Source organism: Domibacillus mangrovi (assembly GCF_001906925.1).
Taxonomy (GTDB): Bacteria; Bacillota; Bacilli; order Bacillales; family Domibacillaceae; genus Domibacillus; species Domibacillus mangrovi.
In genome coordinates this window covers 115344-230686 of the sequence record NZ_MRWQ01000004.1, presented here as the reverse complement: position 1 = coordinate 230686, position 115343 = coordinate 115344, and the positions used below count along the sequence as shown (strand labels likewise).

At 42.1% G+C, this 115343-nt stretch carries 122 protein-coding genes (2 of these 122 cut by a window edge); 30 read left to right on the top strand and 92 right to left on the bottom strand.

The features are described 5' to 3' along the window. The 3 genes in view from BLL40_RS04670 to BLL40_RS04660 are tightly spaced (at most 60 nt apart) and all read right to left on the bottom strand, a layout consistent with a single transcriptional unit that may run on beyond the window. A protein-coding gene (locus BLL40_RS04670; protein WP_073710754.1) for a DUF927 domain-containing protein crosses the window boundary here: on the bottom strand, positions 1–2401 show its 5' portion. 8 nt of this gene lie to the left of the window's left edge; the window shows 2401 of its 2409 coding nt (coding positions 1–2401); its start codon is at positions 2399–2401; its stop codon lies off the left edge, out of view. Between the two features lie 47 nt (positions 2402–2448). Further along, the gene (locus BLL40_RS04665) at positions 2449–2778 is read right to left on the bottom strand and encodes a hypothetical protein (protein ID WP_073710753.1); all 330 of its coding nucleotides are present in this window, start codon (positions 2776–2778) and stop codon (positions 2449–2451) included. 60 nt (positions 2779–2838) lie between these two features. Next, a complete protein-coding gene (locus BLL40_RS04660) occupies positions 2839–3087 on the bottom strand; it encodes a helix-turn-helix domain-containing protein (protein WP_073710752.1) in 249 nt (82 codons plus the stop codon). 127 nt (positions 3088–3214) lie between these two features. Between BLL40_RS04660 and BLL40_RS04655 the strand changes: the two genes are divergently transcribed. From BLL40_RS04655 to BLL40_RS04645, 3 genes are all read left to right on the top strand, one after another. Beyond that, complete coding sequence (locus BLL40_RS04655; protein WP_073710751.1) at positions 3215–3640, top strand: helix-turn-helix domain-containing protein; 426 nt, start codon at positions 3215–3217, stop codon at positions 3638–3640. A 35-nt stretch (positions 3641–3675) separates the two neighbouring features. Beyond that, entirely contained in the window at positions 3676–4839 is a 1164-nt protein-coding gene (locus BLL40_RS04650) for a tyrosine-type recombinase/integrase (protein ID WP_073710750.1), read from the top strand. A 390-nt stretch (positions 4840–5229) separates the two neighbouring features. Next, entirely contained in the window at positions 5230–5652 is a 423-nt protein-coding gene (locus BLL40_RS04645) for a YwpF family protein (RefSeq protein ID WP_073710749.1), read from the top strand. 41 nt (positions 5653–5693) lie between these two features. Here the strand turns inward: BLL40_RS04645 and BLL40_RS17320 are convergent, their stop codons facing one another. The 10 genes from BLL40_RS17320 to BLL40_RS04600 form a co-directional block, all read right to left on the bottom strand. Further along, positions 5694–5840, bottom strand: coding sequence for a hypothetical protein (locus BLL40_RS17320; RefSeq protein ID WP_159434191.1), 147 nt, complete (start codon positions 5838–5840; stop codon positions 5694–5696). A gap of 26 nt (positions 5841–5866) precedes the next feature. Beyond that, positions 5867–6271 (bottom strand): hypothetical protein, encoded by a 405-nt coding sequence (locus BLL40_RS04640; protein ID WP_245797894.1) that lies wholly within the window; start codon positions 6269–6271, stop codon positions 5867–5869. A 145-nt stretch (positions 6272–6416) separates the two neighbouring features. Beyond that, on the bottom strand, positions 6417–6773 hold the full coding sequence (locus BLL40_RS04635) for a hypothetical protein (RefSeq protein WP_073710748.1): 357 nt from the start codon (positions 6771–6773) through the stop codon (positions 6417–6419). A 216-nt stretch (positions 6774–6989) separates the two neighbouring features. Continuing rightward, positions 6990–7409, bottom strand: a complete 420-nt coding sequence (gene fabZ / locus BLL40_RS04630) for a 3-hydroxyacyl-ACP dehydratase FabZ (RefSeq protein ID WP_073710747.1) — start codon at positions 7407–7409, stop codon at positions 6990–6992. Between the two features lie 15 nt (positions 7410–7424). Continuing rightward, complete coding sequence (locus BLL40_RS04625; protein ID WP_245797887.1) at positions 7425–7571, bottom strand: DNA-directed RNA polymerase subunit beta; 147 nt, start codon at positions 7569–7571, stop codon at positions 7425–7427. A gap of 74 nt (positions 7572–7645) precedes the next feature. Further along, positions 7646–8434 (bottom strand): flagellar hook-basal body protein, encoded by a 789-nt coding sequence (locus BLL40_RS04620; RefSeq protein WP_073710745.1) that lies wholly within the window; start codon positions 8432–8434, stop codon positions 7646–7648. 13 nt (positions 8435–8447) lie between these two features. After that, positions 8448–9248, bottom strand: coding sequence for a flagellar hook-basal body protein (locus tag BLL40_RS04615; protein ID WP_073710744.1), 801 nt, complete (start codon positions 9246–9248; stop codon positions 8448–8450). Between the two features lie 133 nt (positions 9249–9381). Then, a complete protein-coding gene (gene mreB, locus BLL40_RS04610; RefSeq protein WP_073710743.1) occupies positions 9382–10386 on the bottom strand; it encodes a rod shape-determining protein in 1005 nt (334 codons plus the stop codon). A gap of 538 nt (positions 10387–10924) precedes the next feature. Continuing rightward, positions 10925–11182: a sporulation transcriptional regulator SpoIIID gene (gene spoIIID / locus BLL40_RS04605; RefSeq protein ID WP_073710742.1), complete on the bottom strand. Its 258-nt coding sequence runs from the start codon at positions 11180–11182 to the stop codon at positions 10925–10927. Positions 11183–11344: 162 nt separating this feature from the next. Continuing rightward, the gene (locus tag BLL40_RS04600; RefSeq protein ID WP_073710838.1) at positions 11345–12028 is read right to left on the bottom strand and encodes a M23 family metallopeptidase; all 684 of its coding nucleotides are present in this window, start codon (positions 12026–12028) and stop codon (positions 11345–11347) included. Positions 12029–12189: 161 nt separating this feature from the next. On the opposite strand from BLL40_RS04600, the gene BLL40_RS04595 reads away from it, so the two are divergent. After that, positions 12190–12624, top strand: coding sequence for a VanZ family protein (locus BLL40_RS04595; RefSeq protein ID WP_083566286.1), 435 nt, complete (start codon positions 12190–12192; stop codon positions 12622–12624). Positions 12625–12642: 18 nt separating this feature from the next. Here BLL40_RS04595 and spoIID read toward each other — a convergent pair whose 3' ends face one another. From spoIID to BLL40_RS04435, 32 genes are all read right to left on the bottom strand, one after another. Next, positions 12643–13566 (bottom strand): stage II sporulation protein D, encoded by a 924-nt coding sequence (gene spoIID, locus BLL40_RS04590; protein ID WP_425429394.1) that lies wholly within the window; start codon positions 13564–13566, stop codon positions 12643–12645. A 124-nt stretch (positions 13567–13690) separates the two neighbouring features. Then, a complete protein-coding gene (murA, locus tag BLL40_RS04585) occupies positions 13691–14980 on the bottom strand; it encodes a UDP-N-acetylglucosamine 1-carboxyvinyltransferase (protein ID WP_073710740.1) in 1290 nt (429 codons plus the stop codon). 310 nt (positions 14981–15290) lie between these two features. Beyond that, positions 15291–15527 (bottom strand): DUF1146 family protein, encoded by a 237-nt coding sequence (locus tag BLL40_RS04580; protein ID WP_073710739.1) that lies wholly within the window; start codon positions 15525–15527, stop codon positions 15291–15293. A gap of 202 nt (positions 15528–15729) precedes the next feature. Beyond that, on the bottom strand, positions 15730–16137 hold the full coding sequence (locus BLL40_RS04575; protein WP_073710738.1) for a F0F1 ATP synthase subunit epsilon: 408 nt from the start codon (positions 16135–16137) through the stop codon (positions 15730–15732). Positions 16138–16160: 23 nt separating this feature from the next. Further along, a complete protein-coding gene (atpD, locus tag BLL40_RS04570) occupies positions 16161–17579 on the bottom strand; it encodes a F0F1 ATP synthase subunit beta (RefSeq protein WP_073710737.1) in 1419 nt (472 codons plus the stop codon). Positions 17580–17641: 62 nt separating this feature from the next. Then, complete coding sequence (locus tag BLL40_RS04565; RefSeq protein ID WP_073710736.1) at positions 17642–18502, bottom strand: F0F1 ATP synthase subunit gamma; 861 nt, start codon at positions 18500–18502, stop codon at positions 17642–17644. A gap of 79 nt (positions 18503–18581) precedes the next feature. Then, positions 18582–20090 carry a F0F1 ATP synthase subunit alpha gene (gene atpA / locus BLL40_RS04560; protein WP_073710735.1) on the bottom strand — a complete coding sequence of 503 codons (1509 nt, stop codon included), beginning with the start codon at positions 20088–20090 and terminating at the stop codon, positions 18582–18584. 52 nt (positions 20091–20142) lie between these two features. Then, positions 20143–20682 carry a F0F1 ATP synthase subunit delta gene (locus BLL40_RS04555; RefSeq protein ID WP_073710734.1) on the bottom strand — a complete coding sequence of 180 codons (540 nt, stop codon included), beginning with the start codon at positions 20680–20682 and terminating at the stop codon, positions 20143–20145. Continuing rightward, the gene (gene atpF / locus BLL40_RS04550; RefSeq protein WP_073710836.1) at positions 20679–21197 is read right to left on the bottom strand and encodes a F0F1 ATP synthase subunit B; all 519 of its coding nucleotides are present in this window, start codon (positions 21195–21197) and stop codon (positions 20679–20681) included. The genes BLL40_RS04555 and atpF overlap by 4 nt, the downstream gene beginning before the upstream one ends. A gap of 325 nt (positions 21198–21522) precedes the next feature. Further along, positions 21523–21735, bottom strand: a complete 213-nt coding sequence (gene atpE, locus BLL40_RS04545; protein WP_045852010.1) for a F0F1 ATP synthase subunit C — start codon at positions 21733–21735, stop codon at positions 21523–21525. A gap of 77 nt (positions 21736–21812) precedes the next feature. Beyond that, positions 21813–22535, bottom strand: coding sequence for a F0F1 ATP synthase subunit A (atpB, locus tag BLL40_RS04540; protein WP_073710733.1), 723 nt, complete (start codon positions 22533–22535; stop codon positions 21813–21815). A gap of 6 nt (positions 22536–22541) precedes the next feature. Continuing rightward, positions 22542–22931: an ATP synthase subunit I gene (locus BLL40_RS04535; protein ID WP_073710732.1), complete on the bottom strand. Its 390-nt coding sequence runs from the start codon at positions 22929–22931 to the stop codon at positions 22542–22544. A 6-nt stretch (positions 22932–22937) separates the two neighbouring features. After that, the gene (locus tag BLL40_RS04530) at positions 22938–23162 is read right to left on the bottom strand and encodes an AtpZ/AtpI family protein (protein WP_073710731.1); all 225 of its coding nucleotides are present in this window, start codon (positions 23160–23162) and stop codon (positions 22938–22940) included. 247 nt (positions 23163–23409) lie between these two features. Then, a complete protein-coding gene (wecB, locus tag BLL40_RS04525; protein WP_073710730.1) occupies positions 23410–24558 on the bottom strand; it encodes a non-hydrolyzing UDP-N-acetylglucosamine 2-epimerase in 1149 nt (382 codons plus the stop codon). A gap of 20 nt (positions 24559–24578) precedes the next feature. Next, complete coding sequence (gene upp / locus BLL40_RS04520) at positions 24579–25208, bottom strand: uracil phosphoribosyltransferase (protein WP_073710729.1); 630 nt, start codon at positions 25206–25208, stop codon at positions 24579–24581. Between the two features lie 198 nt (positions 25209–25406). Beyond that, positions 25407–26648, bottom strand: a complete 1242-nt coding sequence (gene glyA / locus BLL40_RS04515; RefSeq protein ID WP_073710728.1) for a serine hydroxymethyltransferase — start codon at positions 26646–26648, stop codon at positions 25407–25409. Positions 26649–26816: 168 nt separating this feature from the next. Beyond that, the gene (locus BLL40_RS04510) at positions 26817–27395 is read right to left on the bottom strand and encodes a TIGR01440 family protein (protein ID WP_073710727.1); all 579 of its coding nucleotides are present in this window, start codon (positions 27393–27395) and stop codon (positions 26817–26819) included. 107 nt (positions 27396–27502) lie between these two features. Beyond that, a complete protein-coding gene (locus tag BLL40_RS04505; RefSeq protein ID WP_073710726.1) occupies positions 27503–28792 on the bottom strand; it encodes a methyl-accepting chemotaxis protein in 1290 nt (429 codons plus the stop codon). After that, the gene (locus BLL40_RS04500) at positions 28789–29211 is read right to left on the bottom strand and encodes a low molecular weight protein arginine phosphatase (protein WP_083566282.1); all 423 of its coding nucleotides are present in this window, start codon (positions 29209–29211) and stop codon (positions 28789–28791) included. The genes BLL40_RS04505 and BLL40_RS04500 overlap by 4 nt, the downstream gene beginning before the upstream one ends. Positions 29212–29298: 87 nt before the next feature. Next, the gene (locus BLL40_RS04495) at positions 29299–29826 is read right to left on the bottom strand and encodes a manganese efflux pump MntP (RefSeq protein ID WP_073710724.1); all 528 of its coding nucleotides are present in this window, start codon (positions 29824–29826) and stop codon (positions 29299–29301) included. A 59-nt stretch (positions 29827–29885) separates the two neighbouring features. Continuing rightward, positions 29886–30938 (bottom strand): L-threonylcarbamoyladenylate synthase, encoded by a 1053-nt coding sequence (locus tag BLL40_RS04490; protein WP_073710723.1) that lies wholly within the window; start codon positions 30936–30938, stop codon positions 29886–29888. Positions 30939–31388: 450 nt separating this feature from the next. Beyond that, positions 31389–31931, bottom strand: a complete 543-nt coding sequence (locus tag BLL40_RS04485; RefSeq protein ID WP_073710722.1) for a stage II sporulation protein R — start codon at positions 31929–31931, stop codon at positions 31389–31391. Positions 31932–31975: 44 nt separating this feature from the next. After that, a complete protein-coding gene (gene prmC, locus BLL40_RS04480; protein ID WP_173799890.1) occupies positions 31976–32821 on the bottom strand; it encodes a peptide chain release factor N(5)-glutamine methyltransferase in 846 nt (281 codons plus the stop codon). Positions 32822–32824: 3 nt separating this feature from the next. Continuing rightward, on the bottom strand, positions 32825–33895 hold the full coding sequence (prfA, locus tag BLL40_RS04475) for a peptide chain release factor 1 (RefSeq protein WP_073710721.1): 1071 nt from the start codon (positions 33893–33895) through the stop codon (positions 32825–32827). A gap of 25 nt (positions 33896–33920) precedes the next feature. Beyond that, the gene (locus BLL40_RS04470; protein ID WP_073710720.1) at positions 33921–34493 is read right to left on the bottom strand and encodes a thymidine kinase; all 573 of its coding nucleotides are present in this window, start codon (positions 34491–34493) and stop codon (positions 33921–33923) included. Positions 34494–34571: 78 nt separating this feature from the next. Continuing rightward, on the bottom strand, positions 34572–34784 hold the full coding sequence (gene rpmE / locus BLL40_RS04465) for a 50S ribosomal protein L31 (RefSeq protein ID WP_073710719.1): 213 nt from the start codon (positions 34782–34784) through the stop codon (positions 34572–34574). A gap of 131 nt (positions 34785–34915) precedes the next feature. After that, positions 34916–36199, bottom strand: coding sequence for a transcription termination factor Rho (rho, locus tag BLL40_RS04460; protein WP_073710718.1), 1284 nt, complete (start codon positions 36197–36199; stop codon positions 34916–34918). A 161-nt stretch (positions 36200–36360) separates the two neighbouring features. Beyond that, positions 36361–37323: a class II fructose-bisphosphatase gene (gene glpX, locus BLL40_RS04455; RefSeq protein WP_073710717.1), complete on the bottom strand. Its 963-nt coding sequence runs from the start codon at positions 37321–37323 to the stop codon at positions 36361–36363. Positions 37324–37417: 94 nt separating this feature from the next. Further along, positions 37418–38704, bottom strand: coding sequence for a UDP-N-acetylglucosamine 1-carboxyvinyltransferase (locus BLL40_RS04450; protein WP_073710716.1), 1287 nt, complete (start codon positions 38702–38704; stop codon positions 37418–37420). 101 nt (positions 38705–38805) lie between these two features. Next, a complete protein-coding gene (gene fsa, locus BLL40_RS04445; protein ID WP_073710715.1) occupies positions 38806–39453 on the bottom strand; it encodes a fructose-6-phosphate aldolase in 648 nt (215 codons plus the stop codon). Between the two features lie 107 nt (positions 39454–39560). Continuing rightward, a complete protein-coding gene (locus tag BLL40_RS04440) occupies positions 39561–40424 on the bottom strand; it encodes a class II fructose-bisphosphate aldolase (RefSeq protein WP_073710714.1) in 864 nt (287 codons plus the stop codon). Between the two features lie 103 nt (positions 40425–40527). Further along, positions 40528–40890: a response regulator gene (locus BLL40_RS04435; RefSeq protein ID WP_073710713.1), complete on the bottom strand. Its 363-nt coding sequence runs from the start codon at positions 40888–40890 to the stop codon at positions 40528–40530. Between the two features lie 154 nt (positions 40891–41044). Here BLL40_RS04435 and BLL40_RS04430 point away from each other — a divergent pair, with 154 nt between their 5' ends. Next, on the top strand, positions 41045–41551 hold the full coding sequence (locus tag BLL40_RS04430; protein WP_173799896.1) for a DUF2529 family protein: 507 nt from the start codon (positions 41045–41047) through the stop codon (positions 41549–41551). A gap of 136 nt (positions 41552–41687) precedes the next feature. Here the strand turns inward: BLL40_RS04430 and BLL40_RS04425 are convergent, their stop codons facing one another. From BLL40_RS04425 to speE, 11 genes are all read right to left on the bottom strand, one after another. Next, on the bottom strand, positions 41688–43286 hold the full coding sequence (locus BLL40_RS04425) for a CTP synthase (RefSeq protein WP_073710711.1): 1599 nt from the start codon (positions 43284–43286) through the stop codon (positions 41688–41690). Positions 43287–43605: 319 nt separating this feature from the next. Further along, a complete protein-coding gene (rpoE, locus tag BLL40_RS04420; RefSeq protein ID WP_083566274.1) occupies positions 43606–44163 on the bottom strand; it encodes a DNA-directed RNA polymerase subunit delta in 558 nt (185 codons plus the stop codon). 94 nt (positions 44164–44257) lie between these two features. Next, positions 44258–44479: a hypothetical protein gene (locus BLL40_RS04415; protein ID WP_073710710.1), complete on the bottom strand. Its 222-nt coding sequence runs from the start codon at positions 44477–44479 to the stop codon at positions 44258–44260. 265 nt (positions 44480–44744) lie between these two features. Beyond that, complete coding sequence (locus BLL40_RS04410; RefSeq protein ID WP_073710709.1) at positions 44745–45383, bottom strand: TetR/AcrR family transcriptional regulator; 639 nt, start codon at positions 45381–45383, stop codon at positions 44745–44747. A gap of 76 nt (positions 45384–45459) precedes the next feature. Next, positions 45460–46581, bottom strand: coding sequence for an acyl-CoA dehydrogenase (locus BLL40_RS04405; protein ID WP_073710708.1), 1122 nt, complete (start codon positions 46579–46581; stop codon positions 45460–45462). 15 nt (positions 46582–46596) lie between these two features. Continuing rightward, the gene (locus BLL40_RS04400) at positions 46597–47448 is read right to left on the bottom strand and encodes a 3-hydroxybutyryl-CoA dehydrogenase (protein WP_073710707.1); all 852 of its coding nucleotides are present in this window, start codon (positions 47446–47448) and stop codon (positions 46597–46599) included. A gap of 39 nt (positions 47449–47487) precedes the next feature. Beyond that, complete coding sequence (locus BLL40_RS04395) at positions 47488–49572, bottom strand: (Fe-S)-binding protein (RefSeq protein WP_073710706.1); 2085 nt, start codon at positions 49570–49572, stop codon at positions 47488–47490. A 225-nt stretch (positions 49573–49797) separates the two neighbouring features. Continuing rightward, the gene (gene argS / locus BLL40_RS04390; protein ID WP_073710705.1) at positions 49798–51468 is read right to left on the bottom strand and encodes an arginine--tRNA ligase; all 1671 of its coding nucleotides are present in this window, start codon (positions 51466–51468) and stop codon (positions 49798–49800) included. Then, positions 51465–51899 carry a YwiB family protein gene (locus BLL40_RS04385; protein ID WP_245797886.1) on the bottom strand — a complete coding sequence of 145 codons (435 nt, stop codon included), beginning with the start codon at positions 51897–51899 and terminating at the stop codon, positions 51465–51467. The genes argS and BLL40_RS04385 overlap by 4 nt, the downstream gene beginning before the upstream one ends. Before the next feature lie 313 nt (positions 51900–52212). Then, positions 52213–53082: an agmatinase gene (speB, locus tag BLL40_RS04380; protein WP_073710704.1), complete on the bottom strand. Its 870-nt coding sequence runs from the start codon at positions 53080–53082 to the stop codon at positions 52213–52215. Positions 53083–53084: 2 nt separating this feature from the next. After that, positions 53085–53912: a polyamine aminopropyltransferase gene (gene speE, locus BLL40_RS04375; RefSeq protein ID WP_073710703.1), complete on the bottom strand. Its 828-nt coding sequence runs from the start codon at positions 53910–53912 to the stop codon at positions 53085–53087. 145 nt (positions 53913–54057) lie between these two features. Between speE and BLL40_RS04370 the strand changes: the two genes are divergently transcribed. After that, entirely contained in the window at positions 54058–56001 is a 1944-nt protein-coding gene (locus tag BLL40_RS04370; protein WP_073710702.1) for a transglycosylase domain-containing protein, read from the top strand. A 155-nt stretch (positions 56002–56156) separates the two neighbouring features. On the opposite strand, the gene BLL40_RS04365 is transcribed toward BLL40_RS04370, so the two are convergent. The 4 genes from BLL40_RS04365 to BLL40_RS04350 form a co-directional block, all read right to left on the bottom strand. Then, positions 56157–56663, bottom strand: a complete 507-nt coding sequence (locus BLL40_RS04365) for a YwhD family protein (protein ID WP_073710701.1) — start codon at positions 56661–56663, stop codon at positions 56157–56159. Between the two features lie 14 nt (positions 56664–56677). Further along, positions 56678–57283 (bottom strand): site-2 protease family protein, encoded by a 606-nt coding sequence (locus BLL40_RS04360; RefSeq protein ID WP_073710832.1) that lies wholly within the window; start codon positions 57281–57283, stop codon positions 56678–56680. Between the two features lie 188 nt (positions 57284–57471). Continuing rightward, positions 57472–58782, bottom strand: a complete 1311-nt coding sequence (locus BLL40_RS04355) for an HD domain-containing protein (protein WP_073710700.1) — start codon at positions 58780–58782, stop codon at positions 57472–57474. A 138-nt stretch (positions 58783–58920) separates the two neighbouring features. Then, a complete protein-coding gene (locus BLL40_RS04350) occupies positions 58921–59145 on the bottom strand; it encodes a YuzB family protein (protein WP_073710699.1) in 225 nt (74 codons plus the stop codon). Positions 59146–59312: 167 nt separating this feature from the next. Between BLL40_RS04350 and BLL40_RS04345 the strand changes: the two genes are divergently transcribed. Further along, positions 59313–59852 (top strand): RsfA family transcriptional regulator, encoded by a 540-nt coding sequence (locus BLL40_RS04345; RefSeq protein ID WP_073710698.1) that lies wholly within the window; start codon positions 59313–59315, stop codon positions 59850–59852. Positions 59853–59860: 8 nt separating this feature from the next. Here the strand turns inward: BLL40_RS04345 and lipL are convergent, their stop codons facing one another. Then, the gene (gene lipL, locus BLL40_RS04340) at positions 59861–60694 is read right to left on the bottom strand and encodes an octanoyl-[GcvH]:protein N-octanoyltransferase (protein ID WP_073710697.1); all 834 of its coding nucleotides are present in this window, start codon (positions 60692–60694) and stop codon (positions 59861–59863) included. A 115-nt stretch (positions 60695–60809) separates the two neighbouring features. Between lipL and hemQ the strand changes: the two genes are divergently transcribed. From hemQ to gerQ, 3 genes are all read left to right on the top strand, one after another. Continuing rightward, positions 60810–61556 (top strand): hydrogen peroxide-dependent heme synthase, encoded by a 747-nt coding sequence (gene hemQ, locus BLL40_RS04335; RefSeq protein WP_073710696.1) that lies wholly within the window; start codon positions 60810–60812, stop codon positions 61554–61556. 151 nt (positions 61557–61707) lie between these two features. Then, a complete protein-coding gene (locus tag BLL40_RS04330; RefSeq protein ID WP_073710695.1) occupies positions 61708–62130 on the top strand; it encodes a cell wall hydrolase in 423 nt (140 codons plus the stop codon). 18 nt (positions 62131–62148) lie between these two features. Beyond that, complete coding sequence (gene gerQ / locus BLL40_RS04325; protein ID WP_073710694.1) at positions 62149–62514, top strand: spore coat protein GerQ; 366 nt, start codon at positions 62149–62151, stop codon at positions 62512–62514. A gap of 57 nt (positions 62515–62571) precedes the next feature. Here gerQ and BLL40_RS04320 read toward each other — a convergent pair whose 3' ends face one another. From BLL40_RS04320 to BLL40_RS04305, 4 genes are read right to left on the bottom strand one after another with little or no spacing between them, the layout of a single operon-like run. Further along, positions 62572–62943: a DUF423 domain-containing protein gene (locus tag BLL40_RS04320; protein WP_073710693.1), complete on the bottom strand. Its 372-nt coding sequence runs from the start codon at positions 62941–62943 to the stop codon at positions 62572–62574. 12 nt (positions 62944–62955) lie between these two features. Continuing rightward, entirely contained in the window at positions 62956–63225 is a 270-nt protein-coding gene (locus BLL40_RS04315; protein ID WP_073710692.1) for a YwdI family protein, read from the bottom strand. Further along, positions 63222–63395 (bottom strand): uracil-DNA glycosylase, encoded by a 174-nt coding sequence (locus BLL40_RS04310; RefSeq protein ID WP_073710691.1) that lies wholly within the window; start codon positions 63393–63395, stop codon positions 63222–63224. Before BLL40_RS04310 ends, BLL40_RS04315 begins: the two co-directional genes overlap by 4 nt. Positions 63396–63452: 57 nt before the next feature. Continuing rightward, the gene (locus BLL40_RS04305; protein WP_073710690.1) at positions 63453–64136 is read right to left on the bottom strand and encodes a uracil-DNA glycosylase; all 684 of its coding nucleotides are present in this window, start codon (positions 64134–64136) and stop codon (positions 63453–63455) included. A 354-nt stretch (positions 64137–64490) separates the two neighbouring features. Here BLL40_RS04305 and pdxK point away from each other — a divergent pair, with 354 nt between their 5' ends. Continuing rightward, complete coding sequence (pdxK, locus tag BLL40_RS04300) at positions 64491–65288, top strand: pyridoxine/pyridoxal/pyridoxamine kinase (protein WP_073710689.1); 798 nt, start codon at positions 64491–64493, stop codon at positions 65286–65288. Positions 65289–65986: 698 nt separating this feature from the next. On the opposite strand, the gene BLL40_RS04290 is transcribed toward pdxK, so the two are convergent. Further along, a complete protein-coding gene (locus BLL40_RS04290) occupies positions 65987–66550 on the bottom strand; it encodes a nitroreductase family protein (protein WP_073710687.1) in 564 nt (187 codons plus the stop codon). Between the two features lie 124 nt (positions 66551–66674). On the opposite strand from BLL40_RS04290, the gene BLL40_RS04285 reads away from it, so the two are divergent. Continuing rightward, positions 66675–67022 (top strand): YojF family protein, encoded by a 348-nt coding sequence (locus tag BLL40_RS04285; protein ID WP_073710686.1) that lies wholly within the window; start codon positions 66675–66677, stop codon positions 67020–67022. Between the two features lie 27 nt (positions 67023–67049). Further along, positions 67050–67751 (top strand): bacillithiol biosynthesis deacetylase BshB2, encoded by a 702-nt coding sequence (gene bshB2, locus BLL40_RS04280; protein WP_073710831.1) that lies wholly within the window; start codon positions 67050–67052, stop codon positions 67749–67751. Positions 67752–67825: 74 nt separating this feature from the next. Here the strand turns inward: bshB2 and ilvA are convergent, their stop codons facing one another. Together ilvA and BLL40_RS04270 are read right to left on the bottom strand one after the other, a co-directional pair. Continuing rightward, complete coding sequence (gene ilvA, locus BLL40_RS04275) at positions 67826–69073, bottom strand: threonine ammonia-lyase IlvA (RefSeq protein ID WP_095532819.1); 1248 nt, start codon at positions 69071–69073, stop codon at positions 67826–67828. A gap of 43 nt (positions 69074–69116) precedes the next feature. Then, positions 69117–69989 (bottom strand): Cof-type HAD-IIB family hydrolase, encoded by an 873-nt coding sequence (locus BLL40_RS04270; RefSeq protein ID WP_073710684.1) that lies wholly within the window; start codon positions 69987–69989, stop codon positions 69117–69119. Positions 69990–70204: 215 nt separating this feature from the next. On the opposite strand from BLL40_RS04270, the gene BLL40_RS04265 reads away from it, so the two are divergent. The 3 genes from BLL40_RS04265 (at position 70205) to BLL40_RS04255 (ending at position 74279) form a co-directional block, all read left to right on the top strand. Next, on the top strand, positions 70205–71542 hold the full coding sequence (locus BLL40_RS04265; protein WP_073710683.1) for a YjiH family protein: 1338 nt from the start codon (positions 70205–70207) through the stop codon (positions 71540–71542). Positions 71543–71620: 78 nt separating this feature from the next. Next, positions 71621–72703, top strand: a complete 1083-nt coding sequence (locus tag BLL40_RS04260; protein WP_073710682.1) for an AI-2E family transporter — start codon at positions 71621–71623, stop codon at positions 72701–72703. A 772-nt stretch (positions 72704–73475) separates the two neighbouring features. Continuing rightward, the gene (locus tag BLL40_RS04255; RefSeq protein WP_083566264.1) at positions 73476–74279 is read left to right on the top strand and encodes an alpha/beta hydrolase; all 804 of its coding nucleotides are present in this window, start codon (positions 73476–73478) and stop codon (positions 74277–74279) included. Here BLL40_RS04255 and BLL40_RS04250 read toward each other — a convergent pair. The 3 genes from BLL40_RS04250 to ybaK all read right to left on the bottom strand — a co-directional run bounded on the left by BLL40_RS04250 (position 74270) and on the right by ybaK (position 76330). Then, a complete protein-coding gene (locus tag BLL40_RS04250; RefSeq protein WP_073710680.1) occupies positions 74270–75265 on the bottom strand; it encodes a hypothetical protein in 996 nt (331 codons plus the stop codon). The genes BLL40_RS04255 and BLL40_RS04250 overlap by 10 nt on opposite strands. A gap of 182 nt (positions 75266–75447) precedes the next feature. Then, on the bottom strand, positions 75448–75738 hold the full coding sequence (locus BLL40_RS04245; RefSeq protein ID WP_073710679.1) for a hypothetical protein: 291 nt from the start codon (positions 75736–75738) through the stop codon (positions 75448–75450). 112 nt (positions 75739–75850) lie between these two features. Continuing rightward, positions 75851–76330 (bottom strand): Cys-tRNA(Pro) deacylase, encoded by a 480-nt coding sequence (gene ybaK, locus BLL40_RS04240; RefSeq protein ID WP_073710678.1) that lies wholly within the window; start codon positions 76328–76330, stop codon positions 75851–75853. A 269-nt stretch (positions 76331–76599) separates the two neighbouring features. Here ybaK and BLL40_RS04235 point away from each other — a divergent pair, with 269 nt between their 5' ends. Then, on the top strand, positions 76600–77250 hold the full coding sequence (locus BLL40_RS04235) for a LytTR family DNA-binding domain-containing protein (protein WP_073710677.1): 651 nt from the start codon (positions 76600–76602) through the stop codon (positions 77248–77250). 274 nt (positions 77251–77524) lie between these two features. Next, the gene (gene scpC, locus BLL40_RS04230) at positions 77525–79045 is read left to right on the top strand and encodes a succinyl-CoA:acetate CoA-transferase ScpC (RefSeq protein ID WP_073710676.1); all 1521 of its coding nucleotides are present in this window, start codon (positions 77525–77527) and stop codon (positions 79043–79045) included. Positions 79046–79378: 333 nt separating this feature from the next. On the opposite strand, the gene BLL40_RS04225 is transcribed toward scpC, so the two are convergent. After that, positions 79379–81223 (bottom strand): cation:proton antiporter, encoded by a 1845-nt coding sequence (locus BLL40_RS04225; RefSeq protein ID WP_073710675.1) that lies wholly within the window; start codon positions 81221–81223, stop codon positions 79379–79381. A 259-nt stretch (positions 81224–81482) separates the two neighbouring features. Between BLL40_RS04225 and BLL40_RS04220 the strand changes: the two genes are divergently transcribed. Further along, on the top strand, positions 81483–83036 hold the full coding sequence (locus BLL40_RS04220; protein WP_073710674.1) for a sensor domain-containing diguanylate cyclase: 1554 nt from the start codon (positions 81483–81485) through the stop codon (positions 83034–83036). A gap of 56 nt (positions 83037–83092) precedes the next feature. Here the strand turns inward: BLL40_RS04220 and purU are convergent, their stop codons facing one another. After that, positions 83093–84001 carry a formyltetrahydrofolate deformylase gene (gene purU, locus BLL40_RS04215; protein ID WP_073710673.1) on the bottom strand — a complete coding sequence of 303 codons (909 nt, stop codon included), beginning with the start codon at positions 83999–84001 and terminating at the stop codon, positions 83093–83095. A 133-nt stretch (positions 84002–84134) separates the two neighbouring features. Between purU and BLL40_RS04210 the strand changes: the two genes are divergently transcribed. Then, on the top strand, positions 84135–85478 hold the full coding sequence (locus BLL40_RS04210) for a sodium-dependent transporter (RefSeq protein WP_073710672.1): 1344 nt from the start codon (positions 84135–84137) through the stop codon (positions 85476–85478). A gap of 268 nt (positions 85479–85746) precedes the next feature. After that, complete coding sequence (gene gdhA / locus BLL40_RS04205) at positions 85747–87132, top strand: NADP-specific glutamate dehydrogenase (RefSeq protein ID WP_073710671.1); 1386 nt, start codon at positions 85747–85749, stop codon at positions 87130–87132. A gap of 335 nt (positions 87133–87467) precedes the next feature. Here gdhA and BLL40_RS04200 read toward each other — a convergent pair whose 3' ends face one another. Then, a complete protein-coding gene (locus BLL40_RS04200; protein WP_159434190.1) occupies positions 87468–88289 on the bottom strand; it encodes an SGNH/GDSL hydrolase family protein in 822 nt (273 codons plus the stop codon). Positions 88290–88577: 288 nt separating this feature from the next. Beyond that, positions 88578–89408 carry a D-amino-acid transaminase gene (dat, locus tag BLL40_RS04190; protein WP_073710669.1) on the bottom strand — a complete coding sequence of 277 codons (831 nt, stop codon included), beginning with the start codon at positions 89406–89408 and terminating at the stop codon, positions 88578–88580. A 149-nt stretch (positions 89409–89557) separates the two neighbouring features. Between dat and BLL40_RS04185 the strand changes: the two genes are divergently transcribed. From BLL40_RS04185 to BLL40_RS04170, 4 genes are all read left to right on the top strand, one after another. Next, positions 89558–90025 (top strand): GyrI-like domain-containing protein, encoded by a 468-nt coding sequence (locus BLL40_RS04185; RefSeq protein WP_073710668.1) that lies wholly within the window; start codon positions 89558–89560, stop codon positions 90023–90025. A 185-nt stretch (positions 90026–90210) separates the two neighbouring features. After that, complete coding sequence (locus tag BLL40_RS04180; RefSeq protein ID WP_073710667.1) at positions 90211–91176, top strand: S-layer homology domain-containing protein; 966 nt, start codon at positions 90211–90213, stop codon at positions 91174–91176. A gap of 192 nt (positions 91177–91368) precedes the next feature. Continuing rightward, positions 91369–92241 (top strand): cation diffusion facilitator family transporter, encoded by an 873-nt coding sequence (locus BLL40_RS04175; RefSeq protein ID WP_073710666.1) that lies wholly within the window; start codon positions 91369–91371, stop codon positions 92239–92241. A gap of 208 nt (positions 92242–92449) precedes the next feature. Continuing rightward, complete coding sequence (locus BLL40_RS04170) at positions 92450–92866, top strand: DoxX family membrane protein (RefSeq protein WP_281247234.1); 417 nt, start codon at positions 92450–92452, stop codon at positions 92864–92866. Between the two features lie 177 nt (positions 92867–93043). Here BLL40_RS04170 and BLL40_RS04165 read toward each other — a convergent pair whose 3' ends face one another. Further along, complete coding sequence (locus BLL40_RS04165; protein WP_073710665.1) at positions 93044–94273, bottom strand: MFS transporter; 1230 nt, start codon at positions 94271–94273, stop codon at positions 93044–93046. Between the two features lie 323 nt (positions 94274–94596). On the opposite strand from BLL40_RS04165, the gene BLL40_RS04160 reads away from it, so the two are divergent. Continuing rightward, entirely contained in the window at positions 94597–95376 is a 780-nt protein-coding gene (locus BLL40_RS04160) for a Cof-type HAD-IIB family hydrolase (protein WP_073710664.1), read from the top strand. Positions 95377–95478: 102 nt separating this feature from the next. On the opposite strand, the gene BLL40_RS04155 is transcribed toward BLL40_RS04160, so the two are convergent. After that, entirely contained in the window at positions 95479–97188 is a 1710-nt protein-coding gene (locus BLL40_RS04155) for a methyl-accepting chemotaxis protein (RefSeq protein ID WP_073710663.1), read from the bottom strand. A gap of 397 nt (positions 97189–97585) precedes the next feature. Between BLL40_RS04155 and BLL40_RS04150 the strand changes: the two genes are divergently transcribed. After that, on the top strand, positions 97586–97819 hold the full coding sequence (locus BLL40_RS04150; protein ID WP_143180082.1) for a hypothetical protein: 234 nt from the start codon (positions 97586–97588) through the stop codon (positions 97817–97819). Between the two features lie 271 nt (positions 97820–98090). On the opposite strand, the gene BLL40_RS04145 is transcribed toward BLL40_RS04150, so the two are convergent. The 6 genes from BLL40_RS04145 to BLL40_RS04120 form a co-directional block, all read right to left on the bottom strand. Beyond that, a complete protein-coding gene (locus BLL40_RS04145; protein WP_173799895.1) occupies positions 98091–99272 on the bottom strand; it encodes a YeeE/YedE thiosulfate transporter family protein in 1182 nt (393 codons plus the stop codon). 349 nt (positions 99273–99621) lie between these two features. Continuing rightward, complete coding sequence (locus tag BLL40_RS04140; protein ID WP_073710660.1) at positions 99622–102525, bottom strand: DEAD/DEAH box helicase; 2904 nt, start codon at positions 102523–102525, stop codon at positions 99622–99624. 50 nt (positions 102526–102575) lie between these two features. Continuing rightward, positions 102576–102980 carry a (deoxy)nucleoside triphosphate pyrophosphohydrolase gene (locus tag BLL40_RS04135; protein WP_073710659.1) on the bottom strand — a complete coding sequence of 135 codons (405 nt, stop codon included), beginning with the start codon at positions 102978–102980 and terminating at the stop codon, positions 102576–102578. Between the two features lie 119 nt (positions 102981–103099). After that, a complete protein-coding gene (locus BLL40_RS04130) occupies positions 103100–103543 on the bottom strand; it encodes a threonine/serine exporter family protein (RefSeq protein ID WP_073710658.1) in 444 nt (147 codons plus the stop codon). 12 nt (positions 103544–103555) lie between these two features. Beyond that, on the bottom strand, positions 103556–104323 hold the full coding sequence (locus BLL40_RS04125) for a threonine/serine exporter family protein (protein WP_073710828.1): 768 nt from the start codon (positions 104321–104323) through the stop codon (positions 103556–103558). 85 nt (positions 104324–104408) lie between these two features. Continuing rightward, complete coding sequence (locus tag BLL40_RS04120; protein ID WP_159434189.1) at positions 104409–105959, bottom strand: sensor domain-containing diguanylate cyclase; 1551 nt, start codon at positions 105957–105959, stop codon at positions 104409–104411. Between the two features lie 196 nt (positions 105960–106155). On the opposite strand from BLL40_RS04120, the gene BLL40_RS04115 reads away from it, so the two are divergent. Further along, a complete protein-coding gene (locus BLL40_RS04115; protein WP_073710656.1) occupies positions 106156–107061 on the top strand; it encodes an AEC family transporter in 906 nt (301 codons plus the stop codon). 13 nt (positions 107062–107074) lie between these two features. Here the strand turns inward: BLL40_RS04115 and BLL40_RS04110 are convergent, their stop codons facing one another. Both BLL40_RS04110 and BLL40_RS17505 read right to left on the bottom strand, forming a co-directional pair. Then, positions 107075–107650: a metallophosphoesterase family protein gene (locus BLL40_RS04110; RefSeq protein WP_073710655.1), complete on the bottom strand. Its 576-nt coding sequence runs from the start codon at positions 107648–107650 to the stop codon at positions 107075–107077. 242 nt (positions 107651–107892) lie between these two features. Next, complete coding sequence (locus BLL40_RS17505) at positions 107893–108045, bottom strand: hypothetical protein (protein WP_173799889.1); 153 nt, start codon at positions 108043–108045, stop codon at positions 107893–107895. A gap of 80 nt (positions 108046–108125) precedes the next feature. Between BLL40_RS17505 and tnpB the strand changes: the two genes are divergently transcribed. After that, positions 108126–109277: an IS200/IS605 family element RNA-guided endonuclease TnpB gene (gene tnpB, locus BLL40_RS04105; RefSeq protein WP_073710654.1), complete on the top strand. Its 1152-nt coding sequence runs from the start codon at positions 108126–108128 to the stop codon at positions 109275–109277. An 89-nt stretch (positions 109278–109366) separates the two neighbouring features. On the opposite strand, the gene BLL40_RS04100 is transcribed toward tnpB, so the two are convergent. After that, positions 109367–110062, bottom strand: a complete 696-nt coding sequence (locus tag BLL40_RS04100; RefSeq protein ID WP_073710653.1) for a DsbA family oxidoreductase — start codon at positions 110060–110062, stop codon at positions 109367–109369. A 144-nt stretch (positions 110063–110206) separates the two neighbouring features. Between BLL40_RS04100 and BLL40_RS04095 the strand changes: the two genes are divergently transcribed. Continuing rightward, positions 110207–110764, top strand: a complete 558-nt coding sequence (locus BLL40_RS04095; protein WP_073710652.1) for an HAD family hydrolase — start codon at positions 110207–110209, stop codon at positions 110762–110764. Here BLL40_RS04095 and BLL40_RS04090 read toward each other — a convergent pair. The 6 genes from BLL40_RS04090 to BLL40_RS04065 all read right to left on the bottom strand — a co-directional run. Further along, a complete protein-coding gene (locus tag BLL40_RS04090; protein ID WP_073710651.1) occupies positions 110761–111561 on the bottom strand; it encodes a YihY/virulence factor BrkB family protein in 801 nt (266 codons plus the stop codon). The two genes, BLL40_RS04095 and BLL40_RS04090, sit on opposite strands and share 4 nt — an antisense overlap. Positions 111562–111776: 215 nt before the next feature. Continuing rightward, positions 111777–112361: a phosphate propanoyltransferase gene (gene pduL / locus BLL40_RS04085; RefSeq protein ID WP_073710650.1), complete on the bottom strand. Its 585-nt coding sequence runs from the start codon at positions 112359–112361 to the stop codon at positions 111777–111779. Positions 112362–112463: 102 nt separating this feature from the next. Next, a complete protein-coding gene (locus BLL40_RS04080) occupies positions 112464–113174 on the bottom strand; it encodes a DNA alkylation repair protein (protein ID WP_073710649.1) in 711 nt (236 codons plus the stop codon). A gap of 99 nt (positions 113175–113273) precedes the next feature. Beyond that, positions 113274–113540, bottom strand: coding sequence for a phosphocarrier protein HPr (locus BLL40_RS04075; RefSeq protein ID WP_073710648.1), 267 nt, complete (start codon positions 113538–113540; stop codon positions 113274–113276). A 157-nt stretch (positions 113541–113697) separates the two neighbouring features. Further along, positions 113698–114729, bottom strand: coding sequence for a zinc-binding dehydrogenase (locus tag BLL40_RS04070; protein ID WP_073710647.1), 1032 nt, complete (start codon positions 114727–114729; stop codon positions 113698–113700). 558 nt (positions 114730–115287) lie between these two features. Next, positions 115288–115343: the final stretch of a DUF3231 family protein gene (locus tag BLL40_RS04065; protein ID WP_073710646.1), read on the bottom strand. It continues 457 nt past the right edge of the window; the window shows 56 of its 513 coding nt (coding positions 458–513); its start codon lies beyond the right edge, outside the window — the gene reads right to left on this strand; its stop codon occupies positions 115288–115290.

The following is a 115343-nucleotide window of genomic DNA, read 5'->3' as shown; positions in this document are numbered from 1 at the left end:
TCTTAACCTCTTTAAAGTCTAATCCGATTTCATCTAAGATTTCTCTGTTGATCTGGACAATCCTAAAGGAGCTTCCTTGATGTTTTACCAATTGATAATCAACTTTCCGATCGTTTCTGAAACTCGTTACCGTAAATCCTCTTTCCATCCATTCTCTTCTAATCATCTTTTCTTCTGGACCAAGAAACTCTTTAAGGAAAGCTGGAGTAAGGCAAAGTGTGTCATTTCTATATAAAGCCTTAATATTGTTAGGCGGATAATCATAATAAATATCTCGACGGGAACTATCCAATTGTATTAGTAGCTCTTCCAACAATTCTTTAGGCTTGTCTATCGCTTTATTATCCTGGGCAATTATGTCAAAAAGAGTATCCAATGCTTTTAAGTCCATCTCAATTCCTAAGAATTCTTTCAATAGTCGGCCAGCAAAATGAACAGTCGCATAGTATAGAGATAACCTTGTTAAGACTTCATTCCCTTGAGATTTGCTTATATAATGATCTTTCGTTCTATAAAATTGAGGTATATATTCATCCTTATGCTTCTGGTATTGTTTCAAAAATTCAAGACCAACTGCTCCATGATTCTGCTCTAATGATTCATAAATTTGGGCAAAAAAAGTATGATCAACATTCTTGAATGGGCTATCTGACAAGCTGATTATCCGGGCGGCAGCTCCCCCAGCTTTCGCAGCATATTCATTCAAAGAGACCTCTCCAGTTGTGAGCATAATATTTCTCCATGTCTGCTCACGTTGCGAACCACTAAGTGTGCCTCTACCTTTTGATTTTCCTCCACTAAATGTATAAACAAAGGACTGAAGCAGTTTTTCATCGGCTTTCCTACTATCATCCATTAGCAAAGGAAAACTATTTAAAAATGCAGATTTCCGTTCAATGCTGACTTTGGTAGCATTAAATTCATTAACTAATTCGCTTGTTCCCCATACGCTAGCTGCAATTTTTAGGGCAGTTGTTTTCCCCTTAGATGTGCTGCTTGTTAGATCCACAATAAATGGATCTATTTTCAAGTCATGAAGCAGAATGCTAGCAAATGAAGCAAGAACAAAGAATAAAGCATTGGGATGGCTTTTGATTCTGTCAAATACATTCTTAACCCATTCCTCAACTGTTCCTGAGATTTGAAATGCTTCGACTAGCTGTTGTTCCCCCTGATCGCCTGGGAGTATGTCATAATTTTTAGCGAGTAGAGGATGAGCTAAATCTTTTTTGATGTGTCCTATCCGATCCACCATATAGCCTCGATCTATTTCATTAAAAGCCAGCATTTTATCAAAATAATCAATTAGCTGTTTGGCATTATTATCGTTACAAGCAAAACCCTTATCAGCCAGCTGTATTAAATCCTTTTTGGTTGCGAGTGTGCCTGCTGGTACTAATTCGTTCACTTGACTACCTCTATCATTCCAAGTCAACTCATAATAGACCTGAGGACGTTCTACGTTGTGTAACTCCCTTTTGATGATGGGTACTTGCCGGGCCACCATAACGTCTCTAGTCTCAACGCCTCCCCCTCTTATTGCCTTTGATTCTGTTTTATATAAGGCATTGTTAATCACCTTATATGGAATAGGGATAACTTGAATGCCTGGCATAGAAGTACTTTTTCTATCACTTTTGCTGACTTCCAGCTTTAGAACAGAATTTAGCAATGGTTTTAAATCACTAACCGGAAAGTCCGTTTTATCGTATATAAAGTGCTCATAAATCAGGTGTACCCCAGCTTCAATAATATCTATAGGTGTATCACACGATCTAAGCCTTCGAGCAAATTCATATAAAGATGTATTGCGGGCTCCCTGATCAGTAAAAGGGATCGGAAAGTCATAATCCTTTGTTTTCTCTCCATTCCAAACTGGATGAAGATAATTTGGCAGCTCGTCCAACCTATCAATACTTTGAGTCAGTATAAACCGACCTTCAGTATTTTTTGTTGGCCAAACGATATAACCAGATTCAGGAGGTTTAGTGTCAACTTTTATTCCGATTGCAGTAAAGTGTTTAGAAACCTGTTTGATTTTAGGCTCAGATGATTTAGCAAAAATAAACTGGTATCCATTAGGTGTTTTTATAGCGTGATGATGGATACCTTCTCCTTCAAGAAGTTCTTTTAGCAATAATCCCTTTTCTTCTTCATCTACATCTATAACAATCCGGCCAGCGGGTATTGTTGCCCCAATCCAATGCTTCTTATTTAGGAAAATTTCTACCTGATCAGAAGTAAGATCATTTGCATCTTTCCACTTACCTATTGGATGCTTTGCTTTGCTGTATTCTGAGTTTCTTGCACTATAACCTTTGAGCTTAATTATTTTTGTTCCAGGTAAAAGCCTTTTGGCTACAGCAATAATTTCTTCAGTTAAATTAGCAGCTTCAATCATCGAATGTCTTCACCTCCTTCTTCATTACTTCGTAGAAGTGCTGAGCATTAGACAATTTCTCTCTGTTGCTTCGCCTTCCTCACTCGATTTAAACTCTTCGCGTCTCCTCCAGCTACTTCTATTTCTCGGACCCATTTCTCAATAAACACATCAACGTCTGGTTTAAAGAAGAGATATTTACTACCCACCTTGATCCGCTTAAAGTCATCCCGCCACAAGAAAAGCTCGCTGATTGTGGGCCACGAAAGGTTTAAATACTTTTTAAGCTCTGCACCTGTCATAAGCAGGCTTTCCGACTCAATTTTGTCTAATCTCCTTTGTACTTCCACTAAATAAATTGAGCGGAGCTCATCTTCATCAATTTTTATTTCGATCATGTTTTGTGCCTCCTTAACTAGGATTCAAACTCTAATGACCAATGACATTGTTGCTAAACTTTATACATTTGTTTCATGAGGGTTATCATTTGCAACATTATTGACAAAAAAAATATCTTCAACTTCAAGCATTAAGCCCTTCGCTATTTTATAAGCTACTGAAGCAGATGGGTTTCTCTTACCGTTTAATACCTGAGATAAATAAGATTGAGAAATTCCAATTTCTTTTGAAAAACCCCTCAAACTTTTACCTTTACGAGCAATTTCAATTCTTGTAGAACCAAAGTCTTTAATGGTAATAACAATCATTTTCTCACCGCCTTTTGTTAACTTAACTTCATTATAAAACAAAGGGTTATCATTTGCAACATAAAATCAAAAAAAGTTTGCATTTGTAAAACACACTACATATAATTAAAACAACAAACAAAACGAGGTGATTAAAATTACTACATTCGGAAAAGAAATAAAAGAAATACGTACAAAGAAAAAACTTTCCTTAAAAGAGGTAGCAGAACGAGGCAATTTATCGCATTCTTACTTATCTCAATTAGAAAATGGAAAACGCAATGCGCCAAAACCCGATATGATAAGAAAATTATCTATAGGTTTAGATGTACCGTTTATCCAACTTATGGACTTAGCTGGTCATACAGATTATAAAGAATATTCTTTAATAGAAACTTTTGGAGGAACAGCAACAGAATCGACAGGAGCTACTACATCTGAAGGAAAGAAAATATTTGATATGTACTCAATATTAACTATGTATGCCGAAGTGTATTATAAAGAAACCCACCTTTCAGAAGCTGATAAGGAGTTCTTAATAAATATTTTAGAAAGAACATTCCCTCAAAAATAAAACTGAAAAAAGAATCTGGAGAGGATTGATCCTTAATGGCCTACATATACCAAACAAAGACTGGTAAGTGGGGTTATAACGTCAGCCTGGGAATAGATCCAGTGACGAAGAAGCAGCGGCAAAAGACAAAATCGACATTTAAAACAGAGAAGGATGCGATCCGCGCAGCTGCTCTCTTAGAAAAACAATTTGAAGACGGTGACTATCAGACAGAAACTAAAATCAAAGTAGCAACATATGTGGAAGACTTTTTAACCTGGTATAGTCAAAATGCAAAAAGCAGCAGCGCCCGTACCCGTAAAGTTAATTTAAAACAGCTAACTGAACCGTGGAGCAAAGTACCCCTAAGAAAGATTACAAAGAAGATGTACCAGGAGCGGCTATATGAATTAAGCAGCGAATATAGCAAAAACTACTTACAGGCGATACATACCAGTGGCAAAATGCTATTTAAACGGGCAATAGATCTTGAACTGATCAAGACGGACCCGACGGAAAACTTTAAGCTACCCAAAAAGAAAGTAAGCGTGGAAGATCTGGAGCAGAATGATGAGGACATTAAGTTTCTGGAGAAAGAAGAACTTGCACATTTTTTGCGTGTAACAAAACAACATGGACTGCCTCAAGATGAACTTATCTTTACCACACTTGCGTATACAGGTATGCGGATTGGAGAAGCATTGGCGCTAAAATGGGCCGATATCGATCTTTTGCAGCTTACCCTTAGAATCTCCAAAACACTGTATACGCCACAGAATAATGCAAAGAAGTTTGAACTGTTGACACCAAAAACGAGCAGCTCCCACCGGACACTGCGTACGGATGAACACTTAATCAGCTTGTTCAAGAAACATAAAGCCGCACAAAACGAGCATATTTTAAAATATGGCCAGTATTATCAAAATCATCAATTCGTTTTCGCCCGGAATGATGGATTACCCATGACAAGAAACTTTGTAGATGGCCGTCTACAACGACTGTTGAAAACGGCTGGTATTGAGAAGTCAATCACGCCACATTCGTTTCGTCATACACATACCTCACTGTTAATTGAAGCAGGTGTAGGTATAAAAGAAATTCAGCAGCGGCTCGGTCATGGAGATATTAAAACCACGATGAATATTTATGCTCATATGACGGCCAACATGGAAGAAAAGGCTGCACAACAATTCAGTGATTTGATGAACGGTTTGCTGTAAAATGAAGCTGTCAGCCTTTGCTTTTCTACTGGTAAATATTTACCTATGATTTTTTTATGAGTTTTTTAATACTATAATGAAGCGTTGAGCAGTAAAACCCTTATACTATAAGGTTTTATCGACATAATCTTTTCTACTTGGTTAATCAGATTAATTCCTCCTTTCTGCTTATTGACTACATCATAAAAATTGAAGGACAAAAGATCAAATCACCATTTATTGATTTTCCCCCGCCTGACAGGATATTTGTTTGTCTAAATAAATATAATTATGTCTATATTTGTCTTAATCTGTCGAATAACCACCTATTATTTGTAAATAAAATGATATTCAACAATTTTATGGTACACTTAATATATAAAACGCTTTCAAGAAGGGAGAACCATTGATATGAAAACATTCAAGGTTGCTGAATTTTTTTTAGACAAAGAAGAAGATTCGCATAAAATTCCGTTAAAAGACGGCTTAATTATTAATCGCGAAGATGAAAAACAATCGTGGCTTATTGAATTATTTCTAGATGAAAACGAAGAATTATCCATTCGCCGTTTTCATCATGTATCAAATTTAACTGCCCGTATCGCAATTACTCATAGAGGAAATGCTCCAGCTATTTTTTCCGTTTCAATGCGCGATATTCAAAAGCTTGATCATGGAATCAGTGTCCTGTTTGATGCACAGCTTCGCCAAAGACGGAATGATTATACTAAACAGGTACTCGATTCACTTTTGAAAGAAGGGCTTGAAGGAGAAGAACTGCTAAATACATTTACGGATACGATCCGGAAGCAGTTAAACATGCCGGGAAAATGAAAAAAAGCGCTTCCCTTTTATAAGGAAGCGTTAGTCTTTAATCAATGAATAATCGCTGATTGCAGACCGTCATGACCGGTTTGAATGGTTTGCTGCAACAATTGAATAATATAGTGAATGTCCTGTTTCGTATAAGATTGCGCCGGCAATTCCGTGTCATATACCTGATAGTACAGAAATGAAGCCAACGCAAGCTCCCGTTCATCGGCAGGACTTAGCTGTTCGACTTTTTTTTTATCGAGTTTTTTAAAAAATCGATATAAAAACGTGCTTCTGCTTTGCAGGAATAATCATAATTAGTGCCGAGTTCTTCTTGAAGAGCATCGACCGTTTGGATCTGATCTATTGTTGGCTCTTCAGCAAAAATTTTCTCAACGACTTCATTAATTTTTTGAGCCAGTTCTTCGTGAAAAGATGGATCTGTTTTCAGCTCTTCATCGATCTGGCTGTACCAGGATGCTTTATGCTGAATATAATGACGCCACTCTTTCATAAAATCTTGTGGGCTATAACTTTCTTCATCCCACATAACTTTCGCCATATATTGTTCAAAAGCAGTGTTAATCGACCGGGTAATACTAATTTTCACACCTTGTGGTAAACTGTTCAACATTGACATTGCCAATAGGTACCTCCTAGAAATGGCCTCATTGACTCCTCGAAAATAATAACTCTTATACCTTATCATACTTTTGAACCGGTGACAAAATTTTTTATCCTTTAAAAAAGCACCGCCCAAATAACCCGGCGCGATGCTTAGTTTGTTAACTGTCTTTATTATTGGCGTCTTTCATGTCTTTTTGATCTTCAATAATATCTTCTTCAGGTGTATTCTCGTCTGTAGCCGGATCTAGATCATCATTGGTATTCGTATCGTTGGTTCCATCGTTTTCTCCCGGCAAGACGTCATTATTGTTATCATCCATCATGTCATTGTCATTGTTATCATCTATCATGTCATTGTCATTGTTATCATCCATAATATCATTATCATCCTGTACATCTTCTTCAACGGCTGGATTTTCTTCCTGATTCTCCTCATCATTTCCCCCTCCACAGCCGACAAGAAGCATCGCTGCGAGTGCAGATCCACTAGCTATTTTCAATATTTTCGCATTCATTCGTAGAATATCCCCTTTCACTAATTGTGCTTTTTTGCACTTACTGATTGTATTGTTTCCTGTTTATCAGAAGATTAATCACAAATTTTATAAACAGTATATTCCATATATATAAATATTTATAATATTTTACGTAATGGATGTATAAAAATCCATTTTAAGTAGTTAATAAAAAAACGGTCTCCACCGGTAATCGATGGAGACCGTTCATTATTTCTACTCTAGAGCAAACATTAATTCCGCTTCGCAGACAAGCTCACCTTCTACAGAAGCCATTGCTTTTGCTTTACCGATTGAGCCACGCAGGCGGGTCATTTCGACTTCAAGGCGTAATTGATCACCAGGGACAACTTGGCGCTTAAAGCGGCAGTTATCAATGCCTGCAAAAAAGGCAAGACGGCCTTTGTTTTCTTCCTTTTTCAACATCGCGACAGCGCCTACCTGTGCAAGCGCTTCGACGATTAAAACGCCCGGCATAACCGGATAGTTTGGAAAATGTCCGTTAAAAAACTCTTCATTTGCTGTTACATTTTTCAAACCTACCGCCCGCTTTCCATCTTCTACTTCGACAATACGATCGACAAGAAGAAACGGGTATCGGTGCGGAATTGTTTCTTTAATTTCACGAATATCCATTTTTACACCCACCTTTTAAAAGAGACTTTTTACGATAACGTCGGATAAATGAATCCACGTGTCAGGCATAAACACCTCGATCGGATCACCAGTGCCGATAATGCTATAGCCGATCAGCGCACCTATGACAGCTGTGATGACCATGGTAAACAATGCTAACATGAATCTCCCGAGGGGGGTGAGGCGGGTTTCTTTTTTCCGCTTCCTTTGTTCAGTCACTAATTTATCCTTCCCCTCTATCTGACCCCATTAATTAAGCCGAGCATTTGATCTGCGATTGAAATCGCCTTTGATTGAAATTGATAGGATCGCTGTGTGACCATAAGATCACTCATTTCTTTTGAAAAATCAACGTTTGACTGCTCAAGCATACCGCTCTGGATACCGGCATCTTCCCGCTCCGCTCCAGTCAGATTACGTAATACTTGTCCTTCTGCCACAACTGGCTCCTCCGGAAGTACAAGCAAGTTGTTAGATGCACGCTCTAAAAATTGCAGTTTATCCACCTGTATGATACCCAATAATCCCCCCGCCTGTGCCATCATTTGTTCAGGCGTCATGATAATCGGATTATTACGTTCATCCAATACGGGATAGCCTTCTGACGTAACGAGCATGACATTTTCGCCGCCTGACGGTGTAAGCGAGAAGGAACCGTCACGTGTATAATGAACACGTCCGGTACCCTCTTCATTTTGAATGAGTACTTTAAAAAATTGATTCGGTTTAGACAGTGCAAAATCAAGTGTTCTTCCGGTTTGTCCGAGAACGCCTTGTGTTCCGACCATCTGCGCCTGCGCCATCATTGCGCCGGCACCAAGACGGATACCATAGGGTGTCTGTCTGCCAATGTCTTCATTTTCACGGTACATGTTAACCGTATGCTGATGAACGAGATCAGCAAATGTTGCATCACTCCGTTTATAGCCGATTGTATTCATATTCGCTACATTATTGCTAGTGACATCCATTTTTTTTTGAAGCTGTGACAGCGTGTTGACAGCATTGATCATCGTTCTGTTCATGTTATTTGTCTCCTTACATCACTCTGCCGATTTCATTGGCTGCTTTTTCCATGCTGCGGTCATACGCCATCAGCACTTTTTGATTTGCTTCAAACGCGCGGTATGCCGTTAACATGTCGGTCATTGTACGAGCCGTATCTGTCGTTGATCCCTCTAGAAAAGATTGCTGAACGAAAAAAACGGCTCCTTCCGCGTCAAACGCTGTTGGAAGCGCTGGCCCATCTATCCGATACAAGCCATCCCCTTCTTTTATGAGCGCATTCGGATCTTCTGCATAGGCAATACCTATCTGGCCGATGTCTGCACCATTTTCTGTGACGCGGCCTTCGCCATCTACTTTAAATTGATCTGTAGTCAGCTGAATACGTTCGCCTTCTATGTCTTGAACATAAAGACCGGAAGCCGTTGTTAAATAGCCTTCCGGATCAAGTGTAAAGTTCCCATTGCGTGTGTATCGCGTTTCATTTACTGTATTTTGGACGGTAAAAAAAACCGATTCCCCCTGCAAAGCAAGGTCTGTAGAAAGTCCTGTTTCACGTATGTCACCTTGGCGAAAGTTTGGAATCGCTTCTTGCAAGTAAATGCCTGTGTTTAATGTACCCACAACGGGTTCAAACGGAAGGGTAAATTTATTTTTAACCGGAATGGACGTTTCATCAATACGCTTTAAGAGCATCTCTGGAAAAGCACGCATGCTTGTCTGATCTGCTTTGTAGCCTGGTGTATTCACATTCGACATGTTATTTGTTAATATTTCTGTGCGCCGTTGCTGCGCGATCATGCCCGAAGCCGCTGTGTAAAAACCTTTAAACAAACGATTCACCTCATTTTCAAGCTGTAGACACTGACTACATTATACAATACATAAAGCTGTAATTAACAGAAATTAATGCAAAATGAGGAAATTTAAACAGGGCCATCTTTATATCTTAAATGGCCCTATTTCACTATTTATTCTTTTTTTTGGAAGTAAGACGTTCCATATTGTCGAGCATGATACCAGTGCCGACTGCAACACAGTCCATCGGGTTTTCAGCGACAAATACAGGTACTTTCAGTTCATTCATTAAAAGTTGGTCCATGCCATGCAATAAAGCTCCTCCACCCGTCAGCATAGCACCCCGATCGATAATGTCAGCCGACAGCTCAGGCGGTGTTTTTTCGAGGACATTTTTTGACGCTTGGACAATTTGCATAACCGACTCGCGAAGTGCCTCTTCAATTTCAGCAGAACTTACCGTTAAAACACGTGGAAGTCCCGTCATAATGTCACGTCCTCGGATTTCCATTTCTTCATTGCGCGTTTCTGGAAAGACTGTCCCGATATTTACTTTGATCGCTTCTGCTGTACGCTCACCAATCAACAGTTTATATTGTTTTTTCACATAGCTCATAATATCAGCATCAAATGTGTTACCAGCTACTTTAATAGATTCTGCTGTCACAATCGCACCAAGTGATAAAACAGCTACATCCGTTGTACCGCCACCGATGTCAATGACCATATTACCGCTCGGCTCAAAAATTTCCATGCCGGCGCCAACCGCAGCAACTTTCGGTTCTTCTTCAAGATAAATCGTTTTCCCGCCACTTTTTTCTGCTGCTTCACGAATGGCTTTTTGTTCGACTGCTGTAATTTGCGTGGGACAGCAAATTAAAATACGCGGCTTAGACAACAAGCTTTTTACATTCAATTTGTTAATAAAGTGTTTCAGCATAGATTCCGTTACATCAAAGTCGGCAATAACGCCATCACGCAGCGGACGAATTGCTATGATATGTCCTGGCGTCCGGCCGACCATTTGATACGCTTCTTCCCCCACAGCGAGTACTCTATTTGTATTGCGATCAAGGGCAACGACAGATGGTTCATTTAACACAATACCCTGTCCTTTTACGTGAATAAGTACGTTTGCTGTCCCAAGATCAATTCCAATATCTTTAGATAACATGACCTATTTCCTCCTGAGTTTCCTCTATCTATTTTCATATCATTTAGGCGTTATGTTCCAACGATTTATTTTACCATATAAACACGTAAGTATGGATGAAATCATCGTGGAATATTCGGAAATTACGAGAGATTCATAACCAATATAAAGTGAATCTTCCACCAGCGGGGGTTTTCTTTCATCCCCCGCTGGTGGAAGAGGAACTCAGGTAAAGTGCGCCGCGTCCTGCGGCAATACCTGAGTGTCCAGGCTCTGCCTGGCCCAAACCAATCGGGCCTTTACGGGCAGTTTGTCCCCCACTTATCCTTTTTCGATTTCTCTAAGTCTTGAAATAGGAGTCTTACTGCCCGTTAATCTGCGATAAATTTATATATTACCATAAAACAGAAAAATCCCGCCTTTATGGGCGGGATGAAAAATTCAATTCACGGATGTTTTTTTCTTTCGTCCGGTTCCAGACGCTACCAGATTCACAGTCGTTGCCTGCCCATCTGAAAAGGCAAAGAAATAACCAATTTAACTGTTCGTGTACTACGTTTTACCGCTGATCAAGTGTCTTCCACTTTTCTTTCGTTGCTTCTCCACCGCGTAAATGCCGGATTGATTTATGGTAGTGTAAAATATGTTCGACACGGGCTGAGAGTTCTGGACTGAGGCCCGGCAGCCGCTCGGTTAAATCTTTATGAACTGTGCTTTTTGAGATACCGAATTCTTTTGCAATATCACGTACTGTTTTGTTTGTATCAACGATGTACTCTCCGATATTAAGCGCTCTTTCTTTGATGTAATCGCGCACATGCACGCCTCCCTCACCGGAACCGGGACGGGCGAAATGAGACGTATCTTCTGTTGATATGAGCAAGTAGGCATCGTTATTCATTACTTCGGGGCGGTCTCATTTTTAGAAGCCCCGTTCCTTTTTACTACCATATGCTCATTTCCCAGGAGATATGAACGGTTATTTCCATTGGGAGACCGCTTTTCCGTATAGTGAATCAGGATTGAGCGTCTCGCCATTCTTTGTAACTTCAAAATGAACGTGGACGCCTGCTGATTCATTCATTAAACTTCTGCCAGATTTCCCGATTTTATCACCCTGACTCACTTTGTCTCCTGATTTCACTTGAATATCTGCTACGGATTGGAATGTCATCAGAACACCTTTTCCATGGTCAATCTCAATATAATTACCCAAAAATGCATCTTCCCTTACGTCAGTGACTTTGCCAGACAATGGTGCAATGACGTCAAATGTTTTACCGTTTTCTAATGCGTAATCAACACCTGAACTTTCATAATATGTGTCGTTAAAGACAACGAGTGCTTTTTGTTGGTCATCTTCTGCTGCTTTTTCATCATAAAATGACGTTTTAACTGTGACGTCCGCTTTAGATGGCTTGCTCATTTTTTCCTGGGGACTCTCCTTACCATTTACACTGATCGTTGAGTCATCAAATTCTTTTGAAGCAGGTGCTGGATTCGTGACAGACACTTCATCCTTTTCACGATTCATCACTTCATACATCATAAGACTGGAAATAAGTAAAATGGCGCAAGCGAGATAGATTGCTGGCAGTGCTCGTCTTTTTGTAAAAAAATCTTTCAATTTTGGGGGGAGTGGTTTTTTGCCGCCCTCATTCATGTTCATCACCTCATCACGCATTGTAGACTCGCTTGGGATTTTTTATACATATGTGGAACAATATTTCTTTATCTGTTAAAAAAACGCCACAAACAAAAGGGAAAGCACTACGATGAAATGGTAAAATCAATATAATATTAACTAATAATCGGGGTGTCGAAGTGAAAAAAATAATTCGATTATTATCAATTGCGGCACCTGTCATTTATATGATTGCCATTTGGACCATGTCAGGTCTCCCGCATGATACGATCATGAATTTACCGAATAATACCATGGACCGTTTTTTAAAAGAATCTCTTCATCTTGTCGAGTTTGCTTTTTTATATGTATTGATTATTTATGCATTTTTAGCAAATGGAAAATTGACGTCGTTTATTAGTTTGGCTGCTGTTATATTTGCTTCGTTTTACGGACTGGCGGATGAAATCCATCAGGCATTTGTCCCGTATCGATCGGCTACATTAATTGATGCAATTAAAGATGTAACCGGTGCATTTGTTGCTTTCACGATCGTTAACTATATGTATTTTAAAAAAAATTCACGTATCGGCCGCTGGATGGCTATGTTCAGTGAATGGGCACGTCCGCAATAGAGACAGCGGACGTGTTTTTTATTTTTTAAAGAAATTTTCTACAGATTCAATAGAAGTACCTGGATAATAATGTGTCATAATATCAGTGTATTTTTTCCCTTCTTTTGCCATACCATTTGCCCCATATTGGCTCATGCCAATGCCGTGTCCATATCCTTTCGTCATCATTACAACGTTTTCTCCCTTAACAAACATGTCAAAATCAGCTGATGGCAATTCAAGCGCTTCCCTTATTTCACGTCCAGTAAAGCTTTTTCCGCTAATCTGGATTTCTCCGACGCGTCCGCCTGCCGTACGAGCAATAACAGTTCCTGCCTCACCTGATTTCGGCAATGTAACACCTAGTTTATCTTCCACTTCGACTCGCGGAATAACAATGTCCTGCTTAAAATTTGGTGCCGCTTCATCCCATGGACTTTCAACACTAACCAAATATGGAAGTGATGATTGCCAATATTCTTCAGCATTTTCCGTTTTTCCATTGCCTGATGAAAAAAAAGCAGCAGTAATCGGTTCACCGTTATAAACAAGTACTTCTCCTTCTGTTTCTTTCGCCGCCTCTTCTATCTTTTGTTTGTTTTCTTCAAATTGTGTTCCCCATGTTGCTCTTAGTTCTTCTTCATCTTTAAATACTTGATCGTTAACTGTATCGGTCACTTTAAGGCCGGCCAGCGTCTGCGTCAACATAAAAGTTCTAGCTGCGACAGCCTGTGCTTTTAATGCTTCTTTTTCAAATGTTGCTGGCATTTCAGCTGCGACAACCCCAACAACATAGTCTTCTAGAAGAACGGATTCTGTTTCCTTCGAATCAGAACGTACAACATCAACGGATGGTTCTTCTTTTTGCTCGGTTGTTTTTTCTTCCGTTAAAAAAAGACCGACAGCTGGAATCGCAATTGTAACAATAAGAATAAAAAGAAAAAGATAGAGCATTTTTTTCAAAACAAAATCCCTCCTTGCTGTATAAAAAGGGATATGCATGACTATACTAATTATGACAACACACAAAAAAACCGCCTGCGTAAACAGACGGCTTTTTCAAACAAAAATAGATATAAACATAAATTCAGTTTTCCACTGGGATCGGCGTATCAACTGCTTCCGACACACGTTCAATGTCAGCGCCAAGTGAAGCTAGCTTGCCATGGAAATTCACATATCCACGGTCAAGGTGTTTCAGCTCAGTTACACGTGTATACCCATCCGACACAAGACCAGCAATGACAAGTGCTGCAGCTGCACGTAAATCAGTCGCAGCGACTTCCGCTCCTTGTAAGTCAGATGGTCCGTCAATAATAACAGAACGGCCTTCAATCTTTACATTTGCGTTCATACGGCGAAATTCTTCGACGTGCATAAACCGGTTTTCAAAAACCGTTTCTGTAATGACTCCTGTTCCTTCTGCTTTCAACATAAGTGCCATCATTTGTGACTGCATATCAGTCGGGAAGCCTGGATGCGGCATTGTTTTAATATCGACAGACGTCATTTTATCCGGTCCAATGACACGAACACCATTGTCTTCTTCAATAATTTCAACACCCATTTCCCGCATCTTTGCGATCAATGAAGACATATGCGCAGCAACTGCACCCTCAACTAGTACGTTTCCACCTGTAATCGCTGCAGCTGTCATAAATGTACCTGCTTCAATACGATCAGGAATAATGGCGTGATCCGTACCTTGAAGTGTTTCCACACCTTCAATACGAATCGTTTCCGTTCCAGCGCCGACAACTTTGCCACCCATTTTGTTAATAAGTATGGCAAGATCAACGATTTCCGGCTCTTTTGCGGCATTTTCAAGGATGGTTGTGCCTTCTGCGAGAGCCGCAGCTGTCATAATGTTTTCAGTCGCCCCAACGCTTGGGAAATCCAAATAAATTTTCGCTCCTTGGAGACGTCCATCTGTTTCCGCTTCAATAAATCCATTTTCAACACGGACTTTCGCCCCCATCGCTTCAAATCCTTTTAAATGTTGATCAATGGGACGCGAACCAATTGCACAACCGCCCGGTAAAGCGACACGTGCTTTTCCGTTACGGGCTAATAGTGCGCCCATCACAAGGACAGACGCGCGCATTTTTCGAACATATTCAAATGGCGCCTCAATTAAAAGTTGTTTCGCAGCATCGACTGTCACTGTATTGTTTTCAAATGTTACTTCGCAATTTAAGTGGCGCAACACTTCATTAATTGTATATACATCAGATAAAGTGGGCACGTCACGAATGACGCATTTACCTTCTTTAGCCAACATCGTTGCTGCAAGTACAGGCAACACCGAATTTTTTGCACCTTCAACTTTGACGGAACCGTTCAATTGACGGCCGCCGCGGACGATAATTTTGTCCAAACTGTTCCCCTCCGCGCTCTTTTCTATTATACATATTCAAATCAATGGACTGACGTTCCAGTCCCTTTCCAATGTCTTAATAAATCCCTTCGACAAAACTCATTCAAGTTTACCATCCTGTTCCTGTTATTCACAAGTGAAATTAAGCACAAATTATAGAGATTTTGTGAAGCTGTTTATGAAAAGCATTCTGTTTTATTTTCCCGTATAAAAACATGGCAAACCAAAATGAATGATGTTTCACAAACTCTCCCCACTTAAACTTATATAGTTTTTCCAAAAAAGGCAAGTACATTGATAGATTGATTTTTCATGGTAATAATAATGGCAGCTGACGAGACCAGATAAAATAGTCAAGAAAGAAATTGCTGACGGTCGAACCAATTGCCGTCGCAAGCAATAAATAAAGAAGACGCGCCCGTGCCATCTGGTTTTTGCGAAGTAACTTTTCAAAGCGGATCGCTTGTAGTGCCCAGAAAGACAGACCGATGAAAAACAAGCTCATAATCATGCTAATAAGTGCTTCTTGTCCAAACGATTCAAGCATCGTACGTCCTCCTTTTCTTACAAGTTAATCTCTGAGTGACCAGGCTCAGCCTGGCCCAAATCAATCGGGTCTTTACGGGCAGTTTGCCTCTCACTTATCCTTTTTATGATTCCTTTAAATCTTGAAATGAGAGTTTTGCTGCCCTTTAATCTCCGATAAAAAAGCTGCCCGATCGCTAGAACGATGGACAGCTTATCTCTTCTTATAGTTTGCCTTCGTGCACATTAAGACGGTTAGTCGCTCGTTTCAATGCAAGTTCAGCACGTTTCAAATCGACTTGATCCTGTTTGCCTTGCAAAAGGCGTTCTGCACGCATTTTTGCTTCTTTGGCACGGGCAGCATCAATGTTTTCCGCTTTTTCAGCAGCTTGCGCTAATATCGTTACCTGATCAGGACGAACTTCGAGAAAGCCACCGCTGATAGCGACCAATTCGGATTTGTTGTCGCCCAAAACAAGGCGGACAGCACCGATTTGTAAGGGAGCGACCATCGGCACGTGGCCGGCCATGATGCCGAGCTCGCCGCTTTTTGCTTTCGCACTGACGAGTTCCACGTTCGTATCCACTACCGGGCCGTCAGGAGTGACGATATTGACGTTAAATGTCTTCATAGCTAAACCTCCTGATCCCTATATTAAGCTTTTGCACTCAGCTCTTGTGCTTTTGCAACAACTTCATCAATGCCACCGACAAGACGGAATGCATCTTCAGGAAGATTATCGTGTTTGCCGTCGAGAATTTCTTTAAATCCACGTACTGTCTCTTGGACAGGAACGTAAGATCCTTTTTGACCTGTGAACTGTTCAGCAACGTGGAAGTTTTGCGATAAGAAGAACTGAATGCGGCGCGCACGCGATACAGTCAGTTTATCATCTTCACTTAATTCATCCATACCTAAGATCGCAATGATATCTTGCAATTCTCTGTAACGTTGCAATGTTTGCTGTACCGCACGCGCAATACTGTAATGCTCTTCACCCACGATTTCTGGGGAAAGGGCACGTGATGTAGACGCGAGCGGATCAACTGCTGGGTAAATACCCATTTCAGATAATTTACGCTCAAGGTTTGTTGTCGCATCCAAATGGGCGAACGTTGTCGCTGGCGCTGGATCCGTGTAATCATCGGCTGGGACATAAATTGCTTGGATAGATGTTACAGAACCAACGTTAGTCGATGTAATACGTTCTTGAAGCTGACCCATTTCTGTTGCAAGTGTCGGTTGATAACCTACTGCTGATGGCAGACGGCCAAGAAGGGCAGATACTTCAGAACCTGCTTGCGTGAAACGGAAAATATTATCGATAAAGAACAATACGTCTTGTCCTTGTTCATCACGGAAATATTCAGCCATTGTCAAACCTGACAAAGCAACACGCATACGCGCACCTGGCGGCTCATTCATTTGACCGAATACCATCGCTGTTTTTGCAATAACACCAGAATCGCTCATCTCGTAGAAAAGGTCATTTCCTTCACGAGTACGCTCACCAACACCTGCAAATACGGAAATACCGCCGTGTTCTTGTGCAATGTTGTTGATTAATTCTTGAATTAATACGGTTTTACCTACGCCGGCACCACCGAAAAGACCAATTTTACCACCTTTAATGTAAGGAGCAAGAAGGTCAACAACCTTAATACCTGTTTCCAAAATTTCAGTTTCTGTTGAAAGCTGGTCAAACGTAGGCGCGAGACGGTGAATAGCGTCACGGCGTGCGTCCGCCTCAATTGGCTCTGCCAAGTCGATTGTCTCACCTAACACGTTAAATACGCGGCCAAGTGTAATATCACCAACTGGTACGGCAATCGCGCTTCCTGTATCAATTACTTCCTGGTTACGCTGAAGGCCGTCTGTAGATGCCATCGCGATTGCTCGGATGGAATCATCGCCAAGGTGCGTCGCTACTTCTAACGTCAGTTCAGAAGCTTTATCACCCGCTTCAGAGCTAATTTGTACTTTCAAGGCGTTATAAATGGCAGGTAGTTGACCGTTTTCAAACTTAACGTCAACGACCGGACCCATGACTTGAAGAACGCGTCCTCTGTTCATCTTTTTCCCTCCTGTTTTGCTAAATATATAGTGAGCAGGACAAAGTCTACCCACTCTTTCTTCTATTCGAGTGCTGCTGCTCCGCCGACAATCTCCGTAATTTCTTGCGTGATTGCTGCCTGGCGCGCACGGTTGTATTGAAGTGTTAACGAGCCGATAAGCTCTTTCGCGTTGTCCGTTGCATTTTGCATAGCAGTCATACGCGCAGCGTGCTCACTCGCTTTTCCGTCAAGTAGAGCTCCATAAATCAAGCTTTCTGCATATTGTGGAAGCAAGACCTCAAGAATTTCTTCTGCAGACGGTTCAAATTCATACGATGAAAGACGGCCGCCTGATGATTCAATATCAGTCAAAGGCAATACCTTTTTCTCCGTGACGTCCTGTTGGATCGCATTAACAAAATGGTTGTAGTACATATAAAGCTCATCATATGCACCTTCTGAAAATAGATCGACGGTTTTACGCACGATCTCCTTCACGTCAGCAAAGTTTGGCTGATCTGGAAGGCCGGTAACGTCTTCTGCCACTTCCATGCCACGATTACGGAAGAAATCCCGTCCCATGCGGCCGACTGCGATAATGACATAATCATCTTTTGACGTATGACGCTCTTGAATTTTTTTATGCACATTGCGTAAAATGCTGCTGTTATAGGCTCCCGCCAAACCGCGGTCCGATGTGATCACAAGGTACCCCGTTTTTTTAACAGGGCGGGTTTGAAGCATCGGATGTGTTACGTCTTTACTGCCGAGTGCGATTGACGCCACGACTTCTTGAATTTTATCCATATAAGGAACGAATCCTTTTGCATTCGCTTCTGCACGGCTTAATTTAGAAGCAGATACCATTTGCATGGCTCTCGTAATCTGACTCGTCTTTTTTGTAGACGTAATACGGGTTTTTATATCGCGTAACGATGCCACTTTCTCTCACCACCCTTTTTGTGTTAGATGACGCAGACAGGGCGGACGTCCGATTGACGGTACCGCCCTGATCTTGCGATTATTCGGATTTCACAAACGATTTTTTAAACTCGCTGATTGCCGACTTCAACTCGTCATCAGACGGAAGTTCTTTCGTTGTGCGAATATGATCGTACACATTTGTATGGTTCTTATCGAGCCAGTTCAACAGTTCATCTTCAAAACGAGTAATATCTGATACGGCAATATCGTCAAGGTAACCGCGTGTCAATGCATAAAGAATGACAACCTGACGCTCAACTTTAAGCGGTTTATTCAAGTCTTGTTTCAATACTTCAACTGTACGTGCACCGCGGTTCAGTTTTGCCTGTGTGATCGGATCAAGATCCGAACCGAACTGAGCGAACGCTTCTAGCTCACGGTAGGCAGCAAGGTCAAGACGAAGTGTACCTGCCACCTTTTTCATCGCTTTAATTTGTGCTGAACCACCAACACGTGATACAGAAAGACCCGCATTGATCGCCGGACGTACGCCGGAGAAGAATAAGTCAGATTGAAGGAAGATCTGTCCATCTGTAATGGAAATAACGTTCGTTGGAATGTAAGCAGAGATATCGCCTGCTTGTGTTTCAACGAATGGAAGTGCTGTAATCGAACCTGCACCAAGTGTATCGTTCAACTTCGCTGCACGCTCGAGCAAACGAGAATGCAAGTAGAATACGTCACCAGGGTAAGCTTCACGACCTGGAGGACGACGAAGAAGAAGGGAAAGTTCACGGTAAGCCGCCGCTTGTTTAGACAAATCATCATAGACGATCAGAACGTGTTTGCCGTTAAACATGAATTCTTCTGCCATTGAAACGCCTGTGTAAGGTGCAAGGAACAACATCGGAGCAGGCTGTGATGCAGATGCCGTTACGACAATTGTATAGTCAAGCGCACCGTGTTTACGAAGGGTTTCAACTGCATTACGTACTGTAGATTCTTTTTGACCAATTGCAACATAAATACAAACCATATCCTGGTCACGTTGATTTAAAATTGTATCGATCGCGACAGTCGTTTTACCCGTTTGACGGTCACCGATGATTAATTCACGTTGTCCGCGGCCGATTGGCACAAGAGCGTCAATCGCTTTAATTCCTGTTTGCAATGGCTCATGAACAGATTTACGAGCCATTACGCCCGTTGCCGGGCTTTCAATTGGACGTGTTTTTGTTGTATTAATTGGACCAAGACCATCGACTGGCTGACCAAGAGAGTTCACAACGCGGCCGATGAGCGCTTCGCCGACCGGTACTTCCATGATGCGGCCTGTACGGCGCACTTCATCGCCTTCTTTGATGCCTGTGTAAGGACCAAGAATAATAATACCTACGTTGTTTTCTTCCAGGTTTTGAGCCATTCCCATGACGCCGTTTGAGAACTCAAGAAGTTCTCCTGCCATAGCGTTATCGAGGCCGTGAGCACGTGCGATACCGTCCCCAACCTGGATGACAGTACCGACGTCGCTAACTGTAATGTCGGACTGGAAGTTTTCAATTTGCTTTTTTATCAGCGCACTGATTTCTTCAGCTTTGATGCCCATGCATGTCACCCCTCATTTTCTTCCAGAAGCAATACTGCTTCTGTCTAATTTATTAATTCGTTGTTAGTTGTTTTTCAAGACGGTTCAGTTTGCCGCGCAAGCTGCCGTCAAAAATGCGATTTCCGATGCGGACTTTTAAGCCACCCAGCAAATCCGGATCTACAATGTTTTCGATGTTTAGTGTCTGCTTGCCGACTTTGCGGGAAAAAGCAGAGATTACAGCTGTTTCTTCTATTGGTGAGAGCGGACGGATTGAATGTACAAAAGCATCCGCTGTACCGCGCTCTTCATTCGCCAATTCAATGTATTCATTACATACAGATGTAATTTCATCATTGCGATGACGTTGAACGAGAAGCTTCAATGTATTGACAACAGGTGCAGAAGCTTTCGCAAAAGCGGATTGAATCAGTGCCTGTTTGTTTGCAATAGAAAGCTTCGGTGATTTAAGAATCGTTTGAAGTTCTTTGTTTTCACTGAATACTTGTTTCACAACGCGCAGTTCTTCTTCTATTTCCGCTACCTGATGCTGTTCTTTTGCCAGTTCAAAAAGCGCGATCGCGTAGCGTTTTTCCGCTCCGGATTTACTCATCGCTCTTCGCCTGCCTCTTTAATATAATCATTAATTAACTGTTCCTGGTCAGCTGCAGAAAGTTCTTTTTCAATCACTTTCGATGCGATCATTACAGATAATGAAGCAACCTGCTCGCGCAGTGAGTTCATTGCATTGTCGCGCTCTTGTGCAATTTCAAGCTTCGCAGATTCTTTCAAGCGCTCAGATTCAGCACGGGCGGCCGCGATGATCTCTGTTTTTTGCTCTTCGCCCATTTTTTTGGCATTTTCAATTGTATTTTGCGCTTCAAGACGAGTTGCTTTTAACTCGGCACGCGTTTCTTCTAATAATTGATTCGCTTCGACACGGCTTTTCTCAGCCGCTTCGATTTCAGATGCAATATGCTCTTCACGCTGCTGCATGATGCCCATAAGCGGACCCCAAGCGAACTTTTTCAGCAATGCGAGCAAGATGATAAACATAGCAAGCTGGAACAGGATATCACCGCCATTAAAACCGGCGCCAGCTCCAAGTACGTATGCGTTTGTCGTCACGATCATTTCACTCCCTTCAAGAGATTCCGACTCTTTCCGCATAAGGAAAGAAATTCACTCACAATAAGCGTTTACTGTATTTTAAACATAAAGGAATGGCGAAGGTTCGCATTGGAATGTGATCTTCGCCATTTAGGCTCTCAAGATGTGAGTCACAAAGGCGTTGTTAATAGGATACGGGTCACAAAGGCGTTACGATGAACGAACATCGCGCTTTTAGCCTTTGATCTTTATCCTTAGCCTTTGATCCTCTTCCCTGGAGCTGTTTCTGTATCGTATTTCAGCTGCAGGTATTTTTCATACATACCTCGCCGCTTTTTCATTATTATTGTCCTTGTACCATGAACGCGATAACTACTGCGATAATAGGAATCGCCTCTACTAACGCTACCCCAATGAACATTGTTGTTTGAAGCATTCCACGTGCTTCTGGCTGACGAGCCATACCTTCGACTGTTTTCGATACGATCAGACCGTTACCTACACCGGCACCAACGGCCGCTAAACCAATTGCAATTGCTGCTGCTAAAAGACCCATGTTAATTTTTCCTCCTTATTTTTAAAAACATGATTTACTAAAAGATTTTTTATCCAGTGACTGAACAGATAATTATATCAATGGTCGCTGCTCACTTTGTGGGCAATATAAACCATCGTTAACATTGTGAAAATGAATGCCTGAATGGCACCAATAAATACAGAGAATCCCATCCATGCAAGCGTTGGTATGATTGCTGCCAGATGACCTCCAACTCCCGTTGCCAATGATCCGGCAAGGAGTGTCAGCAAGATTTCTCCTGCAAAGATATTACCGTATAACCGCAGACCGAGTGTTAGCGTATTCGCGAACTCTTCAATCAGCTTGAGCGGGAACATAAACCACATTGGACGGAAAAAGTCTTTTCCATATTCGGAGAAACCTTTCATACGGATCGCATAAAAATGCGACAGTCCCACAACCATAACAGCAAGCGTCAACGTAATAACCGGATCGGCTGTTGGTGATTTCCACCATAGTACATCATCGTAAACAACTGCGAACGGAAGACCAAGCATGTTCGATACGAATATATACATAATTAATGTAATACCAAGAATGTGAAAGCGACCACCCGTTTTCCAGTCCATGTTGCTTTTAACTATCCCTTTAACAAAGTCCATTATCCACTCAAAAATGTTTTGAATGCCTGTCGGTTTCATCGCCAAATTACGTGTTGCAGCAATCGCAATTAAAAAGACAATCAAGCTTGCAACGGTAATCATTAAGATGTTAGACAGGTTGAACGTCAATGTGACCCCGAAAAGATCAACGTGACGTAACGGAGACTCATGACCCAAATTATTTCACCTCTCTTTCCCGTTCGTGCGTTTTATAAAATGCTGGATTCCAAAATCTATCATAATCACCGCATATGCAGTCATTAATCCAAAAACTGTGCTGATCAAATTGAATTGATCGGGGTATTGGAGAGCAATCATCGCCGCGAGAGCCGCTGAGCCCATTCGCAAAATCGTTCCGAGAGACGGTATTTTCCTGCCTTCATCAACCGCTTTGCCAAGACGGGTAATCCGTTTGGATATGATCCAATGATTATAGAGGCTGAGTGCAGTTCCAAGAATAAGACCTGCATAAATGGTCGGCGTTGATGTAAAACCCCAACCGAGAACAAAGATGGCTAGCAGATAAAGTAAATATTTCCGCTGTCGTTTAATGGATTGCTGGAGTTCGGGCATAAAGTGCTAGTCTCCTGAATTGAATTGTTGAATTGTACGCAGCATAGCGTAAATTCCTGCCGAGAGTCCCCCCAGCAGTCCGATAATTAAAAAAAGAGGCACTGTATTCAAATATTTGTCAAGTGCAATGCCTGTAAAAACACCGGCGATCATAGAGCCTGTAAGCTGGGCTAAAACTGTGCTATAAAGCGCCATAGCCCTAAAAGGTCGATTTTCTTGATCCCGGTTCATTACACACCTCTTCTTAGTATGTTTGTATACCTGTTAAAAAGCAGTGATGAAAAACGTTTACACTATGTATAAAGTCCATTCTCCGTACCCTTTGTTAGCATACAATAGGGCTTTTTCAATGTCAATGTGTTCATTGAGAAAACCTCAGCGCACAACAAGGATTATTCACAAAATGCTCAAACTTTCCAATCCGTTATTTCAATATTCGAACAGGCCATCCTTTTGTTTACGGACGGCCTTGTTTATTTTATTTCACTTCAAAACGCTCTGGTTCATTTGGTGATGCTTTAAAATAGTAGCGGATCGCATCACAAATTCGACGCGACGCTTCACCGTCACCATATGGATTAGACGCTTTCGACATTTTTTCATAGGCCGCTCCGTCTGTTAACAATTCTGATGCAAGCGAGTATATGGTCTCTTCATCTGTACCTGCCAATTTCAATGTACCGGCATCAATACCTTCCGGACGCTCTGTCGTATCACGCAAAACGAGAACTGGAACGCCAAGTGACGGTGCCTCTTCCTGTACGCCGCCTGAATCAGTCAATATAATATGAGCCCGTTCAGCAAAGTTATGGAAATCAATCACATCAAGCGGTTCAATTAAATGAATACGCGGATCATTCCCTAAAATCGAATCGGCCGTTTCTCGTACGGCCGGATTTAAATGAACCGGATAAACAACTTGAATATCATCTTGATCGTTCACAAGACGTTTAATCGCACGGAACATGTTTTTCATCGGTTCACCAAGATTTTCACGGCGATGAGCTGTCATTAGAACGAGACGATCCGTACCAATTTTCTCAAGTACTTCGTGTGTATATGCTTCTTTAACCGTTGTTTTCAACGCATCAATCGCCGTATTGCCGGTCACAAAAATTGCTTTTCTTTCTTTATTTTCGTTCAGTAAGTTTTGTTCAGACTGCGCTGTCGGTGAAAAATGAAGATCGGCCATTACACCTGTAAGCTGACGGTTCATTTCTTCCGGGAACGGTGAATATTTATTCCACGTACGAAGTCCCGCCTCCACGTGCCCAACAGCGATCTGATTATAAAATGCTGCAAGACCAGCGACAAATGTCGTCGTTGTATCACCGTGAACGAGGACGATATCCGGTTTAACTTCTTTCATCACCTTGTCTAGCCCTTCGAGACCTCGTGTCGTTACGTCGATGAGTGTTTGACGGTCTTTCATAATGTTCAAGTCATAATCTGGTATAATTTCAAAAATGTCGAGCACCTGATCAAGCATTTGACGGTGCTGTGCTGTAACCGTTACGATGGCTTCAAATTCATCTGGACGGTTTTTCAGTTCCAGAACGAGGGGTGCCATTTTAATCGCTTCCGGCCGCGTGCCAAAAATCGTCATAACTTTAATCGGACGATCCATTGTTTTCCCACCTGCTTCTTTTATTTTGTTCCGAATAAACGGTCGCCTGCATCGCCAAGCCCCGGCACGATGTAGCCTTCTTCATTTAATTTTTCATCAAGTGCTGCAATGTAAATATCTACATCCGGATGTGCTTCTTTCACTGCTTCAACCCCTTCTGGTGCAGCAATTAAACACATAAATCGAATGCTTGTTGCGCCGCGTTTTTTCAGCGAGTTAATCGCTTCTACCGCTGATCCGCCTGTCGCAAGCATTGGATCAACAACGATGAAATCACGTTCTTCAATATCTGACGGGAATTTAACGTAATATTCCACCGGCTGCAATGTTTCCGGGTCGCGATATAACCCGATGTGGCCGACTTTGGCTGCCGGGATCAATTTCAATACGCCGTCTACCATGCCAATACCTGCACGTAAAATAGGGATTATGCCTAATTTTTTCCCTGAAAGAACTTTTGCTTTCGCTTCGCATACGGGCGTTTGAACCGTTACTTCTTCAAGCGGAAGATCACGTGTAATTTCAAACGCCATCAATGTCGCCACTTCATCTGTCAATTCTCGAAAATCTTTCGTACCTGTTTCCTTATCACGAATCATCGTCAGTTTATGCTGTATTAGTGGATGATCAAATACATATACTTTTCCCACATGCTCACTCCTTATTGTACATTCATCAAATGCCTTCCTCATTTTACTTGAAAAGAGTTTATCGGGCAACCAAATGAAAGGACCCTGAAAAAATCAGCCTCTTTATGAATCGTGCTGATGAAAGTGAACAACCATCTGTCAGACTGCGAATAAATATAAATAAACCGCCAGCAGCCTGCCAGCGGTTCGTTCTATTTATTATACTTGTTGATAGAGCGCATATCTCGAAGTCAATGCTGCTACACGCTCAGCTGACTCTTTTAATACTGCTTCATCTTCATGGTTTTTCAATGTTTTAGCAATGATTGAAGCGACTTCGTCCATCGCGTCAAGATCAAAGCCACGCGACGTCACTGCTGCTGTACCGATACGGACACCACTTGTGACAAATGGACTTTCTGGATCGTAAGGAATCGTGTTTTTATTTACCGTAATACCGACTTCATCGAGAACCGCTTCCGCTACTTTACCTGTCAGGCTAAGTGAGCGAAGATCGATCAATAATAGATGATTGTCTGTGCCGCCTGAAACGATATCAATTCCTTCTTTAGATAAACCTGACGCTAAACGGCTCGCGTTGTCGATCACGTTTTGTGCATACGTTTTGAAACTGTCTTCAAGTACTTCGCCGAATGCAACTGCTTTGGCTGCGATAACGTGCATAAGTGGTCCGCCTTGAATACCAGGGAAAATCGATTTATCGAGCTTTTTGCCGAACTCTTCACTGGATAAAATCATCCCACCGCGTGGTCCACGCAATGTTTTATGCGTTGTTGTTGTAACAAAATGAGCGTAAGGAACTGGACTTTGGTGAAGACCCGCTGCAACAAGACCAGCGATATGTGCCATATCCACCATTAAATACGCCCCTACTTCATCAGCGATTTCACGGAATTTAGCGAAATCAATCGCACGCGGATACGCGCTTGCACCAGCTACGATCAATTTCGGTTTATTCGCAAGCGCTTTTTGACGAACATCTTCATAATCGATTACTTGTGTATCTTTCGTTACACCGTACTCAACAAAGTTATATTGTACACCACTGAAGTTAACTGGGCTTCCGTGAGTCAAATGTCCGCCGTGAGATAAATTCATACCAAGAACCGTATCGCCTGTTTCCAAAATCGTGAAATAAACCGCCATGTTCGCTTGTGCACCTGAATGAGGCTGAACATTTACATATTCTGCACCAAAAATTTCTTTCGCACGCTCACGCGCCAAGTCTTCCACAACATCAACATGCTCGCAACCGCCGTAGTAGCGTTTGCCAGGGTAGCCTTCTGCATATTTGTTTGTCAATACTGATCCTTGCGCTTCCATTACTGCTTCAGATACGAAGTTTTCAGAAGCAATTAATTCAATTTTCGTTTGCTGACGTTTCAGTTCATCCTCAATTGCTGCAAATACAGCCGGATCTTGCGTTTGAATTTTACTCATCATCGTTCCCCTTTCCAATCTATTAATTCAAAATAGTATTTACGGATATCTCTTAAAAAATTCTCTTTCATTCTAACATGTTTTCTGGATCTTTCAACTGTATTTTATGCTTTTTTACGGTTTTTGGGTAAATAAATAGCTGTCTTTAATAAAAAAGACAGCAAAACCTTAACATTCATCAGTTGTTGAATCGCTTATATTCGTTTTTTCATAAATAGCCCGAGATCCGCCAATCAGCTTTGGCCGCGTTTTGGCCATCGTCACATGCGCCTCACCGATGCTGTTTCTTAACGTGCGTACCGGCACTGCCACATGCTTCAAATGCATGCCTATGAACGTATCGCCTATATCAATCCCGCCATCTGCCTTCACAAACTCAACGAGCACATGATCTTTTTGATTAAACGCATACGCCGCCATCGCTCCACCTGCTGTCCGCACCGGAATCGCAGCAACTTCATCATAACCGAACTTTTCTGCCACTGTACGCTCGATAACAACCGCTCTGTTCAAATGCTCGCAGCATTGAAACGACAGATGAACACCCGTTTGCTTTGCAAAGGTTTCAAACACTTCATATAAAATAGCTGCTGCTTCATCTGTGCCAGCCGTCCCAATCCGGCCACCTGCCACTTCTGATGTTGAACAGCCGATCAGAAACAATTGATCCGCTTTAAATTGCGCCTGTTCTTGCAGTTCGGTCAAAAGGGCTTGAAGTTCCTCTTTCCACTGAGTAGCTGCTTTCATTTGTAGAGCTCCTTTCACACTTTCCTATTTGTTCCCGGCGTTACTAGGTAGGAAAACCCTTATTGAATGAAGTTTCACTTTATATTTTCTCATATTCCTTTTGAAAGTTACAATTTAAAGCGCGTAATGACAGACTTCAGCTCCATTGCCTGTTCTTGCAGATGCTGGCTTACATCACCGATTTCACCGATGACACCAGACTGATCTGCTGCAGCATTGGTTACTTCATTCGCGCCCGCGGATGTTTCTTCTGCAATCGCTGCTACTTCCTGTGACTGTCTGGATGTTTGCTCGATTTTCACCATTTGTTGATCAACAAGGTTGGCGATTTCTTCAACGGCTCCTGCCATACTGGTAATCTTACTGCTTATTTGTCCTACTGCTTCTTGTGCAGATGCCCCTTTCTTTACTCCTTCACCTGCTGCTTCCGCCTGTGCAGTAATTTTTTGAACGACACGATCGACTTCTTCCTGAATTTTCTTCACAAGATCAGAGATGCTTTGGACGGCTGTCGCGCTTTCATCAGCAAGCTTTCTTACTTCTTCTGCAACGACTGCGAATCCTTTCCCGTGTTCACCAGCTCGAGCTGCTTCAATCGATGCGTTTAACGCGAGCAAATTCGTCTGTGCAGCAATATCACCGACAAGGCCAATGACTTTGCCGACTTTGCGTGCATTTTCTTCTAATGAACGGACGGCTTCAAGCGAGTCTGTATTATCTGCGGCTAATGAGTCCATACCATCAATAAGCAACTGAAATGTTCGGCTACTGACATCGAGATCCTGCACCATTCCTTCTGCCTGATGGGCGGACTCATTTGCTTTTTGTTGTACATGACCTGCGATACTTAATACTTCTTCCATTGCTTCAGCTGTCGCCTGAATCGCAAACGCAGAACTTTCAGCGCCTGTAGAAATATCAGCTGCTGTGTGCGCCATTTCCAAAGCTTTCTCAACCGCCTGTCCACTAATGCTTGCAATATGGCTAACACTTTCATTTGTCGCAGAAAAATTACCCTCAATACTACTTACCATCGTTCGTAAATTCATTAACATCTCATTAAATGCAAGTGCGAGCGCCCGAATTTCATCGTCCCCTTCCGGCAGCTCGACTTCTTTGGCAATATGGCCCGCTGCTGCCGCACGCGATGCTTTTTCAAGCCGGACAATGGGGTTCACAAAATAAGATGCTGCAAAATAGGCAAGTATCCCCGACCATAAAATGCCCTGTGCTAGTGTTAAAAATGTAAAAAATGTTTCATTTATATATGAAAAATACAAAGGGTACAAATAATAAATAAACAACGCACTAATCGTATAGGTAATAATAGCCAGAGATGTAACGAGCACGATCACTTTTTTCCGGATACCAAATGAATAGGATGTTTTCTCCCTCATGCTTTATCCCCTTCTTCCAACCATTTCTCAATATAAAAGAGCAGTTCATCGTACGTCTGACGGTATGTGTCAATCGGGCCGCCAAACGGATCGATCACATCCCCTTCATCTCCTTTTAACGTATGTGTTTTTCCTTTTAAATGAGGAAAGTGAATGTCAATCGTCTGTTTGTGTGAATACGTCATCGTCAAAATTACATCTGCCTGCTCCGCCATCTCTTCTGTCAATTGCATGGAAACATGTTGCACTCTAATTCCTTTTTCCGACAAAATTGTTTTTGTTCCTAATGATACAGGTATGCCTGGAGTGGCAAATAACCCAGCTGACTGTACGATCCAATCCGGTCTTTTCTCCCGCAAGATTGCCGCCGCCATTGGACTGCGGCACGTGTTGCCCGTGCAAACAAACAAAATATTCATGAACATCCACCTTTATCTGTACGTTTTCTTTCATTATAACGCTTCTACAAACAGGAAAATAGTCCTTTTCAATAAGAAAAGGACTGTTCACAATGAAAGAAGCCATTTCATACCAAGGAACATTAAAACAAGCCCTCCCGCCGCTTCACCTGCTTTGCCGGCGGCTGCACCGATTCGGCGACTTAACAACAAACCAGTCATTGTGAAAAAAGCGGAAGACAATCCGAAACAAGTGACTGCTTTCACATGATTCATGCCAATAACACCGAGTGACAGTCCTGCGGAAAAGCTGTCCATACTCACACCGAATGCAAAAAAAAACATTCCGACTCCCGCAGGCTTCTTCACATTGGATTCATTTTTCCATATCGACAACACCATTTGCAGCCCTGTTAGCAGTAAAATAACACCGCCTGTCGAAATAAGAGCTCCGCCAAACACACCGTGCAATTCGTTCCCTGCCGTTATACTGATGAACGGCATGATGACGTGCATCAAGCCGACCATTGTGCTCATGACAGCCATATTCCATAAACCCATTCTTCTCATTCCAACCGCTAGTGCTGCCCCGAACGCATCTGCCGACAACGCCAGTGAAAGAATAATGATGTCCATGCTTATTTATATTCGGCCTGTCCCTTTTTATCCATAAAAAAGCCGACTGATCTGGGTGATCAATCGACTTCCTTTATCCACCGATGACCGGCTGCTTTTTCCAATCTGTTCATAATTGCCGCGCCAACACCTTCTAATGGAAACGTTTCAGCCAAAATAACATCCAGCGAAGACGAATTAAACGAGCGCAGCGCACCATATAGATGCTTTGCAACCGATTCAATCTCATATCTGCATCCACATGAGATAATGCGATCGGCCACATAGAAATGTTCACTTTCTTCCGTCGCCATCATACCAACCTTTTTCCCTTCCGCCCGTAATTCATCAATTTTCTCTTGGATAAATGAATGTGTTCCTTCTATTAAATATAGTGGGGCCTCAGGAGCATAATGTGTATATTTCATTCCTGGTGACTTCGGTACGGCCTTTGCATTTTGAAAGGTGCTGCCGCCAATCTCCACTTTTCCAACGGCTGCTTCAATGTCTGTCAGCGTCACTCCACCGGGGCGTAAAATGACCGGATACGGGCCAGTGCAGTCAACAACCGTTGATTCCAACCCGACACCTGTATCCCCGCCGTCCAACACACCGGCAATCCGGCCGGAGAGATCGTCCAGCACGTGCGCCGCCGTCGTCGGACTCGGTTTTCCCGATCGGTTTGCACTCGGTGCTGCAACTGGTATACCCGCTTCCTTAATAAGCGCGAGTGCAACCGGATGATCGGGCATGCGAATCGCGACCGTATGAAGACCCGCCGTTACGAGCTCTGAAAGTACGCCTTCTTGTTTCGGCACGATGATCGTCAGTGGACCTGGCCAAAAAGAAGCCATTAACGCTTCTGCATAGTCCGGTACTGACTCCGCCAGACGATTCACATCTTTACGGTCAGCAATATGGACAATAAGCGGATTATCTGACGGGCGGCCTTTCGCAGTGAAAATCTTTTGCACAGCTTGATCCAGTTTCACTTGTCCACCGAGACCATAAACCGTTTCAGTTGGGAAAGCGACCACTTCACCTTTTCGAATTAGCTGGGCTGCTTCTTCTATTTGTGGATAATGTTGATGAGTTATACTAAAATTATCCACAATCCAGTGTTTTGTCTCCATTCTCTTCACCTTTGCTTGTATATTTAAAAAATCTTACGTACTCAATGATTTCTATATATAAAGTGAAACTTCATTCAGTGGGGGTTAGGTTCACAGGATGTGAATCATGCAGACGTTGTCACAGGACGTGACGATCTTAGTCTGCGTTCCGCTCATCCCCCACTGAATAAACAGGTACTCAGGTAAAGAGCGCCGCGTCCTGCGGCAATACCTGAGTGACCGGCTTCGGCCGGCCCGAACCAATCAGGCTTTTACGGGCAGTTGATCCCCCGCTTATCCTTCTTTTCTTTTCGATGTCTTGAAGCGGGGGTCTTACTGCCCGTTAATGCGGGATAAATCAGCTTTCGACTTTTATTCCAAACTACGTTATCAATAACATGTGGATAACCTTCATCATTTTGTGAACAACTCTGTGGATGAATGTGGATATTATCAGAAAAATGCAGTTATTTAATCCGTTATCCCCATCATCAGTTGTCCCCATAAATCGACAAACGCCCATTTTAATTCTGTCTTTTCTTCTTGTTCTTCCGGAAAACAAAGTGCTGGATACAATACGCACCACCAATTAGCTCCTTTTCCATCACCAATGGTGACAACGAGAGATTCATATGTACCTGGCGGATAATAGAAACGGCCGTATTGTTTCACTGGAAAATCCTCTTGACCAAATGTAACATGAACGGTTTGTTTTGCTCCCGCGGCTGCATTGGCAATTTTTTCAATTTCATCAAGATTCTTTCCAACCATGATCCGCGATTCTTCCGCCGAAACAGCTGTACGTGCCCAATTATTTATTTCTTTTGCGATTGCTTGATGAACGATTTCTTTCCGTTCTTGTTCAGCCTCGCTATTGTTATCTGCAATGACACGAATACGGATTGATTCATCTGGAATACCTCCAGCCATTTGATCAGCTGGTGCAAAATACATCATAAAAGAAGCCGCTGCCGAAAGCCCATATAAATATAGAATCATTGTTAGTGTTTTCATTAATAATCCCTCCCGGTAATCAGTATCACCGGGACTTGAATTTCTTATACGTGCAAAAATACCATTCTATCTTTTCCATTAATATCATACATAATTTTGACGTCTCTATCCGGGAATGCCTTTTGGAATATAGCAGCAACGGCTTCTGTCTGTCCCGCCCCAGTTTCCACGCCAGCAATCCCCCCTTCTTTTAAAACAAAAGGCAGCTGCTGCGTGATTTTTCTATATAAGTCAAGTCCATCTTCTCCTCCGAAAAGCGCCATATGCGGCTCATGATCTACCACGACTGTAGATAGCGTCTCCCGCTCATGATTAGGAATATATGGTGGATTTGATAATAATAGATCTACTTTTATATTACGTTGAATGAGAGGCTCCAATAAATCACCTTGTAAAAATTGGATAGTTATGTCTAGCTTATGCGCATTTTTTTCTGCTATTTTTAGCGCTGCTTTCGATAAATCAATCGCATACACATCCGCTTCAGGGCGCTCGCATTTCATTGTAATAGCAATGGCACCACTCCCCGTGCCAATATCAGCGATAACAGGCGACTTCATGTCATTTATTTTTTCAAGCGCATAATAAACAAGTTCTTCCGTTTCTGGCCGAGGAATGAGCACGTCGCTGTTCACTGAAAAGATTCGTCCATAAAACTCTTCCGTGCCGGTCATATGCTGAACCGGTACACCTTCTGCATGAAGATGGACAAGACGTTCAAATTCTTTCGTCTGTTCAACGCTTAAGACATCATGAAGACAGGCTAGCATTTGCGAGCGTTCAACTTGTAATATATATTTCATAATGTATTCGCCTGCGTTAGCATCCCGTTCATGATGTATTAAATACGAAGAAGCCCAGTTAAGGGCTTCATACATTTTTTTCGTCACAGGTTAATCCTCCAAGTTCTCAAGACGGCTAGATTGATCTTCTACAATGAGTGCATCAATCACTTCACCGACTTTCCCTTCCAATATTTGATCGAGCTTTTGGATCGTCAAGCCAATTCGGTGATCCGTCACACGATTTTGCGGAAAATTGTACGTGCGAATTCTCTCAGAACGATCGCCCGTTCCAACCGCTGACTTCCGCACAGCATCGTATTCTGCCTGTGCTTCTTTTTGAAACTTATCGTAAACGCGAGCACGCAGTACTTTCATTGCTTTTTCTTTATTTTTAATTTGCGACTTTTCATCCTGACACGATACGACTGTACCCGTTGGAATATGCGTTAAGCGCACAGCAGACATCGTTGTATTCACCGATTGGCCGCCTGGACCACTTGATGCAAACGTATCAACACGAATATCTTTATCGTGTATCTCAATTTCTATTTCTTCCGTCTCCGGCAACACAGCCACCGTTGCTGTCGACGTATGAATACGTCCGCCCGATTCGGTTTCCGGCACGCGTTGCACGCGATGAGCACCATTTTCATACTTCAACTTCGAGTACGCACCACGGCCATTAATCATAAAAATGATTTCTTTATAGCCGCCAAGACCGGTCGCATGTGCTTCAATGACATCCGTTTTCCAATTGTTTGCTTCTGCAAAACGAGCATACATACGGTACAAATCTCCAGCAAATAAAGCCGCTTCATCACCACCCGCCGCTCCGCGAATTTCCATAATAACGTTTTTATCGTCATTCGGGTCTTTCGGAATAAGCAAAATTTTCAATCGCGCTTCAAGAGCAGTCAACTGACCTTCTAGTTCATTCATCTCTTCTTTTACCATCTCACGCATGTCCGCATCGAGCTTATCATCGAGCATCACTTTTGCATCAGTGTACTGTGCTTTCACTTCTTTATATTCACGATATGCTTCTACCGTTTCTTGAATAGTAGACTGTTCTTTTGAATAGTCCCGCAGCTTTTTCGGATCGCCCGCAACATCTGGGTCGCTTAACAACTCATTTAATTTATCATAACGATCTTCTACTGCCTGCAGTCGGTCGAACATATTCTTCACCTCGATTTTTTTATAATTAAAGTGGTGGGTTTTGATGGCATTTCCGGCAAACCGGGTAATACGAATCATTGCCCCCAATTTGAATTTGTTCACCGGTATACACCGGTTTCCCCGCTCCGTCCACACGCAAATTCATCGTCGCTTTCCGCTCGCAAAACCAACAGATTGTCTTCATTTCTTCTACTTTGTCGGCGTAAATCAACATATATTTACTACCTTCAAACAATTCATTTTGAAAATCATTTTTCAAACCGAACCCCATAACGGGAATATTCAATTCATCCACAATCTGTGAAAGCTGCAAAACATGCTCTTTTAATAAAAACTGAACTTCATCAATTAAAATACACGACGGATTTGATTCATTTGTACGTACATCTTCAAATATATTCGTTTCATTGAAAATAGGTAAAGCTTGACGACGTAGCCCGATTCGGCTTGAAATATAGCCGATTTCATCACGTGTATCGAGACTGGATGTGAAAAGAAGTACTGATTTATTTTGTTCTTCATAGTTGTGTGCAACTTTTAAAATTTCAATCGATTTGCCGCTGTTCATTGCACCATATTTAAAAAATAACTGGGCCATAATTGTTCGGTCCTCCGTTTTTTTGTACAAAAAAAACGGGCAAGCAGTGTAGCACTCCTCGCCCGTTTTTGTCTATCATTATCTTGCTTCATCTTTAAGGCCGTATTTTTTGTTGAAACGATCCACACGTCCACCTGCGTCAGCAAATTTCTGACGTCCAGTATAGAATGGGTGGCATTCAGAACAAACCTCTACGCGAATATCTTCTTTTACAGAACCCGTTACGAATTCGTTACCGCACGCACATTTAACTTGTGCTGTTTTGTAGTTAGGATGAATTCCTGCTTGCATGTCTTTTCTCTCCTTCCGCCCTGAGTCATTCCGAAACAGAGTATTATATGAATAAGCACAATTGATTTATGCTTTTCTTTCGTACACACTAAAACAGTATATCAGGGTATTACTCATTTCGCAAATTATTTTCACAGCATTTTTTTGGAATTACCATTTTTCTTTATTTCAGCAAGCAGCTGGCTTATAAAGTCTTCATTGCTCTTCGTTTGACGCAAACGGCGAAGTATTTTTTCCGCAAGGTCCGGTGCATCAGACATCGTTTTACGAATTGCCCATACAATTTCAAGCTGTTCTTTGCCAATAAGAAGTTCTTCTTTTCGTGTGCCGGAGCGGCGAATGTCGATTGCCGGGAAAATACGCCGTTCAGCGAGCGAACGATCTAGATGAAGCTCCATGTTACCCGTTCCTTTAAATTCTTCATAAATGACATCATCCATTCGCGAACCGGTATCAACAAGCGCTGTTGCAAGAATCGTTAAGCTACCGCCTTCTTCAATATTACGGGCTGCACCGAAAAAACGCTTTGGACGATGAAACGCAGCCGGATCAATACCACCCGAAAGCGTTCGTCCACTTGGCGGGATAACCAAATTGTAGGCACGGGCGAGACGGGTAATCGAATCCATCAGAATCACGACGTCGCGCTTATGTTCGACGAGTCGCATCGCCCGTTCAAGTACAAGTTCCGATACTTTAATATGATTTTCAGGCACTTCGTCAAATGTAGAACTGACGACTTCTGCCTGCACCGAACGTTCAATGTCTGTGACTTCTTCTGGGCGCTCATCAATTAACAGGACGATTAATTCTGCTTCTGGATGATTTTTTGAAATTGAATTGGCAATCTCTTTTAACAGCATCGTTTTCCCTGCTTTTGGCGGTGCCACAATTAATCCACGTTGACCGAAGCCAACTGGCGAAACGAGATCCATAATACGTGTCGATACATGTTTTGATTCTGTTTCAAGCATGATCTGACGGTCTGGATAGAGTGGTGTCAACGCTGGGAAATGAACGCGTTCCTTCGCAGATTCCGGATCGTCACCATTCACAGCTTCTACGTGCAAAAGACCGTAATACCGTTCATTTTCTTTCGGCGGGCGTACTTTTCCGGATACTTTATCACCGTTACGTAAATCAAAGCGGCGAATTTGCGAAGCAGAAATGTAAATGTCTTCTGAACTCGCTGAATAATTGATGGGGCGAAGGAAGCCAAAACCTTCCGATTGAATAATTTCAAGCACGCCTTCCATAAAGAAGAAGCCCTGCTGTTCAGCTCGTGCTTTTAAAATCGCAAAAATAAGTTCTTTTTTAGTCATTTTGCTATAGTACGATATTTTATATGTTTTAGCGAGTTCATATAATTCCTTCAGTTTTAAATTTTCAAGATGGTTAATTGTTAATTCTTCCATTAAGGCACCACACTTTATTAGATTGATTTTTTTAAGAGGAAGGAACAGCTCGTTGGTCGTAGTCGTGAAGCAATTGTTCAGTGGTTTGTTCAGATCAAATAAAACAGCGGAGAACCGGACCGGTTGCACCGCTGTTGGTTAAAAGAAGAAACGACTTCTTATCATTTAAACACAAGATTCGGTTTTTTGCTTAAACTGTGACGGCCGTCAATGAAACGGACGGTTCCGGATTTTGCGCGCATAACAATTGAATGCGTTTCTGCATACGTTCCTTTAAATTGAACACCGCGTAAAAGCTCACCATCCGTTACACCAGTTGCTGCAAAAATAGCGTCATCACCACGGACAAGGTCTTCCATGCGAAGCACTTTGTTCACATCAAGACCCATTCTTTTGCACCGCTCCAGCTCTGCATCATTTTGCGGCAATAAACGGCCTTGAATTTCACCACCAAGCGCTTTTAATGCAACCGCTGAAATAACGCCTTCCGGTGCACCACCCGAGCCAAACAAAATATCAACACCCGTTAGATCAAACGCTGTATTAATTGCACCTGCAACATCACCATCATTAATGAGTTTAATACGTGCGCCGGCTTCACGGAGTTCTTCGATAATACGCTCGTGACGATCGCGATATAAAATCGTCGCCACAACGTCTTCAATGTTTTTATTTTTCGCTTTTGCAACTGCTTTCAAATTGTCTATGATAGAGGCATTAATATCGATTTGACCGACTGCTTCCGGTCCAACTGCGATTTTATCCATATACATGTCAGGCGCATGCAGAAGATTTCCACCATCTGCTACTGCAAGAACTGCGAGGGCGTTCCATCCACCTGCCGCAACAATATTCGTACCTTCAAGCGGGTCAACTGCTACATCAACACGAGGACCATAGCCTGTACCGAGTTTTTCACCAATGTACAGCATCGGCGCTTCATCCATTTCTCCTTCGCCGATGACAACCGTTCCTTTCATCGGAATCGTATCAAATACATCACGCATAGCAGATGTTGCTGCGCCGTCTGCTTCATCTTTTAACCCGCGGCCCATCCAGCGCGCAGAAGCTAATCCCGCAGCCTCAGTGACACGGACAAGTTCCATTGATAAACTTCTTTCCATAGCTCTTTTCCTCCTGTATGACAAGCATTCAGCAAATTAGTATAACTAATTGCTACTTATATTGTAACACATTTGGAGAATATGCTTAGAATTATTATGAGCTTTTTATTTCTTCAAGCTCTTCTTTCGACATTTCTTCACGCCATATATTGGCGCCTAACGCTGTCAGCTTTTCTGTTAAACCGCTATAGCCCCGGTCAATATGTTCAAGGCCGGTCACTTCTGTCACGCCATCGGCCATAAGTCCGGCAAGAACGAGTGCAGCTCCTGCTCGCAGATCGCTCGCTTTCACGTTCGCTCCCTGCAGCTGAACCGGGCCATTTATAATCGCTGATCGGCCTTCCGTTTTCACATTGGCTCCCATTCGCCGCAGCTCATCAATGTGTTTAAATCGGGCGGGATAAATCGTATCCGTAATAATGGCCGAACCAGATGCTTTCGTCAAAAGTGACGTGAATGGCTGCTGTAAATCAGTTGGAAATCCTGGATAGACGAGCGTTTTAATATCAACTGTTTTCAACACATCCGCTTTCCCGACAAAAATGCGTTCTTCACCAAGTTCAATGGGTACATTCATTTCACGAAGTTTCGCCGTTAATGACTCCATATGGAGGGGGATGACATTATCGATGATGACACCTTCACCTACAGCTGCAGCCATAATCATAAACGTTCCTGCTTCAATACGGTCCGGAATAATCGTATGACGGCACCCATGAAGCTGCTTCACACCATCAATGCGAATGATATCGGTTCCAGCACCTTTAATCTTTGCTCCCATATTGGACAACAATGTCGCCACATCAATAATTTCTGGCTCCTTAGCAGCATTTTCAATAATCGTTTGCCCTTTAGCCCGAACTGCCGCCAGCATAATATTAATGGTTGCACCGACACTGACAACGTCTAAATAAATGCGAGCTCCGCGCAATTCCTTCGCACGCAAATAAATCGCACCTTGTTCATTCGTCACTTCCGCGCCAAGCGCTTCAAATCCTTTAATATGCTGATCAATCGGACGAGGTCCTAAATGACAGCCACCTGGAAGACCAACGACCGCTTTATTAAAACGGCCGAGCATCGCGCCCATTAAATAATAAGAAGCACGCAGTTTTTTCACTTTCCCGTTTGGAAGCGGCATCGCCGTCATCTTCTTCGGGTCAATCTGCATGACACCATCTTCAAACGTCACATCGCCGCCAATTTCTTCAAGAAGTCCTTTTAACATATGAATATCTGAAATATCCGGCAATCCTTCAATCGTAATCGGCGACTCCGCTAAAATAGCAGCCGGTACAAGAGCGACAGCGCTATTTTTTGCGCCGTCTACTTTGACCGTCCCTTTTAAAGAGTATCCGCCTTTAATTTTTAATTTTTCCATTCTGTACTCCCTTCTTCCTGTATAAACGGAAAGCGGGAAAGCTTTCTTGATAGTTCTAGTTTGCCTAGTTTAACCTATATAAATTCGTCTCATGTACATTATTATTTAGCTTCGCGTTTTTCCCAGTCAGCCAGAAATCCTTCAATCCCTTTATCTGTCAATGGATGGTTGAATAATTGCTGAAGCAGTTTCAATGGTGCTGTTACAATGTGAGCACCTTTGAGTGCAGCGGCTGTTACGTGCTGTGAGTGACGAGCAGATGCCGCAATAATTTCTGATTCAATATCGTGAATGGCAAAAATGTCAGCAATTGTTTCAACTAAGTCAAGTCCATTGTGTCCGATATCATCAAGACGGCCAAGGAATGGGGATACGTATGTTGCACCTGCACGGGCTGCCATCAATGCTTGATTCGCACTGAAAATAAGTGTCACGTTCGTTTTAATGCCTTCTTTTGAAAAAACGGCGACGGCTTTCAAACCCTCCGGTGTCATCGGTACTTTTACTATAATATTTGGCGCAATTTTAGCCAGTTCACGGCCTTCTTGAATCATACCTTCCGCATCAAGTGCAATGACTTCCGCGCTTACAGGACCACTGACGATCTCCGTAATTTCCCGAATCCGATCGTGGAAAGACACATTTTCTTTCGCCACAATCGATGGATTTGTTGTTACACCTGACAAAATACCCCATGAGTGTGCTTCGCGAATTTCGTCCACATTTGCTGTATCAATAAAAAATTTCATTATATTTTCCTCTTTTCATGTTGTTAATATATACACGCAACAACCGCCTTTTCTTTCAAAAGAGGCGGTTACCATGTATATTTCAATTGTGCTGCAAAAGAAAATTATTAAGCCTGACCTGCAGAACCAAATTCGCGCATTTTCCCTTTAACTGTTTCTTTAATCGCTTCGCGTGCAGGTCCGAGATATTTACGCGGATCATACTCTTCCGGTTTCGCCGCCAGAGTTTCACGAACTGCTTTCGCAGATGAAATTTGATTTTCTGTATTTACATTAATCTTTGCTGTACCAAGAGAAATCGCACGTTCAATGTCTTTTGTCGGGATTCCAGTACCGCCGTGAAGAACGAGTGGTATACCAGTCAATTCCATTACTTCTTTCATACGGTCGAAACCTAGGTTCGGTTCACCTTTGTAAGGACCATGGACAGATCCAAGTGCCGGAGCGAAGCAGTCAACACCTGTTTCACGAACAAGTTGATCGCACTCAGATGGAATAGCATACATTGCATCTGCATCGTCAACGACAAGATCATCTTCCTGACCACCGATACGTCCGAGTTCTGCTTCAACGGAAACGCCGTGGAAATGAGCAAGCTCGACCACTTTTTTTGTTAATGCAATGTTTTCTTCCAGTGGATGATGTGAACCATCAATCATAACAGATGTGAAGCCTGCTTGAATCGCTTTTGCACAGCTTTCATAGCTCGAACCGTGATCAAGGTGAATGGCTACAGGAACAGTTACGCCGTATTCTTCGATCAATTCTTTTACCATTGCCACGATTAATTTAAAACCGCCCATGTAACGTGCTGCGCCTTCAGATACACCAAGGATAACAGGCGACTTTTCTTCTTCAGCCGCCTGCAAAATTGCTTGAGTAAACTCAAGGTTATTTAAGTTGAATTGCCCCACAGCATATTTCTCTTTTTTCGCTGTGTTTAACATTTCGGTCATGGATACTAACGGCATTACTTTTTCCTCCTCTACGGGCATTAATCGCTTCATAAAAAAACCACAATAATATCATACCAAATTCATCTTTTTATTACCAACACTAAAGTAGGTTATTCCTTTAATCAATCAGATGATCTTTGACCGTTTTACGAATATCATCAATATCAAACGGTTTCGGCACATGCATGATTGCACCAATGTTTTTTGCTTCTTGAATCATATCAAGTTCTCCATATGCTGTCATAATAATCGCCCGGATATTAGGATTATCCGCCTTCATTTGTTTTAAAATCTCAATTCCATCCATGCCCGGAATTTTCATATCGAGCAACACAAGATCAGGATTTTGTTCTTTTGCCAATTTTACTGCTTCTGGCCCGTTTGCAGCCTGTAATGTATCATATCCTTCTTTTTTTAACACTTCATTCAATAAAATGCGAATGCCATATTGGTCGTCAACAATTAAAATGTTTGCTGTCACTGTATTTTCCCCCTGTACTTTTGCTTCCGTTCTTTTTCACACGTTCTACATACATTCTCCATTTCTCTTCAAATTCCTTCCTGCTTCCTGCTTCCTTCATTTTGTTGTAAATACTATACTAGAGAAAAAGGAATAGGTGATACGTTTGTCAAAAATGTTTATGACACAGCTGACCGGTTTATTGAAGCGGATTAGTGAAAAAGAAGAATTTCCAATTGAAGATGCAGGTCGCTTACTTGCTCAAGGATTAATTAGCGAAGGGATTTTATATATTAAAGGCTTCGGTGAAATGGCTGTCATTGAAAAAGAAGCGATAGACGGTGCAGAAACGTTGAGCCGCATTCAATGCTGGACACCTTCTATTCAATTGTCAGAAGCAGACCGCGTATTGATCGCTTCACGATTTGCTGATGACCTAGGAGCGATAGAACTGGCAAAAAAATTAGCGGCTAAGGGTATTCCATTTGCAGCTATTGCCTCAAAACGAGAAGAGTCCGGCATCGAGGGATTAGCAGATGCGTTTATCGATATGCGACTGACGAAAGGACTTTTGCCCGATGATGAAGGCGGGCGGACCGGATTCCCTTCTTCGATCGTCGGACTATATACGTATTTTTTATTAAAAATGACGATTGAAGAAATTATGAGCGAATACGTATAATAGTGAAGCGCCGACCAATTATTCCTGACATTTATTAAAAAAATCCCGCCGATAAGTTGTCGGACGGGATTTTTGACTCGCAGTGTACGCTAACAAAGGCGTAGCAATTAATGACGCGATCTTTGCCTTTGAATTCTTATTGGTTTTCGATTGCTGCTTTAATGAATTGCTTGAACAATGGCTGCGGGCGTGTCGGACGGGATTTAAATTCCGGGTGAAACTGCGCTGCTACGAACCATGGGTGCTCTGCCAGTTCAATGATTTCAACGAGACGTCCATCCGGACTTGTGCCCGAGAAGATGAAGCCTTTTTCCTCCATTTTCTCACGGAATTCGTTGTTGAATTCATAACGGTGACGGTGACGTTCGTAAACGATCTCCTCATTATACGCTTCATATGCACGTGTACCTTGCTGTAATTTACATGCATATAAACCGAGACGAAGTGTACCGCCGAGGTCTTCGATATCTTTTTGCTCTGGCAAAAGATCGATAATCGGGTACAGTGTGTCTGGACAAATTTCAGCCGAATGTGCATCATCTAATTTCAGTACATTACGCGCATATTCGATTGACGCAAGCTGCATACCAAGGCAAATGCCGAAAAACGGTACATTGTTTTCGCGTGCATATTTAATGGCCTCAAGTTTTCCATCGATACCTCGATCGCCAAAGCCTCCCGGTACAAGAATACCGTCTGCGTCTTTTAAACGATCTGCTACATTATCCTCTGTAATTTCAGCTGAATTTACCCAGTCAATTTCCACATCCGCATCAAACTGATAGCCGGCATGCTTCAAAGACTCCGCAACTGAAATATAGGCATCCTGCAGTTCCACATACTTACCGACGAGAGCAATCCGCGTCTTATTCGACAAATTGCGTACTTTATGAACGAGGGCATTCCACTCAGTCATGTCTGCATCATGGCACTGTACCTTCAAAAGACGGCAAACAAGGTCGTCCATTTTTTGATTTTGTAGCATAATTGGCACAGCATAAAGTGTGTCCGCATCTGGACATTCAATAACGGCCTCTTTTGCAATATCACAGAAAAGAGCAAGTTTGTCTTTCATGTCCTGTGAAATCGGCATCTCGGTCCGTACAACAATAATGTTTGGCTGAATACCAAGGCTTCGAAGCTCTTTTACGCTATGCTGCGTCGGCTTCGTTTTCATTTCACCAGCCGCTTTCAAATATGGGATCAGCGTACAGTGAATGTATAGCACGTTATCCTGGCCGACATCGCTTTTAATTTGGCGAATGGCTTCAAGAAACGGAAGTGACTCAATATCGCCGACCGTGCCGCCAATTTCTGTAATGACAACGTCTGCACCTGATTCTTTACCTGCACGAAAAACGCGCTCTTTAATTTCATTCGTAATGTGCGGGATTACCTGCACCGTGCCACCCAAATATTCACCGCGGCGTTCTTTCCGAATGACGGACGAATATACTTTACCTGTTGTAATGTTGCTTAGTTTCGTCAAATTAATATCGATGAAACGCTCGTAGTGACCAAGATCAAGATCCGTTTCCGCACCGTCATCTGTAACGAATACTTCACCGTGCTGATATGGGCTCATTGTGCCTGGGTCTACGTTAATGTATGGATCAAACTTTTGAATAAATACTTTTAAACCGCGATTTTTAAGTAAACGGCCGAGTGATGCAGCTGTAATTCCTTTTCCGAGTGATGATACAACGCCACCTGTCACGAAAATATATTTTGTCAAAGTGAAAATATCCTCCTTCAATACTTCTGTTTTATCATAAAGTGAAACTTCATTCAGTGGGGTATTCTTCTCCCCCACTGAATGTTAGTTGAACCAATCGGGCTTTTACGGGCAGTTGATCCCAAACGAAGCCTTCTTTTCTTACCAAAGCCTTGAAATAGGAGTCTTACTGCCCGTTAATGCGGGATAAAAATACAAAAAACGCTCCGCTTACTTCTCAGTAAGAGGAGCGTTATAGACTAATGTCATTTCGTCTCATAAAAGAGCCCAAATAAAATACTACAATTCGCCGATGAAATAGTCAAGCGAAGATTAAAAGTTATTTATCGTCGAGATTGTATTCGTCTTCAGCGCCTTCCTCTTCTTCAAATTCATCGTCGTCTTCAATTTCAGGATCAACTTCAATGACAATGTCTTCTTCATCGTCTTCTTCAATGTCTTCATCCAAATCTTCTTCATCGAGATCGATATCTTCTTCTACTTCATCAAAGTCTTCTTCATCGAAGTCCTCGATTTCATCATCTTCAATCAGTTCTTCTTCAAAATCTTCTATTACTGCTTTTTTCGCCTTTTTCTTACGCGTTTTCACAGGTGCATTCGTCGTTTCTTCTTCCAGTTTTTCAACCGGGTACCACGCACGAAGACCCCAACGGTTTTCTCCTAATGATAAAAAACTTCCATCAACGTTTAAATCTGTATAAAATTGAACCATACGCGATTTCACTTCAGTATCTGAAACGCCAAGATGCTTTTGAATGTTTGACAGTAGTTCTTTAAATGTGATCGGTTCCCGCTTATCAGCAAGAATTAAATGTGCCAGTTCAAGGAATGACATTTCTTTTATTTGTTCTTTGGAATATTGTTGCAAACTCACCATTCGCACTTCCCTTCTCTATTTGCACGCCCAAAAAGAGCAAAACGTTTTTGGCATATTCCCCATTATAAACAAAAAATATGGCTGCATGCCATATTTATGTGATGATTTCTGCTTTTTTTCCGGTTGAAGCCGCTGAATGGTCGATTCGCTGTCCTACTTTATGGTTTTTCGAACGCCCATGATACGCCCTATATGCTTTGTAGAAGAAAAAAATAGAGAGGAGAAGGAATGGAACTGCTCCAAATTGATTTAAATAAAACCAGTATGTAATTGTAGCTATGGTTATCAGTACTGCGCATTGAATGACACGTTTCAAGCCTTCACATCCCCTCAATCGACATTTTCTTTCATTTTACTCCTTTAATGTATTACATAGATATCGTAATTGTAAATTTTCTTAATAAGTATTCCCTTTCCATGTAAAATATACTCTAATTTTTCAAATAGAAGATACAGTAACTGTATGTGACACTGTCAGATGTGAAGAAGCACATGTGAATGCAGACAGAATAATGCGCACAGACAGAGATTTACGATAAAAATAAGGTGAGCCCGCTCTCAAAAATGAGAGCGGGCTTTTTTTAATTGCTTGTTTTGTATCCGTTTATACCGATAAAAAGCAGATCGGTCTGCAAGTTGATGTATTCATCAAGCGAGAATGATTCTTGTATCATCCATCTCTGAGAGTTCCACATTTGTCCTTGATTAAAAATATTGAGCGCCAAAATATGGACTTTTTTTTCATCCAATTCAAGCACATCGCGGTCAACACAGCGTTGAATGAGCGCTTCCATCATCGACACCACTTCTACTTCTTTTTTCAGGACATATGGCAACACATCTTTTGACAGCGACTTTACTTCCTGATGCATGACGAGCACTTCATCTTGCATTTCATCCATTACTCGAAAGTAATACGCAATGCCGAGCTGCAAACTCTCAAGAGTCCCCTGCTCAAAATCAATTTGCTTCAGCCGTTCTTTCACTTGATCATAAATGCTGTCACAGACAAGATATAAAACATCTTCTTTCGTACGTATGTATTCATACATTGTACCAATGCTGAAGCCCGATGCTTTCGCAATTTCACGTGTTGTCGTCCGGTGGAACCCTTTTTGTTTAAATAATTGAACAGCGCCGCGAATCATTTCCGAGCGCCGTTTTTCAATCAATTGTATGTCTTTAACAGAAGCATGCACTTGCCTTCTTTTTTCTGTCATTTTATTCCGTCTCCTTGCTCCATCAACATTCTTTTATAAGGTAATTACGTCCATTTCTTTTAACTCTGCTTCATTTTTATTTTAACAGGTGTTTGCTAATAACGATTCGCTGAATTTCTGACGTACCTTCATAAATTTGCGTCACTTTTGCATCACGGAAATACCGCTCGGCTGGATAGTCTTTTGTATAACCATATCCGCCTAAAATTTGAACGCATTCAATAGATATATCAACCGCTGCTTGCGATGCAAATAGTTTGGCCATCGAAGCTTCTTTCCCGCATGGCTGTCCGTTTGAACGAAGACTTGCTGCCTTATAGACGAATAGTCGGGCTGCTTGAGCAGCCGTTTCCATATCAGCCAGTTTGAACGCAATCGCTTGCTGCTGCGCAATGGATTGGCCAAATTGATGACGTTCTTTTGCATAAGCGGCCGCTGTTTCAAAAGCAGCTTCGGCAATCCCGAGCGCCTGGGCGGCGATACCAATCCGTCCCCCATCGAGATTAGCCATCGCAATTTTAAACCCGTCACCTTCCCCGCCGATTAAGTTCTCAGCCGGTATAATCATATCTTCAAATGACAACTGCACCGTACGCGATCCGTGAAGTCCCATCTTCCGCTCATCTTTACCAATGATGAGTCCTGCCATATCTTTTTCAACGATAAAAGCAGAAATACCATGTTCTGTTTTCGCAAATACAATATACGTATCAGCCACACCGCCATTTGTAACGAACGCCTTTGAACCATTCATCACGTAATGATTTTCTTTTTTCACCGCTGTCGTTTTTAATGATGCCGCGTCGGACCCAGAAGATGGCTCAGTTAAACAAAAGGCGCCGAGCCATTCGCCGGAAGCGAGTTTCGTTACATACTTTTCTTTTTGCTCGTCTGTTCCATATAATAAAATTGGATTTGTACCGACCGATGTGTGCACGGATAAAATAACCCCCACCGCCGCACTCACCTTAGACAACTCTTCAATGGCAATCACGCATGACGTAAAATCCATTTCGCTGCCTCCGTATTTGGCCGGTACTGTGATCCCCATCAATCCGATTGTCGCCATCTTATTGACAATCTCTCGTGGAAACTCCCCTGCTTCCATTCGCTCTACAAACGGTGCCACTTCTTTTTCGGCAAAGTCCCTCACCATTTTCCGTAGCATATTATGCTCATCTGTCAGCTGAACATTCATCCGAATCGCCTCCGCTTATTCGTATATGTAGAATCCGCGCCCTGCTTTTTTCCCAAGCCAACCCGCTTTTACATATTTCCTGAGCAGCGGGCATGGCCTGTATTTATCATCACCAAACCCTTCATGCAAAATTTCCATAACAGACAAACACGTATCGAGGCCAATAAAATCAGCGAGTTTAATCGGCCCCATTGGATGATTCATCCCGAGCTTGATCACATCATCAATGGCTTCCTTCGTCGCTACTCCTTCATAGAGCGTATATATCGCTTCATTAATCATTGGCATGAGGATACGATTGGACACAAATCCCGGGAAGTCATTCACTTCCACCGGCACTTTCCCGAGCTTTTTCGTGAGATCCTCAATCTTTTTATACACATCATCTGCTGTCGCCAAACCTCTAATGATCTCTACTAGCTTCATCACCGGGACCGGGTTCATAAAATGCATTCCGATGACTTTTTCTGGCCGGTCCGTCGCCGCCGCAATTTCCGTAATCGGCAGCGACGACGTATTCGATGCAAGTATTGTATGATCAGGTGTGATTTCATCCAACTGCGCAAAAATATTCCGCTTGATGTCCATGTTCTCAACGACCGCTTCAATGACAATGTCCACTCCACCTGCATCCTGTATATCCGTTGACTTGTGAAGCCTTGCCAGAACAACTGATTTTTCAGATTCACTCATCCGTCCTTTTTCAACTTGGCGAGTGATATTGTTAAAAATGATCTGAAGACCGCGTTCAATGTGTTCCGGTTTCAGGTCATGAAGAAGCACATCATAGCCCGCCTGCGCACAAACCTGTGCAATCCCCGATCCCATCTGACCCGCACCAATCACCATGATTCTTTTTAATTTCATTGTGCAATCTCCCTTTTCATGCTGATTTGATTCACTTGATTATGCACTTATTTCTTCTTTTCCACCGCAAATCGATTTCTCAAGCAATTCTGCAACATCATATGTGGCGACTTGCTCTTCTACTTCCTTCGCTTTCGTTCCATCGGAAATCATCGTCAAGCAGAACGGGCAGCCGGAGCTAATCACAGATGGGCTCACAGCTAGTGCCTGCTCTGTACGGGCGACGTTGATTCGATGGCCAGTGTTTTCTTCCATCCACATCATTCCACCGCCGGCACCGCAGCACATGCCATTCTGACGGTTACGCTTCATTTCCACAAGCTGCACGCCCGGGATCGCTTTCAATATTTCTCGTGGCGGATCGTATACATCATTGTAGCGGCCAAGATAACATGAATCATGGAATGTAATCGTTTCATTCACCTCATAACGCGGTTTCAATCGTCCTTCTTTCACGAGCTGATCAAGAAGTTCAGTATGATGATACACATCCGCTTTATATCCAAAATCTGGATATTCATTTTTAAAGATATTGTATGCATGCGGATCGATTGTCACGATTTTTTTTACATCATTTTTCTCGAATTCGGCAATGTTCGCTGCCGACAGCTCTTGGAATAAAAATTCATTTCCTAAACGGCGTGGTGTATCACCCGAATTTTTTTCTTTATTGCCAAGAATGGCAAACGACACACCGGCTTCATTCATCAGTTTAGCAAATGACAAGGCAATTTTTTGACTTCGGCTGTCAAACGCGCCCATTGAACCAACCCAAAATAAATAGTCTGGTTTACTATTTTCTCTTTGCATTTCTTTAATCGTTGGAATATGAACATCATCACGTAGTTCACGCCATTTTTCTTTATCTTTCCGGTTCAACCCCCACGGATTGCCCTGACGCTCAATGTATTGCATAGCACGCTTGGCATCCGGATTCATTTTACCTTCAGTCAGAACAAGATAGCGGCGCAAGTCAATAATTTTATCGACGTGCTCGTTCATAACCGGGCACTGGTCCTCACAGTTTCGACACGTCGTACATGCCCAGATTTCTTCTTCTGTGATGACGTCCCCGATCATCGAAGGGCTGTATAGATCAATGCCTTTTGCAATTTGATTCCCTCGTGTCTCTGTAAAAGCAAACGCTGGAACCCAGGGCTGCTTCCTCGTTACAACTGCACCGGTCATAGTCAAATGATCGCGCAATTTGATGATTAAATCCATTGGCGACAGCATTTTACCGGTGCCGGTCGCCGGACACATATTTGTACAGCGCCCACATTCCACGCACGCATAAAAGTCAATCATTTGCGTCTGCGTAAAGTCTTGAATTTTCCCTGCACCGAATGATTCCTGCGTTTCATCTTCGAAATCAATTTTCCTGAGCGTACCAGCTTTATTTAACCGGTGTAAATAGGTGTTGATTGGACCAGCAATTAAATGCGCATGTTTCGATTGCGGCACGTATACGAGGAACGCGAGCAAGACGAATAAGTGAATCCACCACATCATATAAAATAAAGCAATGACAAATGCCTGTGGCAGACTAGCGAATAGGACCGCAACAGCTGACACCGCCGGCTCCATCCATGTGAATTGAACATTTTCCTTGTGCCAGATAAGGTCCATAGCATTGCCTGCAAGAACTGATACCATAAGCGACCCAATAAAAATCAGCACAAGTCCATTTTTCCATCCGCGCTTCAATCGAACGAGCTTTTCAATGTAGCGACGGTAAAAGGCCCAGATCACAGCAACAATAATGGTAAGTGTTACAATTTCCTGAAAAAATGTAAAGGGTTCGTAAAAAGGACCCAGCGGCAAATGCGCTCCCGGTACAATTCCCTTCATAATAAAATCGATAGCACCGAACTGTACAAGCAGGAATCCATAAAAAAACATCACGTGAATCGTACCGCTCTTTTTATCTTTTAATAGTTTTTTTTGGCCAAATACATTGACGATAATAGTACGGATTCGTTCATCCTTTTTCCGTTCAAATTCTTCTTTTTTACCAAGCTTTATAAATGCGTAGCGTGTTTTCAATAAATAAACGAATAACCATACTGCGTAAGCGATTACAAAAGTAGCAGCGATTAAATTAAGCCAAAGTAACCCATTCATAACCGTGCACTTCCTTTCCCGAAATATCCCCCTTTTAATTACTCTTATCCTATTATATGAATGAGCATTCAGTCAAGAACCTTTTAAAGAAACTTCTCTTATTTCATATAGAAACCCTTTTACGGAAGTACAGGCAGGCTGTTTAACATCTACAAAGATATTTAAGCTATGCAATGACGCAAAAAAGCTGCTAGGAAAGACATCCCAGCAACTTTCTATTCATATTTACATTTTTTCAGGAGCAGATACACCGATTAAGGAAAATGCATTTTTCATTGTAATTTGTACTGATTTTACGAGAGCAAGGCGAGCTTTTGACACGGCTTCCTTATCTTTGTCAATAACCTTCTCCGCTCCGTAAAAGCTGTGGAATGCAGATGCGAGTTCCTGTATGTAGTTTGTAATGCGATGCGGAAGTCGTTTTTCAGCAGACTCGGCCACTACTTGCGGGAAGTCACCAACTTTTTTCAGCAGATCGATTTCTTTTTCGGCTGTCAAAAGAGATACGTCTGCATCCATGGATACATCAAGTCCCTGCTCCGCTGCCTGGCGTAAAATGCTCGAAATACGCGCATGTGCGTACTGCGCATAATAAACTGGATTTTCATTCGATTGTGAGACAGCAAGGTCAAGATCAAAGTCTAAATGTGTGTCGCCGCTGCGCATAACAAAGAAATAACGTACTGCATCAAGACCGACCTCTTCTACAAGTTCACGCATTGTGACAGCTTTCCCCGTCCGCTTGCTCATTTTCATTTTTTCGCCGTCTTTGTACAGCTGTACCATTTGAATGATTTCAACTTCTAATTGATCCGGGTTGATGCCGAGTGCTTCAACAGCCGCTTTCATCCGTGGTATGTAACCATGGTGATCGGCTCCCCAAATATTGATTACTTTTTTATAGCCGCGCTCAAATTTATCTTTATGATACGCAATATCAGGTGTTAAATACGTGTATGTACCATCCTGTTTGCGAAGAACACGATCTTTATCATCGCTAAATGTTGTCGAACGGAACCAAACCGCTCCTTCTTCTTCATATACGTGGCCATTCTCGCGAAGTGCGTCGAGCGCTTCGTCAATTTTGCCGTTTTCGTACAACGATGTTTCCGAATACCATACATCGAATTTGACACGGAAATCAGCGAGATCTTTTTGTAACTTAGCCAATTCGTACTTCAAACCGTGTTTACGGAACGCTTTGTAGCGGTCTTCTTCTGACATATTTGCGAATTTATCGCCAAATTCTTCTGCGAGTTCTTTTCCAATACCGATGATGTCTTTACCGTGATAGCCGTCTTCAGGCATTGCTTTATCTTGACCAAGCGCCTGGAAATACCGAGCTTCAACAGATACAGCAAGGTTGTGTATCTGATTGCCTGCGTCATTAATATAATATTCACGTGTCACATCGTAGCCGGATTTTTCGAGCACATTGCACAAAGAATCACCGACGGATGCTCCGCGGGCATGACCAAGATGGAGGTCGCCTGTTGGATTAGCTGATACAAATTCAACTTGCACTTTTTCGTTATTACCAGCGTTTGATTCACCGTACCGTTCACCTGCTGATAGAACAGATGGCACAAGATCCGTTAAGTAGCTGTTGTTCATATAAAAGTTAATAAACCCAGGGCCTGCGATATCGATTTTTTCGATTGAGCCTTTTGATAAGTCGATATTTTCTTGAATGATATCTGCGATTTGACGAGGTGCCTTTTTCGCTATTCGAGCGAGCTGCATAGCCATATTCGTTGAATAGTCGCCATGCGCTTTATCTTTCGGCGTTTCGAGAGTGACCGCGGGAATTTCATTTTCTGCGGCAAGTCCTGCTTTCAACACAGCTGCTTTAATTTCTTCTTTCAACTGCGTCTGCATTTGTTCTGCAATGTTCACAATTGTTCCTCCAGTTCGTAATAAATATTCATCGTATACGTGCCGACCGGGTCGCCCTGCATGAGCAACTTGTACGTGAGCAGCGCCTGTCCGGTACCTATGTCGTTTATTTCGTGTGTGAAATTTATTGTTTCCGTCGTGATCAGCAAGGTGCCATACTGACTTTCATATGAACCGTTTAGTTGCTCGCCCTGTTCAAAGATCATCCGCATTTTCAGCGCGCCACTTCGTAAAATTAACGCACTTTCTTCGGCCAGCTTTACGATTGTGTGCACGACACCTTCATCCTGCACCTCGTCATATTTTAAAAACGTGGAGCCACCTTTTTTAAAGAGCTGTCCGAACAGTGACAATTCAAATGTTTCATTCTCTCCTTCGTGCTCCACATCCGTCTTTACTTTGATTTTCACCGGCATCTGCTCGTCTGTCACGCCGAATCACTTCCTTTTTCAGTGTGTATTTATTTTATCATAGAAAGGCCGGCTGCAGAAATCTTGTTTTTCATCCGTAATTGATCCCGCATTAACGGGCAGTAAGACCCCCGCTTCAAGATTTCTAAAAAAGAAGGATAAGCGGGGAACACATACTAAGATCGTCACGTCCTGTGACAACGTCTGCATGATTCCCATCCTGTGAACCTAACCCTTATCGAATGAAGTTTCACTTTATTTCGAATATGGTGAAATGTTGTTGCCCCTGGAACAAAAAGAACGTCCGGTTCAATTCCGGACGCTCCCCTATTATTTAAAAGAAACCAAGCAGCATTTCCCGAATGAGTTTTGATGCGGTATTCGCGGTTTGTTCGGAGTTGTCATAAATCGGTGCGACTTCAACAAGATCAGCGCCGACGACACTCACATCTGATCCAGCAATCGCATGGATCGATGCAAGTAGCTCTTTCGACGTGATGCCTCCGCAGTCAACTGTGCCTGTGCCCGGTGCATGTGCTGGGTCCAGAACATCGATATCGATCGTGACGTAAACCGGACGTCCTGCAAGTGTTGGCAATATTTCTTTTAATGGTTCAAGTACTTCAAACTTTGAAATATGCATGCCATTTTCTTTTGCCCACTGAAATTCTTCTTTCATCCCTGAACGGATGCCGAATGAATACACATTTGACGGCCCGATATGTTCTGCGATTTTGCGAATTGGCGTTGAATGTGATAATGGTTCACCTTCATATTCCACGCGCAAATCAGTATGTGCATCAAAATGAATAATCGCGAGATCTTTGTATTTTTTTGCTACAGCTTTCATAACCGGCCACGAAACGAGATGCTCGCCGCCCATGCCAAGCGGTTTTTTGCCGGCATCCAGAAGGCCATCAATATATTCTTCAATGATATCAAGACTGCGCTGTGCATTGCCGAACGGAAGCGGAATATCGCCTGCATCAAAATAAGCGACTTCTTCCAGTTCACGTTCTAAATATAAACTGTATTCTTCCAGGCCAATTGACACTTCTCGAATACGGGTCGGACCGAAACGGGAGCCGGGACGGTAGCTGACTGTCCAATCCATTGGCATACCGTACAACACAACATCGCTGTCTTCATAAGACGTCTGTGTACCGATAAAAACATTTCCTGAATACGCTTCATCAAATCGCATGATTATGTCAACTCCTGTACAAATTTCGGCAATACAAAGCACGCTTTATGCAGTTCCTTCGTGTAATACTTCGTTTCGATGTCAAAGAAGCGATTGTCTTCCACAGCGAGCGGATCGTGTTTTTTCGAACCGATCGTGAAGCACCAAAGGCCACTCGGATACGTTGGAATGTTTGCTGTGTATAGTCGTGTAATCGGGAAAATTTCTTTCACATCGGCCTGCACTTGACGGATCAAATCAGCTTTAAACCACGGATTATCGCATTGCGCGACGAAAATACCGTCTTCTTTCAATGCTTTTGAAATTCCGGCATAAAAACCTTTCGTAAATAAATTCACCGCAGGACCGACTGGCTCCGTTGAATCAACCATGATCACGTCATACTCTTGCTCCGATTCAGCAATGTGCATAAAACCGTCGCCAACTTTCACTTCGACCCGCGGATTTTCAAGCTCGCCTGCAATTTCAGGCAAGTATATTTTTGAGTACTCGATTACTTTTCCATCGATTTCAGCTAATGTCGCTTTTTTCACAGATGGATGCTTTAACACTTCGCGGATCACGCCGCCATCACCACCGCCGACAACAAGAACATTTTCCGGATTCGGATGTGTGAAAAGTGGTACGTGCGCCACCATTTCATGATATACGAATTCATCGCGCTGGCTTGTCATGACCATGCCGTCTAAAAACAGCATATTGCCCCATTCTTCTGTTTCAGCCATTTCTAAATATTGAAATTCAGTCTGTTCTGTATGCAAAGTACGTTTCACTTTCATCGTGATACCGTAATGGTCTGTCTGCTTTTCTGTATACCATAATTCACTCATGAGCTTCATCCCTTCTCTTTCAAGACTTACGGAAAAAAGTATAGAACAATTTAATGCAAATGCCTAGTGAATTTTGTGGAAAGATGTTTAAAAATATGGAATTGTTTTCATACTAAAGATATTAATGAATAAGGAGGCCGCTTTAATGAAAAAATGGATCAAGTGGATCGGGGTTGGGATGATCGTATTGATAAGCGCCGCGGCTATTGTTTTATACGCGTTGTCCGCTGCTGGACCACCAGATACAACCGTTTCACGCTCAACCATTTTTTATGCGGCCGATGGAACGAAAGCATCAGAAGTACACACCGGCGAAAAACGTTACTGGGTGAAATTGGATGACATTTCCCCTTCTGTCATGGATGCTGTTATTGCGATTGAAGATAAACAGTTTTACCATCATTTTGGACTTGATCTAAAAAGAATTGCCGGTGCCCTTATTGCCGACATGAAAGCGATGGCTAAAGTGCAAGGCGCAAGCACCATTACTCAGCAGTATGCCCGAAATGTATTTTTAACACACGACAAAACATGGTCTAGGAAGGTGAAAGAAGCGTGGTATGCGACCCGGCTTGAACTTTTCTACACAAAAGATGAAATTTTAGAAGGCTATTTAAACACTGTTTATTTTGGGCATGGTGCGTATGGGATAGAAGCGGCTTCACGCTTTTATTTTAACAAATCCGCGGATGAATTAACGACTTCTGAAGCGGCCTTACTCATCGGCATACCAAAAGGCCCGTCCATTTATTCACCGCTCGTTTCGCGTAAAAAAGCAGAAGACAGACGGCGGCTTATTTTATCGGAAATGAACTTGCCTGAAAAAGAATATGCAGATGCAATCGCTGAAGTCCCCGACATTACAGGCGCATTTACCGATAACAAAACGACCGCACCATATTTTATCGATGCTGTGCGTGCTGAATTAGAATCGCTCGGTTTTCGTGAACAGAGCGGCTTAAAGGTATACACAACGCTCAACCCCACTCATCAAAAAGCAGCGGATGAAGCGATTGCGAACGGCATTGCTTCTGGCGCCAAAGTTGAAGCAGCTCTCGTGTCCATTAACCCATCGAACCACTTTGTCACAGCGCTGTCAGGCGGGCGCGATTACAGTGTAAGTCCATTTAATCGGGCTGTGCAGGCTGTTCGGCAGCCTGGATCGCTTATGAAGCCATTTTTATATTATGCAGCTCTTGAAAATGGGTTTACACCAGTGACGATGCGAAAAAGTGAACCGACGACATTTAATGAAACATATAAGCCAAAAAATTTTAACAGTCAATATGCTGAACGTAATGTAACAATGGCTGAAGCGCTCGCTGTATCAGATAATATTTATGCGGTTAAAACAAATATGCTACTCGGTCCGGAGACACTTGCGAAGACAGCCAAACAATTTGGCATGACGTCAAAGCTCGAACCGGTCCCATCACTTGCGCTGGGTACGTCAGGTGTATCAGTTTTGGACATGACAAATGCGTATTCATCAATTGCATCAGGTGGCTTTTACAGCAAGCCGGTGTTCATTACAAAAGTGGAAAGTACAGATGGAGTCGTGCTGTACAAGTATAAAAAGAAAGTAGAACAGCGGTTTGATGAGAAGAAAATTGGGGTGTTAACACATATGATGACCGGTATGTTTGACGGGGCAATGAGCGACTATGCCAGGCCTACAGGCGCTACTATGACAGACAAATTAACACGGCCGTATGCCGGGAAATCAGGCTCCACTCCATTTGATTATTGGATGGCTGGTTTTACGCCGTCCGCCGTCTCAGTCGTCTGGACTGGCTATGATGACGGAGCGGAAATTACGAAAACGGAAGACCGTTCACGTGCGAAAATCATCTGGGCCGATTATATGGAACAGATTCATGAAGGGAAAAAACCCGTGTTGTTCACACGCCCTGACGGATTGACAGCAGTAGCGGTCGATTTAAAAAGCGGTAAATTAGCATCTGAAGATTGTCCGGACGGGCATTTAATTTTGTTTGAAAGCGGCACAGAACCTGACCAATCGTGCCCGCCCACTGGCAAAAATGATAAAGAGCTTCTATTTCCGGACCTGCCTGATTGGTTCCGATGACATGCAAAAGCCCGGGGGTGCTGTCCCCGGGCGTTTTGCATGTCCTAGCTTATGCAATATATGCATTACGTTCAGTTTACTTTTTTTCACGAAGTCCGGCAACAGAAGAAAGCCGAAATCTAAAACGTTCATTTTTTCGACACATTTACGGTGTTTTATCCTACAAACAAGCCGTTTTTCAATTCTTCAGACGAACGCGCCCAAAAATCGGCATTATGTGAAATGAGGAACTCGCGCAAAATCCCTTTTGATTTATCATCCATATCTCGGACAATAATATGGCGCTTCAAAGATTTATCCATCCGGTTTACGTGTTCAGGGAGCGACTTGTAGCCGCGGCGAATGTCTCGGTTTATTGTCATTTCACATGCTGCCACACCCGCATAATAAGGCCCCTCTTCATTCCGATCCACCGTCACCCACACGAGCCAGTACAATTTTGCATCCGGTACTTCTTCTTTCACTTTTAAAAATTTAATCCCTTTTTCCACGGCACTGCGGGCATGCATCGCACCGATGTCAATATGAGCTGAACCTTCTTCCACGTCAACGATCACGGGTGACATATGTTCTAAACTTAGCGCTCCTTGTCCAAATCCTTTATGACCGTCTGTTGGATCATTTTTAATAATATTAAATCCAACTTTTTTCTTTTTTTCCATAAATCATTCTCCTTTTATAAAAATAAACTAAAGATCGACTGAAAACCACCGATGACAGCCGGTATCGCTACACTAAAAATCGGCTGAATCGTAAACCGATCAAGCGGTGTAAAAACTAAAATTAAAAATATCAACACACCATACTGCTCATACTGCGTCATTTTCACGCGTATATGCGGCGGCGCAAGATCTTCAATAATTCGATAACCATCAAGCGGCGGAAACGGCAACAAGTTAAAGACGAATAACAGTACATTCAGCCAGACCATCATGTTAAGAAGCTGAACAAAAAATACAGGCGCACTGCCAATTGTAAAAAATAAAAGCCCTGTCGCAATAAATGCAATAAGAAAGTTGCTAAGTGGACCAGCTAGTGACACGAGCACTCCCGCCAGTTTCGGGTTGCGGAAATTTCGGCGATTTACTGGCACAGGACGCGCCCAGCCAAACCCAGCAATTAAAATAAATATCGTCCCGATCGGATCAAGATGGTGCACTGGGTTAAGTGTCAACCTGCCCTGATCTTTCGCCGTATCGTCACCAAATTTATAGGCTGTGTATGCATGTGCAAATTCATGCACCGTAAACGCGACGAGCAAGGAAATGATAACAAACGGCATTTGTTCAAGTTCAAATGCTAAAAAACCTGCTGAGAAATTTTCCAATTATGAGTCTCCTTTTAGTATGGGATAATTCAGTTATACTGACGGCGGGATTATGACCTCTAGTGGCTGGATTTCAAGCTCGTGATGGCGGAATAACACCTAATTACTGGAGAATCCCACCACCACTTCTTATAATCCAGCCGTCACTTCCTGTAAATCTCTAAAATGTTTCTAATCTTCCTTTTCACTGTCCTGTTCGATGATTCATCGCGCAGCAAGTCCACCGGAAAATACAATTTATGATCCGTTCGCCGCTTGCCCGAAATCGCCTTCATAATTTCAGACCGGGTCGATAGCTCCTGCAGCGTAACATCATCTTTCATTAACAAATAAATCGGCTGCCGCTCGGATTCAATGCCTGGCCGGTAAAAATCATACGGCAAATCGGATGACGAATCGTGAACGAGATAATAATCCGGATCAATGCCCGCTCTTCGGAACAACTCTTCCAACTCTGTATACTTCTGTGTCTCTTCTGTTGGATCAAACTCGATGTATTTAAACAAATTCCGGTTCATAAACCGGCTGCACAAATCACGTAAAATCGCATCCTCTTCTTCCTGCCACACCTGAAAATAAAACATAACAACTGATTCATCCAACTTCAGGTAGTCTATGAGTGTGCATTCTCCGTCAAACAAAGACTTGAAATGAACCGGCTCATGCGCAAATGAATAGCCTTCTTCGTACAACTCTTTCGCTCTATGCAACGTTTTTGAGAGCAGTACTTCTGCACTGCGTGTTACCGGATGAAAATAAACTTGCCAATACATTTGGTAGCGGCTCATAATGTAATCTTCCACAGCATGCATACCGCTCTGCTTAAAAACCGCCTGCTCCTCACGCGGCCGGATGACGCGCAAAATGCGCTCCATATCAAAACGACCATAACTGACACCTGTAAAATACGCATCCCGCTGCAAATAATCCATCCGATCGGCATCTATCTGACTCGAAATTAAACTCACAACCAATTTATTTTCATATGTTTTATTTATGACAGCCGCAACTTTTTCTGGAAAGTCATGACCCACTTTTGACAAAACACGGTTTATATCTGTCTCACCAAGTACAATGAGTTTCGTATATTCCTCATGATCAAGCCCGAACACTTTTTCAAATGAATGCGAAAACGGACCATGGCCGACATCATGTAAAAGCGCTGCGCATAAGCTTAACAATCGATCATCTAAATTCCATTCTGGCCGGCCATGAAACACGTCATCGACAATGCGGCGCACAATTTCATACACGCCGAGCGAATGATTAAACCGGCTATGTTCGGCCCCATGAAACGTAAAATAGGTCGTTCCAAGCTGACGGATTCGGCGCAGCCGCTGAAACTCTTTTGTTCCAATTAAATCCCATATAACGGTATCCCGCACATGTACATACCGGTGAACGGGGTCTTTGAACACTTTCTCTTCTTTCAACTTCTGCTTCGCGTAACTCATAACCTGCCTCCCACCACTCCCTTTTTTTGTCCATTATAACGGAAATTCACATCTTTATGGGAAAATGTGCACGATGGTATGCATATACTGTTAAATATATAAAAAAATCACCTCATTCAAAAGAAAAGGTGATTATGTTTACAACTTTAGTTTTTTAAAAATTTTTTCCATAAGCTCATCTTCTGTCAGTGCCGCAACCGGACGATTGTTTACAAATGCAAACGTCTTCTTACGGCCAGGCCCGCAGTATGACTGACATTTCACATCAATCGCCGCCTCTGGATCGAGTTTTTGTAGCTTTGGAATCAATGTTTTAAGGTCGACTGCCTGGCAGTCATCGCAAACACGAAATTCATTCGCCATTTAAAACATTCCTTTCTCTTGCATTCAACCGGTATTTTACATGGAAAAAAGCGTGTTTGCAAGCTTTCAATCTTCTTCATGCAATCTGTATAAAATGTGCCTTCTCTGGCCATCCTTATTTTTAAAGACTATTTCCAAAACTATTTCTTAAAGGAGAGATGATTCAAATGAAAATTCGTCAAGATGCCTGGTCTGAAGAAAATGATTTGCTGCTTGCTGAAACCGTTCTCCGACACGTGCGCGAAGGCAGCACACAGTTAAATGCATTTGAAGAAGTCGGCGATGAACTGAACCGAACGTCTGCCGCCTGCGGTTTTCGGTGGAATGCTGTCGTTCGCCAACAATACGAGAAAGCACTCAGCCTCGCAAAAAAGCAGCGTAAACAAAGAAGCCGGACACTAGAGAAAAAAGCGCTTTATGCGCCGCCAACAGAAGGAATTAACATGATAGATGTCATCGCTTATTTACAAAGCATGGAATCCATTGATCTGCTAAAAGCAGAAAACGAGAGACTACGTTCCGAAAATGAACAACTGCAAAATAAGTTGAATCAAATCGAACAGTCTTCAGAAATCATGCAGGAAGACTATGAAACATTAATGAAAATTATGAACCGTGCCCGCAAATTCGTGGCACTCGATGATGAAGCACCTGCCGTTACATTCAAAATGGAACGAAACGGCAACTTAGAAAAAGTAGCTGAGTAGCTGATCACTTATCCAAAAGCTTTTTCATTGCGCTCAATCATGCGGGTTAAATATCCGTCAAACATGTCCGCTTCAAAAGCAGTCATCGCGCTGCCTTCAAGCGGACCTCCGATTTCTTTCAGCGACTGTAAAAAGCGGATAATCACATCTTGAACCGTTAACTGTGGGCTCCCGATCAATTCAGCGAGCGACGCCATCACTTCCGGCTGAATATCGGGATATATCCATTTTGTGTCGGCATCCCGCTTCGCCGCTTCATAAAATGCACGGATTTGTTCAGCTCGATCGGCTCCGCTACCATTCACGCATAAATAAATCTGTACAGCGACACCTTTTCTCAAACGGCGCTGTGAAATACCAGCAAATTTTTTCCCCCCTATGCTAAGGTCATAGCTGCCTGGACAATACGATCCTACGATTTCATACGCATCAATTTTCGCATCTGGGAACATGTGGCAAATAAGCGCGTACATGGCCCCGTAACCCCGGTCAATATCGATTCCTTTTTCCATATCAGGCATAATGAGCGACAAATTGAGCACTCCTTCATCAAGCATCACAGCGAGCCCACCCGAGTTGCGGACGATAACGTGAAATCCAGCATCTTTTAATACTTGAAGACCGTCTTTTAGATAAGGTAGTTTTGTATCTTGAATGCCTAACACGACCGTGTCATGGTGAACCCAGGCGCGAACCGTTGATGGGCTCTTTTCTGCACCTACCGCCATACAAAGCGCATCATCAGCCGCAAATGAATAGATAGGGTTGAATCCTGGTCCGTAAGCAGATTGATCTATAAAGCGCCAGATAGGACGGCGCAGCAGATCTTTTGATTGATCCATAGCAGCATGTTCTCCTTCATAAAATATTCTCTTTTTACTGTAGCCTTATGATGGGAGCGGTTCAAGTGTTTTGTGGTATAGTGATGGTGAAACTAATTACATAGGAGTGATGATGATGAGTGAAGCAGCAAAAACGCTTGAAGGTTGGTATTGCCTGCATGATTTCCGGTCAATTGATTGGACAACATGGAAGTTGATGCCGAGCGATGCGCGCGAAAACGCGATCAGCGAATTCCGTCAATTTCTTACTAAATTAGATGCGACGCAGGAGTCAAAAACAGGAAGCCATTCATTTTACAGTATTGTCGGTCAAAAAGCCGATTTTATGCTCATGATTTTACGTCCAACAATGGAAGAATTAAATGTGATTGAAAATGAATTTAACAAGTTGAAAATTGCTGAATTTACGATCCCTGCTTATTCATATGTATCGGTTGTAGAACTTAGCAACTATCTTTCTTCTGACGAAGATCCATATGCGAATCCACAAATTCGTGCGCGCCTGTATCCAGAACTTCCGAAAGCCCAGCACGTTTGCTTCTATCCAATGGACAAGCGCCGCCAAGGAGAGGATAACTGGTACATGCTGCCGATGAAAGATCGGGGAAGCTTAATGCGCAGCCATGGGATGATTGGCCGTCAGTACGCTGGTCTCGTGAAACAAGTGATTACTGGTTCTGTTGGATTCGATGACTACGAATGGGGCGTCACTCTTTATTCAGATGACGTGCTGCAGTTTAAAAAACTAATTTACGAAATGAGATTTGATGAAGTAAGTGCACGCTACGCTGAATTCGGCTCCTTCTTCGTTGGCAACTTGCTAACAGATGAGAAATTTGCTCAAATGATGCACGTGAATTAAATAAATGAAATGAAAAAGAACCGCGTCCTAATCAAGACGCGGTTCTTTTTCGTCTGAATTGCCCTGGTCAATAAGGAAAATCTCCCTTCAACATGATGATGAATGCACACTGTTTTTCATTTTTGCATACATTGCAAAGGGAGGTGTTGTTGTGGCAGTTGTTGCTCATACAGAAGAAGATGTGAGGCTGCTTGCCCGCCTCATGCGGGCCGAAGCAGAAGGCGAAGGACCACTTGGAATGCTAATGGTCGGAAATGTCGGGGTAAACCGGACACGATCGGACTGTCTTGATTTCACTAAGCTACGCTCCATTCGCGATATGGTTTTTCAGTCACCTGGCGGATTTGAAGCGACACAGAAAGGTTACTTTTATCAAAGAGCGCGGCAAAAAGACATTGATCTTGCCCGCAAAGCTATTAACGGCGGACGTTATCATCCGGCATCCAATGCACTCTGGTTTTTTGAGCCAGAAGGAAACTGCCCTGCTCAATGGTACGGTCAATACAACTCCGGACGATTCAAGTCACACTGTTTTTTCAGCCCGTTGCAGTCCGTTTGTCCACGCGTATATTAATTAAGGGGGAATAGTAAAATGAATCCTTACGGTTACATGGCGATGCCCATGCAACAAGCACCGATGCCCAAACCAAGACAAGGCCAGGGCCAATATCCACAAGGACCCGGACCAGGTACATCTCCTGCCCTGCCTGCTGTAGAAGAATCCTATATTGAAAACATTTTCCGTCTAAACCGCGGAAAAATGGTGACAGTATACACAACATTTGAAAACAACAAAGAATGGAATGCAAAAATATTTCGCGGACGTATTGAGGCGGCCGGTCGCGACCATTTAATCTTAAGCGAACCATCTGGGCGACGCTATTTAATCCCTCTTCTTTATCTCGACTATGCCACATTCGATGGCGAAATCGCATACGAATATCCGTATAATGGGTAATTTGCTCACAGTACATTGAAGAAGGGAATCCCGTTCGTCGGGATTCCCTTCCTTTCATCACATATTTTTTACTGCCGCTATAATGATTAACACCCATGCGATCAAAAACGCGAGACCACCTATTGGTGTGATGGCGCCCAGCTTGCTAATCGCTGTGACAGCAAGGACAAACAGACTCCCCGAGAATAATATAATTCCTATGAACATCAACCAACCGGACCAGTTTAATGCGGAGCTGCCCGGGAACTGCCCCATTAAAAAGCCGATAATGATTAAACCAATCGCATGAAACATTTGATACTGTACCGCTGTTTTCCATATTTCCAAATACTTCGGTTCAACTTTCCCCTCGAGTCCATGCGCACCGAATGCGCCCAGTCCGACGGCTAGAAAGGCATTGATTGCGCCCAAAATAATAAATAATTTCATTTTTCTGCTCCTTTAAAAATCAAAAATAGAATCTCCGTTAGATCCATCATCTGTTATAAGCCGCTCTGTTTGCTGAATCGTTGCCGGCGATTGTGTATGCATAGCATCCGCCTGCGTCACAATAGGCCGCGTTTCGTATTCACTTAATCCCGCACCAAGCATTAACTCACACAGTGATTTAATTGTGTACACATGCCTCTTGATGTCATCCGGCGATGCCATCTTCGCAGCGATCATCTCCTGTTCCATTTTCGCAAGTACTTTTTCATGCGATATATTCATTTTTTCTCACCTGCTTTCATGGCAAACTGATAACATGGATGACCCGATGAACGACGGACGACAATCGACGGGAGTTGTTTCGTTTTAAATCCGTATGCACGGCACCCACGCGGTGCTCCAGAATCCCACGTCACATAAAAATACTGGCACTTTAAACAATTCGGTTCCATAGACAACGTTTTCTCCCCTTTATTTTAGCAAAAATTCATATGTTTCACGTGAAACCTTTACGACAATTCGTTCAAACACCAATTGATCGGTGCCTCACCCATTTCTTTCAGACAGTCATTCGTCTTTGAAAATGGACGGCTTCCGAAAAAGCCACGAGATGCAGACAGCGGACTCGGATGCGGCGATTGAATGACTCGATGCTTGTTTTCATCAATTAAAGACCGTTTACTTTGAGCTGGTCGGCCCCAAAGCAAAAAAACAGCAGGTTTTTCCCTCTCGCTAATGAGTGTAATGACACGGTCTGTGAAAGTCTCCCACCCTTTCCCACGGTGTGAATGAGCCTGTCCATCCCGTACAGTCAGCACTGTATTTAACAGCAACACGCCTTCATCCGTCCATTGCTTCAAATAGCCATGACTTGGCACAGGGCAACCGAGATCTGTATTCAATTCTTTATATATATTTTTAAGTGAAGGTGGCGGTGCAATACCCGGTTGCACGGAAAAACTAAGTCCATGCGCCTGTCCCGGCCCGTGATAGGGATCCTGCCCTAGAATGACGACTTTCACATTTTCATATGGGGTAAAATGGAGAGCGTTGAAAATGTCATCCATATTTGGATAAATGATGCTGCTTTTATATTCTTCTTTTAAAAAGGACCTGAGCTGCTTATAATATGGCGCGTCAAATTCGGATTCCAATAGCGGACCCCAATCGTTTTTTAAAATTTGTTTTGTCATTTTAATCACCTCTTGGTCCATTATAATCGAGCCAGCCTTTGTTTGAAAATAATGTGGGTCGCTAAAAAGGGAGCAGTACAGAAAAGGGAAAAGTTTCCCCTTTCATATACCGTCAAAGTGGTAAATGATTATACAGAAGCAGTGCGGACTACCACTCAATTTATGTAAGATCGATTTGTGAAGGGTGATATTGATGGATTTGCACATCATAATGACGAATCTGAGCGTTTGGCAGAAGCAAGGACCACATCAATAACAGTGTCCTTCGAAAAAGGACGTTGACATTATTTCTTGTACATTTGCCAATAGTTTTTTACACTAGAGAAAGTGTATTTAGAAGGAGGTATTTTCACCATGAAAAAAACATTAACGATTGCAGGATCTGATACAAGCGGCGGAGCTGGCATTCAGGCCGATTTAAAAACATTCCAGGAGCATGATACATACGGGATGACAGCCCTTACGACGATCGTAACGATGGATCCCGAAAACGGCTGGAGCCACGGCGTATTCCCTCTTGCGGTTAATGTGCTTGAAGCACAGTTGAAAACAGCCATGTCAACAGGCATTGATGCGTTGAAAACCGGTATGCTCGCTACACCGGAAATCATCCAGACGGCTGCAGCGTCAATTAAAGCAAATAGCGTGGAAAAAGTCGTCATCGACCCGGTGATGGTCTGCAAAGGCGAAGATGAAGTATTGAATCCAGAAGCCGCAGAAGCAACGCGCGATTTATTGTTGCCACTTGCCACTGTTGTTACACCGAACCTGTTTGAAGCACGGCAGCTATCCGGTGTTGGCCCAATCCGTACGATTGACGATATGAAAGAAGCAGCGAAAAAGATTCATGAACTTGGGGCGAAAAATGTTGTTATTAAAGGCGGTAAACAGCTGGAGCATGACAAAGCGATTGATCTTTTCTATGATGGTAATGAATTTATTTTGCTTGAAGGTGAAAAACATAATACAACGTACAATCACGGCGCCGGTTGCACATTTGCAGCAGCGATCACTGCAAACCTTGCGAACGGCCACGACGTAAAAACAGCAGTTAATCATGCAAAAGAATTTGTTAACGCCGCTATCCAACATGGCTGGAAGCTGAACGAATACGTAGGTCCGGTTATGCATGGAGCGTACAATCAAAAATAAGTTTTGAGACCGCCGGGCAAGCCCCCCGGCGGTTTTTTTAAAGGCTCTGTTAAAGTTTATTGTTGATTTTCTTGTTAAATTATAGTGGCAGAATAATTGAAGTACATATTTGTTAATCTAAGGAAAAAAGAAGATCATTTGAGGTAATAAAAATGTATGAATTTAAATATGAGTCCAAGAAAAAAGAAAAAAAATATAAGATATACCTATTTGTATTTATTATCACTGTTTTAATAAATACATTCATTGATATTTTTAATTTGGGAATTGAAAAAATTTCCGGATTTCGTATAGCTAGTAGCCTCTTATTTTATGGCATTATCCTTTACTTTGGTTTGCATAGGAAGTTTTGGGCAGAATTTATGATTAGATTTTTTGTCTGGGTAAATATCATTTTACTGTTCATCATTATAACTGTTAAAATTCTAAGATTATAGTTCAAAATAATGCCTATTGTTCTTCAGTTAACTGGTTACTTTAGTTAAAGAGTAAGATCATCAAAAAGGATGGTCTATTTTTTCATGTAATATCAACATCATCATATAAAAGAGCCTTATTAAAAAAGAGTAATCATAGGTTCTGCTTACTTATTTCCAACCGCTCATCATACTTTTTGATTACTTCCCCCTTTTTTTGAACACTAGCACTAATTACTGTAAATTTTGTCCGAATAAAAAAAACGACTCTTAAGCCGTTTTTCATTTTCTAAAATATGTGATTTTTTGTTCGATTGGTGTGCGTGGCTTTGCTTTTGGCAATTCATCATAATAGCCAAATTGAAGCATAGCAAGAATTCGCTCACCCGGTTTCACACCAAGTGCTGTTCTAAATTTCGGTGCATCCATCCACGCTGGCGTTTTCCAGCATGTGCCGATTCCTTTCTCCCATGCGAGCAATTGTGCATTTTGAACAAGCGCGCTCGTTGCGGAATAGTCTTCTAGTCTTTCTTTTTGACGAGCATCTTCTGGCACCACTACAAAAACAAATGCACCAGGCAGCTTAAATCCAGCAATCTTTTTATCAAGTTCTTCAGGAGAGAGTGCTTCCCAATTCGGAATTGTGCATTCTTTCATCGTCGTGCGGATTGCATCAAGTCCACTTTCTGCTGCCACAATAAAGCGCCACGGTTCACGATTCCCATGGTTCGGCGCCCACGCGGCATCCGCTAAAACAGCAGTTACATCAGACTGTTCTACCGGACGGCCATTGAATTTTTTAATCGAGCGGCGTTCCTTAATAATTGTTTTTATCGATTGGCTCATAACAAACACCCCTATTCAAATTATTTTCCTTTCTCATCATACTCAAAAAGCTAGATTTTCGCCAATTGGATAAAGTTTTAGTACAATAAACAAAGAATTGATTTTGACTGGAGGGTTTAACGGCATGGAACCAATTTTACCGGAAAAAGTGCAGGAGCTCGTAAACCGATTTGCCGGTGATGAAATTTATCTTCATCTGGAAACGACGAACGGTGCATATGCATCACACTTTGACGAAAAGTTTTTCTCTGCAGGTGCTTATATCCGCAATGCAAAACTTACATATGAACATGGCAAAATTGTTGGTGATGGACCGTATCGGGTTGGACTAAAGCTCGAAATTGGCTGGGTATACGCAGAAGGATTGACGCATTATGGATTTGATGAAGATGGGCATTTGCTCATGGCGGGCCATGACTTTGATGGAAAACTGGCGGTTGCCTTGCAAATGGGTACAACGCCATTTAAGTAAAAGGAAAGGGATGAGAACATGAAAACGATGGAAGTTGAACAGGAGCGGCACGTCCTTGTTATTTTACCGCACCCTGATGATGAAGCATTCGGCGTATCCGGCACGATCGCCATTCATACAAAACGTGAAACACCCGTTACATACGCGTGCCTCACACTCGGCGAAATGGGACGAAATCTTGGAAATCCCCCTTTTGCGACACGTGAGTCGCTTCCAGATATTCGCAAAGCAGAACTCAAAAAAGCCGTGGAAGCGATTAAAATTCAAGATTTACGTATGATGGGCTTGCGCGATAAAACCCTTGAATTTGAAGATGATCAAAAAATGATGAATATGATGACTGACTTAATTAATGAACTTGATCCATCACTCGTGATTACATTTTACCCAGGCTACTCGGTTCACCCGGATCATGAAGCAACGGCACGTGCTGTCGTTCGTGCCGTACGGGCAATGGATGAGGAAAAACGGCCAAAGCTTCACTGCGTAGCTTTTGCTAACAATACAGCTGAAGAAATCGGTGCAGCCGATATCCGTTATGATATCCGCCATGTATATGATCAAAAAATGGAGGCAATGAAAGCCCACATTTCGCAGACGATCTGGATGTTAAAAGAGCTTGAATCCGGTGTAGCGCAAGAAGGAAGCGAACTGCAAGATCGATTTAATTATGAGCACTTCTGGACATACACATTTGATGAAAATGACAAAGTAACCGAAATTAAATAAAAAACGCAGGGCTACAATGCCTGCGTTTTTCGCTATATTCCGCTTTTGTTCTGTTTCCACCAGAATAGATCTGCTTAAATCAACAAATTAAACAGCAACGGATCGTTGTTGATTTCCATGTACGGGAAGCCGTTTTCTTTCATACGCTTCACGAGTGGAGCATAGTCTTCTTTACATTTCAGCTCAATGCCAACCAGCACTGGACCTTCATCACGATTTGTCCGCTTCGTGTACTCAAAGCGGGCAATGTCATCCTGCTCACCAAGTACTTCAGCCATAAACTTACGAAGTGCACCGGCACGCTGTGGGAACGTAACAATGAAATAATGCTTAAGCCCTTCATAAATAAGCGAGCGCTCTTTAATTTCCTGCATTCGTTCAATGTCATTATTACCTCCACTAATGATGCAGACGATATTTTTCCCTTTAATTTCATCTTTGTAAAAGTCGAGTGCCGCAACAGATAATGCGCCGGCCGGTTCAGCGACGATCGCACTCTCGTTGTAAAGCTGCAAAATTGTTGTACATACTTTCCCTTCTGGAATGACGGAAATACCATCGAGCACGTCCATACAAATGTCCATCGTCAAATTGCCAACTTGCTTCACAGCTGCACCGTCAACGAATGGATCAATCGTGTCAAGTCGTGTGACTTCGCCTTTATTTAACGATGCTTTCATCCCTGCTGCACCTGCTGGCTCAACACCGATCAATTTCGTATTCGGGCTGATGCCTTTTAAATACGAACCAACACCTGCAGCTAACCCGCCGCCGCCAATGGCACAGAACATGTAATCAATTGGCACCTGCACATCGTTCATGATTTCAACAGCGACTGTGCCCTGTCCGGCAATCGTTCGGTGGTCGTCGAAAGGATGAACAAATACTTTCTCTTCTGCTGTGCAATATTCCATCGCAGCTGTATATGAATCATCAAACGTATCGCCCGTTAGGACGACCGATACATTTTCACCGCCGAATCGTTTCACCTGCGACACTTTTTGGCCCGGTGTTGTCGACGGCATGAAAATTTTCCCTTCAATTCCAAGTGCATGGCATGAATAGGCTACACCTTGCGCATGGTTGCCAGCGCTTGCACACACGACACCTTTCGCCCGTTCTTCTTCTGTCAAACTGCGGATAAAATTGTAGGCTCCGCGCAGTTTAAAGGAGCGGACAATTTGCAAGTCTTCCCTTTTTAAATATATATTACAGCCATAACGCGCCGATAAAATTTCATTTTTTTGAAGCGGCGTTCTGCTAGCAACATCTTTCAATACTTGATTTGCTACAACGATTTCTTCGATTGATACTTTCGACAAGACAATTTCTCCTTTTTAAGTACGAATTTTAAGAATAATTGTATCATTTGACCATACTTCGTTCCAGTACATCTTCAATCGCTTGCGCGACACCATTTTCATTATTACTAGCTGTTTCAAATCGGCATGCTCGTTTAATGTTTTCATGTGCATTGCCCATCGCATATGAATATCCAACTTTCTCAAGCATCGATAAATCGTTATAATTGTCGCCAACTGCAAATGCATCATTCATCGACAACCCTTTAGATGCTAAAAAAGCTTCGAGTGCAATCCCTTTTTGTGCGAGCTCACTTGTCACTTCCAAGTTTTCATTCCCAGACGAACTAACAACAATGCCTGCAATGCCTGCAAGACGGTCTGATGCTACTTGCAATACATCATCGTCTGTTGAAAAAACGAAAAACTTGTAAATATGATGATCGTTGTCATGAATGAGGGGTTCATATTCGTCTATTGGTAAAATGAGTTTCTCTTTTATACGTTGTTGCGCCTTTTCACGAATTTCTTCGATTGGTGTTTCTGGAGTGGCTGATAAGACAATGTCAATGAGCAGTTCAACCGCTTTATCAGGATTATCCGTATATGTACCATGATTTGTGCACACTTCAAAATACACATCGACATCTTTTAAACAATGATAAATATCAGAAGCTATATCATCTTCGAGTGCAGTGAATTGAATAATGTCCCCGGCCTCGTTACGAATTTCCGCGCCATTGACAGCAATAATCGGGCACTCAATGCCTGAACCTTCAAGTGCAAAGCGGGCTTCTACATATGAGCGCCCTGTTGCAACAATCACTTCCACACCAAGTTTCTGTGCCTTTTTAATTGCGTCACGATTTGCTTCGCTCACTTCCATTGCTCCGTTCAATAACGTGCCGTCCATGTCCGTTGCGATGCTTGTAATCATTCTTTTCACCTTCTCATTTATATTTAATTCCTTCTTAATTCTAACATGAAAGTTCTTCAAAATACGCAAAAAGACGATGATCTACCAGTGTCAGCAATTGAAAGCGTTAGCAAAAATCTGTATTTTATGAATACGACTAATTTCGTAGATTTTGGGGAATAGATGTATTAAACTGTGCAAGGTATGAATGTTTATACAAAGAAAGGATTTTATATATGCATGAAAAAACATCCCCATGGCTGTTTATTATTCCGTCATTGATTGGGATTTTGTTGTTCATGACACCGATACCTGTGCAAGAAGGATTGACGATTCCGATTGCAATTATGTCCAATGCGCTGCAAGGCTGGATTGGGGCGCTCATCCCAGCGATTATGACCGTTTTAATCATCTTCGCTGCATGTGCGACGATTGTCGTGAAAGTAATACGTCCTGCTTTCGTCCGTCACTCTGCTTTTATGACCACTTTGTTTAATGTTTCACCCGTATGGACTGTTGTCCGTGTTGTCGGCGCTATTTTTGCCGTCATGACATATTTCCAACTCGGCCCAAAAGCTGTTTGGTCTGATGAAACGGGCGGCACGTTGCTCATCGGCCTTTTGCCTGTCTTATTTTCGGTCTTTTTATTTGCTGGGCTTTTGTTGCCGCTTCTTTTAAATTTCGGTTTGCTTGAATTTGTCGGCTACTCGCTTACAAAAATAATGCGTCCGTTATTTAAACTGCCAGGGCGGTCATCAATTGATGCACTTGCTTCATGGCTCGGTGATGGAACAATTGGTGTACTGCTCACGAGCAAGCAGTATGAACAAGGCTTTTATACGAAAAAAGAAGCAGCCATTATTGGCACAATGTTCTCTGTTGTTTCGATTACATTTTGTCTTGTCGTCATTGATCAGGTCGGACTTGCGGACTATTTCATTCCGTTTTATTTGACGGTTGTTTTAGCCGGAATCGCCTGTGCACTTATTATGCCTCGTATTCCACCACTTTCAAGAAAAGCCGATACATTTATTAATGAAAAACCGCGTCAAGACGATGATGAAGCCATTCCTAAAGGCTATACAGCTATTTCATATGGCTACAAGCAGGCAGTGAAACGCGCCAACAAAAACGGTTTATTAGAAACCGTGCAAGATGGCTTTAAAAATGTACTTGATATGTGGCTTGGTGTTGCCCCAATCGTGATGGCGCTCGGAACAACAGCACTTATTATTGCGGAAACAACACCTTTATTTCAGTGGCTGGGCATGCCTTTCATCCCACTTCTTGAATTATTGCAAATTCCGTTTGCACAGGAAGCGTCCGAAACGATTATGATTGGGTTTGCTGATATGTTCCTTCCGGCGATTATTGGCTCAGGAATCGAAAGTGAATTGACGAGATTTGTCATCGCAGCTTTGTCTGTTTCGCAGCTTATTTATATGTCTGAAGTGGGCGGACTGCTTCTTGGAACGAAGATTCCCGTTTCATTTAAAGACTTACTGATTATTTTTCTCATCCGTACACTCATTTCATTACCTATTATTGCAGGCGTTGCACATATTTATTTTTAAAAAGCCGGAACTCTTCGGCTTTTTTTTCGTATAGACGGGTAAATATGGTATGTTGACATATAGAAAGGATGTGTCTATGTGACAAATAAGCTCTGGTTTCAGACTGGAATTGGCATATTACTTGCCATGCTCATTATTTTTATGTTTCAAGAAATTCATGAAGTATTTCATCCGCTCGTGATCGTTGCGACAACCATTTTCCTGCCCGCTTTGCTTGGAGGCGTTTTATTTTATTTAACGCGTCCGATTATGAAATGGCTTGAATTAAAGAAACTTCCGCGCTGGGCGTCATTGAGCACTGTTATGGTCATCATTGGACTTGTTTTCTGGCTTATTTATGCTCTAATTGCTCCGGTCGTGAATAGTCAGGTGAGTTCACTCGTTGATAACTTGCCTCAAATGATAATAGAAGGAGAAAAGGCGATGGATTTCGTGTTGAATCAAAAAGACCGTCTTCCACCTGCTGCGATTGAATCTCTCGAAAATGTAACTGGCAAACTGAATGAGTACGTAACGGGCTTTAGTTCACGGCTGATCAGCTTTATTCAATCGTTCGTACAGGGACTATTTTTAATTATTCTCGTGCCATTCTTCCTCGTATACATGCTGAAAGACCATGAAAAATTTGCACCATTTGTTGCTGGCTTTTTTTCCGGAGAACGAAAAACATGGATTCGTCATACACTTCATGATCTAGACGTGACACTTCGTTCATACATTCAAGGACAACTTTTGGTCAGCTTTCTCGTGGGCGTCATGCTTTTAATCGGATATTTAATTATCGGCCTTGATTACGCACTGTTGCTTGCAATGTTTGGAATGTTCACAAATGTTATTCCGTTTCTTGGCCCATATATCGCCGTTGTTCCAGCCATATTCATTGCATACAGTCAAGAGCCGCAAATGGTCATTTATGTCGGGATTATCATGCTCGTTGCCCAACAAATTGAAAGCAATTTTATTTCTCCAAACGTTATGGGCAAAGCACTTGATATTCATCCGCTGACAGTGATCACGATCATTCTGGCAGCTGGTAACATCGCTGGTCTCTGGGGAATTATTCTCGCCATCCCAACATATGCTGTTATTAAAACAATCTTGTCGAACTTGTACCAAAAACGAACAGAAATCCGTGAAGTTGCGGGAAAAGAAGTCGATTAACCAGCTCTTTACCCTGCATTGTGCTTTTATGAATAAAGAACAATTAAGCCATCTCGTTTTGATGAATTTAAAGCTGATTCGGACGAAACGAAATTACATAAAGAATAAAGTGAAACTTCATTCAGTGGGATTCAGTGGGGGTTAGGTTCACACGATGTGAATCATGCAGACGTTGTCACAGGACGTGACGATCTTAGTCTGCGTTCCTCTTAGCCCCACTGAATAAAAAGGAACTCAGGTAAAGAGCGACGCGTCCTGCGGCAATACCTGAGTGACCGGCTTCGGCCGGCCCGAACCAATCGGGCTTTTACGGGCAGTTGATCCCTCGCTTATCCTCCTTTTCTTTTCGACGGCTTGAAGCGGGGGTCTTACTCCCCGTTAATGCGGAATAAAATGGCACAGGTTCTCGGCTTATTGAAAAAGACGCTCACTGTTTAATACATGCGACAAAGAAGCGGTACTTCGGGAATTTCAGTATATGATGAATCAGTGATATGTCTTCCCCCGGCATTACAAAAAAGAGCACTGCATTGTAAGCAGGCTCTTATTTTTTTTCATCCGCACAGTTAAAACAAAACAGTTTGCCGCTTTCCTTTATGCCACAGAAAAAGCCATCCATGCAGTAAATACTTTCTCCACACTTTTCACATTTACCAATGAACTCTTTCGCCCCTATCACCTGCTTTTTCCCAGTATATTCAAACCTGTATATTTCCGTAGGAACTTTGTACACTAAACGATACTACATGTTTAGTGGAGAGGACGGCTGGTCATGCGCAAATTCGGCTTATTTTTAGCGGCAGCTGCTTTTGTATATGTAAGCTTTTTAACACTTTCTAAAAACGATCATGCCGTGTCAGAAAATCAATATGTAGATGCAGTCGTGTTTGTACATGGCTTTAAAGGGAATGCCAACTCATTCAATACGATGATTGCCCGATTTGAAGAGTACAGATGGGGAGCACGGGCGTTGACGATAAATGTGACAAAGACTGGCCGGCTGCTCGTTCATGAAGATATTTCTCTCCCTAATAAACCTGCTTTTATTCAAGTATTATTTAAAAATAACCGCGCTTCATTTGATGATACATCCCATGCCCTCGCATCCGTTATGCAAGTGCTGAAAAAAGAATATGGGATCAATCGCGTCAACATCGTCAGTCATTCTATGGGCGGTATTGTCTCGGTGAAGTTTTTGCAGGAACTGTATGACCCGGCGCGCCATCCTGTCACGGATAAACTCGTCACGATTGGCAGTCCATTTGACGGGGTCGCCGGCGGCCGGTGGTTTACACAAAACACCGGTCCTGCCGTGTACGACTTAATGCCTGGCTCTCCTGCGCTTGCACAAATTGCGGCCGGACATACACATTTTCCTGCTGAAACGGACGTACTGAATATTGCTAGTACTGGCGATCAAGTGACACCGGTAAAAAGCGCGCTCCATTTAAAGGCGATCGTACCGAAAAAAAACTATCATGTTAATGTTATTTATGACAAAACAATCGATCATAGCGGTCTGCACGAAACACCGATTGTAGATGAAAAAATCGGGCATTTCTTTTCCTATAAATAATTCCAAATCATTTCTGCTGTTCTTGAAGCAGCCGCAGGCGTAGCCGTCCGTGCTGCCTCTTTTTCTTTGTATGCTTCAAGCAAATGGGCCGTTCCTTCCTCCATTAGTTCAGAGTACCTCTTTGATAATGCAGCGATTTCTTTTGCATACATCTCGTCCGTTCCAGGTTCAACAAGTTCTGCATACGTGTCAATAATAACATCCACTTCATTATTTCCAGGGAAATATTCATGAGGTGCCGTGCTGTCAAAGAGCGCAAATCCAAGTTCACGAACGATAACCATATCAATGCTCGCCGGGTCAAACCCGCAATGATACATTTCTGTCCGATAACCTTTCTGCTCCGAGAAAGCAGCAATTTTTTTCATAAACGTTGATTTGCCTGTGCCTGCTCTTCCTTTAATTAAGTACCGTTTCTTCAATCCTTCTGTCAGTTCTGGAATATAATCAACGGGTCCAGTTGGTGTAGCTGCCCCGAGAAAGCGATGAATTGTTTTTTGTTTCTCACCTTCAGATTTCCCCGGAAATAAAGCTGTGATCCAGTGCTGTGCCAGTCGATCTGCTTTTTTCGGATCAAATCGGTTAATGAAAATCGATTCCCATTTGTCATGAATGAACAGTGCTTCCCGAAAACAATCATAAGCAATGTGTGCTGTTTTCTGTGCGGGCGGAGCCGATAGCATATCTGGATGAATAGCGGCATGACGGACTGTTGCTTCAATTGGTATATCCGGTGCCAGACTGCCACACCAGATCGCTTTATTACCAACAATAAGTCCTTCCGGCATGAGCGCATTCCACGGACTGCGAATAGAATCAAATTGGACGCCCTCTGTTTGAAGCCGCCCCTCAATCTCTTTCAAACACTCCATCTGCGCACACTCTCCACCGCCCCGCAGCAAAATAAACTGACGCACATCTGACACATTCGTCTCCGCCATCTGCACGAATCCTCTCGACGTATGGCCTGACGTAAAATAATGCATCCGCCCACCTCCTCAAGCCTAACTATATGACCACAATAGAATATGTATACCAGAATTTCTCTACACTGTCTCAACTTGTGACCATGCCCCTCTTATTCTGAACACTCATTACGATTTTTGACTCCCTCGCATTGTTCATATAAAATAAGCCAGCTCCTTAAAGGAACTGACTGCTCTTTTATTTATCGTTTAAAAATATCGCTATGTGCTTCCCGAATGCGAGCAAGCGCTTCGTCAATGCATGTGAATTCAGCGCCGATTGGATATTCACTAATTCGTATGACTGAACTTGCTTCACCTGTTGAACGAAGGACTTTAATGCATTCCGCTGTTTCGTCTTCTGTTTCGTGTAAATCGCCTGCTTGATAACATGCGCTGGATTTTAGCATTTTCTCATACTGCACAACAAAGTTTTCTTTTACTTCACCGGCGAAATATTTTTTCACGTCAAGAAGATTTTCAACGACCATCATGTTGAGGTTCAACTCCTGTTTCTTTTGATGACTACAGTATACGAAAAAAACAGTGAAAAAGAACGTTTTTACAGAGATGCCATGAACTATACACAATTTGTTAACACTTTATTCAAGGTTTCTTCACAACTTCACAAATTGTAGCATTTACGATCATTTTTAAGTCCATCGGTGCTAGCTCGATCTGTGCACCAACTTTCCCAGCACTGACAATCATGAAGTCCAAATGTAAAGCATTTGCGTCAATATAAGTCGGATAGAGCTTCTTCATCCCAATAGGCGAGCAACCTCCGCGAATGTAACCCGTCTGTTTTTGAAGATCTTTCACTGGAATCATTTCAATTTTTTTCTCACTGGCGGCACGAGCAGCTTTTTTCAAATCCAGTTCTTCTTCAACTGGAACGACAAATACATAAAGCCCTGCTGCTCCCTGCGTGACAAGTGTTTTGAATACATTCCCTACGGCCTTATCAATTTTTCCTGCCACAGATACACCATCCGTTTTCCCATCTTTATTGTCATATTCATACATATTGTATGCAATACCCCCTGCATCAAGCAGCCGCATTGCATTTGTTTTCCCTTTTGCCATACTGAATCACTCCATCTATATCGCAGATTAACGGGCAGTACAATCCCTCACTTTGAGACTTAGAAAAACCAATAAAGGATCTGTGGGGGATAACTACCCGTAAAGGCCCGATTGGTTCGGGCCGGCTGAAGCCGGTCACTCAAGTATTACCGCAGGATGCGGTAATACTTGAGTTCCTTTTTATTCAGTGGGGATGACCCTCCCACTGATAGAAGTTTCACTTTATGTTAAAATTATTGTACTACAACCATTCAAAAGGAGTGGATAAAATGGATCAACTTACTGTATCTAGTATTATGGAAGTGATGAAAGAATTTTTCCCCTCAAACACATCAGTCGCTATTTCCAACTGCAAAAAATTTATTTATTATCAGCCAAGCCGTCTTGTTGACCTACACATTCACGCTGGCGATCCGATTAAAAAAGGCAGTGTGACACATCAAGCATTAGTAGAAAAGCATCAAGTATCGACGTATATTGAGAGTGACGTGTATGGAATCCCATATTATGCTATGTCCGTACCCATTTTTGATGATAATGAAGTGAGCGGTGCCATTACCACCATCTATCCGGCAAAACCATCGCCGATTGCGCGCAATGTACTGACAATTAAATCCGAAGATAAGTGGTACCCGATTCCTTACAGCGATGTCATGTATCTGGAATCAGAAGGCCGGAAAACAAGAGTACAAGCACAGACCGGGAGCGGTTATCATAAGTTAAATTTAACTGAGCTTGAGTTTACACTGCCGGATGATTCTTTTATCCGCGTCCACCGTTCCTATATTGTGAACGTTCATTTCATTCAGGAAATTCAGCCAGATTCGCATTCTACCTTTTTGCTCATTATGAAAGATAGAACGAAAATCCCTGTCACACAGACGTATACGAGTATTTTTCGGAAATCACTCAATTATTAATATACTGCTTCATGACGCGAAATTTCTCTTTCGCGTCTTTTTTGCGGCTTTTCATGCGCACACAAATGAAAGCCCTTTCACTATTTGTTACACTAATAAAGTGAAACTTCATTCAGTGGGGGTTTTCTTCATCCTCCACTGAATGTTAGTTGAACCAATCGGGCTTTTACGGGCAGTTGATCCCCCACGTATCCTTCTTTTCTTTTCGAAGTCTTGAAGTAGGGGTCTTACTACCCGTTAATGCGGGATAAAAACGAATCGGAGGGATCGAATCGTGGATCAACACATAACAGAACGATTACGAATGAATGATTTACATACACATATTGTCTCAGCTGATGAAGCTGCTTCTTGGATTCAGGACGGCATGACAATTGGGTTAAGTGGGTTTACGCGAGCCGGTGATGCGAAAGCTGTACCTACGTCACTCATTGAACGTGCCAAAACAGAAACCTTTAAAATCAATGTCTTTACTGGCGCTTCACTTGGCTTTGATCTTGATAAATTAATGGCGGAAGCAGGCATTATTCATAAACGGCTCCCCTTTCAAGCCGACTCATCGATGCGGAAAAAAATTAATGATGGCAGTCTCTATTTTGTTGATCAGCATCTGTCCCACACAGCTGAACTTATTCGGAGTAAAGTGCTAGACCCGATTGATTATGCCATTATTGAAGCCGTTGCTATTACAGAAGAAGGTCTTATCATCCCTACAACGTCTGTCGGAAACTCTTCTATTTTTATTGAAAAAGCAAAGAATGTCATTATTGAATTAAATCTTACCCAGCCAGCTGAACTGGAAGGACTTCACGATATTTACAGCCCTAATGAGCAAGGGGAGCGCGGACCGATTATGCTGACATCTATTGAGGAACGAATCGGTGAAATAGGAATACGTGTTGATCTGGCTAAAATCAAAGGCATTGTCATTACACAATCGCTAGATTCTCCATCTACGATTGTTCCACCAGATGAGGAGACGGCACAAATGGCCGCCCATCTCATTAACTTCTTGAGAGAAGAAGTAAAAGCAGGCCGTCTTACGAATGAATTGGCTCCACTTCAATCTGGGATTGGCTCTGTTGCCAATGCCGTGCTACACGGGCTCATTCATTCAGAGTTTGAAAATCTTGAAGTGTATTCCGAAGTATTACAGGATGCTGTGTTTGATTTGTTTGACCACGGTAAAATCCGCTTTGCTTCCGCCTGCTCCATTACGTTATCAGAAAAAAAAATGAATGAAGTATATGCCAACTTAGAAATGTATCGGGACAAACTTATCCTCCGTCCACAAGAGATTTCAAACCATCCTGAACTCATTCGACGGTTCGGTTTGTTATCTATAAATACCGCACTTGAAGCGGATATTTATGGAAATATTAATTCTACACACGTATCTGGTACTAAAATGATGAATGGGATCGGTGGCTCAGGCGACTTTGCCCGAAACGCTCGGACAGCTATTTTCGTAACAAAATCAACCGCTAAAAACGGGATCATATCGAGTATCGTTCCTTTCGCTTCACACGTTGATCATACAGAACATGACGTTGATATTCTCGTCACCGAGCAAGGATATGCGGACTTGCGCGGGCTAGCACCGCGCGAACGAGCACTTGTCATTATTCACAATTGTGCACACCCGATGTATAAAGATCAGTTGCTTCAATATTTTGAAGAAGCATCTTTACGTGGAGGTCAAACACCGCATATGCTTGAAAAGGCTTTTTCATGGCATACACGCCTCGCTGACCAAGGAACAATGCTTGAAAAACAACTTTCTCCCTCTTTGTAACGTCAGTCGGCCGCTTTTGACGAAAACGATTCCAACATCCATTCTCAAATCAAACGATATACAAGCGGCCCGACGTTTACGATAAATAGTCTGCTATGACAAAAAACAGCTGAAAAAGGCTGTTTTTTCTTTCATAACTTGTGATTTAAGTCGAATAATTCTGCTTTATGTCTTTTTTATGGCTTTTTATGCATTTTATAATGAAAGCATTTTCAAAACCAAGTACTATAATTAAGCGATTAACCGGATTTAACGAGTCAAATATAACGATAATACATTCCATACTTTCTCTAATTTACTGTCAGAAAAAGCGGCCTCCTAGGGGCCGCTTTTTCATGATTGATCGCGCCGCTTTTCAACGATCTTTTCCTTCATTTTTGTGAATTCTTTCAGCGGTGGCGCAAGGCTGATTACTTTATCGCCCGCTTCCCCTTTTGGTGAATCATCACGCGTGTAAAACTCCAGTCTTCCAGATTGCTTCACAATGAACAACAGTAATGAGCCTTTATCCCGGTCACTCAAATACTTTTCATAACTGTACTGTTCGGTCAAATCCGTTTTTCGGATAACATAGTTTCCAGCAGCGCGCCTATTTAAAGCTTGGAAATGGGCGTCGCTGTCAAATAGCACTTTTCCACCAACTGTTTTGTTAAATTCCTTTGTCTTTTGCGTACGCTCTGGACCCGCTGCGATTTGATACAAATTCACACGACCCATTTCTGGTACAAATGTTGAGCAGACGAGTGCATTATATGCTTCATCATCCGTTGCTGCAATCATGTATTCATATGGCGTTAGTTCGAGATGGTATTCCGTGCTTTCTGATAAGATTTCACCGTGGTATACCGGCAAATTCATCTGCCTGGCAATATTCAGCCTTTGCCACGATTCATCAGCAACGAGCACTGGAATATTCAATTCATACATCGTTTGACCAAGCTTTGCAGTGAATGCATTGCCGCCAACAAGCAGCACACCTGGTTTATCTGTTGATGATAAGTCCAGCTTTTTAGCCAGCCAACCAATCGAAAATCCATGTGCAACAACAGTTGAAAACACAAGTGCAAACGTGAGCGGTGTTAATATTGCCGCATCTTCGTATCCTGCTTTAAGTAACGATTCAGCAAAATAGCCCGATACGGTTAATGCTACAATTCCCCGCGGCGCAATCCAGGCGACAAGCGTTTTTTCCTGATTCGTCATATCCGTGCCGATCGTCGACAGCCATATCGACAGCGGCCGTACAATAAACAGCATCAGAATAACGAATGCTATAATACGAACATTAAATATTTCCATCAACGTATCGATTGTCAATGACGCTGTTAACATGACAAAAATCGTGGAAATAAGCAAAATTGAAATATTTTCTTTAAAATGGCGCATGTCCTTTATGGAGGAAATATGCATATTGGCCATCACAATCCCCATAGCCGTAACTGCAAGCAATCCTGTTTCATGCATCATTTCATCGGCAATTGTAAAACAGGTAATGACCGCCACAAACATGACCGGTGATTTTAAATATTCCGGAATACGTCCTTTTTCAAGCGCTTTGCCAAGCCCCACGCCAAATAATGTTCCGAGTACAACAGCAAATAAAGAAGCAGCTAAAAAGACGAGCAGTGTCCCAACCGATTCCTTGCCTGTTAAAAATTTAATAAATTCAAATGCGAACAGAGCAAGAAGTGCACCAAACGGATCAACAACAATACCTTCCCATTTCAAGATGGCTGCCGTGCGCGGTTTTAATTTTGCCTGACGCAGCAGCGGCAAAATAACTGTTGGGCCCGTAACGATGAACAAGCCGCCAATGACGAATGCAACCGTCAATGACAATCCAGCAATGTAATGTGCGGCGAGTGAACCGAAAATCCATGCGATAAACGCGCCAAACGTCACAATGCGCCGGATCGGCTGACGAACCGTTTTGATTTCACGAAAATCGAGGTTTAAGCTTCCTTCAAATAATATAATCGCGACAGCCGCTGATATAATTGGTTGAAATAAGTTATCGAACACATCTTTCGGATTTATCCACCCGAAGAGCGGCCCAATAAGCAGCCCTGCTACCGACATAACTACGATCGCCGGAAGTCGGAATCGCCATGCTACCCACTGGGAGGCAATCCCGATGAAGAGAATGGTCATTAAATTAAATAAAAGTGAATCAAACATTACATCGTCCTCTCTTTTAGTAAGTCTTTCTACATATTACCGCGTTTATTCTCGTATTTCACGAAAAAAGCCGTCCCCGCTTCATAAGAACCTGCTATTCTTTCTTTTTAAGTATCGGTACCAAAATCCCAAATTTGTACAGAGATGCCATTCATCTGGATAGGACGAGCTGTGCCCACTTATATACTCTTTATGTTTACAAATCTTCCCGAAAATTATATAGTAAAATATACACATTACCAAATATGGAGAAAAAACAATGAGCCTTCAGAAAAAAATTAGTGTCTTTTTTTTACTAGCAATGGCAGTTATTGTGATCGCTTTATATATCGTATCTCATATTTTTGTTTTGAACAGTTTCACAACACTTGAAAATAATCGCGATTCCGAAGAGATGAAGCGTGTCTTAGTGGCTATTGATAAAATGGAAACACAACTTGTCAATCGTCTCAATGAATATGCTGATTCGAATTTTATTAGGAATGCAGTCATCGAAAAAAATACAGATGCATCTTCTTTTTTTAACAACAATACTTTTTTAACGAAACAATTTACATCGGTTCTTTTAATGAACAAGAATAGCGACGTTATTTTTCAGAAAAGAGTGAATTTTAAAACAGGCATAAGCAAAAATAGCGCACCCGGCCTTCTATCCTTCATACAGACCGAACCGTCTTTAACTGTTGCCGGTCCTTTTTCTGGTATGTATGTTGTTAACGGTGACGTATTGATCATCGCGTTGACACCGGTTAAGTCAAATGAAGGTGACTTGATTGGCACTATGATGATCGGCCGTCATTTTGATCCCCCTACTATCCGAAATTTACGCAGCGAAACGCGGCTCCCTATTTTTTTTGAAAGTCCAATGGATATAGCGATTCCGAAAAAAGCATCAGATCCGGATGCATGGATAATGAATTCTCCCACATGGATTAAACGCAATAGCGAATCGATTCACACGATCTACGCAGCCCTCTATGATTATAAAAACAAACCGGGCGCAATTGTTGGCTTTGAAGCACCGCGCGACATATACTTACAGGGCCGACAAACGATGTTTCTCTGGGGCATTTTCACAATCGCCATTACAGCTATTTTAGCCATCACCGGGCTATACTTGTTAAATACGATCATTTTCAAACGGCTCAACTTTTTTGTCAAAACGGTAGCAGACATTCGAGCAAAAAATGATTTATCATTACGGCTTCCCGTAAAAGGACACGATGAAATTTCAAAACTAGAACGAGAATTTAACCGACTTTTGTCCTCAGTTGAACAATCTCGTTCGCAAATTGTCAAACTTGCGTATGAAGACAGCTTGACGAGGCTGCCCAATCGGGCCTATTTTTTTAAAGAAGCGAGTATCAAATTAAACGCAAACGAAGAACTTGGTGCCAGTGCGGCTATTATGTTTATGGATCTCGATGGATTTAAGCAGGTAAACGATCAGTATGGCCATGAAGCAGGAGACAAGCTTTTGAAACATGTCGCTAACGTACTGCTCGAAATTTTGCGCACAACCGATATCGTTTCTCGTCTCGGCGGTGATGAATTTATTTTATTCCTTCCAAATGTTCACACGCACGAAGAAGTTTCTCAAGTTGCCAAGCGTATTCGTGAAGCGATCAACGTACCGATCGATCTCGATGGACAGATTGCTTACGTTTCATCGAGCATCGGTATCAGCTTTTATCCAGATCATGGAACCGATCTAAACACACTTATTTCATATGCGGACGAAGCGATGTTTATTGCTAAAGAACGAGGGAAAAATCAATATTCTTTTTACAAAGAACCTGCCGCAATGGAATAAGCGACAGGCTTTTTCTATATAAAAAAGCCAGGAAACAACTCCCTGGACTTTTCTGCTTAATGAAAAACGATCGTTTTATTGTCATGCACAATGATGCGGTCTTCAAGGTGCCATTTTACTGCACGAGCCAGCACACGACGTTCAATCGAACGACCAATTTTCTTCAAATCCGCTGCATGATCGCGGTGATCCACACGTTCAATGTCCTGCTCAATAATTGGGCCTTCATCAAGATCATTCGTCACGTAATGCGACGTCGCACCGATCAGCTTCACACCCCGGTTATAAGCACGCTCGTATGGACGCGCGCCAATAAAGGCTGGCAAAAATGAATGGTGAATATTAATAATTTTATTTGGATAACGCTCAACGAACTCCGGCGTCAAAATTTGCATGTAACGAGCTAGCACAATCACATCGATATCGTACTCTTCTACAAGTCGGGTCTGTTCCTCTTCCACTTGCTTGCGAATATCTTTATTTGCCGGAATATAATGGAACGGAATACCCAGTGATTCAACTATTCCGCGCGTATCTTCATGGTTTCCTGCGACAAACGCAATATCCGTCTGCAAATCACCGCTCTGCCACTCCCACAATAACTCCCGAAGACAATGAGGCTCTTTTGAAACAAAAATTGCGGTTCTTTTCCGGTCACCGCCGTAAGCAAAACGATAATCCATCTTAAATTTTTCCGCGAGCGTTTCAAAGTCCGTCTCCATCTTTTGACGTTTGTCAGCGAGCGACTCGCAGTCAAACTCGATACGGATAAAAAATGTTCCGCCTGCAGGGTCACTCGTATACTGGCTTGATTCAATAATATTGGCTCCTTGTTCGAACAGAAACTTCGACAGCGCTGCTACAATGCCTGGTCCATCCGGACATTTCACGAGCAAGCGGCCACGATTTTCCAGACGATTTCCATGTTCATCTCTTTTTTCTGATCCATTTATATTTACAGTCATTTTGTACACTCCAGTTGTCATATTCATTACTTCATTATATATGATTTTACAAGCATTGAAAATATATTCGGTCTACTATGCTTTTTCATGCTATAGTGGTGTAATGAAAATCCCTTATATGGAGGCGATTCCTATGGAAAAAACGGAACAATGGTCGTCGAAAATCGGCTTTATTTTATCATCAGCCGGTGCAGCGATCGGTCTTGGCGCAATCTGGAAATTTCCGTATGTGGCCGGGCAGAGCGGCGGCGGAGCATTTTTGCTTTTATTTATTCTTTTTACGCTCTTAATCGGCTTGCCAATGCTCATTTCTGAATTCATTATCGGACGAGGTTCCGGTCGTGAAGCCGTCAGTGCCTATAAAAAGCTGGCTCCTGATTCATTTTGGACGGTTACCGGTAAAATCGGTGTCGTTGGCTGCTTCCTGCTTTTATCCTTTTACAGCGTTGTCGGCGGCTGGGTGCTCATGTATACATGTATGGCTCTCTTCGGCAATGTCATTGAGGGCGGTGATGCTAGCGCCCTATTTGGCACTGTGACGGAGAATCCTTGGCTGACCATTAGCGGGCATGCGATATTTATGCTTTTAAATATTCTTGTCATCGCTGCTGGTGTGCGAAACGGAATCGAGCGTGCCAGCAAATACATGATGCCAACATTATTCATTTTCTTTATCATTCTCGTTGTAAGGTCGCTAACACTTGACGGTGCAGTGGAAGGTGTTCGGTTCTTTTTGCAGCCGGACTTCTCGAAGATTACCGGAGAAGCTGTTTTATATGCACTCGGACAGTCTTTCTTTTCACTAGCAGTCGGGTTTTCGTGCATGGTGACGTACAGCTCATACTTAAATAAAGAAGTCAGCATCCCAGCATCCGCGGGCTCAGTTGCCCTGATGAATATTTTTGTCTCAGTGCTTGCAGGTTTGGCTATTTTTCCGGTTGTCTTTGCATTCGGCTTTGAGCCGGCGGAAGGACCGGGTCTGCTATTCGTTGTTCTGCCATCTGTCTTTTCACAGCTGCCGTTTGGCGAACTGTTTTTATTTATGTTCCTTTTATTATTCTTGTTTGCAACACTCACATCATCGTTCAGTTTGCTGGAAATTATTACAGCAGCGTTCACGAAAGGTAAACAGTCTTCTCGGAAGAAAATTTCATGGATTTCTGGTGCAATTGTTTTTCTTGCTGGTATCCCAGCAGCGCTGTCATTCAGCACGCTGTCTGACGTGCTGCTATTTAAACGGACCGTTTTTGGTGCAACAGACTTTCTCGTCAGTAACATCCTTCTGCCGCTTGGCAGCTTACTCATTGCTTTATTTATTGCATGGCGTATGGATAAATCGCTCGTAAAAGAACAATACTATTTAAGCGCGAACAAAATGAGCAGTACGTATTCAATCTGGCTTCTATTAATGAGATGGGCTGTTCCAATTACCATTGTGATCGTATTTGTATACACGATCAGCCAGTTTAATCAGTAAAAAAGCGTTCGCGAAATTATGAATATTTCGCGAACGCTTTTTTCTTTTGTTCTTTTTTCGAGATCAAAAACATTCATCTTTATTATAAATAATCTCAAATTAATATAAAAAGCCCTTTTTTTAGCTAAAGAAAGCCCTTCCATAACTTCCATTTTAAAACCATCTCAAGTGATCATTAATTCCATCCCAATAAAGCATTGAAGAGATGAATAGATCAGCATATGATGTTCTTAACTTAAATTACTAAATTATGAAAGTGGGACTGCACATGACGACAATCACGAATGAAGTGACACAAGGTGAATTTCAAGCGGCTAAAAAATATGTGGACGATGTATATGAGATCGTAAAGAAACGCAATCCCGGAGAAAGCGAATTCCATCAAGCGGTGCAAGAAATTTTCGAATCATTGACACCAGTTTTTGCAAAAAACCCTAAATATATTCAACACAATATACTTGAGCGTATGGTAGAACCGGAACGCATTATTTCTTTCCGTGTCCCATGGGTTGATGATAACGGCAATGTACGAGTAAATCGTGGTTACCGCGTTCAATTCAGCAGCGCAATTGGGCCATACAAAGGCGGTCTTCGTTTTCATCCGTCTGTTAGCGCAAGTATCATTAAGTTCCTCGGTTTCGAACAAATTTTCAAAAACTCACTGACAGGCCAGCCGATCGGCGGTGGTAAAGGTGGTTCTGACTTCGATCCGAAAGGCAAATCAGACAACGAAGTGATGCGCTTTACACAAAGCTTTATGACAGAATTGTATCGCCACATCGGTCCGGACATTGACGTGCCAGCAGGTGACATCGGTGTTGGCGCACGCGAAATTGGTTACATGTTTGGACAATACAAACGTCTTCGTGGCGGTTATGAAGCAGGCGTCTTAACAGGTAAAGGTATTCAATACGGCGGGAGCTTAGCACGCACAGAAGCAACTGGTTTTGGAACAGTATACTTTGTAGACGAGATGCTTCAAGATAAAGGCCAAACATTTGATGGCCGTACGGTTGTTGTATCTGGTTCCGGCAATGTTTCGATCTATGCCATTGAGAAAGCTACACAGCTCGGTGCAAAAGTTGTTGCATGTTCTGACTCAAACGGCTATATTTACGACGAAAACGGCATTGACGTTGCAACTGTAAAGCAATTGAAAGAAGTGGAACGCAAACGTATCAGCGAATATGTGAATGTTCATCCAACTGCACAATATGTGGAAGGCTGCTCAAGTATTTGGAGCATTCCTTGCGATATCGCGCTCCCATGTGCAACACAAAATGAAATTAATGCAGAAGCAGCACAAATGCTTGTGAATAACGGCGTAAAAGCAATTGGTGAAGGTGCAAACATGCCTTCAACGCTTGAAGCGATCGAAATATTCTTAAAAAATGACGTTCTATTCGGCCCTGCAAAAGCCGCAAATGCAGGTGGTGTGGCGGTTTCTGCCCTTGAAATGGCACAAAACAGCTCACGTGTGCCGTGGACATTTGAAGAAGTAGATGCAAAACTGCACAATATCATGAAAAACATTTTCAAAAATAGCAAAGAAGCTGCTGCCGAGTTTGGTCATGAAGGCAATCTCGTCGTAGGTGCCAACATTGCCGGATTTGTTAAAGTAGCGGATGCAATGATTTCTCAAGGTGTCATTTAATAAATGAATTCCTGTACCTCAGACTTGTCTGGGGTGCTTTTTTTGTTAAATAAAGTGAAACTTCATTCAGTGGGGGTTAGGTTCACAGGATGTGAATCAGGCAGACGTTGTCACAGGACGTGACGATCTTAGTCTGCCTTCCTCTTAGCCCCACTGAATAAAAAAAGAACTCAGGTAAAGAGCACCGCATCTTGCGGCAATACCTGAGTGACCGGCTTCAGCCAGCCCGAACCAATCGGGCTTTTACGGGCAGTTGATCCCCCGCTTATCCTCCTTTTCTTTTCGAAGTCTTAAAGCTGGAGCCTTACTGCCCGTTAATGCGGGATAAAGACGCCTTATGATTTAAGGCGCCCCTCCGTGATTTCTTCTTTTGTACATCCTTCTATTACAACAACCTCTTCTTCAGCCGGTTCAAGTTGGACTTCTTGTTTCGTTGCCGCTGCTTCCCTGAGCTCTGCGAGTGTTACCGGTTCTGGCAGCTGATCGAGCACCGACTTTGGTATTTCCGGACTGCCTGTCGCGTAAACGTCTAAAAATGCATTCGCCATTTCTAAGTAGCCAGCAGGTCCTGGATGAACGTCCCCTGGATTTGGCAAATAGTCGACGGCATCTGTCCCAAAACGATCGGCAACCGGCACAAATACGGCACCTGCGCTTCCTGCTTCCTGCTTAATAATGCTATTTAACATATTAAGCTGCTCCAGAACAGCTGGTTTATGCTGGTCAAATACGTGCGGATACGGAAAATAATATCCCATCACATATACATTGGCATCCGGATTCAATTCCTCCACTTTATCCAGGAGTACCGCATAATCTTCACGTATCCCATTCAACGCAAAGGCCGTGGTGATCGCATTAAATGTTAGTATGCCACGCGAAGGATCATTTTGAATGAGCGGCAATAAATCGTTCGCGCCTGCTGAAATCGTAATAAGGTCCGCACTTCGAATTACACGCTTTCCTGCATCACTTTCTACCTGCTTAATCACTTGATCGACTGTGTATCCGGGCACAGCCAACTCTTTCGAATAGACTTCTGGCTGTATGGCCATTGCAATCATATCTGCATATCCTGTACCAATTTCGCGGTTCGGTGTCTGCCCCGCAGCAAGTGAATCTCCAATGGCCGTATAGTGTAGCCCTGATGCATACACTGCCTGTGTTCCGAAGAGACTTAAACATAACAAACAGCCAACGATGCTTCGCTTTATTATGATGCCCCACTCCCTAATAGCGTTCTTTCTATTTTATCGCAGATTAACGGGCAGTAAGACCCCACTTCAAGACTTGGAGAAATCGAAAAAGGCTAAGTGGGGGACAACTGCCCGTAAAGGCCCGATTCGTTCATCTAACTATCAGCGGGAGATGAAAGAATCCCCACTGATAGAAGATTCACTTTACCAAAAGGAAGGCACTTTACGCGTGAAACAACTAATTTTTCATTAAACTCTCTTCAAAAATTCCTCATACAGTGTTACCGTAACCATCCCTGGACGTCCATTGCCTATCTTCTGCCCATCCACTTTTGTTACCGGCAATATTTCTAAGCCTGTGCTCGATAAAAAGGCTTCATCGGCAGCCAGCAATTCGTGCGGCGTAAATTTTTGCTCCTTCAGATTGATACCAAGGTCCAACGCGATTTCTTTCACGGCCATACGTGTAATTCCGTGTAAAATATGAGTCGTTGCCGGTGCTGTCAAAATCTCGCCGTTTTTCACAATAAAAAAATTCGAACTTGACCCTTCTGTAATAAATCCATCACGAACGAGTACCGCTTCAAGAGCTCCTGCTTCAAATGCTTCTTGTTTGGCCAAGATATTTGGAAGTAAATTCAACGACTTAATCCAGCAATGTTGCCACCGTTCATCCGGCAGCAGCTTTACTGTCGCACCTACTGCACGAATGTCATCTGATATAAGCTTAAACGGCTTCACTGTCATTGAAATAGATGCTTCTACATTCGGAAATAAGTGATTGCGAGGCGCAATACCTCGTGTCGCCTGCATGTACACGTCGCAGTTCGTCTCGCCACTCCGCTCAATTAGATCCTCTACAATCGCTATAATATCTTCAGCTGTTTTCCCAATGTTCAGCCTAATGGCATCCGCACTTTTAAAAAAGCGCTCCATATGCTGATTCATCATAAACGGACGTCCTTTATACACTCGAATGAATTCATATACACCATCACCAAATTGGTGACCACGTTCTTCTATCGGTAAAACTAGGTCGCTTGAATGAATAAATTTCCCGTTAAAATAACCCATCGCCATATTTGAACGCCCCTTTTATATGTTTTTTCCCATTCATTATACTTACTTTTCTGAAAAAATCCTACAGGATGTATTGAGGTGTATTCTCAAATAGAACGGTGTGAAAACGTAGATAAAGGGGTAATGAAAAGGAGAAAGGAGCTGATCATATGACGCCAAAAATTGTAGATGTACGCACTGTCGCTGTTGTCGGGTTTGAAATAAGGGGCACACAAGATGAAATCGCTGCACTTAGACCCGAGTGGACAAAACGGTTTTTAGAAGCAGCCAGCCAGATTCCGAGACAGACAGATGGAAACTTAATGGACATTTGTTTAAAGCGTGCAGGTCAGTTGTACACGCACTGTATCGCAATGGACGTGAATCAAATTGATATTATTCCGTCCGGTATGACAAGTTTGATTATTCCATCTGGATCGTATGCACTACTCGAATTTCATGGAAGGGATGACGAGATCCAATTTGCTTTTCGCACCATCTTGCAATGGGCACGTGAACATAAAGTCAGACTCGATTCCAACGAATTCCGTATTGATGTCACGATTGATGATGGTCACCACCATTTATACTGGCGGCTTGCTGATAAAAGAAGCGAAGCAATTGAAAAAGCCGTTTAAAACAGCGTAAACCTTCTTAATAATCAAGTTTCCGAAGGCGAAGGGATGGCTCTACTCAAACCAAATACCTTTTACACAGGAAAATGTGTGCCTTACTTCTCATTTTTACATTCCTTATATGAAATACTTTCCTTAATTGTTAAAATGTATATAAGTAGAATTTAATTTTATAACGGGGTGTGAAGATGAAAAGGAAATTACACAGTTTATGTGCGGCAGTTTTAACGATTGCTTTACTCATTCCAGCTGCAAGCTCTTCAGCCGATGTAGTGGAAAACAACTCATCTGGCACGACGGCACAATCCAATGGGACAAGCTCTGCTGCTGTAAGATTTAGTGACGTACCTTCTGGCTTCTGGGCAGGAGATGAAATCGATTACCTTGTACAAAAAGGCATTATTCAAGGATATAAAAATGGAAAGTTCGGCACAAATGATTCCGTCAAACGGGAACATGCCGCAATTATGTTAGCGAAAGCGCTTGGCATTCAAAATGAGTCGGCACCGAATCCTGGATTCCAAGATATTTCAACGTCTCATCCTGCCTACCAATCAATCGCAGTCTTAACGAAATATGATGTTTTCAGCAAGGCAAACTACTTTAATCCGTCTGGTAAATTGAAACGCTCTCAAATGGCGAAAATTATCGCAGAAGGCTTCAATATGAAGCCGGCATACGTCGTCTCTTTTAAAGATGTAAAAAGTACAGATTGGTTCTATCAATATGCATTATCCCTTGGCAGCGCTGGCATTGCGAGTGGCAGCAATGGTTACTTTATGCCTTACAGTGAAATTAACCGGACCGAGTTTTCTGTCTTTATCGCACGTGCACTTGAAGCGAAATTCCGGACAGGGGTTCAAGTCGGCATTAAGAGCGCTGTCCACGAATCAGACGGCCGCATTAAAATGACTCTCATCTTGTACAACAATTCTCGCAATAAAGTGTTTAACATTAAAGGCCAATACACATTGCACGCCGGTAATACGGTCGTTGCAGATATGACGTCACCTCGCTCATTCGAAAACATTGTCATCGATGCTAACCAACAAAAAACAGTAGCAGCTTACTTTGCCCGTACCGAGGTGAAACAACGACCAGCTCTGCAAAACCTCTCACTCGACTACGAACATTCATGGAGTTACTACCAATAGGCTAAAGAAATGGTTGCCCAAATCAGATCATCTGACTTGGACAGCCTTTTTTCGCAGGGAAATTTAATGGTCTTCAACTATTTTGTAGCGTATGTACAACTTGTTGTGCCACACACAATCTTGTTGCCGTAGACCCACCCGAATAGCATCTGCTATGATGGATACACTATTTTTTATTGGAGGAACCATCTCGTGGATACTGCTTATGACAACCTTAAAAAAGGAGAACGGGGCGCTTGGATTAGTATTATCGCCTACTTGTTTCTTTCAACATTAAAACTAACAATCGGCTGGATCGGTGCTTCAGAAGCATTAAAAGCAGACGGCCTTAACAATTCCACCGATATTATTGCTTCCATCGCCATTTTGATTGGCTTAAAAATTGCTCGGAAGCCACCCGATGAAAATCACCACTACGGTCATTTCCGTGCTGAAACCGTTGCTTCGCTTATCGCGGCATTCATTATGGCATCCGTCGCTATCCAAGTGCTCATCGATGCCGGCAAGTCATTCTTTCACGCCCACCATGAAACACCAGACATGATCACTGCCTGGACTGCTCTTTTCGCTGCTGCTGTCATGTATGGCATCTACACATACAACGCGCGGCTAGCCAAAAAAATTAATAGCTCGTCCATCTTGGCTGCTGCACACGACAACCGCTCCGATGCACTAGTGAGTATTGGCGCATTTATCGGAATTATCGGCGCACGGTTAGGTGTGGACTGGCTCGATACATTGACTGCCTTCGTCGTTGGGTTAATTATTTTAAAAACAGCTTGGGATATTTTCACTGAAGCCTCCCTCACATTAACAGATGCATTTGATCTTCATAAAATTGAAGATATACAAAAATCTGTTGCAAAAGTACCTGGCGTTCGTGATGTACCAAGCATTAAAGCGCGCTCACACGGAAATGTCACATTCGTGGACGTCGTCATTTTAGTCGATCCAGATTTAAACGTCATCGAAAGCCACGACATTACTGAATATATCGAAGAAGTGCTAGTGCAAGAACATGACATACGTGCCACCCATATTCACATTGAACCGAACGGCTGCTGAACAGTGAGCCGTTTTTGCCTGCAAAAAAACGGCTGCTCATTAAAAACATACCGCCTCCTTTTATCAACTGCCTTCCATATCTTTTGAGCGTGATCATTTTGATCTATCAGAAAGCTTTGCTTATTATGTAAAGATTCGCTAACTGTCATCCTATCCTTTCTCTTTACCCATCCCCTAACGGCCGCACTCTATTTTTAACTTTTGGTGATTGTTTACTCTCTTTATTCATATCGTTTTACAAAGGGGGGAAATTCACATTCATACTTCCTTATCGACAATTAAGCTTATCCGGTATTTAGTCGCTTATGTTTTTATTACATCTGGATTGATGAAACTATTAAGTCCTGAATTAGGCCATTATTTGATTAGTTTAGGACCGCCATTTTCGCAAAATACGGTTTATGTCATTGCGATTATTGAAATAATTTGCGGGATTTTTATACTCGTGAATAAAGGCGTTAAACTGGCAACGATTCCTTTAATCATCATCATGATTGCTGCCCTGTTATTAACAAAAGTTTCATCCTTGCAGTCAGGATTTGTCCAATTTTCTTTTAACGCGCGATTAGACATCGTTATGTTAGTATTGCTCTATATTCTACACTCTCGGGGTATACGTAAATGACGATTCATCTTGATCTATTGTGTCATCTACAATAAGCCTCGTTTTTCTCTCATTGAACTTCCACTCAAAAGACCAGATCCTTTTTAAGAATCTAGTCTTGTCTATTTGCTCAATTTTCATGTTACTAAGGCGTTTGTCTAATCAGGTAAGTAAGAACGATGATCGGAACCATCATTGTTACTTACCTGCTTGTCCCGCTTCTTCTCTTATTTCAGCCAGTGAGGATTGCAATGGCTTCCAAAATCTTAACGCAGCTAGTATTCCGCTAATGACTAATGCACCTAAAGCAAAAGTCAGCCAAGGGACAACTGATGATGTACCTAAACTAAGCAATTGACCGCCTGCAAATTTACCCGCACCTTCTCCTATTCCAGAAATAAAATTCGTTATACCGAAGAATACACCGATCATTCGTGCAGTTCCGAGTCTAGATACAGTCGCATCCATTGTCGGTAAAATGAACATTTCACCGATAATAAAGACGGCTCCACTTAACAGTAAACCATAAAAATTAGTAGCGAAATAAATAGAGCCTAGTCCTCCTCCAATAAATAACATACCTACACATAAAGAATACATAGGATGAATTTTTTGAATAAACCATTTAGAAATCGATGTTTGCAAAACAACGACTATCACAGCGTTAACGGTCCAAATCAAGCTGATAGCACCGGGATTTGGCAATATAGCTTCCGCTCGTAAAGGCAAACTTAAGGACAGCTGAGTATAGAGCATCCAAATAAGGATGCTGACCAGTGAAAAAACAACAAATGCTTTATTTTTAAGTATCTCCACATATGAATGAAATGGAACGCTTTTGCATGGCTCATCGCCGCATCCTTTAGGCAACATAAGCCAGCTTATGATCCCTAACAATATGTATAGCCCTGCCGATACATAAAAAATAAGGGTGGATGCTCCACCTAAAATAAAATAAGTGAAAAGTCCCGCAATGGCGATACCGATATTAGCCGCAATTCCCCTTAAAGAAAATGCTGTGGTTTTGTTGCCTTCCTCAGAGGCAAGGGCAGCGATGGCTGCTTTTGTAGACGGAGCATTGAATCCGACACCCAATCCGCTAAGCAAACCCATACTAATAAACATCCACAATTGATCAAAAACGCCAAAACCGACGATCGCTGCTGCATTGATCCATGCTCCAATGGCTATGATGCTTCTTCTTCCGATCAGATCAGCTAACCATCCGCCAAGCAGACTGCCTGCCTGAAATGTAAAAGGCGACATCGCCAAGATTAATCCAATTTCCGCAATCGTCATCCCCTTCTCCAGCTTTAAAAATATGGGGAGCAGTGGAACGACCATGTAGGTGCCTAAATGAGACAACAATACACCAAAGAGCAACACTTTCATAGGCGAACCACTTTCTTTCCAACCTAATGATGTCATTATTTCACACCCTTTATCATTCAGCCTTTCTCCTAGTATGGTTCACTTCATTCAAAAAATGTAATGAATAGAAGGACGATTTCGAGTTGTTTTCATCCATTTTGAAAATAAAAGTACGGACGTTCAAAAGAGCTCACCTTTAAACAACCATACTACTTGGAAATGTCATATTCACTCTCATCATGCGCAATATTCCTTACGTTCGTCGAAAATGAATCGTTGAATCTACCGTATACATACTTTTCTGATGATTCCCGCTATTGTTCAAACAAACGACCTTTGTTAGTATGGTATAAGAAGAATAAACAATGAAGGAGACCGACATGAATCAGAAAATTATTTTTTTCGATATAGACGGCACTTTGTATGACCACGATAAAAAGCTGCCGGCTTCGACAAAGCAAGCGGTCCGCGACCTACAAGAAAAAGGGTACGAAGTGGCGATTGCAACAGGGCGCGCACCGTTTATGTTCGAAAACCTGCGCGAAGAACTCGATATCGATACATTCGTCAGCTACAACGGACAGTACGTTGTATTTAAAGGTGAACCGATTTACAAAAATGAGCTTAATAAAGAAGCACTTTTGAGACTGACAGACGTTGCGATTAAACGTGATCATCCAATTGTGTATATGGATCACGAAAATATGGGAAGGAACACCCTGCATAATGAAGATATGACAGTCGGGATCAATTCGTTAAAAGTTGACTTCTTCCCCTCACACGACCCGAATTACCATGAAGGACGGGACTTGTATCAATCACTCTTATTCTGTAAAGACCCCGAAGATAAATTATATGAAGAAGAATTCCCTGAATTCGACTTCGTTCGCTGGCATGTTTTATCTGTTGATCTCGTTCCAGCAGGCGGCTCCAAAGCAAAAGGCATTCAAAAAATCATTGACAGACTTGATATTGCGCCGGAAAATGTTTATGCATTTGGCGATGGCTTAAACGACGTGGAGATGCTCAAAACAGTTGTGAACAGCGTGGCGATGGGCGATGGGCATGAAGATGCAATAAAAGCAGCCAAATACGTCACGACAAACGTAGACGAAGACGGCATCGTAAACGGATTAAAAATGGTTGGATTGTTAGACTAATAAGAAAAGAACGGCCGCTATATTAGCGCGCCGTTCTTTTTATGCGTCTCGCAGCAACTTGCTTTTTTGAACAAACAACGCTTCAATTATAAAAAACGTTTTCTACACTTTAAATCTTCCAACTTGATCTTGCAGCTCTTCAGCCATGTAAGCTAATGAACTAGCGGCCGCTAATATTTCTTCCATCGATGCTAATTGTTCTTCAACTGCCGACGCCGCATTTTGTGTTCCCAAAGCAGTTCCCTCAGCTATTTCAGCTAATAGTTTTTCTGACTGCATCACTTGTTCAGACCCTGCCGATAATTGTTCAGCTACCTCTGACACTTCCTTGATCTGCAACGATACCTCATCGACAGAATTTCGTATTTGCGCAAACGATTCTCCCGCTTTATTCACAACACCGATCCCTTCCGTTACCTCAAGAGTCGTTTGTTCCATCGTTTGAACAGCAAATTGTGTCTCATCTTGTATTAAAGCGATAAGTTCTGAAATATTTCGAGCCGATTCCGCCGATTGTTCCGCTAGATTACGCACTTCATCTGCTACGACAGCAAATCCCCGCCCATGTTCTCCCGCTCTTGCCGATTCGATCGCCGCATTTAATGCTAAAAGATTGGTCTGTGAGGCAATGTTTGTGATCATTTCAATAATCTTTCCGATATCTTGTGAGCGTTCTCCCAAACCTTTTACTACTTGCGATAATTGAGTAACAGTCCGATTAATAGAATTCATTTGTTCAATCGTTGATTGAATAGCTTCGTTTCCTTCTACTGCCTTTTGTGAAGCGGCCTCAGCATTGACAAACAATCCTTGTGCATTCGAAGCAATTTGCTGAACACTCAACACCATATTCCCTATTACGTCAGAGCTTTCCTCGGTACTTTTTACTTGACGATCTGCTCCACTTGCCACTTCCTGAATCGTAATAGAAATTTGTTCGCTCGCTTTCGTTGATTCCTCTGCACTTGCTGTCAATTCTTCAGACGAAGCAGCCACTTGTTCTGCGTTGCTATTCACTTGTCCCATCAATTCTCTAAATCTCAACATCATACGATTAAAAGATACCGTTAATAAACCGACTTCATCTTTTGATCTGTATGACCCTTCAACGGTTAAATCGCCCCTCTCCGCATTACCCATCAGTACCTGAATCTCTTTTAATGGATTAATAATCATGCGGGAAATGCTCAATCCAATCACGACTTTTATAGCAATAGCTATGAAAATCACTGCCACCATAATGACCGTACTAACTTGACTATCTTTTGTTATACCTTTATTTAACCGGTCTGCATACCCTTCTAAATAATCGCCTACTTCCCGCATTAATGTATTGGCACTTTTTCTAGAAGGCTTGGCATCGTTTTGATACTTCGAATAAGCTTCTTCTATTTGTCCTGAAGAACCCAAATTAAACACAGTCTGTACTATACTGAAATATTTTTGATCTTCTGCCCTATATTGAGATAGTTTCTTTAACTCAATCTCGGATAAGCGACTCTCCTCCAGTTGATTAAGCAATGTTTCATTCTCAGTCTTTAGCACATCAATTTGGTCCATTGATTCCTGTCTCTCTTTTGCACCTGAACTGAGTAATGACTCTAATACAAAACCATCAATTGCCCGATTGTTTGTACGAATTTGCGATTGCCATTTTATAGGAAGTAATGCATCCTCATACATTTTATTCGAATCTTTATCCATTTTGTGCATAAAAAAGTATCCCGTACCGCCGATCACAACAAAAATAATGTTCGATATAAAAATTAATATAAATAATTTCTTACCTATTTTAGCATTGCGTAATCCCATTGTGCCCACTCCTTTTCAACTTTCTCCACCCGTTTCATGCAGTTATTTCTCAAAATTCGAAACCTCACAAAATAAAAAATCCCCCCGCACTATTTAATTTTATTTATAATGAAAGGCTCCGATTATGTTAGCGTAACAAGATTGGTAGCACAACATTAAAATATAGTTCTATTGTCACAATTATCTCAAAAAAACAGGACAAAAATCTAGTTGAATTTTGTTAACTAAGTATTAATTTTTATCATAAAGGCAAATATATGCATAATTAATAAAAAGATGGTCAGAATAATGGACAAGAATAGATGATATACAGATTGGAGAAAGAGAGGTGTTTATTTTCGTGGTAAAATTTTCTAATTTCATTGAGATGAAACAGTGCTTTCAGGAAAATCCTCAAATGGCCATGAAAGCCGATGGCATTCATGTAATCGAAGAAGAATTCACGAACTTGGATTATATTCTTTATGCCCCAAGCTCTGTCACCTTTTCAAATAAAGGATACTACAGGCTCGCCCACAACCAAAAATGGCTAACTGTTCATTTTGAAGAAATGTCCAATGAAATTGCGGGCATTGAATATGGAATGACCGGGCAACAGTGGAAAGAACACAGCTGGTCAAAATCAGTATAAAATTCCTCGTCTGAACCAAATGGCGGGGAATTTACCCTATATACGATAAAGTGAAACTTCATCCCCGCTTACTCTTCTTGTCTTTTCGAAGTCTTGAAGCAAGGGTCCTACTGCCCGTTAATGCGGGATAAACAGTTCTCACATGAGCGGGTGTATTGGCGATGATGACATGGAGACATTGACATTTCTCAAAAAAGAAAAACCGACAAGAAGTAACATTTCTTGTCGGTTTTTCTTCATTTACAAGGGCTCATAAGACAGCACTTTTCTTTTAACAAATTGAATCTGTCGACTTCGGATTTTTCAAACCGAATAGTGGACGGATAAACAAGGCAAGCGATGTACCAAGCATCGCCATAATCATCCATACCCAACCATGCAGACTGAATGAAGCGATACCGCCAAAATACGCACCAATGTTGCATCCAAATGCAAGACGAGCACCGTAACCCATCATAAGTCCGCCAACAATCGCGGCGCCGGCTACGCCAGGTTTAATTTTCCCCGGTTTAAATGTGCCCTGGAGCGAGGCTGAAATAAATGCGCCAAGTATAATACCAAAGTTCATGACACTTGTGGAATCTGCCAAAACGGTCTGCGTGAGGGCGGCACCAGTGTCACCGGCAAAATAACCCCATGTTGAAACGTCAACACCTGCTGCCATCAAGGCTTTTCCACCCCAAAGTGCGAATGCAGATGTGATCCCCCACGGATTCCCGCGAACGGTTAATGTGAGAGCATTTAACAATGCCAGCACGATCGCTGCGGCAAGAAGCGGCCATGAACCACGGATGACTTTTTTCCATCCCATTGTTGTGGGGAGCGGCTTCATCATCGGCGGGTTTTTCTTTTTCGCAATCTGGATTGTAAGCAAGTAAATCAGCGCGAACAGTACCATCTGCACGATCCAAGCACCGAAATAGCCAAGTCCTGTTGATTCCGCAAGTGAAATCGGCGGAAAGGCCGGCATGTTCTCCATCCAAAATGTGAAGTGATACGCGCCGAGAAGAGACCCTCCAATAAAAGCGAGCAACGTCAAAATCATTGAAGATGAACCGCCGCCAACCGAATATAATGTACCAGACGCACACCCATTTCCAAGCTGCATGCCAATTCCAAAGATAAAGGAACCGACGATCAAACTCACGCCAACGGGGGATACATAACCAGCCGGTGTTACACCTGTAAAGCTAAAGCCTGTGCTCAAAATAATAGCAAATAAGGTAGTCGCTATAGCGAGCATCAGCATATGCGCCCTCAGTCCTTGCACATTTCCCACCGACATGAGCCGGCGAAAAGCAGAAGTAAAGCCGAATCTGGCATATAAAAGCGTCATGCCAAGTGCTAAACCAATAATATACAAAACACCTTGTGTCCAGTTCGTTGTACCAATGATTGTAATAAATAAAATAATTGCTATTAAAATTCCTACTGTGACAAACGGTTTTTGCATCGGACTCAGTTCCGTAACAACGGTCGTCCGTGCATAAGGTGCGTTACCTGATGATGGAATCGCATGTTGTTCCACACCTAAAACCTCCATTTCTTATTGAATTAATATACTTTAGAAATAGTATAAGATTTTCATCTAAAAGTAAAGCGTTGTTTTATGGATACTTTTTTAAGTTTTGTTTTCTTTTTTTCCACGTTATGTATGCTTAATGTCAATAAGACTTGCTTTGTTTCTTGAAAAATTTTTTTGAGGTTACTAATAATAAAGTGAAACTTGATTGTTTTCTTCGAGACTCAGCAAGTTATAACAATACAAAAAGATCCGAAATGATATCGGATCTTTTTATAACTTATTTATCTGTTTCACTTTTAATATATTTATATAATTTATAATCAATGGGTTGTTCCATCACCATGTTCATATGAACAACTGGAAGTTCTTTGCCGTTCTTATCTTTCATTTTAGCTTGTTGAACAGTGTTTTTATCAGGTACTGCCTTACCTAAATAGTAAAAGTCACTTCCCTCATCGTCATCCTTCTTTACAAAAATGTGAAGATCAATATTCTTTTCTTCCGCCTCAATAATTCGTTGAACTTCTGCTGAATTCAATGTTCTATTACTTCTTGTATACCATTTAAGCACTTCTTGATTGATAAACTCATCGCCATAATTTACACTTGCTTCTATTTCATCACTTTTATGATATGTAATAAAGATTGGGCATGTATCGAATTTTATTTTATAGCCATATATGGTTGAACTTTCATCACTATTCCAATCCAAAAGCTTACAAACATCTTTTCTTGAATACTTTTCGTACAACGTAAGCGGTTGATCACATTGGTAAAACATACTTTTCTCTTTTCCACTTTTAACAACATCTTCAACTAATTTTTTGAAAAGTGTACTTAACTTTAGTCGTTCTTGAATGAATTCGTTAAACGCAAAACTCTTTTTTTCATCCAAAGTGACAATTGGATGATCTCCGTATTTTTTCTTGCTGTTTTGCGTAAAAAACGACAAATCAAAAATGCGTTGAACAGAAGTAATCACGGCGGGGTCTACTCGACATTTTGATTCGATTAATAGATCTAAGTAAGCATCATATGGGACTTGTTCTTGATTCAGTAACAGCTCTAGCAAAATAAGTTCGTGTTTTCGTTTTCCATTTAATACTTCTAATGAAAGCATTGTTAACACTTTATTTTCGTAGTCTGTTAGCAAAGGAATTGCTTCGTTCATTTTCAATAAAAATTGATGGTAATTTGAAAATCTTTCTACAATAACAACAGGATCAATCGAATAATTTGTTACAAATTCATATAAATAAGGGACTTTACCCATTTTATTTTTTAATTCAATATACGCTTCCTTTAAGATTTTCAATGTTGTTAATTGACTATCATTAATGGCTTTAAAGATTTTTTTCTTTGCGATCTCTTCAAAGTTCACTGTTGAGACGCCTTTAATATAAGTCGTGTCCTTTATACGTCGGCGTATATTATCTTTGTTCTGCGATTTATCTCCTGACAGAGCAATCGGAATTAAATAGTTGTTTTTATAGTTGCCGATAAAATCGATAACGGTTACGAAATCCTTCGAATCATGCTTGCGTAATCCTCTTCCAAGTTGTTGAATAAAAATAATGCTTGACTCAGTTTGTCTTAACATGACTACTTGATTAATGCTCGGGATATCGATTCCCTCGTTGAAAATATCGACAGTTAAAATATAGTCAAGTATTCCATTTTCTAATTCATTTACACGTTGCGCCCTTTCTTCTTGAGAATGGTCACCCGTTAAAGCAACCGTGGAAAGACCTTTTTCATTTAATACGAGAGAGAGTTTTTCTGCTTCTTCTTTTCGACTACAGAAGATTAGTCCTTTTACCTTTTCTCCGGAAAATCCATAGTATTGAACCTTTTCAATAATATGATTTACACGCTCTTCCGTAACAAGCTTTGATAATATAGTCGTGTCATCAATGGACTCTCCATTATATTCAATGTCCGTCACACCAAAATAATGGAATGGACAAAGCATGTCTTCTTCGAGCGCTTCTTGTAAACGAATTTCATACGCAATATTGTAGTCAAACAGTTCATATATATTAAAATCATCTGTACGTTCTGGTGTCGCCGTCATCCCCATGAAAAACTGTGGGTTGAAATAGTCAATCACTTTGAGATAAGACGCAGCACCGGCTTTGTGAACTTCATCAATTAAAATATAGTCAAATGCTTCACGATCGAATTGATTCAATGTTTCTTTTTTTGAAATCGTTTGAATTGTTGCAAATAAATACTTAGCATCTGTTTGTTTATTTGTCCCTGATAAAATTCCAAACTCTTCATCAATCCCACCAAGAACTCTTTTAAAATCTGATTTTGCTTTATTCAATATTTGCTCTCGATGAACAATAAATAACATTCGTTTCGGAGCAAATCGTCTAACATCAAACGCAGATAGGTATGTTTTACCCGTCCCAGTAGCCGAAATGACCAACCCTTTTTTATTCCCCGCTTCTCGAACAGCTTGAATCTCATTCAAGGCTACTTCTTGCATTTTGTTTGGCACAACCTTCAAAGATTGCTCAATAGAATTGGTTTGATATGGAGTAGGCAATTCGATCACTTGATCCATTATTTTGCTGCCTATAAGCTGTGTGTATGTCTTTTCATAATGTTCAATCCATTGTTCAGTCAATGGTTGAGCATCTTCCCACACTTGTTCAAATTGATTTTTAAAGTGATGAACAATCTCTCCATTTCCATGTGATGTTAGTTTTACATTCCATTCATAGTTTACTTTTAGCGCATGTGCCGTTAGATTAGAACTCCCAACAATGAGTGAATAGTGGGTTTTATGATTAAATATGTACCCTTTCGAATGAAAACCTTCTAAATTTGTCAATCTCACTTCTACATTTGTAATTTTCATCAGTTCTTTAAATACTTTAGGTTGATTGAAATTTAAAAATGTGGAGGTCAATATACGCCCATTAATTCCTTTCTGTTTAAGATCAAGCAAATGAGACTTAAGTGTTGCAAGTCCACTTTCAGTAATAAAAGCAACCGAAAAAATAAAAGATTCACTATTTTCAAGCTCTGCTAGCAATGACATTAAAACGTTCTCATTTTTTTTCGTGTTATTGACTAATAACTCAGGCTTATAACTTCCAGATTTATCAGCATTTTGATCGACAAACCCCTTATATAAGGATGCTTCTAAATTTTGAATAAAGTTCTCCACATGATCACCCGTAACTATTCATTTTTTCTTCATTGTCATGCTCACTGTACTTATTTATGGATTTGATCCGCTAACAATTTATCAATCGTCGGAATATCCGCAGGGGCCCATGCGAGTGTGTCGAGTTCGTTTCTTGGCACCCAGCGGAGTTCGGCGTGTTCTTCAGCGGTTGGCATGCCATCTATAATGCGGCACTTATACGTAAGCAAGTTCACGATAACAGCTTCGTATTCATGTGTGACTTCTTCAATTTTCTCCCCTACTTCGACTGTACAGGCGAGTTCTTCCATAATTTCTCTTTGCAAACTTTGTTCTGGTGTTTCATCTTTTTCAATTTTGCCGCCAGGAAATTCCCATAGGTTTGGGAGTGTCATTATTGGTGAACGGAGAGCGCAAAGGATTTGGTGTTGTTCATTTTCGATAACGGCTCCGACAACACGAACGGATTTTTTCATCTGGATCATCTCCTTTTAAGTGTCGTTATTCCGTTTAAGAGTTATTTAGCTTCCGACCACTTTACTCAGCTTGCCACGGTGAATCGACGAGAACAAAAGAATTGTAGTTCTAATTCGTTTCACTTCCCAATCGGTACTTTTTTCCGTAACAACAGTTGATAAAATACATCGGATAAGATTAAGCCGAGGGCGATAGAACCTGAAATCATGAAGGCTTTGGCCGCAAGACTCATCGCGTTGTCGTAATCATTTTGCACGAAAGCCCGCATCGCCCGGTAAGCAATGCCACCGGGGACGAGCGGAATGATACCCGCAATCGTGAAGATAATAACAGGTGTTTTGTATAGTCTTGCGTATACATGTCCGATGACAGCGATTGTGAATGAGGCCGCAACCGTGGACGCCAACGGATCAACGCTGTTTTCAGATAAAAAATAGTACACCATCCAACCGGCCATCCCGACAGTACCGCACTTTACCAGCAATTTTTTTGGTACGTTAAACATGATGCCAAAGCTTGCCGCCGCGAGAAAGCTGAACAACATATTCGTTAAAATTGTCACCTGCACATCTCCTTAAATCAATGTCATAATAACGGCGATGCCTGTTCCAATCGCGAGCGCCGTAAGCAGTGCTTCTGCCCCTTTAGCCAAACCAGAAATAAAATGACCGGCCATTAAATCGCGTACGGCATTTGTAATGAGCAAGCCCGGTACGAGCGGAATAAGGGCACCGATGATGATTCGATCAAGATCGCCGCCAAAGCCAATTCGATAAAAAAAATACGATGCAGCACCGCTGACAAGCGCCGCAATAAATTCCGAGAAAAACATCGTCGGCACAATGTCCGCGACTTTTAATACAATAAAATAAGCGAGTCCACCGGCTATCATAGCAGGAAGCACGTTATCAAAGCTCCCTTTTAACAGGATAACAAAGCTTCCACTCGTCGACGCTGCCGCTAATATTTGGATCCAAAAGGAAAAAAACATCGGTGCTTTCTGAATCGCCTTTAATTCATGGTAGGCCTGTACTGTCGTCAGTTCCCCCGCGCTGATTCGCCGCGAAATCGCGTTAACCGCACTCACTTTGTATAAATCCGTCGTCCGGTTCGAAATACGTATCAGTTTCGTTTTCGTCGGCTCGTCTGTTTCAACCGAAAACATAATGCCTGTCGGTGTCACAAAGCTATGTGATTCGCGAATGCCGTATGCTAGTGCAATCCGGATCATCGTATCTTCTACTCGGTACGTTTCCGCGCCATTTTCTAACATAATTTTCCCCGCAATCAAACTGACGTCCATTATGTCATAATGATCTTCAAGTTCGACATCCACCAACATCACTCCAGTCTTTGTCAATGCCCCCATTATAGCGTATCATGTCATCCTTTTTCATCTGAATAGAAAAACAACCGGCAAAAGACGTTCAATACCGGTTGTAAACGATTGTTTTGTTTTTCCCTTTTGACTTAGCTTCATATAACACTGAATCAGCCTCTTTAATTAATTGATCTGGCGTCTGGTAATCCTTTTCATATGTTGAGATCCCTAGTGAAATGGTAATAGGCTCCCCTGTTATATTCTCCATCTTCTCTACTGCTCTCCTAAGCTGCTCTGCTGATGTATAGGCTACTTCCCTTTTCTCACTATCTACTAATAGACAAAACTCTTCTCCGCCATATCGAAAACAAATATCTTGTTCTCTAGACATCTTACACATCACATCGGCTAAAGACTTTAAAACTTCATCTCCAGCTACATGCCCATACGTATCATTTACACACTTAAAATTATCAATATCGATGAGTATCAGAGAGAAAGTATGCCTATTTTGCATCCATTCTTGAATAGTTATATCAAATGCTCTTCGATTAGCTAACCCTGTTAATCCATCTCGCCCAATTTCAGCAGATAAAAAATTCAAGTGATTGCTAATATGCTGATAAAGTTGCCGCACTTCATAGATGACTAATTTCATGTTTGGCATTTTCATCTGTTCATTCTTAATATAACCACGGGATGTTGCCTCTTCAGAAAATTTCGCCAGCTTATTAAGCGGAATTGAAATGAAAACAGCTACTCCGATTGCGCACAGGACAATGAGAAGACATGCTGGAAGTGATTGTAGAAACATTTGATAAATTAAACTTTTTAGTGGTTCGTTTACAATCGCACTCGGCGTTTGAGATACAATTCCCCATCCAGTGCTTTCCATGTAAGAATAACCAGCAAGGAAGCTTTGCCCTCGTGTATTGATTACTGGCTCAGATCCCTCTTTACCCGCTATTACCTTTTGAACAACCAAGTTTTTTAATACATTTACATTGACCCTTTTTGGATCTGGATGAAAAAGGATTGTTCCCTTGGAATCAACTACATAAACGTAGGAGCCGTTTTTATGAAAATGATCACGTAGCAACCTGCTTAGTACATTTTCTTCTTGAAGATAGATGCTTCCTCCAACAAAACCTTCATACACTCCTTCTTCATTAAAAACAGGAGCAGACACTAAAACGAGCACCCTTCCACTGTTTCCAATGTATGGTTCAGAGATAAGCGGTTTTTTTAATGCTACGGCGTCTAGTGAAGGGTTAGAAGTTAATACAGTACCAACACTTAAAGTAGACGTTGCTGAGCTAAAAAGTTGAATGGTGCGGCTCTTATCTGCAATGAATATTGAGTTGAATATACCTTTATTTGATTGCATCCAAAGATTAAGAGACTCTTGTGTCATAATCCCCTGTTCTTGTGCTTTAGCGATCGAATCGACATTTTGCTTCATTAACGAGACAATTCCATCCGTATCAGAAGAAAGCTTTTTGGCATAATCCAAATTACTTTCCAGATAACTTGAAATTAAAGATTCTTTATTTGCTTTAAATGCAGCATAACCGCTCGCCGTAGCGGTCGTTATAACTGACAGTAAAATTAACATGCTAATGATAAACGGGAGTGTCATCAATTTTTGTCTGCGCACGGTCATTCTCTCCTCTAAGAATTAAAAAATCTTAAAACTGAATCATTCACTATTTTCAACTAGTCTATTTAAATACGGGACAGATCGAAAAGACAACACTGAAGAAACATTGTTTTTCCAGTAGTATACCATCTTTTTCATAGAGGATATTCTGTTATGATAAGGGTAAGATACACGCGATGGAGATGAACAGATTTTGGATTTATTCATGATTGTTTTACCAGCCTTTTTAATTTTTCTGACTGGATATGCGGGACAAAAGTGGATTGGATTCGATATTAAATCGATTTCGATGGCCGCTCTTTATTTAATGTCGCCTTTTCTTGCGTTCCGGACATTTTACGCCAATGAATTAACGATGGAGTACGTTTACATCACAGCGTTTTGCTTGACTTTATCCTTATCATTAATTGTCGTTGTACTCGTAACGGGCTTTTTCATGAAAGCATCTCGGCCCAAAATGGCAGCGATGATTCTTGGCGGCGTCTTTATGAACAGTGGTAATTATGGCGCACCGGTTGTGTTGTTTGCCTTCGGAGCCGTTGGGTTTGATTATGCGGTTATTATTATGGTGTTCCAGTCCTTTTTAATGAACACGATTGGACTGTTTGCGGCTTCATTTGGGGGCAAAGAAGAAACGACGTTGAAGCAGTCGCTTCAGCGTGTTGTACGCATGCCGGTTATCCACGGGGCGGTACTCGGCGTCTTCCTACAGTTGTTACATGTACATATTCCCCCAACGTTTATGGATGCCATCAGCCTCGTCGCCGATGCCTCAATTCCAACAGTTATGCTCGTCCTTGGCATGCAGCTTGCCGTCATTGCGACGAAGCGAGTCGCCTATAAATATATGAATGCGGTCACCTTCATCCGAATGATCGTATCACCGCTTCTTGCCATGTTGATTGTGTCGTTTATGCCGGTCAATGACTTGCTGAAAGACGTCATGATTTTACTGGCGGCAATGCCCGCCGCGGCAAACACGACGATGTTTGCCATTCAATTCAGCACGGAGCCGGATCTCGTCTCGTTTACTACACTAGTGACAACGTTATTAAGTATTTTGACCATTCCGCTCGTGTTGTTTTTAATTGGTGTATAGAAATAGAAGACGGCTAGTCAGTCTTCATAAACGTCACGGCGCGCGTGACGGCGTCATATAATACCCATTCTCGCGTGCCGAAAACGGCGCCAGCATTAATACCGTATCTTTTTACCTTCAAGTACACCGGGACTCCATACGAGAATGGCAATCGTTTTCCTTTCCTATATAGTCCCGCTTCATGACTGTGCCCGAAAAAAAGAAGCGGCGGTTCCGTTTTGGGCAGTACCGGTGTCCATTCTTTTGTCCACTCCCACTGGTGGCCATGCATCAACATGGCCCCATCAATGATTATGTGTTCTGGCAAATGTTTAAATTGATTTCCACTGGTCACCATCATAATGCGCTCTTCCTGATTTCCCCGGACCGATGAAAATGTTAGCAGCGATTCAAACGTTTCCGACCAGACTGCCGTTTCTTCTATTCTTGACAGTCGGAGCGTATTTGCTTTTCGTTTTCCAATTTTGCATTCAAACAAATCGCCTAATCCAATCACTTTCGCAGTCGGAGCCGTAAGCGCAATGTGGGCAAGCACCGCTTTCGTATCGTCAATGCTAGAATGCAAATCACCAAGCAGCGCATACTCCATTCTCTTATCTCCTTCCATCAAAGTATTTTTTCTATTTGCTAATTCGCACACCTTTGTTAACATGCCCTATGCGTCAAAAAACCGCCCAATTTTGGCGGTTTAATTCATGATATGACATGATGAATACGAATTGTTAAATATACTTTTTTATCTTTTTCAGGCGAGAAGACTCCCACTTCTAAACCTATAGGGCGTAGCCCAGTGAAAGTGGGAGATGAATCGCCTTCGGACAAGGGATCGCTTTAGCGGTTTCGATTGTCCGACTGTTCGAGAGCAACTTGCAATAAATGAAAAATAGTTTGAGTACGAGTACCAAAACCATTTTTCTCTTTGTAAGTATCTACTCTTTCTAATAATACTTTTGGGAATCGCAAAACAACTGTTTGTTTTTCCATGTTTCCACCTCTAAATGATATACAAATTATAACCATAACGATATACTATATATATCATAACATATAAGGAGGTGATAGTCATGTTAGCCAATAAAGCGTATAAATTTCGTATCTACCCAAACAAAGAACAAGAAATCCTCATCGCTAAAACAATCGGCAGCAGTCGTTTTGTATTCAACCACTTTCTTACTAAATGGAATGATGCCTACAAAGAGACAGGAAAAGGTCTAACGTACAACGCCTGTTCTGCTCAATTAACACAGTTGAAAAAGGAATTGGTTTGGTTAAAAGAAGTCGATAGTATTGCGATTCAATCATCACTCAAAAATCTTGCTGATTCGTATACACGCTTCTTTAAAAAGCAAAACAAAGCCCCACGTTTTAAGTCCAAAAAGAATAACGTGCAATCCTATACGACAAAGCACACGAACGGTAATATTGCGATTGTCGATAACAAAATCAAGTTACCTAAACTCGGATTAGTAAAGTTTGCAAAAAGTCGTGAAGTAGAAGGGCGTATTCTTAACGCTACAATTCGTCGTCATCCAAGCGGCAAGTATTTTGTTTCTATTCTTGTTGAAACAGAAGTGAAGCCACTAGAAAATACAGGTGCTTCTGTTGGTGTCGATGTAGGACTCAAAGACGTTGCTATTTTGTCGGATGGAACGGTGTATAAAAATCCGAAGTTTTTCCGTTCGCTTGAAAAGAAGCTGGTAAAAGAACAAAAGATTCTCTCCCGCCGAAAAGAGCGGGCTATGAATCGGAAGTGTCCGCTTCATGAAGCGAAAAATTACCAAAAGCAAAAACGAAAAGTCGCTCGTATTCATGAAAAGATTGTCCATGCACGTACGGACTACTTGCATAAGATCAGCACCGATATCATCAAAAACCACGATGTGATCGGCATGGAAGATTTGCAGGTGTCTAATATGCTCAAGAACCACAAGTTAGCCAAAGCCATCAGCGAAGTAAGTTGGTCACAATTCAAAACCATGCTTGAATATAAATCGAAATGGTACGGCAAACAAGTCGTGACAGTAGCGAAAAACTTCCCTTCCAGTCAACTATGTTCATGTTGCGGATACAAAAACAAAGCCGTTAAAAATCTCGCACTACGAGAATGGGATTGCCCAGAGTGCCAAACACATCATGATCGGGATATTAACGCAGGACAGAATCTTAAAAATGAAGCCATAAGACTTCTAACCGCAGGAACTGCGGGGTTAGCCTAATCAATAACTGGCGGTTACGCTGGTGATCTTAGGAATCCCCCACTTCAAGCAACTCGTAAGAGTGCTAAGTGGCGGGTAGTTCAATATATTCATTTGTTACCGTCAAGACTACCGCAATCATCATCTGCACACCATTCTGTTTTTTTAGCCGTCACCTGTTCTTCTGCCCCTACTTTATGGAGCACCTGCAAAAATGACTCCACAGACTGCGCACCCGACACTGCATACTTCTCATTAAATACAAAAAACGGCACGCCTTGTACACCAATCTGTGATGCTTCCTCTTGATCAGCACGCACTTGCTGGCTGTACCTGTCACTCTCCAATACCTTCATAGCTTTATCTTTAGAAATTCCTGCTTCTACTGCTAATTGTGCGAGAGATTCATAATCCGCAATATGCTTCGATTCCGTGAAGTACGCTTTCATTATGCGTTCCGTCAACTCTGCCATTTTGCCTTTTTCTTTTGCATAATGCGACAGACGGTGTGCATCGTGCGTATTTGCTGGAATGATCGTATCCATTTGATAATCAAGCCCCACTTCTTTCGCCTGTATTGTCATTTGATCATTCATCGCTTTTGCTTTTTCACGTGTTATTCCATATTTCCCCGCCAACATATCATGAATATCTTGATCCGCTTTTTTCGGTGCATTCGAATCGAGCTCAAAACTATGAAACTTCACCTTTACGCTTCCATCAAACTGCTCGATCGCTTGCTCAAAGCGGCGTTTTCCAATATAACAAAACGGACATGCAAAGTCCGACCAAATTTCTACTTTCATCTTCAGCACCCTCCTTTTCTTAAGAGTAGGTCACAATTAACTGTTGCGCAAACGATCTGCCCATATACTACTTTTTCACAAAGTATAGTTTTTCCCGTCCCGACCATCCTTCCTCTGATATAATCAATCCAAAAGGAGATTTAAATGAACAACATCACACCGATCCACATACGCGAACTCGACTCGATCCGAAACCAATTTTCCAATTACTTTGAGGAGCATGCAGATGAAGCCGAAGTTGATCGCCTGTACCATACGTGGATTCCTCTTCTCAGCACATATGTGACTCATGACTCAATCGAAGCAGTGATCGATGACTGGTATGCACTTATCGAACACCCTTATATATGGTTTGACTATATAGAAGAAATACAGGCGATCACTACGCGTCCAATCGTCAGCGATACGCTTGAAGCATGGAAATTGCCCTTTGTTTTTGCAGGCATCCGTAAAGAAAATAACACGTATCGCAATTGGTCCAATGGCAGCGAGTGGTCACTTTCAGATATAACAGGCGATCACTTCATCGGCATCGCACTGCCGCTTCCAGAAAAAAACCAGGCTATTATTCATCACTATTTTGAGACAAATGAAGAATTTTTTGATTTCCTTGAAGAACATTTTGACAATAGCCCGCATACATCCAGGCAACTTTATTTGAATCGCATGTATTTAACGTGCCTGGCACATCTTAGTGATTAACCCCGTGCCCATTCTGCATTGAGCAGTCCACCAAGTAAAATAATGACAGCCGTTAAATAAAACCAGAGAACGAGGACAATGATTCCAGACAGCTGGCCGTACAATCTTGTATAGCTAACGGCAGCTGCGTAACTTCCAAACAAGAGTGAACCAATCTGCCAGCCAAGCGCTGCAAAAATGGCGCCTGGCAGGACGAAACGGAGTGTTTGCCGCTCGTTTGGAATTATTTTGTAAAAGGCGATAAAAAATAAGATTAAAAATAAAGTTCCGATGCTCCATTTAATGAATGGCCAAATGGCCAGCCAGCCTGACCAAGCTTCAATTGTGATCGACTGAGCAGCGATCCATTGCAAAAGACGTTCTGCGAGTGGAATAAACAGTGATAGCGGCACTATGATCATGAAGATGACGGTTACGCCAAAATCACGCAGAAGTCCTTTCCAAAAAGGCATAGTCCGTTCAATTCCGCTCACATCATTAAACGACCGTCCAATCGACTGTACTGCCATTGAAGACAGCCAGAACGTTGAAAGTAAGCTGAGTGAAAGTACTTGTCCTTTTCCAGTGGACAAAACTGCATTGACGTTTTCTTCAATAAGCGTAAATGATTCCCCCGGTGCATATGGTCTTATAAATTCAAGAATTGCTTCTTGATCGATCGAAAAAAAACTGATTAGCGACAGCATAAAAATCATAAATGGAATAGCTGATAGGAGCAGATAATAAGCAGTTTGTGCCGCTTGATCATAAAAGCGCTCTCCCCAAAAACGGACAATCATTCGTTTTGTTACATCCATCTGCATCACCTCTTTTTATTGATTTTTACCTATATTCAAGAAAGCATATACTGATTTTAGCTGGATTCTAGTATATATATCCGCAAGATTTAATTGTTATTTATTCCGCTCGTTGTCATAAATCAAAAGCGATCACAACGTTAATGTCTGTGCACTTTTCAGTATTTTCCATCCAACAAAAAAACCGCCGCAAAATGCAGCAGCTTCTCTACCTATTATGCCCAAATCTCACCTGTAGCACCTTGTGAGATGAAACCGGCGTTTGCTTCATCTGTATCAATGTGCATTTCAAGTGCATAGCTATCTGATACGCGAATGACGACGTTGTGAAATGACACTGGGCGCTCTCCGCTTACTGCTACAGTCACAATTTGACTATTTTCAACGTTGTATTTCTTTGCGTCTTCTGTCGTCATATGTACGTGTGCTTTTGCAATGATCAAGCCTTCTGACAATTCAATAGAACCGGCAGGACCCGTAATTGTCACTGCTCCTGATCCTTGAATATCGCCTGATTCTCGAAGCGGCAGTTTTGCGCCAAGTTTTACAGCATCTGTCAAGCTGACTTCCACCTGTGTCGCAGGGCGGCATGGCCCGAGGACACGAACGCGTGCAATTTCGCTTTTCTTGCCAGCAATTGTTACAGTTTCTTCAGCTGCGAATTGACCAGGCTGAGACAAATCTACACGTTTCGTTAATTCGTGTCCTGATCCAAATAAAATTTCAAGATGTTCCTGTGACAAATGTACGTGGCGTGCTGAAACAGCAACAGGAATCGTTCCATGGTTTGTGAAAGTCATCTACCTTCCAGCCTTTCTGTTTAACAATAATTACATCATGCCTATTTTACATGATTGTCCCCGAAATAATACGCGTAACATGCTTTTTCTTCGACCTCTTTTTTAACAAATACATGTTTTCCGCTTTTCCCCGATAGTATTCCTATTTTCAACTTTTTTTATATAGTCCGTTGCAAGCGGAACTTTGCAAGCCGTATTGCCAACATCGACATGTACTTTTCCAATAGCTTCAGCCACTTCTTTCGCCCGTTCATGCATTGGTTTACAATACGTACCGACACATATAACAAAATTGTTCATAACATAGCGTACACGGTTCCTCTCTGAGTGGATTGTTTCTTCCACTTGCTCAAGCAGTTTTCCTATTTCATCGAAATCCACTTCTTCATCCAGTGTGATCGATAAATAATTGCTATACGTACTCCATCCAGCAACGGCGATCATTTCTTCATCCGCCCGCATCCATTCACGCGCAAGTTCGACCGCAAAGAGTGAGTCAGCCGCAACCTGTGCGACTGTATATTCGCTGATCATATACCAGTAAGCGCCCTGTACCCATTCGTTCAGCCGCTCTTTCGTCATCTCTTTCGGCTTGACCGTGAGCCCTGCCAAATACATCGCATCACTATTACCCGAAGCATATAAGTCATAGACGAGCTGTTGATCTTTTTTCACCTCTTTCACAAAATGCTTTTTCAGATCGCCAACTTTCACACCGAAAAACGGCTCCTTCGCCCCATGCCTTAAGTATGTTTTTTTCGTCTGATCCGTACCGAACCGTTCCAACTTGTCCATCACGTCTTCATACGTCATTCTTCAGCACCCTTTTTCATCTGTCTTCCTCCTTCTCTCTATTCCGTAAACGATACAAAAAAATCACCGAAACGGATTCGGTGATTTTTAAGCGAATGATTATTCGCCAAGGCCTTGTGATTTCATTGTTTCTTCAAGTGCTGCAATTGCTGCATCAGCATCTGAACCGTTAGCGGCAATTTTTATGGAAGCGCCTTTTGGAATTCCAAGGGACATAACGCCCATGATGGATTTCAAGTTTACGCTTTTGCCATTGTAATCTAATGTAATATCAGAACTAAACTTAGAAGCCGCTTGAACAAGGACCGTTGCCGGACGCGCGTGGATACCTGTTTCATCAATAATTGTAAATGTTTTTGCAGACATTATAGAAAACTCCTTTATCTTTAAATTATTTCAACTGCACCTATTATAATGTAAAGTATAAACAAATACTATTTTAAACCATGCTCTTCTCCAAAAACCGTCCTGCTGTTTCATATTAAACTGAAAAACGGAACGGTTTTCTCGGTCATTTCAACCTTTACGATTCGAGGATGACTTTAATTTGATCGCCAGAACGAACGGCGTCAAACCCTTCACGCCATTGATCAAGGGGCACAATTTTCGTGATCATTTTATCCGCATCCACCTTACCTTCTGCTAATAGGTTGAGTGCGATCGGCCATGAACTCGGCTTTTGTGAGCGTGTCCCCACGTATGTAATTTCCCGTTGAATAATGGATTCCTGATCAAGCGGGTTTGTTTTGTTCGCAAAAATACCAACCTGGACAAACGTTCCTTTTTTCTTGACAAGCGGCAAGCCTTGATTGAGCGCCTGCACCGCACCCGAGCATTCAAATAGTTTATCGACACCGTAGCCATCTGTATGTTTCATAACAATTTCTGTTAAATCTTCTTTCTCTACGTCAACGACAACATCTACACCAAGTGATTTCGCCAGTTCCAATCGTTTTTTGTCTTTCGTAATACCGGCTAATATAACAAACGCTCCCTGTGCTTTAACGACCTGACACTGCAATAAGCCGATCGGTCCTGGACCGAACACAAGGACTTTTTCACCTTTTTTAATTGTCGTTTTTTCAAGTGCTGCATGGACGCAGCAAGCTAGTGGTTCAGCGAGTACCGCTGCTTTTAAGCTTAACTTCTCAGGCAAAATGTGGACACTTTCTTCACGTGACACGACGTATTCGGCAAAGCTTCCGTTAATCTGTGTGCCGATTCCTTTTCGGTTTGAGCATAAATTGTAGTCTTTCTCACGGCAATATTCGCATTCTCCACACGTTTCAAATGTCGTTTCACTCGTCACCCGGTCGCCCACTTTTACTTTCGTTACATTTCTCCCAATTTCGACGACCGTGCCAGAAAATTCATGTCCAAGCACCACAGGCGTTTTCGAATTACGGTATTCTCCTGTAAATGTGTGCATATCCGTTCCGCAAATTCCTGTATAGGAAACTTTAATTTTCACAAGATCACCGGTTGCTTTCGGCTCTTCAATCGTTTCGAGATTCATATGATCATAACCTGGTGCGGTTTTCATGACTGCTTTCATTATGTGTACCCCTCCCCATTCAGAATAATTAATACTTTTCCATACGTTTAAAGGATTAAAAGTTTATTCACATGCCAATCTATATCGCCTCTGCCTGTTTTTATCCAAGGAACATGATGCCATCGTTCGTTAATGCTAATTCTATCACGGATCATGTTTTTAATTACACATTTATTTTTATTTTCTGACTATTAATCCTGCAAATTGTACCTCATAAGTATTAACTAAAAAAGCCCCGGCCGTCAGCGGTTAAACTGATGACCAGGGCTAGGGAAGATTTTGTGCCAAATTCATATAGACGTTCTGTTCGCACCTTCTAACAATTTTTCAGTGGATTCCAATTTAACCGGCTTCAACGTATTACGAGGTGGCATTAAGAAAAGTATGATTAATACCTCTAATAACAGAGATACAAAAAAACTCTATTGCTTCATTTGCAATGGCAAATCACATTGATTTAATCATTACAGATGCTCCATTGCCTGATGACTATATAATAAAACTTAGAGTAAAAAGTCGAGCTTCCCCTAAATTTTAAGACAGTTCCTTTTTATATCCTTATCTTGCTCCAACTAGTTCGCGATGCAATGGCGGTACAATAAGCCAGCCTTTTT

Coding starts and splice junctions, on each gene's coding strand:
- wecB (WP_073710730.1), bottom strand. CDS start 24,558: ATGGATCGTCCGATTAAAGTTATGACGATTTTTGGCACGCGGCCGGAA.
- BLL40_RS04580 (WP_073710739.1), bottom strand. CDS start 15,527: ATGCTTGAATCGTTTGGACAAGAAGCACTTATTAGCATGATTATGAGC.
- BLL40_RS04495 (WP_073710724.1), bottom strand. CDS start 29,826: ATGGACATCATTATTCTTTCACTGGCGTTGTCGGCAGATGCGTTCGGG.
- lipL (WP_073710697.1), bottom strand. CDS start 60,694: ATGGATCAATCAAAAGATCTGCTGCGCCGTCCTATCTGGCGCTTTATA.
- BLL40_RS04100 (WP_073710653.1), bottom strand. CDS start 110,062: ATGAAAGTAGAAATTTGGTCGGACTTTGCATGTCCGTTTTGTTATATT.
- BLL40_RS04070 (WP_073710647.1), bottom strand. CDS start 114,729: ATGAAAGCAGTCATGAAAACCGCACCAGGTTATGATCATATGAATCTC.
- dat (WP_073710669.1), bottom strand. CDS start 89,408: ATGGCGATGGGTTATTTTAACGGGAAATTTATTCATTCAAGCGACCTA.
- BLL40_RS04305 (WP_073710690.1), bottom strand. CDS start 64,136: ATGACAAAACAAATTTTAAAAAACGATTGGGGTCCGCTATTGGAATCC.
- BLL40_RS04395 (WP_073710706.1), bottom strand. CDS start 49,572: ATGAATGGGTTACTTTGGCTTAATTTAATCGCTGCTACTTTTGTAATC.
- BLL40_RS04180 (WP_073710667.1), top strand. CDS start 90,211: ATGAAAAGGAAATTACACAGTTTATGTGCGGCAGTTTTAACGATTGCT.
- BLL40_RS04080 (WP_073710649.1), bottom strand. CDS start 113,174: ATGACGTATGAAGACGTGATGGACAAGTTGGAACGGTTCGGTACGGAT.
- tnpB (WP_073710654.1), top strand. CDS start 108,126: ATGTTAGCCAATAAAGCGTATAAATTTCGTATCTACCCAAACAAAGAA.
- rpmE (WP_073710719.1), bottom strand. CDS start 34,784: ATGCAAGCAGGAATTCATCCTAACTACAAAACAGCACAAGTTAAATGT.
- gerQ (WP_073710694.1), top strand. CDS start 62,149: ATGAATCCTTACGGTTACATGGCGATGCCCATGCAACAAGCACCGATG.
- BLL40_RS04620 (WP_073710745.1), bottom strand. CDS start 8,434: ATGAACAGAACGATGATCAATGCTGTCAACACGCTGTCACAGCTTCAA.
- BLL40_RS04555 (WP_073710734.1), bottom strand. CDS start 20,682: ATGAGTAAATCCGGAGCGGAAAAACGCTACGCGATCGCGCTTTTTGAA.
- BLL40_RS04665 (WP_073710753.1), bottom strand. CDS start 2,778: ATGATCGAAATAAAAATTGATGAAGATGAGCTCCGCTCAATTTATTTA.
- BLL40_RS04575 (WP_073710738.1), bottom strand. CDS start 16,137: ATGAAGACATTTAACGTCAATATCGTCACTCCTGACGGCCCGGTAGTG.
- BLL40_RS04095 (WP_073710652.1), top strand. CDS start 110,207: ATGAACAACATCACACCGATCCACATACGCGAACTCGACTCGATCCGA.
- BLL40_RS04345 (WP_073710698.1), top strand. CDS start 59,313: ATGAAAATTCGTCAAGATGCCTGGTCTGAAGAAAATGATTTGCTGCTT.
- BLL40_RS04365 (WP_073710701.1), bottom strand. CDS start 56,663: ATGGAAAAAAAGAAAAAAGTTGGATTTAATATTATTAAAAATGATCCA.
- BLL40_RS04090 (WP_073710651.1), bottom strand. CDS start 111,561: ATGGATGTAACAAAACGAATGATTGTCCGTTTTTGGGGAGAGCGCTTT.
- atpE (WP_045852010.1), bottom strand. CDS start 21,735: ATGGGTCTTTTAGCAGCAGCAATTGCAATTGGTTTAGCGGCCGTTGGT.
- atpA (WP_073710735.1), bottom strand. CDS start 20,090: ATGGGCATCAAAGCTGAAGAAATCAGTGCGCTGATAAAAAAGCAAATT.
- BLL40_RS04075 (WP_073710648.1), bottom strand. CDS start 113,540: ATGTCTGCAAAAACATTTACAATTATTGATGAAACAGGTATCCACGCG.
- BLL40_RS04500 (WP_083566282.1), bottom strand. CDS start 29,211: ATGAATATTTTGTTTGTTTGCACGGGCAACACGTGCCGCAGTCCAATG.
- BLL40_RS04235 (WP_073710677.1), top strand. CDS start 76,600: ATGGATCAACTTACTGTATCTAGTATTATGGAAGTGATGAAAGAATTT.
- BLL40_RS04220 (WP_073710674.1), top strand. CDS start 81,483: ATGAGCCTTCAGAAAAAAATTAGTGTCTTTTTTTTACTAGCAATGGCA.
- BLL40_RS04635 (WP_073710748.1), bottom strand. CDS start 6,773: ATGAATGCGAAAATATTGAAAATAGCTAGTGGATCTGCACTCGCAGCG.
- speB (WP_073710704.1), bottom strand. CDS start 53,082: ATGCGATTTGATGAAGCGTATTCAGGAAATGTTTTTATCGGTACACAG.
- BLL40_RS04530 (WP_073710731.1), bottom strand. CDS start 23,162: ATGAACCGGGATCAAGAAAATCGACCTTTTAGGGCTATGGCGCTTTAT.
- BLL40_RS04185 (WP_073710668.1), top strand. CDS start 89,558: ATGACGCCAAAAATTGTAGATGTACGCACTGTCGCTGTTGTCGGGTTT.
- BLL40_RS04165 (WP_073710665.1), bottom strand. CDS start 94,273: ATGACATCATTAGGTTGGAAAGAAAGTGGTTCGCCTATGAAAGTGTTG.
- BLL40_RS04150 (WP_143180082.1), top strand. CDS start 97,586: ATGGCCATGAAAGCCGATGGCATTCATGTAATCGAAGAAGAATTCACG.
- gdhA (WP_073710671.1), top strand. CDS start 85,747: ATGACGACAATCACGAATGAAGTGACACAAGGTGAATTTCAAGCGGCT.
- BLL40_RS04245 (WP_073710679.1), bottom strand. CDS start 75,738: ATGATGGTCGTTGAAAATCTTCTTGACGTGAAAAAATATTTCGCCGGT.
- bshB2 (WP_073710831.1), top strand. CDS start 67,050: ATGGAAGTTGAACAGGAGCGGCACGTCCTTGTTATTTTACCGCACCCT.
- BLL40_RS04370 (WP_073710702.1), top strand. CDS start 54,058: ATGAAAAAATGGATCAAGTGGATCGGGGTTGGGATGATCGTATTGATA.
- BLL40_RS04410 (WP_073710709.1), bottom strand. CDS start 45,383: ATGACAGAAAAAAGAAGGCAAGTGCATGCTTCTGTTAAAGACATACAA.
- BLL40_RS04650 (WP_073710750.1), top strand. CDS start 3,676: ATGGCCTACATATACCAAACAAAGACTGGTAAGTGGGGTTATAACGTC.
- BLL40_RS04600 (WP_073710838.1), bottom strand. CDS start 12,028: ATGAATGAGGGCGGCAAAAAACCACTCCCCCCAAAATTGAAAGATTTT.
- BLL40_RS04320 (WP_073710693.1), bottom strand. CDS start 62,943: ATGAAATTATTTATTATTTTGGGCGCAATCAATGCCTTTCTAGCCGTC.
- BLL40_RS04210 (WP_073710672.1), top strand. CDS start 84,135: ATGGAAAAAACGGAACAATGGTCGTCGAAAATCGGCTTTATTTTATCA.
- BLL40_RS04285 (WP_073710686.1), top strand. CDS start 66,675: ATGGAACCAATTTTACCGGAAAAAGTGCAGGAGCTCGTAAACCGATTT.
- BLL40_RS04160 (WP_073710664.1), top strand. CDS start 94,597: ATGAATCAGAAAATTATTTTTTTCGATATAGACGGCACTTTGTATGAC.
- BLL40_RS04510 (WP_073710727.1), bottom strand. CDS start 27,395: ATGAAAGCAGCTACTCAGTGGAAAGAGGAACTTCAAGCCCTTTTGACC.
- BLL40_RS04450 (WP_073710716.1), bottom strand. CDS start 38,704: ATGGAAAAATTAAAAATTAAAGGCGGATACTCTTTAAAAGGGACGGTC.
- glyA (WP_073710728.1), bottom strand. CDS start 26,648: ATGAGTAAAATTCAAACGCAAGATCCGGCTGTATTTGCAGCAATTGAG.
- BLL40_RS04645 (WP_073710749.1), top strand. CDS start 5,230: ATGAAAACATTCAAGGTTGCTGAATTTTTTTTAGACAAAGAAGAAGAT.
- ybaK (WP_073710678.1), bottom strand. CDS start 76,330: ATGGCAAAAGGGAAAACAAATGCAATGCGGCTGCTTGATGCAGGGGGT.
- BLL40_RS04660 (WP_073710752.1), bottom strand. CDS start 3,087: ATGATTGTTATTACCATTAAAGACTTTGGTTCTACAAGAATTGAAATT.
- BLL40_RS04505 (WP_073710726.1), bottom strand. CDS start 28,792: ATGAGGGAGAAAACATCCTATTCATTTGGTATCCGGAAAAAAGTGATC.
- speE (WP_073710703.1), bottom strand. CDS start 53,912: ATGAGTGAATTATGGTATACAGAAAAGCAGACAGACCATTACGGTATC.
- rpoE (WP_083566274.1), bottom strand. CDS start 44,163: ATGGTGAGTTTGCAACAATATTCCAAAGAACAAATAAAAGAAATGTCA.
- mreB (WP_073710743.1), bottom strand. CDS start 10,386: ATGTTATCTAAAGATATTGGAATTGATCTTGGGACAGCAAACGTACTT.
- BLL40_RS04470 (WP_073710720.1), bottom strand. CDS start 34,493: ATGGCCCAGTTATTTTTTAAATATGGTGCAATGAACAGCGGCAAATCG.
- BLL40_RS04430 (WP_173799896.1), top strand. CDS start 41,045: ATGTTTATGACACAGCTGACCGGTTTATTGAAGCGGATTAGTGAAAAA.
- rho (WP_073710718.1), bottom strand. CDS start 36,199: ATGGAAGAATTAACAATTAACCATCTTGAAAATTTAAAACTGAAGGAA.
- fabZ (WP_073710747.1), bottom strand. CDS start 7,409: ATGGATATTCGTGAAATTAAAGAAACAATTCCGCACCGATACCCGTTT.
- BLL40_RS04225 (WP_073710675.1), bottom strand. CDS start 81,223: ATGTTTGATTCACTTTTATTTAATTTAATGACCATTCTCTTCATCGGG.
- BLL40_RS17505 (WP_173799889.1), bottom strand. CDS start 108,045: ATGGAAAAACAAACAGTTGTTTTGCGATTCCCAAAAGTATTATTAGAA.
- BLL40_RS04440 (WP_073710714.1), bottom strand. CDS start 40,424: ATGCCGTTAGTATCCATGACCGAAATGTTAAACACAGCGAAAAAAGAG.
- BLL40_RS04270 (WP_073710684.1), bottom strand. CDS start 69,989: ATGATTACAAGCATCGCAACGGACATGGACGGCACGTTATTGAACGGA.
- prfA (WP_073710721.1), bottom strand. CDS start 33,895: ATGTTCGACCGACTGCAGGCAGTAGAAGATCGTTATGATAAATTAAAT.
- BLL40_RS04355 (WP_073710700.1), bottom strand. CDS start 58,782: ATGAGTTACGCGAAGCAGAAGTTGAAAGAAGAGAAAGTGTTCAAAGAC.
- BLL40_RS04490 (WP_073710723.1), bottom strand. CDS start 30,938: ATGGAGACAAAACACTGGATTGTGGATAATTTTAGTATAACTCATCAA.
- pduL (WP_073710650.1), bottom strand. CDS start 112,361: ATGACTTTCACAAACCATGGAACGATTCCTGTTGCTGTTTCAGCACGC.
- BLL40_RS04255 (WP_083566264.1), top strand. CDS start 73,476: ATGCGCAAATTCGGCTTATTTTTAGCGGCAGCTGCTTTTGTATATGTA.
- BLL40_RS04640 (WP_245797894.1), bottom strand. CDS start 6,271: ATGTCAATGTTGAACAGTTTACCACAAGGTGTGAAAATTAGTATTACC.
- pdxK (WP_073710689.1), top strand. CDS start 64,491: ATGAAAAAAACATTAACGATTGCAGGATCTGATACAAGCGGCGGAGCT.
- BLL40_RS04265 (WP_073710683.1), top strand. CDS start 70,205: ATGCATGAAAAAACATCCCCATGGCTGTTTATTATTCCGTCATTGATT.
- BLL40_RS04625 (WP_245797887.1), bottom strand. CDS start 7,571: ATGTTAGCATTGTTTACCATGGTCATCACAGCTGTCATAGGTGCGCTG.
- BLL40_RS04310 (WP_073710691.1), bottom strand. CDS start 63,395: ATGGAACCGAATTGTTTAAAGTGCCAGTATTTTTATGTGACGTGGGAT.
- BLL40_RS04485 (WP_073710722.1), bottom strand. CDS start 31,931: ATGAAAACACTAACAATGATTCTATATTTATATGGGCTTTCGGCAGCG.
- BLL40_RS04110 (WP_073710655.1), bottom strand. CDS start 107,650: ATGGAGTATGCGCTGCTTGGTGATTTGCATTCTAGCATTGACGATACG.
- BLL40_RS04155 (WP_073710663.1), bottom strand. CDS start 97,188: ATGGGATTACGCAATGCTAAAATAGGTAAGAAATTATTTATATTAATT.
- fsa (WP_073710715.1), bottom strand. CDS start 39,453: ATGAAATTTTTTATTGATACAGCAAATGTGGACGAAATTCGCGAAGCA.
- BLL40_RS04405 (WP_073710708.1), bottom strand. CDS start 46,581: ATGAATGTTCAGCTGACAGATGAGCATAATATGCTACGGAAAATGGTG.
- BLL40_RS04350 (WP_073710699.1), bottom strand. CDS start 59,145: ATGGCGAATGAATTTCGTGTTTGCGATGACTGCCAGGCAGTCGACCTT.
- BLL40_RS04290 (WP_073710687.1), bottom strand. CDS start 66,550: ATGAGCCAATCGATAAAAACAATTATTAAGGAACGCCGCTCGATTAAA.
- BLL40_RS04145 (WP_173799895.1), bottom strand. CDS start 99,272: ATGCAAAAACCGTTTGTCACAGTAGGAATTTTAATAGCAATTATTTTA.
- BLL40_RS04360 (WP_073710832.1), bottom strand. CDS start 57,283: ATGCCGTTTGTTATCATTTCCTTGCTCGTCGCGTTTACGGTGCATGAA.
- atpD (WP_073710737.1), bottom strand. CDS start 17,579: ATGAACAGAGGACGCGTTCTTCAAGTCATGGGTCCGGTCGTTGACGTT.
- hemQ (WP_073710696.1), top strand. CDS start 60,810: ATGAGTGAAGCAGCAAAAACGCTTGAAGGTTGGTATTGCCTGCATGAT.
- BLL40_RS04400 (WP_073710707.1), bottom strand. CDS start 47,448: ATGAAATTAAAAAGAATCATGGTGATTGGTGCGGGTCAGATGGGATCG.
- BLL40_RS04250 (WP_073710680.1), bottom strand. CDS start 75,265: ATGCATTATTTTACGTCAGGCCATACGTCGAGAGGATTCGTGCAGATG.
- BLL40_RS04135 (WP_073710659.1), bottom strand. CDS start 102,980: ATGAAAAAATCCGTTCGTGTTGTCGGAGCCGTTATCGAAAATGAACAA.
- BLL40_RS04315 (WP_073710692.1), bottom strand. CDS start 63,225: ATGAATATATCGCATGAAAAAGTACTTGCGAAAATGGAACAGGAGATG.
- purU (WP_073710673.1), bottom strand. CDS start 84,001: ATGACTGTAAATATAAATGGATCAGAAAAAAGAGATGAACATGGAAAT.
- BLL40_RS04125 (WP_073710828.1), bottom strand. CDS start 104,323: ATGTTGGTGGATGTCGAACTTGAAGATCATTATGACATAATGGACGTC.
- glpX (WP_073710717.1), bottom strand. CDS start 37,323: ATGGAAAGAAGTTTATCAATGGAACTTGTCCGTGTCACTGAGGCTGCG.
- BLL40_RS04535 (WP_073710732.1), bottom strand. CDS start 22,931: ATGCCCGAACTCCAGCAATCCATTAAACGACAGCGGAAATATTTACTT.